Source organism: Burkholderia sp. MSMB0856 (genome assembly GCF_001524645.2).
GTDB lineage: Bacteria > Pseudomonadota > Gammaproteobacteria > Burkholderiales > Burkholderiaceae > Burkholderia > Burkholderia diffusa.
This window is the reverse complement of record NZ_CP013428.1, coordinates 1-113,100: the sequence shown is the minus strand read 5'-3', so window position 1 is coordinate 113,100 and position 113,100 is coordinate 1. Positions and strand designations below refer to the sequence as shown.

Here is a 113,100-nt window from a genome sequence, read left to right as displayed (position 1 = left end):
TGCGTCGTCAGGCCGCGCGCCCACAACGCGCCATTCACCGCTGGCCGCGCCAGGTTGTGACGGTCTGCCTCCTGAGCCTGCCCCTTGATCTCGCCTTTCAGAATATCGGGTTTCGTCATCGCACTGTCCTCGTGAGGGCCCGGCAACGGGCCAATTGAATAAAAGCGGCCGAATATGGAGCGCGCGCGCTCCGTGCACGATACCTCTAATCTCGAAATTAATCGCCTGTCAGGTGTATCAGGCGAGCGCATCGCAACATCGATGGAATAAATCAGCTCGTTCCGACGGGCGCCGAAGCCCTGATCCTCCCCGCCATTCCCGTCCGCGCACCCATTCATTATTCAAAGAAGCGTGACGCGCAGCGAAATCATTTCGCGGATATTCAGACCCACATTCGATTAAACACTCATCATTAAATCGAACTGTTTCGATCTCCGATTTTCTGGACAATTTCCATTCCCGGTCGAATATTTTTTTATTTATTTTTCGCCATGCTGGCCACGTCGCGTTTGAAACGGCAAACGTTTGCGCGACGCACAAAACGCCTTATCCACCGACCTTCAGGAGGCAAGCATGGCTGACTCTCAAACGTCCTCGAATCGCGCCGGCGAGTTTTCGATTCCGCCGAACACCGACTTCCGCGCGATTTTCTTCGCGAATGCCGCCGAGCAGCAGCACATCAAGCTGTTCATCGGCGACAGCAAGGAGCCCGCCGCCTATCACAAGCTGACCACGCGCGACGGCCCGCGCGAAGCCACGCTGAATTCCGGCAACGGCAAACTCCGCTTCGAAGTGACGGTGAACGGCAAGACATCGGCCACCGATGCCCGCCTCGCGCCGATCAACGGCAAGAAATCGGACGGCTCGCCGTTCACGGTCAACTTCGGAATCGTCGTGTCGGAAGACGGTCACGACAGCGACTACAACGACGGCATCGTCGTGCTGCAATGGCCGATCGGCTGATGGACGCACGCTGACGAAGATTCGCGGCGCGGCATGTCCCGCGCGCCGCGCCGCGCACGACACGGCGACATCCGCTCGCCGGCCGCATCACGCAAAGACAATCCATCAAGACGAGGACGACATGACCCAACCCTTTACCCACGACGACCTGTATGCGCTGCTGCAGCTCGCCGGCAACGACGCAACCGCCGTACAGGCGAACGGCGACCAGGCGGTGCTCGACCGGATGCGTCAGTTCATGACCGCGCAGCTCGTGGAAAAACTGCCGCAATACGACGTGTTCGTCGACATCGCGACCATCCCGTACAGCTTCGACGTCGGCAGCTGGCAGAACAAGGTGAAGGCCGATGCGGCGGGCCAGGTGATCGCGTGCACGGTGACGTGGGCCGGCGCGCCCGGTGTCCTGCCCGGCGCGGCGGCGAAGTTCGGCGTCGGCGCGGTGGTCAATTACTTCTCGAAGGCGACGCCGCAACCCGCGCAGCCGGAACCGACGACGGCCGGCGGCGGCGAGCGCGACGGCATCTTCAACCTGCCGCCGAACATCGCGTTCGGCGTGACGGCGCTGGTCAATTCGTCCGCACAGCAGACGATCGAAGTCTATGTCGACGACAACCCGAAACCGGCCGCGACGTTCCAGGGCGCCGGCACGCAGGACGCGAACCTGAACACGCAGATCGTGAACTCGGGCAAGGGGAAGGTGCGCGTGGTCGTGACGGCGAATGGCAAGCCGTCGAAGATCGGCTCGCGCCAGGTCGACATCTTCAAGAAGACCTACTTCGGGCTGGTCGGCTCGGAAGACGGCACGGACGGCGACTACAACGACGGCATCGCGATCCTGAACTGGCCGCTGGGCTAAGCAGCTCGATCCTGTCGACGTTCGCCACGCCGCCCGGCGTGGCGATCCGCATCGACGCCGCCCGCCGGCGCGGAGCGGCACGGCCGCATGCGCCGCGTGCGGCCGGCGTCGCGAACCGGGCGTCCGCGTGCGGCGAGCGGTCGAGGTCGCAGCACGGGCATCCGACGAGCCCGTTTCCGCGGAAAACCACACCGCCGCAACGCGCTGGCCGCGAAACCGGAATTCGCGTGCCGTCACCCATGCGTTCGCGCGAAAACCCGCATGGCGTGTACAGTCGAGGGCTGCCGACGCGCGAGCGCATGCCCGTCCGACATTGACGGTCGCCGGCATCCGTCGCGCGCCTTCCGCCCTCAACCCGGAATCCCGTCATGTTTCTCGATCATCTTCATCCGGAACGCTGGACGTTCCTGTGGAACGCGCTGTCCACACTCTCGCTCAGGCTCTGCGCCGCCCTCGCGCTGCTCGTCGCGGGCTGGTGGCTGTCGAAACGCATCGGCAACTGGCTGAACCGGCTGCTCGCGAAGAAGGAGCGCGTCGACGACACGCTACGGCCGATCCTCTGCGACGTCGCCGCGTGGGGTATCCGCATCGTCGCGATCGTCGGCGCGCTGTCGCAGCTCGGCATCGAAACCGCGAGCGTCGTCGCGGTGCTCGGCGCGGCCGGCCTCGCGATCGGGCTCGCGCTGCAGGGCACGATGCAGAACATCGCGGCCGGCATCATGCTGTTGCTGCTGCGGCCGTTCAAGGTGGGCGACTTCATCGACGGCGGCTCGAGCGTCGCGGGAACGGTGGACGAGGTCGGCCTCTTCATGACGCGGCTGACGAAGCCGGACGGCATCTGCGAATACGTGCCGAACAGCGCGCTGTGGGGCAGTGCGATCCGCAATTACACGCGCAATCCGACGCGCCGTCTCGATCTCGAAGTGGAAGTGTCCGTGCACGACGACATCGATCGTGCACTCGACGCACTGCGCGCGCTGGCGGAAGCCGATCCCGACGTCCTCCAGGATCCCGCGCCGGACGTGATGGTGATGCGTTTCGACGACAGCACGGCGATCGCGAACATGCGCGTGTGGACGCACACCGACAAGTTCTGGGCGATGCGCTGGCGCCTCGCGCGCCAGGTGCGCAAGACGCTTGCCGATGCGGACTGCGCGCTGCCGATCCGCACGCGCGAGCTGCACATCGTGCACGACGCCGAACAGCAGCGCCGGGCCGACCCCCGCCGCGTGCAGGCGTCGTGACGCGCATCGCGCCGCGCGACGTCAAGTTCTCGTCGCGCGTGCCGGTGCCGGATGCGTGATCGAATCGTTCAAGCGCCCGTCCCCGGGCATCCACTGTCGAACCTCATCCCATGGAGCGCTACCGTATGAAGCATTGCATTTCTTCCGCGTCGCTTGCCGCCATGATCGCCTGCGCGCTTGCATTGGGCGCGTGCGCGACTCAGCCGGCTTCCCCTCTCCCGCCCGATGTCGCCGGGCAGGACACGCAAACCGCCCAGGCCGCGCCGCCGATCGTCGGCGGCGATCGCGATGCGCATGGCTGCATCGGCTCGGCCGGCTACGCATGGTGCGAGCGCACGCAGCAATGCGAGCGTCCGTGGGAACTCGCGAAGGCGCAAGGCTTCGCGAATTCGGCGCAGGCGTACGAACAGTTTTGCCGGAGCGCTTCGTCGAAGTGATGCCGTGACCGGAACCGGATCGCGGTGCAACGCCGCGGTCCGGATGAAGTATCGATATCGCGCGCGTCGCGACCGTTCCGACCCCGCCGCTCTTCCCGTTCCGCGCACCGTCGCTCCGGAAACCCGGACACGCAAAAAACCCCACGAAAACAAGGATATTCCGCGCGTGCGACACGGCAATCGAGTTCGGTTATATTACGCGCCCCTTGCCATCCCGCCCCCGCGAAACGCATTGCGCGCGGCCTCTTTCGACGCGGCCTGAAGCGCCGTCCGGCGAGGCCTGCGGCACGGGCCCGCGCGCGCCCGGCACGACCGCGAAGCATGCGATTGCGTGACTTCATGAAGTCGATCCGAAGGTGTCCTTCGCAACGGCTTCGCGTGCGCAAATGCAACGGCGAACGCGGCCGGTCCGGAATTCCGGATTCGCGGTCCGGATCTCCGGATGCGCGGGCCGAACGCGAATCCGCATCGGCCGGGCGGCATGGCAAACCGATGCATCCAAGTTGAAAAAGGGATCTGCTGTGATCAAAACGTTACGGGTAATACTGTCGGCGCTCGCGCTGTGCGTCGCGTCGTCCGCGCATGCCGCCGATACGAAGAAGGTCGACGTCCTGCTGGTGGGCGGCGGCATCATGAGCTCGACGCTCGGCGTGTGGCTGCACGAGCTTCAGCCCGACTGGTCGATGACGATGGTCGAACGCCTCGACGGCGTCGCGCTGGAAAGCTCGAACGGCTGGAACAACGCGGGCACCGGCCACTCGGCGCTCGCGGAACTGAACTACACGCCGGAGAAGGCGGACGGCAGGATCGACATCTCGAAGGCAATCGAGATCAACGAGTCGTTCCAGATCTCGCGCCAGTTCTGGGCCTGGCAAGTCAGGCAGGGCGTGCTGAAGAATCCGCACTCGTTCATCAACTCGACGCCGCACATGAGCTTCGTGTGGGGCGACGACAACGTCCGCTTCCTGAAGAAGCGCTACGACGCGCTGCAGGCGAGCCCGCTGTTCCGCGGGATGCAGTATTCGGAAGACTACGACCAGATCAAGCAGTGGGTGCCGCTGATGATGGAAGGCCGCGACCGCAACCAGAAGGTCGCGGCGACGTGGACGCCGATCGGCACCGACGTGAACTTCGGCGAGATCACGCGCCAGTTCGTCGGCTACCTGAAGACGCAGCCGAACTTCACGCTGTCGCTGTCGAGCGAAGTGCGCGAGATCTCGCGCAACGCGGACGGCACGTGGCACGTGTCGTGGGTGAAGCTGCATTCGGATGAACCGCCGCAGGCCGTCGACGCGAAATTCGTGTTCATCGGCGCGGGCGGCGGTGCGCTGCACCTGCTGCAGGCGTCGGGCATCCCCGAGGCGAAGGATTACGGCGCGTTCCCGGTCGGCGGGTCGTTCCTCGTGACCGACAACCCCGAGGTCGTGAAGCGCCACCTCGCGAAGGCGTACGGCAAGGCGTCGGTCGGCTCGCCGCCGATGTCGGTGCCGCACCTCGACACGCGCATCATCGACGGCAAGAAGATCATCCTGTTCGGGCCGTTCGCGACGTTCTCGACCAAGTTCCTGAAGAACGGCTCGTACTTCGACCTCGCGAAGAGCACCAACCTGCACAACGTCGCGCCGATGATGCGCGTGGGCGTCGACGAATTCCCGCTCGTCCAGTACCTCGCCGGCCAGCTGATGCTGTCCGACGACGACCGCTTCAACGCGCTGAAGGAATATTTCCCGGACGCGAAGAAGGAAGACTGGCGCCTGTGGCAGGCCGGCCAGCGCGTGCAGATCATCAAGCGCGACCCGAAGAAGGGCGGCGTGCTGAAACTCGGCACCGAGATCGTCAGCTCGCAGGACGGCAGCATCGCGGGCCTGCTCGGCGCATCGCCGGGCGCGTCGACGGCCGCGCCGATCATGCTGAACCTGATGCAGAAGGTGTTCAAGGACAAGGTCGCGACGCCCGAATGGCAGCAGAAGCTCCGCCAGATCGTGCCGAGCTACGGTACGAAGCTGAACGACAGCCCGGCGAAGGTCGTCGAGGAATGGACCTACACGAGCAACGTGCTGCAGCTCTCGCCGCCGCCGAAGATCGACCTGACGGCGCCGTCGCAGGCGACGGGCACCGCCCCGGCGCGCCCCGCGAAGGCATCGGCCGACATGGCGCTGTAACGCGTCCGGCCCCGTTTCGCCGCGTACGGCCGCCCTTCGGGGCGGCCGTTTTTCATGGCGGATGCGGGCGGCACCGCTCGCATCCGTCGGCGGCGCCCTCACCGGCCGCGCATCGACGCTCGTCCGCTGCCGGTCCGCGCACCGTATCGCCCACTGCCGGCCCCCCGCATCCGCTAGAATTGCGGGCACGCGCGACGCCGTCGCCACCCGATCCACCATCCGCATCGACGCGGTCCACGCGACCGCCGGTGCGGCCCGCGCCCGAGCCGCGCGAGCGCCGCACGCCGTTGCCGCGCCCGCCGGGCGCGCCATCAACCGAATTCAGCTGGAGAAAGACCGTGTTTACCTGCCGAAACCAGAGCTGCGGCACGCAGTGGGAGACGTCCGACGTCGTCATCAAGGACGAAGGCCAGGGGCTGCTGTTCCGCTGCCCGCTGTGCGGCGCGCGCAACTATGTCGAACGCTTCGAGGACGAGGAAGGGAACGTCCTCTACGAACAGATGGAAGGCCGCCCTTACCTCGGAGACCTCTCCTGACATGACCCAATCGACCACCACGCCGTTCAGCGCACTGCCGCTGACGCCCGCCACGCTCGCGAACCTCACGCAGCTCGGCTATGTCGACATGACGCCGATCCAGGCCGCGAGCCTGCCGATCGCGCTGGCCGGCCAGGACCTGATCGCGCAGGCGAAGACGGGCAGCGGCAAGACCGCCGCGTTCTCGCTCGCGCTGCTGGCGCGCCTCGACGCGCGCCGCTTCGACGTGCAGGCAATGATCCTGTGCCCGACGCGCGAGCTCGCCGACCAGGTCGCGCAGGAAGTGCGCCGCCTCGCGCGCGCCGAGGAAAACGTGAAGGTGCTGACGCTGTGCGGCGGCACGCCGATGCGGCCGCAGGCGCAGAGCCTCGAGCACGGCGCGCATATCGTCGTGGGCACGCCGGGCCGCATCATGGATCACCTCGACCGCGGCAACCTGAAGCTCGATGCGCTGAACACGCTCGTGCTCGACGAAGCCGACCGGATGCTCGACATGGGCTTCTTCGACGACATCGCGAAGGTCGCGCGGATGTGCCCGACGTCGCGCCAGACGCTGCTGTTCTCGGCGACCTATCCGGACGGCATCGCGAAGCTGAGCCAGCAGTTCCTGCGCAATCCGAAGGAAGTGAAGCTCGAAGAGCGCCACGACGACAGCAAGATCCGCCAGCGCTTCTACGAAGTGACGGAAACCGAGCGGCTGCACGCGGTCGGCCAGTTGCTGAACCACTACCGGCCGGTGAGCACGATCGCGTTCTGCAACACCAAGCAGCAATGCCGCGACCTGCTCGACGTGCTGCACGCGCAGGGCTTCCACGCGCTCGCGCTGCACGGCGAGCTCGAACAGCGCGAACGCGACCAGGTGCTGATCCAGTTCGCGAACCGCAGTTGCTCGGTGCTGGTCGCGACCGACGTGGCCGCGCGCGGGCTCGACATCGCACAGCTGGAGGCGGTGATCAACGTCGACGTGACGCCCGACCCCGAAGTGCACGTGCACCGCATCGGCCGCACCGGCCGCGCGGACCAGGAAGGCTGGGCGCTGAGCCTCGCCAGCATGGACGAGATGGGCCGCGTCGGCGCGATCGAGCAGGCGCAGAAGCGCGACGTCGAATGGCATCCGCTCGCGGAACTGAAGCCGGCCGGTAACGACACGCTGCTGCCGCCGATGGAAACGCTGCAGATTCTCGGCGGCCGCAAGGACAAGATCCGCCCGGGCGACGTGCTCGGCGCGCTGACCGGCGACGCGGGGTTCGACGGCAAGCAGATCGGCAAGATCAACGTGACCGAGTTCTCGACCTATGTCGCGATCGAGCGCGGCGTCGCGCGCGACGCGCTGCGCAAGCTCAATACGGGGAAGATCAAGGGCAAGCGAGTCAAGGTCCGGTTGATGGACGAGGAATGACGCGGTGATGCCGGCGCGGGCCGCGACGCTTACGCGGCGCACCCGCCCAGCATCGCCAGATATTGCCGTACCGCTCCCCATTCCCCGCCGATCCGGCTCAGCGCGACGAGTTCGGAGCCCGGCACGTCGCCCGCGAGTTTCCGGTACACGATGTTCGGCGCCGCGATCCGGCTGAGCGGCGCCGGCACCAGCGCCACGCCGAGGCCGGCCCCCGTCAACGCCAGCACGGACAGCGTGCTGCTCACCTTGTGCGCGATGCGCGGCGCCCGGCCTAGCACCCGCCGCAGGATCGCCAGCTGCCCTTCGTCGTCGCCGTCGGCCGCATAGAAAATGAACGGCTCGTCCGCCAGCGCCGCGACGCTCACCGCGCGCCGCTTCGCGAGCGCATGCCGGTCGCTCATCATCACGTCCCACGCCCAGCTGCCGACCGTCCGCACGGCCAGTTTCGGGTCGAACGCCGCGCCGAAGGCCGGGCAATAGCCGATGTCGAGCCGGCCCGCCAGGATCGCCTCCTGCTGCGCGGCCGGCGCCATTTCGTGCAGGTCGAGCGTCACCTCCGGCCATGCCGCGTGAAACGCGATCAGATCGTCGGACAGCCGCCCCGTCGCGACCGCGTTGCCGACGAAGCCGATCCGCACCACGCCCGTCTCACCGCGTGCGGCACGCTGCACCACCGTCTTCGCGCGCTCGGCCTGCTCGAGCGTGTGCCGCGCTTCGGTGACGAGCAACCGGCCCGCGTCGGTCAGCAGCACCTTGCGGGTGGTGCGCTCGAACAGCGTGGCGCCCAGCTCCTCCTCGAGCGCGCGGATCTGCGCGCTCAACGCAGGCTGCACGATATGCAGCCGTTCCGCCGCCCGGCCGAAATGCCCTTCTTCGGCAACCGCGAGAAAGTAGCGCAAATGGCGAAGGTCCATGACGTCGATTGATCACTCGTAACGATTAATCTCGAAATTTAATCTATTGGAGTGAAAAATCAACCGCGTGCATCCTGATCGACATCCGCTGCGTCGCAGCGCACGTCCAGGGAGCCCGATCATGTCCGACCGCAACCGCATCGATGTTCACCAGCATGTCGTCCCGCCGTTCTGGGCCGACGCCCTGCCCGCCCACGGCGGCGACCCATCCGGTTGGGGCAGCCCCACCTGGAGCCCGGAAGCCGCGCTCGCGTTCATGGATTCGCTGGAGATCCGCACAGGCGTGCTATCGCTGACGGCGCCCGGCGTGCAGGGCTGGAACGGCCAGGCGAAACGCGACATGGCGCGTCAGGTCAACGAATACGTGGCCGGCCTCGTCGCGAAATGGCCGACCCGCTTCGGCAACTTCGCGACGCTGCCGCTGCCCGACGTCGACGGCGCGCTCGCCGAAATCGACCACGCATTCGACACGCTGAACGCCGACGGCGTCGTGCTGCTCAGCAACTACGGCGGCGTCTACCTCGGCGATGCGGCATTCGAAGCCGTCTGGGCCGCACTCGATCGCCGTCACGCGGTGGTGTTCATTCATCCGGCCAAGCCCGCGATCGACGTCCTGGCCGGCATGCCCGGCCCGCTGCTCGACTATCCGTTCGATACGACGCGCACCGCGCTGCAGCTCGTGCTCAACGGCGTGGTCGCGCGCTACCCGAACGTGCGCATCATCCTGTCGCACGCCGGCGGCTTCCTGCCGTACACGGCATACCGCTTTGCCGAACTCGCGCCGGGCGTGCGCGACGACGTGCCGGATCGCGACGGGCTGCTCGACCTGCTGCGCACCTTCTACTTCGACACCGCGCTGTCGTCGCCGTCCGCGCTGCCAAGCCTCATGGCGTTCGCGAGGCCCGCTCACATCCTCTACGGCAGCGATTTCCCGTATGCACCGGCCTCCGTCAGCATGTCGTTTGCGGTTGAGCAGGATGCCTACACCGCGCTCGACTCCGCCGGTCACGCATCGATCAACCACGACAACGGGCTTGCGCTGTTTTCGCGTGTCGAGCACATGCGGCGCCAACGATAGCCCTCCCGATGCGGGTTCGGCCTGGATCTTCACATCCTGGGACGCAAGCGGCGAAACCCTGGCACGCAAATATCGAGATTTTCATCAAAAGATCAGTCTGGTTCGCATGCGGCGAACCAGAGCGGCTTGACCAAATAATCAAATCGGGCTGAATTTCCGCCATTTCCGCATCGCAGCAAACATCACCTACGACGCTCCCTCCTGCTTCTCAAGCCACGAATATCGGGATTTTGCACTGCAAACATTCCGTCCGCTTCGTCATCCTGGCACTCCCCTTGCTCATTCATGCTCGCCGGCCCGTGCACAACGCCCGCTGAGCGCAAGCAACCGGCTCGAACGATCCCAACCAAGGAGACATGACATGGCGTTACTGGAACGATCGGCGTGGTATGACATCGCCCGCTCGACGAACTGGACTCCGAAATATGTTACGGAATCCGATCTTTTCCCCGATATCATGACTGGCGCGCAAGGCATTCCGATGGAGACATGGGAAAGCTACGACGAACCGTACAAGACGTCCTACTCCGAATACGTCCGCATTCAGCGAGAAAAGGATGCCGGCGCCTATTCCGTGAAGGCTGCGCTGGAGCGCAGCCGCATGTTCGAGGACGCCGACCCTGGCTGGCTTTCGATCCTGAAATCGCATTACGGCGCCATCGCACTCGGCGAATATGCCGCCATGAGCGGGGAAGCGCGCATGGCCCGGTTCGGCCGGGCGCCCGGCATGCGCAACATGGCGACGTTCGGCATGCTGGACGAAAACCGCCACGGGCAATTGCAGCTGTATTTTCCCCACGACTATTGCCACAAGGACCGTCAGTTCGACTGGGCTCACAAGGCATACCACACGAACGAGTGGGGCGCGATTGCCGCGCGCAGCACGTTCGACGACCTGTTCATGGCGCGCAGTGCGCTCGAAATCGCCGTGATGCTCACGTTCGCGTTCGAGACCGGCTTCACCAACATGCAGTTCCTCGGCCTTGCCGCGGACGCCGCCGAGGCCGGCGACTTCACTTTTGCGAGCCTCATCTCCAGCATCCAGACGGATGAATCGCGCCACGCGCAGATTGGCGGCCCCGCGCTGCAGATCCTGATCGCGAACGGTCGCAAGGAGGAGGCACAGAAGCTCGTCGATATTGCGATCGCCCGCGCGTGGCGCCTCTTCTGCCTGCTGACCGGAACGGCGATGGACTACGCGACACCGCTGCATCACCGCAAGCAATCGTTCAAGGAGTTCATGCGCGAATGGATCGTCGGCCAGTTCGAGCGCACGCTGATCGACCTCGGCCTCGACTTGCCGTGGTACTGGGACCAGATGATCAACGAGTTCGACTACCAGCACCACGCATACCAGATGGGAATCTGGTTCTGGCGGCCGACCGTCTGGTGGAACCCCGCCGCCGGCATGACGCCGGATTGCCGAGACTGGCTCGAGGACAAGTATCCCGGCTGGAACGACACATTCGGAAAGGCCTGGGACGTCATCATCGAGAACCTGATCGCGGGCAAGACGCATCTGACGGTACCGGAGACGTTGCCGATCGTCTGCAACATGAGCCAGTTGCCGATCTGCGCTATTCCCGGCAACGGCTGGAACGTGAAGGACTATCCGCTCGATTACCACGGTCGCACCTATCACTTCAATTCCGAGATCGACCGCTGGGTATTCCAGCAGGACCCGTCGCGCTATCGAGATCACCTGACGCTCGTCGACCGCTTCCTCGCCGGGCATATCCAGCCCCCCGATCTGATGGGTGCGCTCAAGTACATGAGCCTCGCCCCCGGCGAGAGCGGAGACGACGCCCATCAATACGCGTGGGTCGAGGCCTATCGCAATCGATGCAATCAACAGAAGGCTGCGTGAGACAGCCGACCAATGGAGGACGACATGGCACTTTTTCCCGTGATTTCCAATTTTCAGTACGACTTCGTGCTGCAACTCGTTGCGGTCGATACCGAAAACACCATGGACGAGGTCGCTGCCGCGGCGGCGCATCACTCGGTCGGCCGGCGCGTCGCGCCGCAGCCAGACAAGATCGTGAGGGTTCGGCGTCAGGGCAGCGACGCGTTCTTCCCGCGCGATACCCGGCTTTGCGAGACTGACATCAGGCCGATGGAATCGCTCGAGTTCATTTTCTGTGACGCGTGAGGCTGATATGACATTTCACAAAGCAGCCACGCTCGACGAGCTGTGGGAAGGCGACATGACCGAGGTCGAGATTGAAGGCCACGTGATCGTGCTGGTCCGCCCCGAAGGCGGCGAGCCCCGCGCCTTCCAGGGCATCTGCCCGCACCAGGACATTCCGCTCGCGGAAGGCAAGTTCGACGGCCGAGTCCTGATGTGCCGCGCACATCAATGGACCTTCGACGCGAACACGGGCAAGGGGATCAATCCCGGCGACTGCCGTCTCGCGGAATATGCCGTGAAACTCGACGGTGACGACATCCTCGTTGCCGTGGACGGCGTCGAGCCGCTCTTCGCCCATTCCTGATCCGACGTAGGAACACATCATGAGCCACGACAACACAGCGGACGCCTACCGCAACAACCGGGTCGGCCCCATCCTGCGCGCGAGCAGCATCACTGCCGGCGTCATCGAGGCCGCCCAGGAAGACAATCCGGACAAGGAGATTCGCATCGACGACAAGCTCGCCTACGTACGCATCGATACGGAAGGCGAATTGATCCTGCGCCGCGCGACGCTCGAGACGGCGCTCGGGCGGCCGTTCAAGATGTCGGAACTGGAAATCAACCTCAGTTCCTTCGCAGGCCGTATCGAGACGACGGACGATTACGTCCGCTTCTATTACGAAAAAACGCTCTGACAGGAGACCACCATGACGCAACCCGAAATCCTGAAGCCGCTCAAGACGTGGAGCCATCTGGCCGCACGGCGGCGCAAACCGAGCGAATACGAAATCGTCTCGACCAATCTGCATTACACGACCGACAACCCCGACGCGCCGTTCGAACTCGATCCCAACTTCGGGATGGCCCTATGGTTCAAGCGAAACCGCAACGCGTCGCCGCTGCGCCATGCCGACTGGAACGCATTCCGCGATCCCGACGAGTTGGTCTACCGCACCTACAACATGATGCAGGACGGCCAGGAGACATATGTCTTCGGTCTGCTCGACCAGTTTTCCTCGCGCGGTCACGACGCGATGCTCGAGCGCGACTGGGCGGAATACCTCGCACGCCTGTATACGCCGGCGCGCTACCTGTTCCACGCGCTGCAGATGGGCTCCGCCTATCTGACACAGCTCGCGCCCGCGTCGACGATCTCCAACTGCGCTGCCTATCAGACGGCAGACTCTCTTCGCTGGCTCACGCATACCGCGTATCGAACGAAGGAGCTGTCGCTGGCCTTCCCCGATCTCGGCTTCGCGAACGAGGAGCGCCGCATCTGGGAACAGGACCCCGCGTGGCAGGGCTGGCGGCGGCTCGTCGAGGAAGCGCTCGTCGCATGGGACTGGGCCGAAAGCTTCGTCGCGCTGAACCTGGTTGCACGGCCCGCCGTCGAAGAGACGGTGCTGCGCACGCTCGGCCAGACCGCCCGCCAGAACGGCGATACGCTGCTCGGCCTGTTGACCGATGCCCAACTGGCCGACGCGCAACGGCATCGCCGCTGGGCAGGCGAACTTGTGCGTATGGCGCTGGAACAGGACGGCAACCACGCTGTGCTCGCCGCGTGGGTCGACAAGTGGGCACCGCTCGCGGATGCCGCCATCGACGCTTATTGCAACTCGCTGCCCGACGCTCCGGATGCGGCAGCGCGTGCGCGCGCCGCAGTGAGCGAATTCCGACGCGGTATCGGCCTGTGACCGCTGGGTGAACCCGGGGCCGGCGCATGCCGGCCCCCGCAAGGCGAAACTTGAAGATGGAACATCAGATCACGATTGAAGGCGGCGCGACGTTCGCCGTCGACGCGTCGGAAGACGCGCTGCTGCGTGGCGCATTACGTGCCGGAGTGGGACTGCCGCACGAATGCAGCGTGGGCGGCTGTGGCGCCTGTCGCTTCGAGCTCGTGTCCGGCTCGATGGCGACGTTATGGCCGGACGCGCCGGGGCTCTCCGAGCGCGATCGAAAGCGCGGCAAACGGCTCGCGTGCCAGTCGCGCCCGACCGGCGACTGCACCATTCGCGTACGCTGCGACGACAGCTACCTGCCCGTCGTTGCCCCGTCGCGTCGAGAGGCGGAACTGGTCGCACGGCGCAGCGTGACGCCGGACATGAGCGAATTCACGTTTCGTACTCCGGCCGAGGCAACGTTCCGCGCCGGCCAGTATGCGCTGCTATATCCGCACTCGGCAAAAGGAGCGCGCGCCTACTCGATGTCGAATCTGCCGAACGGCGACGGATTGTGGCAGTTCGTCATCCGGCGCGTCCCCGGTGGTGCGGGCAGCAACGCTCTGTTCGACCGTATCGGCATCGGCGACCGGATTCTCATCGACGGGCCTTACGGCCATGCTTACCTGCGCGACGATGATGCGCGCGATATTGTCTGCATCGCGGGCGGCTCGGGCCTGGCACCGATGCTGTCGATTGCGCGCGGCGCACTGGCCCAGCCCGGAGCCGCGCACGTCCATTTCTTCTACGGTGCGCGCTCGCAGGCGGATCTCGGTGCCGCGGCGGAACTCGAAGCGCTTGCGCACGAACGGCTCTCGGTATCGATCGTGCTGTCCGCTGCGGACCCGTCGCAGCAATGGAACGGTGCGACGGGTTTCGTGCACGACGAGGCGGAGCGCGTGCTTGCCCAACCGCTCGACCAATACCGCTTCTACTTTGCGGGCCCCCCGCCCATGATCGAGGCCGTGCAGGACTTGCTGATGCTCCGCCACAAGGTCCCCTTCGCGCAGCTGCACTTCGATCGATTCGTCTGAGCCCCGGTGCGGCGGCCCGTTCAGACGGGTCGCGCGCATTCCTCTGCCGATTTCCCTCGCGTACTTTCACCAATCGCCATGACGACGGACGCACGCTAAGCTGAACCGGGCGAGTCGGTCGCAATGTCGCACTGACTCGGTCGCAATATTCGGTCGCGACGCGTGTCGCAAGCATGTTCCCTTGCGCCACATGCCTCGCCGGAGCGACGGAGAGTCGGCCAGATCGGCCGCGAACGAGGCAAGCATGTCAAGAAGCGAAATGCGCAACGGCAAACCGGAATCTTCGCCGGGGTCACGAATGGGGCAGCCCTCGCGCGAGGCCGGACATCCCGAAATTCGCGTTCCCGCCATCCACGACCTCGCGAAGCGTCTGAGGTTCGCACCGCAGCAAGGCAGGATCTGGCTCGACGACCAGCGCATGATGCTGATGCACATCAGCTCACTCGGCGCGCTGCGCCAGGAGCTCATCGAGAGTCTTGGCAAGGAAACCGCGCGCGGCCTCATTACTCGAATCGGCTATCAGGCCGGCACGCACGACGCGGCCATGGCGCGCAAGGTACGGGCCGGATTCAATACCTACGACGACTTTCTCGCCGGCCCGCAGCTCGTCTCGCTCGAAGGGATCGTCCACTGCGAACCGATTGCGCTCGACATCGATGTCGAGCGCGGCCACTATTTCGGCGACTTCTACCTGATCGATTCGTCGGAGGCGGAGGCGCACATCGCAAGTTACGGCATCGGCAACGATGCAGTCTGCTGGATGCTGATCGGCTACGCGTGCGGCTACACCAGCGCGTTCATGGGGAGGCCGATCCTCTGGCGGGAAATCGAATGCCGCGGGATGGGGCACGCAAAATGCCGGGTCGTCGGCAAGCCGGTCGAGGAATGGGACGATCCGCAGGACGATCTGCGCTTCCTGCAGATCGGCGATTTCGTCAAATGGTCGCTCGAACCGCAGACGATGCTGCCGGCAACTAGCCGGATTGCCGAGCGGATTGCGCGCGCCCCCGAGAACAGCTTCGGCGTCGTCGGCATCTCGGCAGGCTTCAACACCGTGTGCCATATGGTCAACAAAGTCGCCCCCACGGAAGCCACCGTGCTGTTTCTCGGCGAAAGCGGCGTCGGCAAGGAGGTGTTCGCGAACAATCTTCATCGGCTCAGCAAGCGGGCCGACAAGCCGTTCGTCGCCGTCAATTGCGCGTCGATTCCGGAGCACCTGATGGAGTCCGAGCTGTTCGGCGTCGAACGGGGCGGTTATACCGGCGCAACCTCGTCGCGGCCGGGCCGGTTCGAGCGAGCCGACGGCGGTACGCTCTTTCTCGATGAAGTCGGCACGCTCAGCTTCACCGCCCAGGGCAAGCTGTTGCGCGCGCTCCAGCAGGGCGAACTGGAGCGAGTCGGCGACACTCGCACGCGCAAGGTCGATGTGCGCGTCATCGCGGCGACGAACGTCAACCTGCGGGAAGCCGTCAAGGCGGGGCAATTCCGCGAGGATCTCTTTTTCCGCCTCAACGTATTTCCGATTCAGGTGCCGCCGTTACGCGAACGGCGCGACGACATTCCGCTGATGATGAACTGGTTCCTCCAGCGGCTTGCCAAGAAGCACGACAAGCGCATCACCGGCTTTCGCGAGCGCGCAGTCGACGCGATGTTCAATTACGACTGGCCTGGCAACGTGCGCGAACTCGAGAACATGATCGAGCGCGCGGTGATTCTTGCCGAAGACGGCGGTGCGCTCGATCTCTGTCATCTGTTCACGACCGGCGAGGAAATCGACGTGTCGTCGTTCATCCTGAAGCGCAGCGGCAACATCGCGCTGATGGACGAGCCGGTCGAGGCGGCCTCGGGCCCGGCCTCGCTCGGCTCCGGCGCCCGCCCCGGACTCGCCGAGACCGAGATAGCGATGCTGCGCGCGGCGATCGCGGAAGCCAACGGCAATCTCTCACTGGCGGCGCGCGTGCTCGGCATTACCCGGCCCACGCTTGCCTATCGGTTGCGCAAGTACGGCATCGATCTGGAATGACGCGACAGTCGGCCGACGAGGCGGCACCGATGCCGCCTCGCGCGGGATCCGGTCAGAAGCGCTTCTGATACCCGAGGACTGCGTTGATTTGCGAGTGCGTCGCGACGATCGGCACTGCCGTGTTCGGCTGGCTGCTGTTCGACAGTGTCTTTTTCAGGCCGACCGACAGCGCGAAATCGACAACGTCGTTCTTGTCGAACGCGTAGGACGCACCGGCGCTCAAATGCGTCGTCGGAATCCCCGGGACGACGGCCAGCAGCATGTCGTTCGGCACAGCCTCCTGCGCGTACTGAAAGCCCGCCCGGAACGTCAACTTCGTGTTGTAGCGATATTCCGCACCGACCGCGAACACATTGATGTCGTGATAGTTCTGCGGAATCGACAGGTTCAGGTTGGCGCCGGTTCCGGCCTGCGTGAAGCTCATGTTCAGGTTCTTCATGACGCTTGCCCAGAACACGTGCTGATAATCGGCCGACACCGACCACTGGTCATTGAAGCGGTGGCTGATGCCGACCGTCAACTGCGCGGGCATCTGGAAATCCTTCACGACGATGTTGCCGCTCAATGGAATGTTGCCCGCCACCGAACTAACGGCGGTCAGATTCGCGTGCCCGGCGTGCAGATCGCTCACGGCGGTCTTGAAGTTGTATGCCATGCCGATTCGCGTATCCGGTGTCAGCAGATACGTGAGGCCCAACTTGCCCCCGATGCCCCATCCGTCCGCTCCGCCGCCGACGATACCGCTGTGCGAAAAGCCGACGTAGCCGCCCGACAGGCCGGGTACGCTCAACAGCGTCGGCACCAGCGACCCGGAAACGCGGCGCTGCGCCGCCAGGGTGCCGATCTGCGACACATCGAGTAGCGAACCCAGGTTGAGCGAGGTCCACACGACATCCAGCGAAGCGCCTACGGTCAGCCTGTCGGTCACGTTGTATGCGGCGGAGAGCGGGACGCGCAGCACCAGCAGCCGCGAAAACTGATCCAGTCCGGTATCGATATTGTTGGTGGCCGTCCGGGACAGAAAACTGTTTCCGCCAAATTGCGTGCCGAGCCCGCCTTCGGCGAACGCGCCGATGCCGAACGCATAGTTCGCGCGTCGATAGACGACGGCCATCTGCGGCGCGAAATACGGCCCGTTGTTGTTGCCATGATTTCCCGACGTGGCGCTCTCGCCCGTCGACGCGTTTTTCACGTGGATGTCCGTCGTCACAACGTCGAGTCCGAGGTCCACATAGCGCCCCTCGGCCATCAGGCCGAGCGTGGCCGGGTTCAGCATCATCGCCGCTCCGCCCACGTCGTAGGCCACGCCGGTCCCGCCCATCGCGCGCGAGATCGGACCATAGCCTTCGAGATTGAACACGTCGGTCGCACTCGCATTCGCGCTCCAGGCCGCAGCGCATGCCACAACTATCAAACGAACATATTTGCCTTTCACGGACGTCTCCTTACCCATTCATCATTTAATGGTGCTAATTGTTATTGATCTGCAATTTACCGCTCGTATTTGCGCCGGCTTACGATTACCGGGATGTCACCGGCCTCCGTCCGGCAACTTGGCCATCAATGCATGCAAGCCGTCCCGCGACATGAATCTCGTCCAAGCTCTGCCGTGCGGCACCTCGCCGTCGGCGCAAGTCAACGAGTCCGGCTACTCATTGAAGTGCTCGATCACCAGCCGGTTGAAGCGTGCCGCATGCTCGATCTGCGTCCAGTGTCCGCAGCGCCCGAACACGTGCAGTTGCGCGTTCGGCAGCAGTTCCAGCAGCCTCATCGAACTGTCGAGCGGAATCACGCGATCCTCGCGGCCATGGACGATCAGCGTGTCGTGCGGCAGCGCGCGCAGTTTCGCCTCGTCGCTCGCGAGCGCATCGACCCAGCGCTGGCGCGGCGCCGGAAACATGTTCGCGAACGCCTCCTGGTAGTCGGGCCGCACGCTCGCGTCGTAGCGCAGCTTCGCGAGTTCGTCGTTCACCAGCGTGCGATCGAACGCGAAAATGTCCAGCAGGCCGCGCATGTTCGCGATCGACGGCGTATAGCCCCACACGGCATCGAGCCCGTCCGTCAGCGTGAAGCGCGTGCCCGCCGCGCCCATCAGCACGAGGCGTCCGACCCGGTCGGGCGCACGGATCGCCAGCGCAAGCGCGAGCGCGCCGCCGAACGAATTGCCGATCACGTGCGCGCGCTCGACGCCAAGCGCATCGAGCAGGCCGAGCGCGTGGTCGACCCAGTGATCCATCGAATACACGTAATCGCGCGGCCGCTCGGTTTCGCCGAATCCGGCCATGTCCGGCGCGATCACGCGAAACTGCTCGGCGAGCGCGGGCATCGTGAGCCGCCAGTTCGCGTAGGCCGTGACGCCCGGCCCCGAGCCGTGGATCAGCAGCACGGGCGGCCCGTCGCCGAGGTCGTGATAGTTGGTGTCAAGGCCGCTCGCGACGATCCGGCGGCCCAGTTCGGGATTGGTTGACATGACGCTCCTCCAGTCGATTTCGATGGTGCGCGGCGCGTCAGCGGCCGCGCTTTTTCGCGCTCTGCCCGCCGATCCCGAAGTGCGCCTTCGGCATCTCGGTGATGATCACGCGCACCGATTCGAGCGGTGCGTCCAGCGAGCGATGGATGGCTTCGGTGACTTCGGCGATCAGGCGTTCCTTCTTGTCGTCGTCGCGGCCTTCCAGGATGTACAGATGCGCTATCGGCACGATGGCCTCCCTTTGCGTTCGAAACGTTCAGATGAATCGCACGCCCACCGACCCGATGTCCTGCACGCGCAGCGTCACGTTGTCGCCGGCCGCGACGGCCACCGCCTCCGTGATGCCACCCGACAGGATCAGGCTGCCCGCCGGAATCGATTCGCCGCGCGCGCCGAGGTGGTTCGCGAGCATCGCGATCGCGGCCGCCGGGTGCCCGAGCACGGCCGCGCCGGCGCCGAACGCGACCGGCAAGCCGTTCTTCTCGAGCACGATGCCGAGCGTGCGCAGGTCGACGCCGTCCACGGCCAGCGGTCGGCCGCCCGCGACGAAGCGCGCGGCCGACGTGTTGTCGGCCACCACGCTTTTCAGGTCGAACTTGAAGTCGCGGTAGCGGCTGTCGATCACCTCGATCCCGGCGACGACGAAGTCCGTCGCGGCGAGCACCGCGCCGACATGGCAGCCCGGGCCCTTCAGCTCGGCCTTCGTCACGAATGCGATCTCGGGCTCCACCTTCGGATGAATCAGCGCGGACGTATCGCACTCGCCGCCGTCGGGCAGGTCGTAGACGTCGGTCAGGAATCCGAACACGGGCGTGTCCACGCCCATTTGCCGCATCTTCGCGTGCGACGTCAGGCCGGCCTTGTAGCCGACGATCCGCGCGCCGCGCGCAAGCTGCCGGTGGCGGATCGCATCCTGCACCGCGTAGGCGTCGTCCCAGTCCATCTCCGGATGACGGTCGGTGATCTTCGGCGTGTCTCGCGCCTCGCGCATGCAGTCGTCGAGATGCGCGGCCAGCGACTCGATCGTGTCGGTCGTCAGATTCATGCGGCCTCCCGCTTCGGTTGTGCCGCGCGCGCCTTCGCGAGCGTCAGCGCGGTGTCCTCGATCATGTCTTCCTGCCCGCCGACCATGCCGCGCCGGCCGAGCTCGACGAGGATGTCGCGCGCCGGAATCCCGTACTTCTCGCCCGCGCGCTTCGCGAACAGCAGGAACGAGCCGTACACGCCCGCATAGCCGAGCGTCAGCGCGTCGCGGTCGATGCGGATCGGGAAGTCCATCATCGGCACGACGAGATCCTCGGCGACGTCCTGGATCTTCCACACGTCGACGCCGGTCTCGATGCCCATCCGCTCGCAGACGGCGACGAACACTTCGAGCGGCGTGTTGCCCGCGCCAGCGCCGAGCCCGGCCGCCGCGCCGTCGATCCGGTTCGCTCCGGCCTCGATCGCGGCGATCGAGTTCGCGACGCCCATCGCGAGGTTATGGTGACCGTGGAAGCCCAGTTCCGTCTCGGGCTTCAGCGCGTCGCGCACCGCGGCGAGGCGAGCCTTCACGTCGTCGGGCAGCATGTAGCCGGCCGAGTCGGTGATGTAGACGCAGTTCGCGCCGTACGACTCCATCAGCTTCGCCTGCTTCACCAGCCCGTCGGGGCTGTTCATGTGGCTCATCATCAGGAAGCCGACGGTATCCATGTCGAGCTTGCGCGCCATCGCGATGTGCTGCTCGGACACGTCCGCCTCGGTGCAGTGCGTCGCGACGCGGATCGTATGCACGCCGAGCGCGTGCGCTTCCTTCAGGTGGTCGACGGTGCCGATGCCCGGCAGCAGCAGCGCCGACACCTTCGCGCGCTTCAGCAGCGGGATCACCGCGCCGAGGTATTCCGCGTCGGTATGCGCGGGAAAGCCGTAGTTGACCGACGAGCCGCCGAGGCCGTCGCCGTGCGTGACTTCGATCAGCGGCACGCCGGCCGCGTCGAGCCCGCTCGCGATCGAGCGCATCTGGTCGAGCGTCATCTGGTGACGCTTCGGGTGCATGCCGTCACGCAGCGTCATGTCGTGGACGGTGATTCGTTTGCCTTTGAGATTCATTTCCGTTCCTTGTCGTCCGGTCGTGGAAGTCGCGTTGGCGGGCGTCAGGCCGCCTCGGCGGCCGATGCCAGCGTGAGGCGCCCGGCCAGCAGTTCCTCGGCGAACATCTCGGCGGTGCGCGCGGCGGCGGCCGTCATGATGTCGAGGTTGCCCGCGTATTTCGGCAGGTAGTCGCCGAGGCCTTCGACCTCGAGATAGACCGACACGCGGTTGCCGTCGAACACCGGCCCGTTGACGAGCCGGTAGCCGGGCACGTAGCGCTGCACGTCGGCGATCATCGCGTGCACCGATTCGACGATGCGCGCTTCGTCGGGCGCGCTTTCCGTCAGGCAGTGCACGGTGTCGCGCATGATGAGCGGCGGGTCGGCCGGGTTGATCACGATGATCGCCTTGCCTTGTTTCGCGCCGCCGACCTGCGCGACGGCCGCGGCCGTCGTACGCGTGAACTCGTCGATGTTCTTGCGGGTGCCGGGGCCGACCGAACGCGACGATACGGTCGCGACGATCTCGCCGTACGCGACCGGCTGCACGCGGGAGATCGCGCGCACCATCGGAATCGTCGCCTGGCCGCCGCACGTGACCATGTTCACGTTCATCTCGCCGGAGCCGATGTGATCCTTCAGGTTGACGGGCGGCACGCAGTACGGGCCGATCGCGGCCGGCGTCAGGTCGATCATCAGCACGCCGAGCGCGTTCAGCTTGCGGCTGTTTTCCGCATGGACGTATGCGCTCGTCGCGTCGAACGCGATTTGCACGCCGTCCGCCCGCACATGCGGCAGCAGGCCGTCGACGCCGTCCGCGGTGGTCTTGAGGCCGAGTTCGCGCGCGCGCTTCAGGCCATCTGAATCGGGATCGATGCCGACCATCCACACGGGTTCGAGCACGGGGCTGCGCATCAGTTTGGCGAGCAGGTCGGTGCCGATGTTGCCGGGACCGATCAGTGCGCAACGGATCTTTCGGGTCATGGGAAATTCCTCGTTTGCGTGGAAAGGGGAACGGGCGGCGCTCACGCGAACCGCACCGAACACGCGCCGATCCCGCCGATCGACACGCGGAAGTTGTCGCCGCGCCCGACCGGCGCCATCGCGGCGAGCGCGCCGGACAGGATCACTTCGCCGGCCTTCAGCGGAATGCCGAGGCGACCGAGCGTGTTGGCGAGCCACGCGACCGCGTTCACCGGCGAGCCGAGCGCGGCCGCGCCGGCGCCGGTGCCGACCACGTCGCCGTTCTTCTCGAGCACCATTCCGCACGTCGACAGATCGACGCTGCGCGTGCTCACCGCCCGGTCGCCGAGCACGAACACGCCGCATGACGCGTTGTCGGCGACCGTGTCGCCGATGCGGATCTTCCAGTCGCGGATGCGCGAGTCGACGATCTCGAAGCACGGCATCACGCATTCGGTCGCGGCGAGCACCATCGCGTTCGTCACGCCCGGGCCGAGCAGGTCGCGCTTCAGCACGAATGCAATCTCGCCTTCGGCCTTCGGCTGGATCAGCGTGTCGAGCGCGATGCACTCGCCCTCGCCGACCACCATGCCCGACAGCAGGTAGCCGAAGTCGGGCTGGTAGACGCCGAGCATGTCCATCACCGCCTTCGACGTGACGCCGATCTTCTTGCCGACGACGGTCTCGCCGGCGTCCAGGCGGCGCTGCACGAAGCGCTGCTGGATCCGGTACGCGTCGTCGACCGACAGGTCCTCGTGCTGCGACGTCAGCGGCGCGATGGGCTCGCGCGACGTCATCGCGTCGTACAGCCGGTCGCCCAGCGTGGTAATCAACGTGGAGTCCATAAGAGTTTTCCGGTCATGAACGGTTGGGTCAGAGCTTGATGCAGACGTTGCGAAGCTCCGTGTAGAACTCGAGCGAATGCACGCCGCCTTCGCGGCCGATGCCCGATTGCTTCGCGCCGCCGAACGCCGTACGCAGGTCGCGCAGGAACCACGAATTGACCCACGCGATGCCGACGTCGATCGACGCCGCGACGCGGTGCGCGCGCGACAGGTTGGTCGTCCAGATCGCGGTCGACAGCCCGTACGCATTCGCATTCGCGCGGCCGATCACCTCGGCTTCGGAATCGAACGGCATCACCAGCGTGCACGGCCCGAAGATCTCTTCGCGCGCGATCGGCGAATCGTCGCCGAGGCCGGTCCAGATCGTCGGCTGCACCCACGCGCCGTCGCGCAGATCCTCCGGCATGTCGGGCACGCCGCCGCCCGTCACGACCGTCGCGCCGAGTTCGGCCGCCTTGCGGTAATACGACAGCACCTTGTCGCGATGCTCCTGGCTGATCAGCGGGCCGAGGCCGGTCGACTCTGCTTCCGGACGGCCGGGCCGCAGCCGTTCGGCACCGGCCTTCAGCGCGGCAACGAAACGCTCGAACAGCGGACGTTCGACATACACGCGCTCGGTGCCGAGGCAAACCTGCCCCGCGTTCGCGAAGCACGAGCGCAACGTGCCCTCGACGGCCGCGTCGAAATCGCAATCGGCGAACACGATCGCCGCGTTCTTGCCGCCCATTTCGAGGCTGACGGGCCGCGCACCGTCGGCCGCCGCCTTCATGATCGCCGCGCCGGTGCGCGTCTCGCCGGTGAACGTGATCGCGTTCACGCCCGGATGCGTCGTCAGGAATTCGCCGGCCGAACCCGGCCCGAAGCCATGCACGACGTTGTAGACGCCGCGCGGCACGCCCGCCGCGTTCATCACTTCGCCGAGCAGCGCGGCCGTCTGCGGCGTCTCCTCCGACGGCTTCACGACCACCGTGTTGCCGCAGGCGAGCGCGGGCCCGACCTTCCACGTCATCAGCAGCAGCGGCAGGTTCCACGGGCAGATCACGCCGACCACGCCGACCGGCCGGCGGATCGCGTAATTGAGCGCGCCCGCGCCGTCCGGCGTCGCCATCTCGAAGGTTTCGCCGGGCACGTTCTTCACCACGTCGGCGAACACCTTGAAGTTCGCGGCGCCGCGCGGGATGTCGATATGGCTGGCGAGGCTCACCGGCTTGCCGGTGTCGGCCACTTCCGCTTCGAGAAAATCGTCGAAGCGGTGCGTGATGCCGTCGGCCACCGCATACAGGAGTTCGACGCGCTGCGCGACCGTCAGCGCGCCCCACGGGCCGGCCAGCGCCGCGCGTGCGGCCTGTACCGCCGCGTCGACATCCGCGCGGCTCGCTTCGGCGACGCGCGCAATCACCGCGTTGTCGAGCGGCGAGCGCTTGTCGAACCAGCGTTCGCCCGCGCGATATTCGCCGTCGATGAAGTTGCGGACGAGCCGCGGGTCCGGCTGCCCGCCGGCGGGGCCGCGTGTCGCGGCGATGGGTTCGGTGTCGTACATGATGTGTGTGCCGATGATCGTGAATCCGTGGGTTCGTGGAGCGCGTTCGCGTGTGCCGAGCGTCATGGCCCGCCGAAGCCGGCCGCATCGAGCCCCGCGTACGCGCATTGCGCGTCCTGCGTCTCGCTGCCGCCCGATACGCCGATGCCGCCGATCAACGCGCCGTCATCGACGATCGGCAGCCCGCCGCCGAACGCGACGAAACGCGGCCGCAGCACGAGGCCCTGCCGCACCGCGTCCGAGTGCGACGCCAATGCGGCGTGCCACGCGCCGGTGGGCAGACCGAAGCTCGCGGCCGTGTACGCCTTGTCGATCGCGATGTCGATCGAATGCAGCGGTGCGCCGGGCATGCGCACGTATGCCGCGAGCAGCCCGGCTGCGTCGACGACCGCGACATTCACGCGCACGCCGAGCCGCTCGGCGGCCTCGGCCGTCGCCTGCGCCGCGCGCGCCGCGGCGGGCCAGTCGATCGTGCGCATGTCGACGCTCCGGTTCGTGTCGTTTCGATCCATGACGCTGGACTCCTTGCGGCTCAGGTGTAGACGGTCGTGAACGCTTCGTTCAGCTCGCCGGAGTGGAAGAAGATCCCGCGTCCGAGCTCCTCCTCGGTCCACGTCGTGACCGGGCGATCGGGTTGCGCGAGATAGCCGAGCCCCGCGAACGTCTCGTTGCGGTTGCCGCTCGGATCGAAGAAATAGATGGTGGTGCCGCGCGTGATGCCGTGCCGCGTCGGCGCGACGTCGATCTTCACCTTGTTCTTCGCCATCACGTCGGCCGACTTCAGCACGTCGGCCCAGTCGTCGAGGAAGAACGCGATGTGATGCAGGCCGTTGCTCGGGCCACCGACGAACGCGATGTCGTGCGGCGTCGTGCTGCGGAACATCCACGTCGCGGCCTGGATCGTGTTGCCGGGGCCGACCATCACCTGTTCCGCCAGATGGAAGTCGAGACACTCGGCCATGAAGCGCGTGTTCTCCTCGACACGGTTCACGCCGGCTTCCGGGTTCAGTTCGCACATCAGCAGGCAGTGGTCGAGCCAGTGCACGGCCGAGCCCGGAACGTCGTCGGGCCACGGATCGGGGTTCAGCGAGCCGACCGCGGTGCCCACCAGTTCCTTCTTCGCGAACAGCCGCAGTTCGTGCCCGCTCGGCAACAGGAACCGCAATTGACGGCCAACGGCCGGCAGCGCGCCTTCAGGCAGCATTTCGGTCGCGATCCCGTATGCCTCGATACGCTGCTGCAGCGCGTCCAGGTCGGCGTCGTGCTCGACCTTGTACGCGGCGTGCTTGAGCCCTGCCTGGTCGGACGGCGACAGGATCAGCGAATACTTGTCCCATTCGTCCCAGCATTTCAGATAGACGTTGCCCGCCGCGTCGCGCATCGTCTCCTGCATGCCGAGCACGCGCACGTAATGACGCAGCGCCGCTTCCATGTCCATCACCTTCAGACTGACATGACCAATACGCATCACACCCATGATGTGTCTCCTCCTGGTTTCCTGGTTACTTGTCGATCGTCGGCGCGCCGGCACCGGCCGCCCCGCAGAAGAACGGCTTTTTCAGCCGGCCGGCCACTTCGAGTTCGACGTCGCCGTCCGGCACCACACGGCACGCGAGCGCGTAGCCGTCGTTCTCTTCTTCCGCGCTGACGTGCGCGCGGCTGACCGGCCCGAGCTTGCGCACCGCGCCACGCAGCACGCGCACCTTGCACACGCCGCACCCGCCGTTCAGGCAGCCGACCGGAATGCCGCGCCGGCCGAGCTTCGCCATGCCGGCCAGCAACGACTCGCCGGACACGCACGCATAGCGCTCGTCGGTCTGCGCGATCCTGACCGTCCCGCATACGCGGCCCGCGTCCATGTCACACCCGCCGGAACAGCGGGCTGCGCGTCTGCTGCGCGTCGGCCGCCGAGATGAACTTCTCGTGGTAGATGTCGCGCTCGAACAGGCGGCCCTGCATCAGCGTCGTGATGCATGCGTCGATCATCGCGGGCGGCCCGCACAGGTACGCCTGATGCCCCGAGAAGTCGCCGTCGAAATGCGCCTTCGCGACGTCGTGCACGAACCCTTGCGCGACCTCGCCGCCCGCATCCGGCGCGCCTTCGGACAGCGCCGGCACGTATGTGAAGTTCGGATAACGTTCGGCCAGCGCGCGGAATTCGTCGTGGTAGTACAGCTCCTTCGCGTTGCGCTGGCCGTAGACCAGCGTGATCGGCGCGGTGACGCCGCCGGCGAGCAGGTCCGCGATCATCGAGCGCGGGCTCGACAGCCCCGACCCGCCGGCCATGAAGATCATCGGCCGCGCAGCCGAGCGGCGCACGAAGAAGCGGCCGTACGGGCCCGACAGGCGCACGCGGTCGCCCGTCGCCAGTTGCTCGTGCAGATAGCCGGTACCGAGCCCGCCCGGCACCTGCCGCACGTTCAGCTCGATCTCGCCGGTGGCCGCGACGTCGGCCGGCGCGTTCGCGATCGAGAACGCGCGACTCTGCCCGAGGCCGGGAATCTCCAACTGCACGTACTGGCCTGCCTGGAAGTGGATCGGCTGCGCCAGCTTCAGTCGGATCGACTTGATGGTCGGCGTGAGCTGCTCGATGCGCGTGACGTCGGCCGCGAAATCCTTGACCGGAATGATCTCCGCGTCCGGTTCCTCGTCGACGTCGGCCTCGATCACGGTGTCGGCCGTCAGCGTCGCGCAGCACGCGAGCGCCTTGCCTTCCTCGCGCTCGAAATCCATCAGCGCGAACGGGTTCGCATCGCCGAGATCGGCCTCGCCGTCGAGCACCGCGACCTTGCAGGTGCCGCACAGGCCGTGACAGCACGCATGCGGAATGTAGATGCCCTGGCGCAGCGCGGCATCGAGCATCGTCTGTCCTTCCTCGACCTCGATCGTGACGCCCAGCGGCTCGATGGTAAGTTGGTGGCTCATGATGGTTCGCTCGTCCGCATGACGGTCAGAAGCTCGCGCCGCCGAGGCCATCGAGGCCCGGCGTTCGGAAGCTGATCAAATCCTTGTGCCCGAGGCCGTTGTCGGCCAGGCTCTTCGCTGCGTCCGGCGTCCACGGCTCGCCGGAGCGAAACCACTCGACGCGGTCCCAGTCGATCTTCGCGAAGTCGGGGTGATAGCCGTAGACCGGCGGCAGCACCTTATCGGCAAGCGCGCCGAACGGCATGTCGGGCGGCAGCGGCAGGCAGAACGGCGCGGGAAACATCAGGTGGTCTTCCCAGCACACGTAAAGCAGCGGCGCCGGAAACTTCCCGACCGCATCCTTCACCGGGAAGTCGTAGGGTTTGAGCGCGATGACGGCCATGTTTGTCTCCTGTCGGCCCGCGTTCGCGCGGCAGCGCGCGCGGGCCTTCTTCAAGGTTGCTTGTCGGTTGCGGGTCAGTTGCTCGTTGCCTGGCCGCGCCAGGCCGCGAAGTTCTTCTGGTCTTCCGAGCCGTCGAAATCGAGGTTGTCGCGGCCCATCTGCACCTCGTAGTAGTCGAGCACCGCGGCGAGCGGATCGAAGCCTTCCGCGCTCGGATCCGCGTCGGGCGGGAAGCAGTTGCCCTGATAGATCTGGTGCACGGGCAGCCACGCCTGCACGTATTTCTGCGGCTCGTGGTCGAAGATTTCCTTGCAGTGATCGCTGCAGAAATGGAACTTGTTGCCGAGGTAGTTCGACTCGCGCGCGCCGATCTTCGTCGGGTTGCCGGGCTCGGTGAACAGCATCGGGATCTGGCAGGTCTGGCACAGCATCGGCAGCGTCTTCATGTAGAAGCGGTTGCCGGCCTTCGCCTGCTCGCCCCAGTAGTCGAAGCGCGGGCGGTAATAGCGGTCGAACGAGTCGGGATACTTCGCGGCGAGCCACGCCATCTCGTCTTCGGTCGGCACCCAGGTGTGGAACGCCGAGGCCGCGTTGAAGCCGTAGAACGTCGACCATGCCTGGTGGCTGATGTGGTCCTTGCCTTCGCATGCGTCCTGCCAGCCCTTCGGCTCGCGAATGCCGTAGCGCGCGAGATCCTTGAACAGCGCGCCGCCGTTCTGCTCCGCGTACATCTCCCACGATTCGCGCCAGCTCATCACGCGCTTCGGCTGCATGTAGTCCATCATCATCGCGACCAGCGTGAGCAGCCGGTAACCGCGCCAGAACCACTTGTCGATCCAGCGCTGCACGATCGGCACGTTGTCCGGGTCCTGCTCGAGCAGGAACTTGATGCACTCGATGCCGAGCGTCATGTGCCGCGATTCGTCCGACTGCGCGGAGAAGCCGAACGTGACCGTCGACATGTCGCCGTTGTACGCGGCGCCCGACATGAACGGCACGAACAGCAGGTTCGTCAGCACGTATTCGAACGAGAAGCTGACCGCCGTCAGGAACTCGAACGGCCCCGACGAATACGCGTCCTCGAAGAACGACTTCGGCACCGACAGGTACCAGACGCGGTCGAACCAGTGGTTCGAGTGATGGAAGCCGTTGAAGAACTTGTTGTACGTCGACATCGCATGCGTTTCGGTCTGGTAGTGCCGCAGCTCGTCGATCGACTGCATCTGGCACGCGATGCGCGCGCCCTCGCCGGTGAAGTGCCGGCCGACGTGCGCGAAACCGCGATGCGCGAGATATTCGAGCGGCGTCACGCCCTGGATGAACAGCTTCAGCGCATTGATGTAGCGCGCGTCGGTCACGCCGAGGAACGCATTGTTCTGCGTGAACGCGTCGATCACCGCGTACAGCTTCTTCTCCTTCTCGCCCTGGTATTTCCAGTACGCATCCATCGTCAGGCGGAACGGGTCGACCCACTTGTCCCAGTCGTGGATCTTGATGCCTTCGTAACGGTCGTACGGGAAGACCTTGTCCATCGGCTGGTAGGTCGTCTCCCAGCCGAGGCCGCGCGTCATTGCCGCGTAGCGGTCCTTCAGGCCGAGCTTTTTCTTGAGCGTTGGCGTGTCCATTCGTGTCTCCGGTGTTGTCGGTGCGTGTTGCGCGGCGTTCAGTGCGACCAGCTCAGCGTGAACTCGTCGTCGTCCTCGTCGATGTGGCCGGACAGCGTGATCAGGTTCACCTGCAGCTGCTGCAGGTCGAAGCGCGTGCCGGTCAGTTCCTCGATCGTTTCGCGGCGGATCGTCAGCCGGTCCGGCGCGTCGATCTTGACCATCCCGGGCGACTCGACCACCACCGCGCGCGGGTTGTCGGCGACGATCGCGTCGACAATTGGTCTGGATTCCTCATTGGCCTGAAAGGCGATGAATACATTCGACATGCTGGCTTTCCTTGGAATGTGAAGTGAATGCCCGTCGTCAGAGCGCGAGGCCGAGCTTTGCGACGCGTGCCTGAAACTGCTCGCGCACTTCGTCGAGCGCTGCCCGGCCGGCATCCTGCAGCGCGCGCGCCGCGACCGGCGCGAGCGCCGCGTAGGCTCGTGCAGACCAATCGCGGGTCCAGCGGGCGAGCAGCACGCGGTTGTCGTCGGATTCGGCGGCCATGGTCTTCACCACCGCGTCGATCCAGCGGCTCGATTCGGCGTGCCATTCCGGCATGAACGCGGTGAGCATCGCGACCGCCGAGCCGCCCGCGAGCGCGATCCGTTCGTCGACGAAGCGGTCATAGACGAGCGGATACAGCAGGCCGTCGAGCGCGAGGTTCTGCGCGACGAACAGCTCGACCGGATCGGCCACGACCAGCGTGTCCTCGACGTAGCGGCGCAGCGGCTGCCAGGCGGCGTCGTTCGTCCAGCTGGCCTTGGCTGCGTCAAGCACGTCGGGCTCGGCCATCGCGAGCGCGAGGCGCGTCAGGTACTGCGCGACGCCGAGGTTGTCCATCGCATGGAACATCGCGGGCGCGGTGAACGCGGTGCCGTAGCCCAGCGCGCAGATCTGCGCGTTGTTCATGTTCGCGCCCCACGCGGCATGGCGCAGCGGCACCAGCACGTCGAGCGCCTGCGCGGCCACGTCGTCGCGCATCAGGCCGATCATCCGGCGCGATTCGACGAACTCGAAGTTCGACTCCATCGCGTCCTGCTGGCGCGCGCGCGTCGTTGCCCACGACGCGTAGTAGAACTGGCGCGGATCCTTCAACGCATACCAGTTCGCCATCCTGATCGCCGAGCGCGACGGATCGAAGATCTCGTGGTCCGGATCCCAGGTCGGCCGGTAATGGAAGTTCGCCTGGGGCTGCGCGCCCATCATGCCTTCCTGGTAGCGCGTCGCCGTCTTGTCGCCGCCGATGTTCTGCGCGACATGCGCGAAGGTGTGCCGGAGCGGCTTGATGTCGACTGTCTTCAGCTCGATGGTCACTTCTTGCTCCTCAAGGTCATGGGTTCGCTTCGACGTCGAGCCGCGTAACCTGCTGTTCGCGGCAGAACGCGTCGAAGGCGGCAGGAGACAACGTCAGCTCGACGAACAGATCCGGCGCGCCGCCGAGCGAAAACTCGAATTCGACGAAGCCGCGCGTGTTCGTGCCGGTCACGCGCGCGCACTTGCGGCAAGGGTCGAGCGGGGAAAGATCGGTCGGGTGCTGATTCATGATCGGTGTCGCCTCCATGCCGGACTTCAATGCACCATCCGTGCCACGTCCTGGCAGGCGCCCAAAAAATCTCGATAATTCAGGGAAAGCCCTGACGCGAAGTTCAAATTCGCGATCCACAATGGCGGTTAACCAGAACGGAAATCGCTCGCCGGCGACCACGCCCGAAGCCATACACGGCGGCGTTTTTCATCATTTGAGCAACCCGGTCGAGCGCATTTGCCGAAATGATCAAATCGATTCGCCTGCCGCGGTGCCGCTGGCGAAAACCTTGAAAATCACGAGAAATCTCGACGGAGGAGACATGACGCGGCCCACCCTGCCCCCATTGCCGCCGGACACAGACCTGCGCAAGCTGATCCATTTTTCGGCGAGCGACGGTCGCATCTGGCTGGCCGGTCAGCGGATGGTGCTGCTGCATGCCGGCGCGCTGGCGACGCTGCGCCAGGAATTGATGGAAAGCGTCGGACCGGCACAGACGCGACGCTTCTTCACGCGGGTCGGATTCGCCGCCGGCGAACGCGACGCCGCGCTCGCCCGCGAGATCCGCAGCGGCGCGTCGCTGTTCGACATGTTCCATGTCGGCCCGCAACTGCACATGCTCGAAGGCGCGGTGCAGGTCACGCCGGTGCGGTTCGAGGCCGATCCCGCGACGGGCGCGTTCTATTGCGAGTACCGCTGGGAACATTCATGGGAAGCCGACGTGCACCGTCGCACGTTCGGGCCGCAGCCCGAGCCCGTCTGCTGGATGCTGATCGGCTATGCGACCGGCTACACCAGTGCGTTCATCGGCCGGACGATCCTGTTCAAGGAAACGACTTGCGTCGGCATGCACGACCCGCACTGCACGATCGTCGGCAAGCCGGCCGAGGAATGGCCCGACGCGGAGGAAATCTCGTCGTGGTTCAAGGCTGACTCGCTGATCAACACGATCCGCGACCTGCAGACCGAAGTCGAATCGCTGCGCCTCGAAATCACGCCCGACGACGGCCGGACCCGGCTCGTCGGACGCTCCGATGCGTTTCGCGCGGCCTATGCGCTGCTGGAGACGGCCGCGCCGACCAAGGTCGCCGTGCTGCTTACCGGCGAAACGGGCGTCGGCAAGGAGCGCTTCGCGCGCGCGCTGCACAGCCTCAGCCCGCGCGCGCAGAAGCCATTCGTCGCGATCAACTGCGCAGCCATTCCGCACGCGCTGATCGAGTCCGAACTGTTCGGTGCGGAGAAAGGCGCGTTCACGGGCTCGCAAGCCGCGCGCGCCGGCCGCTTCGAGCGCGCGGACGGCGGCACGCTGTTTCTCGACGAGATCGGCGAGCTGCCGCTCGACGTTCAGGCGAAGCTGCTGCGCGTGCTTCAGGAGGGCGAGGTCGAGCGGCTCGGCGCGACCGACGGCCGGAAGGTGGACGTCCGCGTCGTCGCGGCGACCAACCGCGATCTTGAGCAGGCCGTGCGCGACGGCACCTTTCGCGCCGATCTCTATTACCGGATCAACGTCTACCCGGTGCTGATTCCGCCGCTGCGCGACCGGCAGGACGACATCGCGCCGCTCGCCGACGCGATGCTCGAACGCTTCGCGGCCGTGCACGGCAAGCCGACGCCGACGCTGACCGATTACGCCTACGACACGCTGCGCAGCTACCGCTGGCCCGGCAACGTGCGCGAGCTCGAGAACCTGATCGAGCGCGCGGTGATCCTGTCGCGTCCGAACCGTCCGGTCGACGCGAAGGACCTGTTCCCCGGCGTCGGCGCGCCCGGCGGCGCAACGGTCGACCGGGCCGGGCAGATCCGGCCGGCGGCCGCCATGTCGATCGACTGCGGCTCCATCCTCGACCAGTTGCAGGGCGGCGGCGGGCTCGACGGCCTCGAACGCGCGCTGCTGCACGAGGCCGTCGATCGCGCGAACGGCAACCTGTCGGCCGCCGCGCGCCTGCTCGGCCTGACGCGCGCACAGCTCAGCTATCGGCTCAACCGCAAACAGGATCAGGAGAACGCGTGACATGAACACCATCCTGCCCGCCCATCCGTTCGACGACTCGTCGCCAGCGCTCGAGCCGGCCGCCGACGACGCCGCCGAGCCGCATGCCCGCACGCTCAGCGAGCATGCGTATCACCAGCTCCGGCAACACATCATCGAGGGACATTACCCGCCCGGCACGAAGCTGCGCGTCGAGCATCTGAAGGACGTGTACGGCGTCGGCGCGGGCACGCTGCGCGAGGCGCTCACGCGGCTCGTCAGCGATGCGCTGGTCGTCGCCGAAGGGCAGCGCGGGTTTCGCGTAACGCCGATGTCGGTCGACGATCTCGAAGCGATCACGCGGCTGCGCATTCATATCGAGGTCGATGCGCTGCGCGACTCCGTGCGGCGCGGCGACGACGCATGGGCGCAGCGCGTGCGGCAGAGTTTTGACATGCTGTCGGCGTGGGAGCAGCCGGTGTCCATCGAAAACCGCGCCGCATGGGAAGCGTGCAACCGTCGCTTTCATGAAGCGCTGATCTCGGCGGCCGCGACGCCCTGGACGTACCTGATCCTGCGCATGCTGTCGCAGCAAAGCGAACGCTATCGGCGCGTGTGCATCGGGCTCGGCGATTCGAAGCGCGACGTGCATGCGGAGCACACGTGCCTGTTCGAGGCCGCGATGCGACGCGCCGATGCGCGCGCCGCCCTCGCGCTCGAAGACCACATCGGCACGACGCTCGCCGTGGTACGCAACGCGCCGCCCGGCACCTTGCCGTTCTAGCCACCGCCGCGCGGACGACGCGCTCACGCCAGCTCGGGATACCCGTGCGCGGCCGCGTCCCGCGCGAGATCGGCAATCGTGTCGTATGCGCCCGGCGGCAGGCGCTCGAATCCCTTCAGGCGCAGCGCGGTTGCCCGATCCGCATCGACCGCGACCGCGTGATCGAGCGCATCCTGCAATCCCTCCACGAGGCTCCCGTTCAGCGCCTTCGATGCAATCAACGGCAAGCCCGGCGCCGACGCCGTCATGCCGACGATCCGGATGTCGTTCAACAACTCGGGCAGTGCGTCACGCACATACGCGAACGTCACACAGTCGATCGCCGCGCAATCGGCAGCGCCTGCCGCCAGCGCGCGCAGCACGTTCAGGTGCGAGCCGAACGACACGACCGAACCGAAGAAACGCCCGTCGTGCGCATGCGGCGCGACCGCGTGCCGGAACGCGTTCATCCCGCTGTGCGAATCCTCGCCGTTGAATGCGGCCCGTAATCCGCGACAGGCAGCCAGCGTCGTCGCGCCGCCCGCATGCACGCGCGCCGACGCCACCAGCACACTGCTGTAACGCGCGCCGTCGCAGCCGGGCGCATCGAATGCCGGTGTCGCGATCAGGTGCACGGCATCGCGCAATCCGAGCATCCGGTACGGATAACCGCATGTCTGCGACAACAGCAAGTCGCTGCGGTGCCACAGCGCGTGCAGATCCCCGAACGGTTCGTCGAGCAGCGCGACGCCGGCCCGCCCGCCGTGACGCGCGAACGCATCGAGTGCGTCACGCAGCAACGCGCGCCACAGTGCGGCGTGGCGCGGCGTCACGTTGTACATCGGCAGTCCGGCGATCCATGGGCTCATGTGCGCATTCTACGCACCGGCGGTGCGTTGGAGAAAGCCCGTTCGCTCGGGTTTCGCACAGGTCCGGCACGCGCCTGGGGCGGTCAATGCTTATCGGTCGCGCAGCGATAAGCAAATGCGAATTGCTTGGTTGGCCTGACTACGCGAGCCGGTTAGCGTTCCAGTGTCGCGACGCCGTCGCAAGCCGCTCGCTGTAGCGGTCGACTGCGAGTCGTGACGCAAGTCGGCCACCTGCATCGCGGCTCGCAACGGCGCGATCGTCCGCTACCCGTTACCCGTGCAGCCCCCGTATCACCCGCTACATCCCGCCCCAGCACCATGGCCGAATACTTCGACGTCGACCACGCGCGCGCGATCGCCGCACTCGACGCCCGCTTCACTGCCCGCACCGAGTGGCCGACGTGGCTGCTGGTCGTCGCGATCTACGGCGGCTGGCTCGCCGTGCTGCTGCTCGTACGTGCCGAGCGCCTGTCGCTCACGGCCGCGACGCCGCCGCTGATCCTGCTCGGCGCGTGGCACATGTCGCTGCAGCATGAGCTGCTGCACGGCCACCCGACGCGCTCCGCGTTCGTGAACCGGCTGCTCGGCTATCCGCCGTTGACGATCTGGTATCCGTACACGCTTTATCGCGACACGCACCTCGACCATCACCGCGACGAGGACCTGACCGTGCCGGGCGTCGACCCCGAAACGAACTACGTGTCGCGCGCGCAGTGGGCGCGGTTGCCGCGCTGGCGTCGCGCGCTGACCGTTGCGCGCACCACCTTCGTCGGACGTCTCGTGTTCGGGCCGCCGACGAGCGTCGCCGCGATGTTCGCCGACGCAATCACCGCGTTCCGGCGCGGCGACTTCCGCTATCTGCGGATGTGGGTGACGCACGCCGTCTGCGTGGGTGCGCTACTCGCATGGCTGCAGCGGGCGATCGGCGTGCCGTGGTGGTACTACCTGCTGGCCGTCACGTGGCCCGCGCTGTCGCTCGCGATGATCCGTTCGCTGTTCGAGCACCGCGCCGCGCGGCATCCGAAGGCGCGCATCGTCATCAACGAGGCGGGCTTCGCGATGCGGCTGCTGTACCTGAACAACAACTATCACCTCGTGCATCACGACCTGCCGAGGCTGCCGTGGTACGACCTGCCGCGCGCGTACCGGATGCGGCGCGATGCGTATCTGGAGAAATGCGGCGGCTTCGTGATCCGCGGCGGCTATCGCGAACTGCTGGCGCGCCACGCATGGACGCCGACCGACGGGCCCGTGCATCCGTTCGACCACGGCACGGCGTCGCTGTCGACGGGCAGCGGTGCGAAGGTCGCCGCGGTCGACGGGTATCTTCAGATCAGTACGTAACGCTTGAGCGGGTCGCGCTGCGCCGGGAAGGCGCCCGATGCGGCGACGGCCGCGCAAGGCCGCGCGGCTGCCGCGACGCGCATTGCTTACGAAAAGCCGACAACATCGATCCTCATCGGCAAATTGCCAATTTCGGCGGCAATGCCCAGAATGACGGATCGTCCGGGGCCTCCAACAATCATTCGCCCCGGCTCAGCCTCCCGGCCGCGCGCCGCACTCCCCTACGACGATGCAACCGAACACCTCGCCCGGCGCGATCCGCTCGATCGGCAACGACTGGTCCGTCTCCGCGGTCACCGCGGGCTTTCTCGCGGTGCTGATTTCCTATGCGGGCCCGCTCGCGATCTTCTTCCAGGCGTCGCAGGCCGCGCATGTATCCAATGAGATGGTGGCGTCGTGGGTCTGGGCGATCTCGATCGGCGCGGGCGTGTCGGGCCTCTTCGCGAGCTGGAAACTGAAGGTGCCGATCGTGACCGCATGGTCGGCGCCCGGCACCGCGCTGCTCGTCGGCCTCTTTCCGCAGCTGACGCTGAACCAGGCCGTCGGCGCGTACATCACGGCCGCGCTGATCATCTTCGTGATCGGAATCACCGGCTATTTCGACCGGCTCGTGCGCCACATTCCGCGCGGCATCGCGTGCGGGATGATGGCTGGCATCCTGCTGCCGTTCGGCATGCATGCGTTCTCCGCCGCGACCGCGCAGCCGGTGCTCGGGTTCGGGATGATCGCGGCGTACGTGATCTTCAAGCGCCTGCTGCCGCGCTACAGCATCGTGCTCGTGCTGCTGACGGGCGCCGCGCTCGCGACGCTGCTCGGGATGGCGCATCTCGGCAACGTGTCGCCGAGCATCGCGCGACCGATCTTCATCGCCCCCGAATGGACGCTCGGCACCACGCTCAGCCTCGCGCTGCCGCTCGTCGTCGTGAGTCTCACCGGCCAGTTCCTGCCCGGCATGACGATCCTGCGCGTCTCGGGCTATCACACGCCGGCGCGGCCGATCATCACCGCAACCAGCGTGATGTCGCTTGTTGTCGCGTGCTTTGGCGGGATCACGATCGTCGTCGCGGCGATCACCGCTGCGCTGTGCACCGGCAAGGATTCGCACGAGGATCCGGACCGGCGTTATATCGCGGGCATCGCGAACGGCGTGATCTACCTGATCGGCGGGCTCTTCGCGGGGACGATCGTCACGCTGTTCTTTGCACTGCCGAAGGCCTTCGTCGCGATTCTCGCCGGGCTCGCGCTGATCGGTGCGATCGGCGCGAACGTACACGGGATCTTCGAGGATGAGGATCATCGCGAAGCGTCGGTGATCACGTTCCTCGCGACTGCGTCGGGGATGACTTGGCTCGGGCTCGGGTCCGCGTTCTGGGGGATCGTGATCGGGTCGGTCGCGTATGCGGTGTTGAGCAGGGTGCGGCGGCAGGCGTGATGCGCGACACGCGTCGCAGCCGCTGTCATTGCGCGTGCTGCCGCACCAGTTGCGCGAACGCATCGGTCAGCGTCGTCTTCCCGTAAAACCGCTCCGACACACCGGCCTCGACGTCGATCTGCCCCGCGTTGTGCACGTCGTACAGATCGACGATCAGCTGCGCATGTCGCTCACTGAGGCCCGCGCGCAGCAGCGTCGCGGTCCATGCGTCGCGCGGCAGTTCGCGCGCGACGATCTCGCGGTCCGCGGCCGCGCCGAGCATCTCCGCGATGTCCCGCACGCTCACGCGCCGCGGGCCCTCGACGCTGACGATGCGCGGCCCGTTGCCGGTTTCTGCGACATCGAGCAGCAGCCGCGCCGCCGCGACGCCCACGTCGGGCGCCCACACCGTCGGAAACACCTTGTCGACCGGATGGTGAAAACTCGGCAGCACGCCGGTGCCGAGCGCAACCGGCAAGATGCGCGCCCAGTTCTGGAGATGCTCGGCCGAGCGCAACAGCGTCAGCCGGGTCTGGACCGTCTTCAACTTCTCTTCCAGCAGATGAAACAACCGCGTGATGCCCGTGTTGCCGTCAAGTTCCGCGCCATAGTCCGACAGCGCAAGCAGTGCCGGCGGCGGATTCGCGGCGAGTGCGCCGGTCACGACGTCGAGCGTGCGCGCCATCGTCGCCGCCGGATCGCCGTCGGCGACGGGCACCGGACACAGCATCTGCACGGCTTGCGCGCCGTCGATCGCCGTGGCGATCGCACCTGCATCCGTCAGGTCGGCGATCGCCACTTCGCAGCCGAGTTGCGCGAAACGTTCGCGATGGCGGGCGTCGCGCAGCACCGCGCGCACGGGATGGCCTGCGTGGCGCAGGGTCGTCACGGTCGACGAGCCGACGTTGCCTGATGCTCCGAAAATCACGAACACGATCCGCTCCTGGAGGATGAAGGTGCAGTGATTGTCGGCGTACGCGAACGGGAAGGCGCGCAGGTGCGGATGATGTGAACAGGAAAGGATGACCGGATGCGGGGCCGCGCTCGGATCGCACGGCCCACCGGTTCGTCAGCGGCTATCGATCCGACGCCGACGCATCGTCCTCGCCGTCATAAGCCAGCCGGAGCCCGCCCCGCGCGCCGGACCGCGCGACCTCCGTCGGCGTCGCGCCCAGCACGCGATTCATCCAGTTCGCCATATGGCTCTGATGTGCGAACCCGGCTTCGAGCGCGATCTGGCTGATGCTGAGCCGGCCTTCGAGCAGCAACGCCTTCGCACGCTCGACCCGGCGCCGCACCACGTACTGATGCACCGGCATCCCGAGCGTCTCGCGAAACAGCACCTTGAAATGCGGCACGCTGATCGACACGAGCGCCGCAAGCTCGGCCAATGTCATGCGGCGTTCGAGGTTGGCCTCGACATAGTCGATCACGCGCGCCGCCGCCTTCGGCGCGAGCGTCCGCCGGCGCTCGCGGAACACGGGCTGGCCATCGACCAGTCGCGCGACGAGCGCCGTGCACAGGCTCTCCGCATAGAGCGGGTCGGACGCGTCTTCCGCCTCGAGTTCGGCGGCCATCGCCCATGCGATGTGTTGCAGGCGCGGATCGCGCACCTGCAGCCGCCGGCGGATCTGCGCCTGCGACGGCTTCAGCTCGAGTTGCTCGAACGTGCGCCGCACGAACGTGTCGCTGAGCATGACGTGCAGGATCCGGCAGTCGGCGCTGTCCGTCCATTGGCCCGGCAGGCCGGCGGGAATCACGTCGATGTCGCCGTGCGCCTGGATGCGCGACACGCGCTGGCCGTCGCACACGCAATCCGCGCGCACGGGCGAGCCGATATGCACGCCGATGCGGTGATGATCGGCCGCCGGAATCCGGTACGTACCCGCGCGAATCTCCAGCAGCGACGCGCCGAAGCCGCGCCAGCCGAGCCCGCGGCTGGAGCGCAGGCTGACCGGCACGCCGTTGTCGGTCGGCGCGGCGAGAATCGGATCGCTCATGGTTCTTCTCCACCAGATCGTGGGTCGAACGCGCATTGTGACGCTTTTTCCGGCCGTTTGCCGGGCGCGCACCGCCATTCCCGCAACGAGCAGAAAAAGATCATCCGTTCCTGCTCCGCCGCATCCTTGCGTGCGCGCCGACGGGCGCCGCGGCGCTTACGATGGGCTTCATCCGACACCTACGGAGACCGTCATGCCCCATTCTTGCCCACTGCGCGCGGCGTTCATTCCCTCTTCGCCGTCCCGGACAGCCCGCCGTCCCGACGGCCCCGCTCCCCGCGACGACCGGATCGCCTTCGCCGCGCGATGCCTGCGCATGCTCGGCTGGTACCGCCTCGAACGGCTGCTCGCGTCGATTCCCGACAGCAACGACGACTTCGGGCTCGTTTGACCGAAGGCACGCACGGCTCGCACACGCCGCCCGCGTCCCGGCGTGCGCCTACTTGCGCCGCCGTTCGTGCGGCGCGACCGTCGCGCCGTCGATCACCGGCGCGCCCTGCTTGATCAGGAAGTCGCGAAACAGCCCCGTCACCTGCGAGATCCGCCGGTCGGCAAGCGTGACCACATACCATTCGCGCTCGATCGGGTTGCCCGGAAACGGCAGTTGCCCGAGCAACCCCGTGCGCAACTCGAGTGCACACGCGTGCAACGACAGGAACGCGACGCCGAGCCCCGCTTCGGCCATCTGCTTGATCGCTTCGTTGCTCGACAGTTCGGAGCCCACATGGAAGCGGTAGCCGGCCGTCTTGAACAGGCTCTCGACGGTCGAGCGCGTGCCCGCGCCGCGTTCGCGCACGAGCAGGTGCGCGGATTCGAGATCCTTCAGCGCGACGCGCTTGCGCTGCATCAGCGGATGGCCCGGCGCCGCGACGAACACCATCGGATGCTTCGCGAACTCGACCGCGTGCGTGCGCAGTTCCTTCGGTGCGCTGCCCATCACCGCGAGATCGATTTCATGCGTCGCGAGCATGCGGATGATGTCGTCGCGATTGCCGACCTTGAAATAGGTCTTCACGTGCGGTCGCGTCGCGGTGAATTTCACCAGCAGCGGCGGGATCAGGTATTCGGCCGTCGTGATCGCGCCGATCCGCAGCGTGCCGCCGAGGTCGCCCGTCAGCGCGGCCACTTCGTCGCCGGCCTCGCTCCATAAATGCAGGATCTCGCGCGCATAGCGCGCCACGATTTCACCAGCGGCGGTCAGCTGCACGCCGCGCCCCACCCGCTGCAGCAACGCGGCGCCCACCGCCTCCTCGAGCAGCCGAACCTGCAGCGACACGGCCGGCTGCGTCAGGTTCAGCTCCTCGGCCGCGCGAGACACGCTGCCGAGCCGCGCGATCATGTCCAGCGCCTTGAGCTGCCGGAACGTCGCGGTCTTTCCTATAAGTGAATACATATGAGTCGCTTATAAACATTAAATTGTTCGCGTAGGTTCAAAACTATATCGTCGGTTCTTGAGCAATGTCATCCGAATCGTCATCAGCGGGAGCCACAACATGGACCACATCACGCCTACCCTTGCAACGGATCGCGCACCGCGCGTGCCGCGCATCGTGATCGTCGGCGGCGGCGCCGGCGGCCTGCAGCTCGCCACGCGCCTCGGCGACACGGTCGGCCGCCGCGGGCAAGCCGACGTCGTGCTCGTCGACCGCTACCCGACGCACTTCTGGAAGCCGCTGCTGCACGAAGCCGCATCCGGCCATCGCGATCCGGCCTCGCACACGATCGAATACGCGGCGCAGGCGAAGCGCCACGGCTTCCGCTTCGTGCAGGGCGCGCTGCAGCAGGTCGACCGCGCGGCACGCACGGCGACGATCGCGCCGGTGCAGGACGCGGACGGCACGGAGATCCTGCCGCAACGCGAGCTCGGCTACGACGATCTGGTGCTGGCCGTCGGCAGCGTGACGAACTTCTTCAACGTGCCGGGCGCCGCGCGGCACGCGCTACCGCTCGAAAATCTCGACCAGGCCGAGGATTTCCGCCGCAAGTTCCTGGCCGCCTGCACGAAGGCGAACCACCGGGCCGAGCAGCAGCCGGCGCACCGCGCGGCACCGATCTGCATCAACGTGATCGGCGCGGGCGCGACGGGTGTCGAACTGGCCGCGGCGCTGCGCCATGCGATCCAGCAGCTGACGACGTATCGCTTCAAGGCGCTGGTGTCCGCGCGCGACGTGCATATCCGGCTGATCGAAGGCGGCCCGCGCATCCTGCCGGCGCTCGACGCAAGGCTGTCGGCCAGGATGCACGCGCAATTGCGCACGCTGAGCGTCGACGTGCTGACGGATACGCGTGTCGCGGAAGTCGGCGCGGACGCGGTCATGACCGCGACCGGCGAGCGGCTTGCGAGCGACATCACGATCTGGGCGGCCGGCGTCGCGGGCCCCGCGATCCTGCGGGAACTGGGCGACATCGCGCTCAACCGGTCGAACCAGGTGATCGTGACCGACACGCTGCAGACGCCCGACGATCCGCACGTGTATGCATTCGGCGACTGCGCTGCATGCCCGTCGGCCGATGCGAGCGGTTTCCTGCCGCCGCGCGCGCAGGTCGCGCACCAGCAGGCCGTGTATCTCGGCGATGCGCTCGCGCGGCGCCTCGCCGGCAAGCCGGTGTCGGGCTTCACGTTCCGCGATGCGGGCACCGTCGTGTCGCTCGGCCAAGCCGGCGCCGTGTATCAGGCCGACCTCGGCGTGCGTTCGCGCTCGCTGATCGTCGACGGGCTCGCCGCGATCGGGCTGTACAAGTTCCTGTACCGCAAGCATCTGTTCAGCGTGTACGGACTGAAGCGCGCACTGTTCCAATCGCTGAGCCACTGGCTGCAAAGCCGCAACCAGCCGTCGATCAAGCTGCACTGATCGCCGACCGCCACGCGGCATCGCAAGACGGCGTATCGGGCGCATCTCGCCCGATACGCCGTTTTTTCATCTGCACACATCGGGTGCATTCAATTCGTGCGCGCCTTTGGTGCATCAGATCGAAGCGCGTCGATACGATGCAGATCATCCGGAAAACACGGCCTCACATGCATCCCGCGCCAGCGTTGGCTCACCGCCCAATTCATTAGTCGAATCGTATGAGTCGGATATAAATATTAATTGGTCGCATATTCCGGATCGACGCTAAGGTGTGCGGCATTCCCGTCCGCGAACGGATCGTCACGTCTCAGGAGAGGAATCACCGTGGTCATCGAAGCCATCGTCACCCGTCTCGACGCCGCATTCGCGCAGATCGAAGCGACACCGGATTCGCACGAATCGCGCAACCAGCGCGATGCGATCATCCAGTGGCTCGACAGCGCGTCGGAGCAAGGATATCGACTCGGTCTCGTCACGACGCTGCCTGCCGCCCGGCTCAGCGACATGTTCGAAGGCCAGTTCGGCCGCGCGAACCTCGACCGCTTCTCGGTCGTCGTGACCGACGCTCATCAGAAGGACTCAGTAGCAAATCAGCATCCGTTCGACGTCGCGCTTCAGGCGCTGGGCGTGCCGCCCGAGCGCGCGGTGGCCGTCGCGAGCAGCGAACCGGAACGCCGCGAAGCCGAGACGTTCGGTCTGTCGCGTTGCGTGCGCATCACCGACACGATGCGCTCGATCGCATCGGCAGGCCTGCACTGACCTGAGCACCTGCATACGGGCATCGGAACGGCTCGCGGTTCATCGTGAAGATGCTGCACAACGCGCGCGAGTCGAATCTCCAGGCGGCGTGCGACGGCGCGACAATTGCCGCGCGAAGCCACGTCTACGATTGCAGGAAATTGAAGTGCTGCTACGGCTATCCGTGACGCGTCGTCAGTCCACCGGGTAATCGAGATCGTGCCAGCGCTTCGCCGATTTCCCGCCCGAGCCGAGATGACCGCCGGGGAAGCGCATCACCGCAATCGCGTGAAGCGCCTTCTCGTCGAGCGCGGCGTCGCCGCAACTGCGCCTGACCTTGAGATCGCGGACACGCCCGTGCTCGTCGAGCCAGACACGCACGATCACGCGCCTTCTCGACGTACCGTTCTGCACGCCGCGTGACAGCAGGCGGTCCATCAGCGACATGAGATTCTCCGTGAAGGTCGAATGCGTCGGTGATCGCGGCGTCAATGCTGGACGGCCGCGGTTTTGTGCGCCGTCCGCACGGCCTTCGGCTTCGTGACGACGGGCGCCTTCGGATCGATGCCGACCGCATGCTCGACCTTGCGGGTCTTCGCGGGCGCTGCGTGCGCCTTCGATACGGGTTTCGCGTCGGCGTGCACTGCGGCCGGCGCATTCGACCGCGAAGAACCGGTTTGCCGCCCCGGCTTCACGGCCGTCACACCGCTCGCCGCCACGGGCGAATGCTTGACCTGGTGCGCGTATTCCTTGACGTCGTGGTCGCTCATCCACGATTCCGTATAGGCCGCCGACGCGGGCTGCGACAGGTTGAGATACGCGACCGAGGCGACGAGAAAGGCACGAATTTGCGTGCGACGATTGAATGCGGTAATGACGAATGCTCCTTGCGAACTGGCTCGACGCCCGGTATCGGCGCCGTCGTGGCGGCACGATAAATGAGCGCATTCGGCATCGCAAGCGTCTGACGGGTGATCCAAACGATTCTTGACGTTTGAACGATCGATCCGGTGCGCGAGACCGCTCACGGAGCGCGTTCGACCGCGTCGGACATGCCGATGTCGTCGCGCCTGCGGGGCCTCGGCGGCTTGCCGAACTTGGGCCCGCCGGCGGTGTCGAACGTGCATCGCCGGAGAATCACATGAAACGCGCCGCTCCCTTCGCCATCCTGATCCTGCTTGCCGCCGTCGGCTTGCCGGCGGTCGCCGGCACCGCGGCGGACAATGCCGCCGCGCCGGTTGCGCAGCAAGCGAGAAACTGCGTGCCGTCCTCGACGTCCGCCGGCACCGCGCCCGGCTCCCGCGCGGCATCAAAAGCGCCGCCGATCCGCATCTGTGTCGGCGATTCCGATACGCAGCTGAACCTGCCGTGGTTCCTGACCGACGTCCTTACCGCCGTGGACACGCATCAATCGCCTCGCGACCTGCTCCACAAGATGCGCAACGACTTCTGAAGCACGGCCGCCGGAAATGACGCGCGGCGCAAATATTTCTCACCAAGCATCAATCTCGATATTTATCTACATTTTGGATAGCAATATTTCGTAATAAGGTGGGACACGCCTTATACTTGCCGCGCACCATCCTCGTGCCAAGAGACGGTGACTTCTGTCCCGGCTGCATACCGATGCGGCCGGGTTTTTTTTGGGCGTGCGATACCGATATACATGCGTTGTCGATGTATGTTACGAGAAAGCGCCTCGAATCCTGTGCCCGCCGCGCTGTCGCTTCGTGCGTTTCGCGAGCGTAGAATCGATTTGCGTCCCGATATGGGCGCGAGCCGCGGTGCCCCGGCCAGGCACGGCGAATGCCTCGCGCCAAGTCATCGACCGGTTCGACCTGCATTCACATGCGCACAACAACAAGTACGACCCGAGGACCCTCCGCGCTCGCACCGCGCCCGAAGCCCGCGTTCCAGCGCAGCGGCGCGTGGCCGCATGTCGTCTTCCCCGGCGCCCTGATCGCCTGCATTCTCGTGTTCATGCTGGCGATCGTCGTTGCAGGGCGCCTGGCGCGCGACTCGATTGCACGGCACGAACGCGACGTCGCGAACGACATCGTGATATCGGTCGACCGCATCCTCGACGGGATTCGCTCGCGGCACCCGAATGAGTTGAACGCGCTGGTCGGGCGGCCCTGCACGACGATCTTCAGGACGCTCGCCGAAGTGGGCACTCACCTGCGCTATCTTCGGGCCGTCGGGCTGGCGAACGGCGGTCGCGTCACGTGCTCGTCGGCGCTGGGCGAGATCGACGTCCCGCTCGACGCGTACATTCACGCGCCCGCGCCGGGGATGACGGCCATCACGCTGCTTCGGCAGACGCCGTTTCAGCAGCACGTTCCGGTGCTGGCGGCGTTTCGCGCGACCGCGCCCGACTCCGGCGTCCTTTATGTGGTCGAGGGCGACTATGTGGCGGACATGCTCGCGCACGGGACCCGCTTCGGGGCGGAAACGGCCACGCTGTCGATCGAGGGCGCGGGCAGCATCGATCAGCATGGCGCGTTCGTGCCGTCATTCGGCGCGGCGCCGGCCACAGGCAGCAAGATCGCGTCGAACGCGTGGCCGTTCACGGTCTCCGTCACCTCGGCGGAACCCTATGTTTCGCAGGTGCAGCGGCGCTACCGACTCATCTGCCTGACGATCGCGCTGCTGGTCAACGGCCTCGTCGCGGCCGCGTACTTGCTCGCAATAGCGCCGCGCCGGCTGTTGCTGAAGGCCGTTCGCAATGCGCTGAAGCGCAACGAATTTCATGTCGTCTACCAGCCGATCGTCGACGTCGAAACGCGCCGGACCGTCGGCGTCGAGGCGCTGCTGCGCTGGCACCATCCGAAATGGGGGGCCATCAGTCCGGCCGTGTTCGTGCCGCAGGTCGAGTCGAGTGCGGTCCTGCCGAAGGTGACCGAGTTCGTGCTTCGGACGGCCGTATCGGAACTGACCGCACTCGCGCCGTCGATGCCGCTGCGCATCGCGATCAACGTCGCGCCGAAGGATCTCGAACGCGCCCGCTTCGTGTCCGTCGTCGAAGACACGATCGGCCGGCTTCCACCAGGTTGCACGCTGGTGCTCGAAGTGACTGAGCGCATCCTGCTCGAGAAGAATCCGCGCACCACCGAGATGTTCGCCACGCTGCGCGCGAAAGGCGCGAAGTTCGCGATCGACGACTTCGGCACGCATCACAGCAACCTGGACATGCTGTCGCGCTTTCCGTTCGACTACGTGAAGATCGATCGACAGTTCATCTCGCAGCTCACGACGGGCAACGCGAAACTGATCGAAGGGATCGCGGCGGTCGCCCACCACTACGGCCTTAAGATCATTGCCGAGGGCGTTGAGACGGAAGAGCAGCATCGCGCGCTGCATGCGGTCGGGATTCAGTACGCGCAGGGTTATCTGTATCAGCGGCCACGGCGAGCGGAACACCTGAAGCGGAACTTCGCGCCGATGCCGGCTTGAATGCCGCAGTGGCGCGGAACGCTCGGCAGACGAATACGTGACGCAAACGCGTCGTCCGGTCTGCACGCGACGCTGGTGGCTGCACGCGGTCGATGCGCTGCGTGGCGGATCGCGCGGCGGCTTCCTGCCACCTGATGCCATTGACGCGCCCTTCGGCGGGAACCGCGCGAGAGGCGCTAAAATCCGCCGCCTGGGCATCCACGACGAGCAAGCGTTTTGACGGCGTTCGAGCAGGGTTTCATCCTCACCCGCCACTGGCGGGACACCGCATCCGGCATCGAGATCGAGTTCTGGCTGGCAACCGAACACGGTCCGCGCCGCGTGCGGCTGCGCCCGCAGGAAGCCGTCGCGTTCGTGCCGGCCGAGCAGCAGGCGCTCGCCGAACGCACGCTCACCGGCGAACGCGATGCCGAACTGCGCCCGCTCGCGCTGCGCGACTTCCGGCAGCGCGCGGTGGCCGGCCTCTACTGCCGTCGCTACCGCCACCTGTCCGGCCTCCAGAAACGCCTCGCCGCGGCCGGCGTCGATGTCTACGAAGCCGACGTGCAGCCGCCCGACCGCTACGCGATGGAGCGCTTCATCACCGCACCCGTGCTGTTTCGCGGCACGGCCGGCCGCGACGGCACGCTGACCGACGCCGAACTGAAACCCGCGACCGACTATCGGCCGGCACTGCGCTGCGTGTCGCTCGACATCGAGACGAGCATCCACGGCGAGTTGTATTCGATCGCGCTCGAAGGCTGCGGACAGCGACAGGTCTACATGCTCGGCCCGCCGAACGGCGACGCGCCGGCCATCGACTTCCGCCTCGACTACTGCGACAGCCGGGCCGAGATCCTCACACGCCTCAACGACTGGTTCGATGAACACGATCCCGATGCGGTGATCGGCTGGAACCTCGTGCAGTTCGACCTGCGCATCCTGCACGCGCACTCGGAGCAATACGGCGTGCCGCTGAAGCTCGGCCGCGGCGGCAGCGTGCTAGAGTGGCGCGCGCACGGCCAGCAGCCCGACCATTTCTTCGCGGGCGCGGCCGGCCGCCTGATCCTCGACGGCATCGACATGCTGAAATCGGCGACGTGGACGTTCCCGTCGTTCAGCCTCGAATACGTGTCGCAGTCGCTGCTCGGCGAAGGCAAGTCGATCGACAATCCGTACCAGCGGATGGACGAGATCCAGCGCCGCTTCGATCACGACAAGCCCGCGCTCGCGCGCTACAACCTAAAGGACTGCGAACTCGTCACGCGCATCTTCGACAAGGCCGACCTGCTGTCCTTCGCACTCGAACGTGCGACCGTCACGGGCCTCGCGGCCGACCGCACCGGCGGCTCGGTCGCCGCGTTCACGCACCTGTACCTGCCGCGCATGCACCGGCTCGGCTACGTCGCGCCGAACCTCGGCGACGTGACGGGCCAGAACAGCCCCGGCGGCTTCGTGATGGATTCTCGGCCCGGGCTGTACGACTCGGTGCTCGTATTCGATTACAAGAGCCTTTATCCGTCGATCATCCGCACGTTCCTGATCGACCCGGTCGGGTTGATCGAGGGGCTCGCGCATCCGGGCGACGACACGTCGGTGCCGGGCTTTCTCGGTGCGCGCTTCTCGCGCACCGCGCATTGCCTGCCCGACATCGTGCGGCGCGTGTCGGAGGGCCGCGACGAAGCGAAACGCCAGCGCAACGCGCCGCTGTCGCAGGCGCTGAAGATCATCATGAATTCGTTCTACGGCGTGCTCGGTTCGACCGGCTGCCGGTTCTTCGATCCGCGCCTCGCGTCGTCGATCACGATGCGCGGCCACGAGATCATGCATCGCACGCGCGAGCTGATCGAGGCGCAGGGCTACGAAGTCATCTACGGCGATACCGATTCGACCTTCGTCTGGCTCGGGCGCGAGCATGACGACGACGCGGCCGCCGCCAAGGGCCGCGCGCTCGTCGACCACGTGAACCGCTGGTGGCAGGCGCACCTGCGCGATCGCTTCGGGCTGGAAAGCGCGCTCGAACTGCAGTACGAGCGGCATTACCGGCGCTTCCTGATGCCGACCGTGCGCGGCGCGGAGGAAGGCAGCAAGAAGCGCTACGCGGGCCTCGCGCTCGCGGCGAATGGCGGCGAGGACCTCGTGTTCAAGGGGCTCGAAACGGTGCGCACCGACTGGACGCCGCTCGCGCAGGCATTCCAGCGGGAACTGTACCGGCGCGTGTTCAAGCGCGAGCCGTACCAGGATTTCATTCGCGACTACGTGCGCCGCACGCTGGCCGGCGAATACGACGCGCAACTCATCTACCGCAAGCGCGTGCGCCGGCCGTTGAGCGAATACCAGCGCAACGTGCCGCCGCACGTGCGCGCCGCGCGGATCGCCGACGAATTCAACCAGGCGCGCGGCCGGCCGCTGCAATACCAGCGCGGCGGCTGGATCAGCTACGTGATGACGACGGCCGGCCCGGAGCCGCTCGAAACGATGCGCTCGCCGATCGACTACGCGTTCTACGTGAGCCGTCAGTTGCAGCCGGTCGCCGATGCAATCCTGCCGTTCCTGCGCGACGATTTCGAACGCGTGATCTCGGGGCAGGGGCAGTTGTTCTGAGCTTGCCGCGCGGCGTGCACGGCTTCCCGAGCCGTCCGTCTCGCCGCCGGCCACGGAGATGCCGGCTAAAATACCGGCCTGCCGCGCCCCCTTGCCGCGGCCGGAGGAGATTCATCATGACCGCACGTCGCGGTGCCGCGGTCGCCATCGCGCCCGGTCACGAGACAGCCAGCCTGTCGAAAGCCCAGCAAACCTTCAATACGCTCGTCGAGCACATCGAAAAGCGGCGCGAGCGGCTCGGCGCGTGGGAAGCCGTGATGCCGGCGTTCCAGAAGAAGTTCGTCGACGGGCTGTTGCCGCTCGAACAGGAAGCGACGGCGCTGCGGATCAGGCTGATTCATCTGCTCGACGACACGCTCCTGCGAAAAGGCTTGAGCAAGGCCGAGCAGCGCATGCTGTCCGACCTGATCGCCGACATGGCGCGCGACCTGCTGAACGTCAGCGACGACGCGGCGTTGAAGGTCATTTTCAACCGGCACGCCGAATCGGCGCGCGTCGGCAACGTGGCGGCCGAGCCCGAGCCGACGGAACCGGAACGGGAGCCCCAACCGCAATCTCAGTCGCAACCGGCCGAGGATCTCGACTCACTGTCGCCCGACGAACTCGCCGAGCGGATGCAGGCCGAACTCGACGCACAGTTCGAACGCGACATGGCCGCTCACGCAGCCCGTGAGGCCCAGCGCGCAAAACGCAAGAAATCGCCGAAGCAGTCGGCCGCGCAGGCCAGGATCGAGGCCGAGCAGGCCGAATCGAGCAAATCGATCCGCGAGATCTATCGCAAGCTCGCGAGCGCGCTGCATCCCGACCGCGAAACCGATCCGCAGGAACAGCAACGCAAGACCGCGCTGATGCAGCGAGTCAACCGCGCTTACGAGAAGGGCAACCTGCTGCAACTACTGGAACTGCAGCTGGAAATCGAACAGATCGATCGGCGCTCGATCGACGGCCTCAGCGAAGCGCGGCTCACGCGCTACAACGGCATCCTCGAGGAACAACTGCGCGAACTCGATCAGGAGATCCAGCACGTCGAGAACGATTTCCGGCGGAGCTACGGCATCGCGTCGTCCACGAAGGTCGCGCCCGATACGGTCCTGCGCATGCTCGCGCGCGACATCGCCGGCATGCAGCGCAGCAATCAGGACCTGACCGTCGCGCTGCGCGAATTCGAGGATCCCGATCAGGTCAGGGCCTGGGTGAAGGACATGAAGCGCCGGCCCGCATCGTCGCGCTTCGACGACGATTCGTATTGAGCCGGCACGCGCGGGCGAACGCCGCGCCCTTCACTGCGGCTCGCCCATCCCGCCCATCAGCATCATCAACTGCTCACGCAGCCACTGACTGCCCTGATCCTGATCGGCGCTGCGATGCCAGTAGCAGAAGTATTCGAGCCCCGGCATCTCGAACGGCAGTTCGAGAATTCGCGCCGGGTAACGCTGCAGCAGCCTGAGCGGCGCCGTCAGCGCGAGATCGCCGCGCATCGCGATCAGCGGCGCGACCATGTAGTGCTGCACGCGCATCTGGATATTGCGGCGCAGCCCGAGGCGCGTCAGCTCAGCGTCGACGTGCCCGCTGCCCTTGCGGCGGCTCGACACGTGGATGTGCCCCATCGACAGGTAGTCGTCCATGGTCAGCGTGTCGCCCTTGAACGGATGATCGTCGCGGATCATGCACGCGTAGCGGTCGCGCACGAGCAGCGCCTGGTGCAGGTGCGGATCGCCGATCAGCGGCGCGTCGATCGCGATGTCGACGGAGCCGTTCGCGAGCGCGGTCGCGACTTCGCGGCGATCCATCGTGTAGCTGCGCACGTGCATGCCGGGCGCATGTGTCTGCAGCAGTTCACCGAGCGCGGGCAGCAGCAGCGCCTCGGTCAGGTCGCTCATGCTGAGCCGGAACACGCGCTCCGACGAAGCGGGATCGAACACGTCGCCTTCGTGCGCGCTCGAATCGAGCAGTTGCAGCGCCTCGCGCACGCGGCCGACGATGTTCTCGGCCATCGGCGTCGGCATCATCCCGGCCGGCGTGCTGACGAACAGCGGGTCGTTCAGCGTCTTGCGCAGCCGCGCCAGCGCGTTGCTGACGGCCGGCTGCGTGAGGTTCAGCACCTCGGCCGCGCGCGTCAGGTTGCGCTTGTTGTAAATCGCCTCGAATACGACGAACAGGTTCAGATCAATCTTCGAAAGGCGCATCGCCGGATCTCCTTGCCGGCATCTTAATACGGCGTGCGTCTCCCGCTCCGCCACGTCGCCTCCCCACGCGGCGCGCGGCTCAACCGCGCGGCGGCCGCGTCAGGTACGGCTCGGTCGAACCGCGCACGGCGTCCTTGATCTCCATGCGCGCGATCGCCTGCAGATGCACCTCGTCCGGGCCGTCCGCGAAGCGCAGCGCGCGGCCCCAGGTCCACAGGTCGGCCAGCGGCGTGTCGGGGCTCAGGCCCATCGCGCCGAACACCTGCATCGCGCGGTCGCACACGTCCGTGTAGACGGTCGGCACGAGCGCCTTGATCATCGAGATTTCCTTGCGCGCCGCCTTCGCGCCGACCTTGTCGATCATCCATGCGGCCTTCAGCACCAGCAGGCGCGCCTGGTCGATCTCGATGCGCGAGCGCGCGATCCATTCGCCGATCGTGCCGTGCCGGTTCAGCGGCTTGCCGAACGCCTCTCGCGACTGCGCGCGGTCGATCATCAGTTCCAGCGCGAGTTCGGCCGCGCCGATCGAACGCATGCAGTGGTGAATCCGGCCCGGCCCGAGGCGCGCCTGTGCGAGCGCGAAGCCGCTGCCTTCCTCGCCGAGCAGGTTGCGCGCCGGAACGCGCACGTTGTCGAACGTGATCTCGCAGTGCCCTTCCGGTGCGTAATGATTGACCACCGTGATGTTGCGCACGACCGTCACGCCCGGCGTGTCGCGCGGCACGAGGATCATGCTCTGTTGCCGGTGCGATTCCGCGTCGGGATCGGTCTTGCCCATCACGATGAAGATCCTGCAATTCGGATGCGCGGCGTTCGTGATGAACCACTTGCGGCCGTTGATCACGTATTCGTCGCCGACGCGCTCGATGCGCGTCGTGATGTTGGTCGCATCCGACGACGCAACGTCGGGCTCCGTCATCGCGAACGCCGAACGGATCTCGCCGCGCAAGAGCGGCAGCAGCCACTGTTCGCGCTGCTCAGGCGTCGCGAACATGTGCAGCAGTTCCATGTTGCCGGTGTCCGGCGCGTTGCAGTTAAATACCTCCGACGCCCAGCCCACGCGCCCCATGATCTCGGCGAGCGGCGCGTATTCGAGATTCGTCAGCCCGGTGCCCGGCTCGTCGTCCTTCAGGTGCGGCAGGAACAGATTCCACAGCCCTTCGGCCTTCGCGCGCTCCTTCAGCGCCTCCATGAACGACACGGGATACTGGCCCGCATGCACTTCCTCGTTCCACTGGCGGATGCGCGGCACGATGTGCGCGTCCATGAACGCACGCACGCGCTCGCGCAGTTCTTCCACTTTCGGGGTGTAGCCAAAGTCCATGATCGACTCCTCGAGATTTTCGTGTTCCGTTCGTTCGGTTCAGAAGGCCGACACACCGCCGTCGACGGCGACGGCCTGCCCGGTCAGATAGGTGTTTTCCTTCGCGCACAGCGTGAGCATCGTCGCGACGATTTCCTCGGGGCGGCCGAGCCGTTTCATCGGCGAGCCCTGCGCGAGAAAATCCTGGCGATCGCCGATGTCGCTGTCGGTGACCATCGGCGTCGTGCTGTAGAACGGGCACACCGCGTTCACGCGAATGCCGTGCCGCGCATATTCGAGCGCGGCCGTCTTCGTGAGCCCGACCACGGCGTGTTTCGACGCCGCGTACGCGGCCAGTTTCGGCGCGCCGCCGAGCCCGGCCATCGACGCGACGTTCAGGATCACGCCTTCGCGCTGCGCGAGCATCTGGCGAATCTGGTGCTTCATTCCGAAGAACACGCCCTTCGCGTTCACCGCGAAGCTCAGGTCGAGATCGGCTTCCTCGGTCTCGATCAGCGCCTTCAGCGGCGGGGCGATGCCCGCGTTGTTGATGCCGACGTCGAGCCGCCCGAAGCGCGCGACCGCCGCCTGCACCAGCGCCGCGACCTCCGCTTCGATGCGCACGTCGCAGCGCTGCGCGATCACGTCGGCGCCGGCCGCGCGCAGCGGCGCGGCCACGCGTTCGAGCGCGGCCTCGTTCAGATCGCCGAGCGAGAGCCGCGCGCCCATCGCGGCCAGCTCGCTCGCGAGCAGCGCGCCGAAGCCGCTCGCGGCGCCGGTGATCATCACGGCCTGCCCGGCGTAGCTGTCGAGTTTCATCGCGCGCTCAGATCGTCAGACCGCCGTCGACGACGATGCATTCGCCGTTCGTGTAGCTCGCCGCGTCCGACACGAGATACAGCACCGTGCCGGCCATCTCGCGCGGCTCCGCGTGGCGGCGCAGCGGAATCTTCGCCATCCAGGCTTCGTAGATGTCCTTGTCGGCGAACAGCGCGCCCGCGAACTTCGTCTTCGTGAGGCCCGGCAGCAGCGCGTTCACGCGGATGCCGAACGGCCCGCATTCCTTCGCGAACGCCTTCGTCATGTTGACGACCGCGGCCTTCGTGATCGAGTAGATGCCCTGACGGTCGCCCGGCTGCAGCGCGTTCACCGACGCGGTGTTGACGATCGCGCCGCCGCCTTGCGCCTTCATCATCTTGCCGGCCTCGACCGACATGAAGAAGTAGCCGCGGATGTTCACGTCGACGGTCTTGTCATACGCGGCGAGATCGGTATCGAGGATGTGCCCGAAATACGGATTCGCGGCCGCGTTGTTCACGAGGATGTCGAGCCGGCCGTGCTTGCCGCGGATCGTCTCGAAGGTCGCGGCGATGTCCTCCAGCCGCCCGACGTGGCACGCCAGCGCTTCGGCGCGGCCGCCCGCCGCGACGATTTCGTCCGCCACCGCCTGGCAGTCGTCGAGCTTGCGGCTCGACACGATCACGTGCGCGCCCTGCGCCGCGAGCAGCTTCGCGATTTCCTCGCCGATGCCGCGGCTCGCGCCCGTCACCAGCGCGATCTTGCCCGTCAGGTCGAACAGATTCGTTGCCATGTTGCTGTGCTCCTCCATTGATGTTTTTCGTGCCGCCGCGTGGCGATGCCAGCGATGTCAGCGATGCGCGCCGATCACGTCGACCGCCATTTCGGCCAGCCGGCCGGCCATCGCGCCCACGCGCAGCGCCTGCTCGCTCGACGCGTTGCCTTGCAACGCGCGCGCCTTCACGCCCTGCGCGATCGCCGCGAGCCGGAAGAAACTGAACGCGAGATAGAAATGCCAGTCGCGGATCGGCGCGATCCCGCGCAGTTCGCAGTAGCGCGCGACGATCGCCGCTTCGTCTGGAATGCCGAGTTCGGCACGATCCTGGCCGGCGAGCCCGCGCACCTGACCGCCCGACGGCAGGCGCAGGCACATGCAGAAATACGCGAGATCGGCGAGCGGGTTGCCGAGCGTCGACAGTTCCCAGTCGAGCACGGCCTGCACGCGATAGTCGTCGCGCGCGAACATCAGGTTGTCGATGCGGAAATCGCCGTGCACCAGCGCAGGTCGGCCGGTGTCCTCGGGGCAGGCCTTCGGCAACCAGTCGATCAGCGTCTCCATCGCGTCGAGGCGTTCCGTTTCCGCCGCGCGATACTGCTTCGTCCAGACGCCGATCTGGCGCTCGAAGTAGTTGCCGGGGCGGCCGTAGTCGGCGAGACCCACCGCGTCGACGTCCACGTCGTGCAGCGCGGCCATCGTGCGCAGCAGCGCGTCGTAGCAGATCGCGCGATCGGCCTTCGGCAACTCCGGCAGCGCCGGATCCCAGAAGATCCGGCCGTCCTCGAAGCTCATTACGTAGAAGAGGCTGCCGATCACGTCGCGGTCTTCGCAGAGGTGATACGGGTGTGCGACCGGCACCGCGGTGCCAGACAGCGCGCTCAACACACGGAATTCGCGATCGACCGCATGCGCGGATTTCAGCAGCTCGCCGGGCGGCTGACGGCGCAGCACGTAGCGGCCGCTCTTCGCGTGCAGCAGGAAGGTCGGGTTCGACTGGCCGCCGGCAAACTTCTCCATGTCGAGCGGGCCTTCGAAACCCGGCACGTGCGATTCCAGATAGCGCGTGAGGCGAGCTACGTCGAGGGGCTGGGAAGGGTTCGTCATCGTCGCGATCGTTCGTGGGGTCAGCCGTACGTTCGCCACGCATGTCGTTCGGAATCCTCGAGATGTGGAATGCCGTTGAACGACGCGAGGTGGAACGCCTCGGCGTTGAAGAAAAACTGCGAAAGACTGCTGTTGCGGATCTGCAGGTTCAGCGCGATCGCGCTCGACGCCGGTGCGGCGAGCACCTGCTGCACGGTCACCGCGATCGGGCCGCCGGAACTCACCGCGAGCACGCGCTGGCTGCCGCCCTGGCGGATCGCGGCGCGGGCGTCGGCGACGCGTTGCTGGAAATGCGCCCAGGTTTCGGGCGCGGTGTCGCCGAGCTTGTCGTCGGCCCACAGGTGCAACACCTGCCGCAGCGCGCGAAAGTATTCCTTCATCGAGCCGGCCGCGAGCCGCGCGATCTCCGGATAGTCGTTCGCCGCTGCCGCGAACAGCCCGTGGAAATCGTATTCGTTCAGGCCGGGATGGCGATCGACCTGCGCGCCTTCGCCGCCCATCCCGCGCAGGATCGCATCGACCGTCTGCGCATGCCGGTTCATCGTGCCGCAGATCACGCGGTCGAACGTCAGGCCCTGCCGCGCGAAATACTCGCCAAGCCAGACGCCCTGCTGGTCGCCGGCCGCGGACAGCCGGTCGTAATCGTCCGTGCCGAACGACGCCTGCCCGTGCCGCACCAGAAAAAGTTCAGCCATTGCATGCCCGCCTGAGGGGGAAACCGATGGATCAGCATAGCGACGGGGTTTGCATTTTTGAAATTTATTTTCTGAATCGGACGGTATTCACCGAATGAATTCACGGTATTCAAACGGTGCGCTGTCACCGGCTCGCGCCGATGACCGTGCCTGGCGGCACGGGAATTGCGCCCGCAGGCACCGTTATGTCGAACAAGTTCAGGAGGGGTGCGATGCTCGGTACAATCCTTATCATCGTTCTGATTCTGCTGTTGATCGGAGCATTTCCTGCATGGCCGCACAGTCGAAGCTGGGGTTACTGGCCATCGAGCTCCCTCGGGCTGATCGTCGTCATCGTCGTGATACTGGTGCTGCTGGGCCACATTTGAGTGTGATGGCGCATGCCGGTTGAACGGGCACGCGTCGTTCGATCGCGCTGCCGTGGCTTCTTTACAAAAGCCGGCGAGGAATGCCAACCGGGCATCGGCGGCTCCTCAACCGGCCGACATTCGACGGCGAAATCCTTCACCGCATGTTGCGCACGCAGCGGCCTGCGCGTTGTGCATGCGGCCGCCTCACGCCGCGCACCTGCGGCCCGCACCGCCATCGACCGACACATTTTGTGCATCGCACGACGGATCCTGAGCAAAAAGTATCGATCCGGCTTTTCTTTTGATGTGGTAAAAAAACGGGCCCTCCTGACTGGAGGGCCCGCTTCCACACCGAGAGAGCAGCAGAACGATCAGTCGTCGTCGCGGCTCGCCACCTTCTGCGTCACGCCCCTGAGCTTCGGATACGGCTGCGCGCCCATCATCCCTTTCCACAGCACGCGGTTGAACTGATCCGCCGGCACCTCGTCGGCATCGTCGAAGTCGAACTTCGCCGTGACCTTCGCCCAGTACGCCGCGTCATGCTTCGGCGTGACGTCCGGCCCCGCCGCGTATTGCAGCAAGTTCTCGCCCGCTCCTTCGGCCAGCCGCAACCCGGTGCCCTTCAACGCCGTCGACGCGACGGCCGTGTAAGTCCACGACGCGGGGCCGTGCACGTCGAACACGTCGGTCATCGGCCGCTGGTAGGCGGTGTTCAGGTTCATGTGCTGCGTGCCGAGCACGTCCTCGATGGTGCGCAGCGCATTGACCTGGCTGTAACGCGTCCGGATCACCGCACCCTGCTTCACGTACGGCCCGACGATGTACGCGGGCCCGCGATGCGAATCCACGTGGTCGGGGCCGTCCTGCACGTCGTCCTCGGTCACGACGATCAGCGTGTCGTTCGCATACGGACTCTTCGCGACGGCCTCGACCAGCCGGCCAACCGCCAGATCGTTGTCCGCCTGCTGCGTCTCCGGCGTGTTCACGCCGGCGAACGCCGTGCCGAACGCCCCCATGTGATCGTGCGACAGGCGCACCAGCGACAGCGTCGGCAGGTTGCCGCTCGCGACGTACTGGTCGAACTCGCGCTTCCACTCGTTGAGGCGCCATTGGTCCGGATACGTCTGGTCGAAACCGCGGAAGTACACGTCGGTCATCGACGCCAGCCGCGGGTCGAGCGCGGCGACCTGAACGACGCCGGCCGCGCGCGGATCGACGATCGGATTCGCCGCCGTGCCGATGCTGCCGATGTTGTTCACGAGGAAGCCGTAGTTGCGGACGGTGCCGCCGCCGGCGAGCACCGCGTCGAAGATGTAGCCGCGCTGGCGGCCGAACGGCGCATCGGACGACGCATGGTTGCCGGTGCCGGGCAGCAGGTTCGCCGCGCCGCCCGGCAGGCTGGCGGCCGCGTTGCTGTAGTTCGTGGTGCCGGCCGGCCCGGCCGCCGCATCGCGTTGCTGCACCGACTCCCAGTTGACCGGCACGTTGCGGTTCGTGCCCTCGCTCTCGTACGACAGGCCGCGATTGACCGCCGCGTAGTTGATCTGCTGGGTGATCGTCTCCGTGTTGGTGACGCGCCCCTGCAGCGCCCACGACCAGCCGTCCATGCTGCCGTCGCCCGGGTTCATGAAGTTGTCGAGCGTCACGAACTGGCTCGCCAGACGATGGAAGTTCGGCGTGATGTTGCGGCCGAACTGAGCCAGCTTCGGATCGCCGTTGGCGCCGTTGCCGATGTCGCCGAGCACCTGGTCGAACGTGCGGTTTTCCTTGACGACGTAGATCACGTGCTTGATGTGACGGCGCAGAAAGCCCATCACTTCGTTATCCCTGTCGTTGTCTTCCGGGCGATAGAAGTTGTTGCGCGCGGCCTGCTGCGTCAGCGTCGGCAGCTCGTTGGCGGCCGGCACCGGCGCGCTCACGAGCGACGCGCGCTCGAGCTGGAACTGGTATTCGTTCGATGCGCGCGACGCGGCGGTCTCCGCGGGGGTCGCGCCGAACAGGTGGCCGGGGTTCGGGCCGGTCGTGCTCTTGCCGTTCACCACGTACATCCACGTGCCGTCGGCGCTGAACGTCACGTCGTGCGGCTCGAACGCGGTCGGAATCAGGCCGGTGACACGATACGCGCGCTCGCCGACGAGCGGGATGACGGCGATTTCGTTCGCGCCGGCGTTGGTCGCATAAAGCGTGCGGCCATCGCGCGACAGCGTGACCGCATACGTCGCCGCGCCCGTATGCGCCTGGCCATGCGCGAGCACGCCCGCCGGCGCGCGCGCGTCGATCCGGGTCACGATCGCGTTGGCGTTCGTGTCGATCACCGCGACCTGGTCGGCATTGTCCTGCGCGACGAACAGCCGCGATTGCGACGCGTCGAGCGTCATGCCGAGCGCGTTGCCGTCCAGCTTGATGCGCTTGACCAGCCGGCCGCGAGACGGCGACGACACGTCGATCGCGACGATCTCGCGATCGCGATCCGACGAGACGTACGCGATGCCGTTGCCCTTCATCACGACCGCGAACGGGAACGTGCCGCCGGCGTCGCCGCTGCGACCTTCGTTGCCGGAGAAGAACGGACGCAGGTCGTGCTCGTAACGCACGTTGTTGGTCGCGGTATCGATCACGCTGATCGAATCGTTGTAGTTGTTCGCGACGACGAGCGTCTTGCCGTCGGCCGACAGCGCGAGCCCGGCCGCGTTCGGCTGCACGCGAATGCCGACGCCCTTGCCCGCATGGCCGAGCGCGATCGTCGTCGACAGCGCCCACGCGCCGCCCTGCTGCGCATAGACGTAGACCGCATCGTCGCTGCCGCCGGTCGCATAGAGCTTGCTGCCGTCATGCGAAAACGCCAGGCCGACGAACGCATTGGTCTGCTGAAGCACCTGCCTGAGCACCGGGCGCGTCTTGTTCGCGCCCGAGACGTCGTACAGGAAGATGAATTGCGTCGAGGCCGCGGTGTCGACCGAACCGTCCGGTTTGTACAGCGAGTTCTGGCCGGCGGTGATGATCGCCAGCGTCTTGCCGTCCGGGCTCAATTGCGAGCGCACGGCTTCCCCCGCGACGAAATGCGGATAGGCCGGCAACCCCGGATTCAGGAATTGCTGAACCGCGCCGCGCACGGCGAGCGGCGTGACGAACTGACCGCTCGGCACGCGGGTGGCGTCGGCGGCGTTGAAACCTTCCGAGTGCGCGTGCGACGCAAGCAGCACGGCCGACATGACGGCTCCGAGTCGGAGCGCGCGCTTGACCTGGCTATTTCTCATAGGAATCCTCTATACCTGTGGGGGGGCGATTACCGTCTGACGTGTCCGGCATGATCCTGGCCTCGTCTGCCCGTGCCGCGCGGTGGCGAGGGCCTGTGCCAATCGATCGAGTGCGTTGCGTCGGCGATCGCCGACGTGCCGGCATTACATCGCCGCCCAATGTCAAGCGGATGACCGGCTCCGTTGCGGGCCGGCTTATTACACATGGTTACAGCGAAGGCGTTTCGATGACAGCCATCGCGGTGTCATCGTCACGTTCGATGCGTCGCCGTCACGGCGTCCACCGATAGACGGTGATGCTGTTTCCCTTCACGTTGTTCTTCGTCACCACGTATTCGCCGTTCGAGCGGCGGTACGCGCGCACGCTGTACATGGCGTCGATCGCGCTGCTGGTATCCACGGTCGCGGGGCTCGCGTTGACGAGCGTCGTGTCGAGATTGCCGGTGTCGAGGTTGAACGCGTCGATGTTCGGCCACAGCGGCCCGCTGCTGCTGAACCAGTAGCCGACGAACAGGTGGTTGCCGGCCGCGTCGATCGACTTCGCGCCGCTGTGCGGCAGCGTGATCACCGGATTCGGCTTCGTCGTGTTGCCGGCGCTCCAGCCGTGATACACCTCGATGCGCGTGCCGATCGACGTCCAGTCGGTACTGCCGACCACACCCTGCGCGAGCACCATCGTGTCGCTGTCGGCGAGATAGACGATGCGTGTCAGCGGCTGGATGCTGGCCGGCACCGGCGTCGGCACGCCCGGCCCCCACGAAGGCTTGCCGCTCGCATCGAAACCGGTCAGCGGATAGTGATAAATGGCGCCGGTCTTGTCGAGGCCGGCCCAGACGCCGCCCTTGCTGTCGAGGCTGAAACCGGCCGACACGCGCCGGGTCGTGTTGAACGCGGGCCCGGGGATCGCCCCGTCGGGAATCGCGACATAGCCATTGGCCGCGTTGAAGTGGAAGAAGTAGTAAACCGGCGGATTCTGCCCGGCCGCGACGAGTATCCGGTTCGCGCCGACCGACGTCAGCAGCCCGAAGTGCTCGTCGCGCTGCGTGTCGCTCATGTTGATGCGCGGGTCCGACGGATACGCGAACGGATCGACGGTGTTCGCGACGAAGGTGCCGCCCGCGGTGCCGCCGTAGACGTGCGTGCCGCTGTAGAACAGCGCGCCGTCGGTGACCGGATCCGGTGCGGCGATGCCTTCGAAGTTGAGCGACTGCAGCGTCCACCGCAGGCTGCCGGCGCTGCTGTACGCGTGAATGTCGGTCGCGCCGTTGCGTCCGAGGTCCCAGCTGCCGCCCCACGGGTTGTTGAGCACGTAGAGGTTGCCGGCCGTGTCCTTGCCGATGCCGGCGATGCGGGTGAAGCGCTTCGCGCCGACCTGGCCCTTGATGCCCGTGGTCGTGTCGAGATAGCCGCCGGGCACGCCGAACGTGCCGGCCAGCGCGGGCCGGCCCGAGACGGCATAGCGCTTGATGTTCATGTCGGGGCCTTCGTCGCCGACCATCAGTTGCCCCGCCGCCGCATCGAAATAGAGCGCCGATGGCTGCGACCCGGCGGCCAGCCGGATCGTGTTCAGCGGCGCGCCGGCCGGACTGAATTCGACGATCGAACCCGCGTTCTTCTGCGCGACCCAGATATTCCCCGCACCGTCGACCGCGAGCGCGCCGGGTGCCGACACGCCGATGTCGCGCTGCCACACGCCGTCGGTCGTGAATACGCGCACGCGATTGCCGTAGAAATCGCTCGCATAGAGCAGCGAGCCGGCCGTGGCGAGCCCGGTGACGACGTCGATACGCGGCTGGTTGGTCGCTGCGGTGACCTGAATCAGCTTGTCGCGGAACCGCGTGGCGCGGTTGTAGCGCCCGACCGCGCCGCTGCCGTATCCGTTGCCGGGCTGCAGCGCGACGAACAGCGACGTCGCATTGCCCGTGATCGCACTGCCCTGGAATTCCGAGTGCGAGCCGATCGAGCCGGCGCTCTTGCCGTTCTGGTAGATCGCGACGCCGCCCTCGTCCTCGTCCCACATCGACGCCGTGTAGATCACGCCTTCGGGCGCGACCCACATCGAGCGTGCGACGTTGCCGACGTGCGCGGCGAGCGTGCCATAGGTATTCGCGATCCAGTCGGTGGTATTCGCCGCGTTTCCGGCCGGCGCGATCGCGGCGATCGCGGCCGCGAGCAGCACGGCCTGAATCGGTTTTCTGGCAACCATGGCTGATGCTCTCCTGAATGGTGGAGTCATTCACATGAGGGGCAGCCGGATGGTTTTAAAATCGGCAATGCGTAAATACTTCCGCTAAATCACCCGGTGCAGTCGGTATTACATCGCGCGTGCATTCGATAATCGGCAACGCCGAGAATAGCGTCATATAAATCGAAAAAAATTGCGGGCTGCTCGCGCAGGCGGGGCGCGCGACTGCGCGAGAGTGAACGATCACTTGCGCGTTTGCGCGTGCTATCGGGGCTGTGCAGCTTTCGATGGCGGGAATATCGCCGCGGTGTTGAATGCGGCGAATCGGAAATGGCGGAAGGTTTTTCGGCGAATCGGGAAAATCGCCGGATGCGGGTAAAGACGAGTAAAGGAATGACCGCTGGCGGTTATCGCGCCGGCCCGAATCCTTGTGGAATCCGGGCCGGCGCATTTCATTTACAGCAGGGAAATCACGCGGACTACGCCGTCTCCCGAACCTTCACCTGCTTGATCTCGCCGCCGCCGTCCGAATCCGCGTCGTCGCGCGATTCGCCGAGCTGGCCCTCCCACTTCGCGACCACCGCCGCCGCGATCGAATTGCCGACGGCGTTGGTGGCCGAGCGGCCCATGTCGAGGAACATGTCGACGCCCATGATCAGCAGCAGTCCGGCTTCCGGCAGATGGAACTGGTTGAGCGTCGCCGCGATCACGACGAGCGACGCGCGCGGCACGCCCGCCATCCCCTTCGACGTCACCATCAACATCAGCAGCATCGTGATCTGCGTGGCGAGCGGCAGGTCGATCCCGTACACCTGCGAGATGAACAGCACCGCGAACGTGCAGTACATCATCGAGCCGTCGAGGTTGAACGAGTATCCGATCGGCAGCACGAAGCTCGAAATCTTGCGATTCACGCCGAACCGGTCGAGCGCGTCGAGCAGCTTCGGATACGCGGCTTCGGAACTCGCCGTCGCGAACGACAGCAGGAACGGCTCGCGAATCAGGCGGATCAGCGTGAACGCGCGCTTGCCGAGGAACGCCACGCCGGCGAGCGTCAGCACGCCCCACAGCAGCGCGAGCGCCAGGTAGAAGCTCGCCATGAACTTCGCGAACGTGAGCAGGATGCCGAGCCCTTCCGTCGTGATTGTCGACGCCAGCGCGGCAAACACGGCGACCGGCGCGAACCACATCACCGCGCCCGTCACCTTCAGCATGACCTGCGCGAGATCGTCGATCACGCCGGTCAGGCGCTTGCCGGCGTCGCCGAGCGCGGACAGCGCGGTGCCGAAGAAGATCGAGAAGACGACAATCTGCAGGATCTCGTTGTTCGCCATCGCCTCGGCGATCGATTTCGGCACCAGATGGACGATGAAGTCCTTCAGCGTGAATGCGCCCGTCTTCAGGTTCAGCGCCGCGTCGGCGGCAGGCAACGGCAGGCTCAGATGGCTGCCCGGCTTCAGGATCGTCGCGGTCACGAGGCCGAGCAGCAGCGACGTGAACGACGCGATGATGAACCAGCCGAACGCCTTCACGCCCACGCGGCCGACCGAGCCGCTGTCGCCCATCTGCGCGATGCCGACCGTCAGCGTCGCGAACACCAGCGGCGCGATGATCATCTTGATCAGCCGCAGGAACACGTCAGACAGCAGCGACACGTAGCCGGCGACTTCCTTGGCCATTTTCGGGTCGGGAAACGCGCTATGACAGGCGTAGCCCACGGCAATGCCAAGCACCATCGCGATGACGATGTACTTGGTGATGTTGTGCTTCTTCTTCATTAGCAATCCAAATTACAGAACTTGTGTTTCCAACGGCAGGGAGATCGCCGGCATCGAAATGAGAGCGGTGGTCCGCGCGCGCGGCGCGCCGCTTCGAGTGCCGGTGCCCGTCCGTGGGCATGGCCACGGCGAACAGGGGGGCATTCTATCGCAAACGCCGGACAATCTTTCAAATCTGAAAGCAGCGGGCGATGCGCGGCGCGGGAAAGGAGGCGAGGCGGGCCTTCGCCGGCCGGCGCCGGGGACGGGCGGACCGCGGTGGCGGGTGCGTTCTTCGGGCATCGTCGTGCCCGGTCGTCAGCTCGGCCTTGCGCCGAACGTCGGCAGACCCGGCCGGCGCCGCGTCACGCGTGCGAGGCGCCGGGTCGCGGCATGAACCGGCACAGGCACAGCGGCACGACGACCAGCGCCGCGCCCGCGAGAAACGTGGTCGACGCGCCGAAATGCGTCCACAGCGCGCCGGCGATGGTGCTCGCGTGCAGCATGCAGATGCCGCTCACCAGGTTGAATACGCCAAACGCGGTGCCGCGCAGCGTGGCCGGCGAGGTTTCCGACACCATCGCGGCGAGGATGCCCTGCGTGAAGCCCATGTGCAGCCCCCACACGGCCACGCCGGCGAACATCGAGAGCGTCGACGTGCCGATGCCGAGCAGCAGGTCGGCCACGATCAGCAATACCATGCCGGCCGCAAGCAGCACGCGGCGATCGAGCCGGTCCGACACGATGCCGGCCGGCCAGGCCGACAGCGAATAGGTCACGCTCATCGCGACCATCACGGCCGGAATCCACGCCGCGTCGAGCCCCGTCTGCTGCGCACGCAGCACCAGGAACGCCTCGCTGAAGCGCGCGAGCGTAAACGTCGCGCCGGCCGCGACGACGAACCAGTAGCTGCGTGGAAACTCGCGCAGGGCGTTCCAGCGCAGCGGCGAGCGAAAGCGCCGGTCCGGTTTCGACTGCTCGGGCTCCCGCACGCCGAAGACGATCAATGCGATCGCGACGAAGGCCGGCACCACGGCAAACCACAGCACGGTCCGGATGCGGTCGCCGAACCACAGCATCAGCACGATCGCGAGCATCGGCCCGAAAATCGCGCCCACGGTATCCATCGACTGACGCAGGCCGAAGCACGCGCCGCGGATTTCGGGCGGCGCGATGTCGGCCACCAGCGCGTCGCGCGGCGCGCCGCGAATCCCCTTGCCGACGCGGTCGAGCAGGCGAGCCGCCACGACGACCGCCGGCGTGGACGCCAGCGGAAACAACGGCTTGGTCAGCGCCGCGAGCCCGTAACCGACCAGCAGCAGCCCCTTGCGGCGCCCGAGCCAGTCGCTGATCGCACCGGAGAACACCTTGACGATCATCGCCGTCGCTTCGGCCGCCCCTTCGAGGACGCCGAGCGCGGCGACGCTCATGCCCATCGTCGACACCAGGTAGATCGGCAACAACGCATGGATCAGCTCGGACGACAGGTCCATGAAGAGGCTCACGAGACCCAGGGCCCACACGGTCCGTGGAATCGCAGGTCTGCGGGCAGTCGGTGACGGAGCGCTCATGGTGTCGTGATCAGTCGGTCGTTTCCCGCGTCAGTTTCGCATGCCGCCGCGCGCGGTCGTTCACGATTTGATGACGCCGGTGATCCGTCATCTTCTTCCAGCCGCGCGCTTCATCGCGCGTTCGCAGGCATGCCACGCAATAGCCGGTGCGGCCGTCGAACGAACACACGTCCACACAAGGGGACTTGACCGCCATGCTTATCGTCCTCGCGTCGCCGGAACGACTTCGACGGTGACGTGCGACAGGTCCCTGAATCGCTGCAGCACGCCGTGATAGAAGCGCGCATCCCGCTCCGGATCCGTCGTCGTCACCGACACCACCGCGCTCATGTGCCCCGGCCCGAGCCGCCACACATGCAGGTCGCCGACGCGGTCGCCGGCGCCTTCGATCGCGCCGCGCACCTTGTCCGCCAGACGGCGATCCGAACTCATGTCGAGCAGGATGCCGCCCGTGTCGCGCATCAGGCCGTACGACCAGTTCGCGATCACCAGCGCGCCGATGATGCCGGCCAGCGGATCCATCCACACCCAGCCGAACGCACGCGCGAGCAGCAGCCCGCCGATCGTCAGCACGGAAACCGCGGCATCGGCGATCACGTGGATGTAGGCGGAGCGGATGTTGTGATCGCGCGCCGCCGCCGCGGACGCGCCATGATCGTGCTCCTCGAACGCCAGTTCGTGTTCGCGGCCGTTCAAGCGCACGATCGCCTTGAATTCATGCGGTTCGGGAATGGCTTCGGTCGACTCCAGATACCCATCGCGGCTTTGCATCGCGAACACCTGACGCGTGCCGTCCGGGCGGATCGTCGTCACCGACACGGCGCCCGCATCGACGAGCGTCGTCTCGTGCGTCGCAGGCGCGACGCGGAAAACCGGCGGGACGCCCGCCTCGAACACCGACACGACGAATGCGCCCTGCTGGTCGAAGATCCGGTGCGCTTCCTCTTCGTGGTCGTCGTGATCGCCATGGTCGTGCCCGTGGTGATGACCGTGGCCATGACCGTGGCTGTGGCCATGATGATCGCCGCTCAGCAGCCAGACGCTCGCGATGTTGACGAACAAGCCGGCTACCGCGATCGGAATCGCCTCGCCGAAATGGATCGGGACCGGGGCGAGCAGACGCGCGACCGCTTCGTACCCGATCAGCAGCGCGATCATCGCGAGCACGATCGCGCTCGTGAAACCCGCGAGGTCGCCGAGCTTGCCCGTGCCGAACACGAAGCGCGGATCGTTCGCGTGCTTGCGCGCATAGGTATAGGCGAACGCGGCGATCAGCATCGCGCCCGCGTGCGTCGACATGTGCAGGCCGTCCGCGATCAGCGCCAGCGAGCCGAAAAGCGACCCGCCGACGATCTCGGCCACCATCATCGCCGCGCACAGCGCGATGACCGTCCAGGTCCTGCGTTCGTTCTGCTCGTGGGCCGCGCCGAGAAAAATGTGGTCGTGCCCTGCGCCGAAGGCGTCATCGCTGAAATTGCTCATTCCGCCTCCGTTTACTTGAAGTAGCTGTGTACGACTTCGATCAGTTGCTCGGTCGCGCTGCCTTCGTCGTCGTGCCCCTCAGCGTCGACCAGATGGCTGCGGATGTGATCCTCGAGCACGACCGCGAGCAGGCCGTTCATCGCGCCGCGGCCGCTCGTGATGAGGCGGAGGATTTCGTTGCAACCGCGCTCGTCCTCCAGCGCGCGTTCGATCGCTTCGACCTGTCCCTTGATGCGGCGGACCCGGTTCAGCAGCTTCTGCTTGTCCTTGATGGTGTGGCTCATGGTAGTCCCTTCATATAGCGGGGGGGACTATATCTCAAATTGCCTTTCCATATAGGGGGGAGGGGTATAGATCCGGCTAACGCAAGACCGGGGGCGGCATCATATGACGATCGCGCGAAGTATTTTTGTAGTAATCGCAACTTTCATGTAGATTTATCTACATGAACACAATCACTACCTGGTCGCTCCTCGTTCTTACCCTTCCGACTGAAAACGCGACGGCCCGCATGCGGTTCTGGCGCGCGCTGAAGGCAAAGGGCTGTGCGGTATTGCGCGACGGCATCTACCTGCTGCCGTACACCGAAGAACATGAGGGCACGCTGCGCGACCTCGCGGGGTCGATTGCCGAAAGTGGCGGCACGGCTCACCTGTTACGCGCGCCGAGCCTGGACGCGCAACAGGAACTGGAATTCCGCGCACTCTTCGATCGCGGAGAGGATGACGCCGCCTTTATCCAGGCCCTTGCGGACGCCCGCAAGACCCTCGCAGGCCAGTCGGCCACGGAATTGACACGTTTGCTGCGGCGCATGCGCAAGGATTTCGACGCCATCCGCGCGATCGACTATTTCCCGGGCGACTCGGCCACCCGCGCCGAAGTCGCGCTGCAGGATTTCGCCGCACTGGTCGACACCGTGCTGTCGCCGGGTGAACCGCACGCCGCGGATCGCGCGATCCGCCCGCTGGCGATCGACGAATATCAGGGCCGCACCTGGGCGACGCGGCAGCGGATGTGGGTCGATCGCGTCGCCAGCGCGTGGCTGATCCGCCGCTTCATCGACTCACGCGCCCGCTTCATCTGGCTCGCATCGCCGGTGGATTGTCCGGCTGACGCGCTGGGCTTCGATTTCGACGGTGCGACGTTCACGCATGTCGGCGAGCGCGTGACGTTCGAGGTGCTGCTGGCCAGTTTCGGCCTCGACAAAAATCCTGCGCTCGCGCGGCTCGCCGAGATTGTGCATGCACTCGACGTGGGTGGCCCCGCGGCGCCCGAGGCGATCGGCTTCGAGGCCGTGATGGCCGGCACGCGCCAGCGCACGGAGAACGACGATCAATTGCTCGAGCAGATGAGCGCCGTGCTCGACGCCCTGCACGCGCATTTCTCGTCGAGCGGAAAGAACGAAACCGGAGCCAGGTCATGACCACTGCCATCGCCACGACCGAACCGACCTACTCGCTCGGCGAGCTGGTCGCCTACATGTTGCGTCTCGGCACGTTCGGCTTCGGCGGGCCGGTCGCGCTTGCGGGCTACATGCGTCGCGACCTGGTCGAGCGCCGCGGCTGGATCACGGAGGCCGACTACAAGGAAGGGCTCACGCTGGCCCAGCTCGCACCGGGGCCGATGGCGGCCCAGCTCGCGATTTATCTCGGCTTCGTTCACTACCGCATTCTCGGTGCGACACTCGTCGGCTTCGCATTCGTGCTGCCGTCGTTTCTGATGGTGCTCGCACTCGGGTTCGCGTACGCGCATTTCGGCGGGCTGTCCTGGATGCAGGCCGTCTTCTACGGCGTCGGCGCCGCGGTGGTCGGCATCATCGCGATGAGCGCCTACAAGCTCACGACGAAAACCGTTGGCCACGACAAGCTGCTCTGGGCAATCTTCGTGGCGCTCGCCGCCGTGACCTTCATCACCGAATCGGAAATCGCGTGGCTGTTCCTCGTCGCGGGCCTGGTCGGCTGGCTGTGGCGCGCCCCGCCCAAGTGGCTGCACCGGGGCGGACTGAATGCGGTTGCCGCGGCCAACCTGCCGGCCGCCAGCGGAATACTGAGCGGCATCGATCTGCCGCAGCTCGTTCAGATCGGCGCGTTCTTCACGAAGGCAGGCGCGTTCGTGTTCGGCTCCGGGCTTGCGATCGTGCCGTTCCTCTACGGCGGCGTCGTCACCGAACATCACTGGCTCAACGACAAGCAGTTCGTCGATGCGGTCGCGGTCGCGATGATCACGCCCGGTCCCGTCGTGATCACCGTCGGCTTCATCGGGTATCTCGTGGCGGGCTTGCCCGGCGCATGCGTCGCGGCGCTCGGCACGTTCCTGCCCTGCTATCTGTTCACCGTCATTCCCGCGCCGTACGTGAAGAAGTACGGGCACCGCCCGGACGTCAAGGCGTTCGTGGACGGAATCACCGCCGCGGCCGTCGGGGCGATCACGGGCTCCGTCCTCGTCATCGCGAAACGCTCGATCGTCGACCTGCCGACCGCACTGCTCGCCGTCGGTACCGTGCTGCTGCTGTGGCGTTTCAAGAAGTTGCAGGAGCCGGTCATCGTCACGGCTGCCGCGCTCATCGGGCTGGTGGCCTACCCACTGCTCCATCATTGAGCCTCACTGCGGGGAGGTGGCCATGGCTGATTGCGCGATTCATCGACGATGCGCTTTACGCGTGGTGCCGGCGTGATGCCCCTGCCGGACAGCCGACGCGCTTCGACGCTCGCCAGCCGAATACTGCCGGCGGGCGTGGACGAGGCCGCATGGCTCATCCTCGCGAGCCGCGGCTTGCGCGGTTTCTGCGATGGATTCATTGCCGTGCTGCTGCCCGCGTATCTGCTGTCGCTCGGGCTTTCGCAACTGGATGTCGGCCTGATCGGCACCACGACGTTGGCGGGTTCCGCAATCGCGACGATCGCGGTCGGCATGCTCGCGAGCCGCTTCACGCAACGGCGCATGCTGACGCTCGCGGCGGTGCTGATGGCAGCGACGGGAATCGGCTTCGCGAGCTTCTCCGCATTGTGGCCGCTGTTCGTCGTCGCCTTCGCCGGCACGCTCAATCCGAGCTCCGGCGACGTCAGCCTGTTTCTGCCGCTCGAACAGTCGCGTCTGGCGCAAGCAGCCGACGGCGACGCGCGCACGGCGTTGTTTGCCCGATACAGCCTCGTCGGGGCCGTTTCGGCGGCGGTCGGATCCCTTGCGGCCGGCCTGCCGATCTTCGTTGCATCACATACCGGAATCACCACGCTGAGCGCGATGCGCGGCATGTTTCTGGTCTATGCAGCGACGGGCATCGTCGTCTGCATGCTGTATCGGCGACTGCCGCGCCCGGAGACGCACGCCGCAACGCACGCGCCGCCGCCGCTCGGCCCGTCGCGCCCGATCGTCATCCGGCTGGCGATGCTGTTCAGCGTCGACGCGTTCGCGGGCGGTCTCGTCGTCAACTCGCTGTTGTCGCTGTGGCTGATGCAGCGCTTCGGCCTCTCGATCGCCGCCGCCGGCCGGTTCTTCTTCTGGGCGGGCCTGCTTTCGGCCGGCTCGCAACTCGCGGCCGCGCCGCTGGCGCGCAGGATCGGCCTGCTGAACACGATGGTGTTCACGCATATCCCGTCGAGCGTCTGCCTGATCGGCGCCGCTCTCGCGCCAACGTTGCCGCTGACGTTGACGCTGCTGCTGATGCGCAGCGCGCTTTCGCAAATGGATGTGCCGACACGAACCGCCTACGTGATGGCGGTCGTCACGCCGGCGGAGCGACCGGCAGCGGCCAGCTTTACATCCGTCCCGCGCAGCCTCGCGGCCGCGCTCGCGCCGACATTGGCCGGCGGCCTGTTCGGTCTCGGCTGGCTCGGTGCGCCGTTGCTCGCATGCGGTGTGCTGAAGATCGCGTACGACCTCACGCTGCTCGCAGCTTTTCGGCACGTCGAACCAAACGACGAGCGGCCGCGGTAAGTGGCGACCATGGTGGAACGACAAACGAGCGGGGAACCATGCAAAGCGACGACGACGCATCGCAAATGCGGCGGCGGCCGTCGCGGGAGGAAATCATGAAGCACGCCGGACACTGGCGCTCCAGCCTGCCCCTGCTCGTCGCGCTGTGCGGCGGGTTCGGCGCGTCGGGCCCGTCGATTCACCAGGCTTTCGCCGCGGGCGACGATACGTCGATCGGCGCCCTGCCGCTGAAGCACGTCGCGGACATTCCGTTGCCGGGCAGACCGACCCGGCTCGACTACGCAAGTCTGGACTCACCCCGCAACCGGCTCATGATCGCGCACCTCGGCGACGACGAAGTGATTGCTTTCGATACGCGTGCATCACGCGTGATTGCACGGATCATGGCGGTATCGTCGGTACATGGCGTGCTTGCCGTGCCGGAGCTGTCGCGCATCTACGCATCCGCGACCGGGTCGGACGAAATCGTCGCGATCGACGTCGCGACGCTGAAAATCGTCGCGCGCATGCCGGGCGGGCATTATCCCGACGGGATGGCCTATGCCGCCGACGCGCACAAGCTGTACGTATCCGACGAATACGGAAAAACGGAAACGGTCATCGACGTCCGGAGCAACCGGCGCGTCGCGACGATTCCGCTCGACGGCGAGGCCGGCAACACGCAGTACGATCCGGTCTCCCGACACATCTTCGTGAACGTCCAGACGCGTCGTCAGCTCGTCGAAATCGATCCGGCGACGGACCGTATTGTCGACCGTCTCGACTTGCCGGGTGCGAAAGGCAATCACGGTTTGCTGATCGAGCCGCGCAGTCGGCTCGCCTTCATCGCGTGCGAGGACAATGACACGCTTCTCGTCTTCGATATGCGCGCGCGGCATGTGGTTCGAGCGTTCGATATCGGTGGCGGGCCGGACGTGCTGGCATTCGATTCCACGTCGGACGTGCTCTATGTCGCGGGTGAAGCCGGCGTCGTTTCGATGTTCGGCGTCAGAGGCTCGGATGTCGTCAAACTCGGCGAAGGCCGGCTCGGGCCGAACGCACACGTCGTCGCTGTCGATCCGGCCACGCATCGCTCGTACTTTCCGCTAAAGGACGTCGGCGGCCGGCCGGTGCTGCGTGTGATGGAGGCAGGGCGTGTAGCCAACCCATGATCGACCTGTCAGCTGGTGGCCCGGCCGTCGAGCGTCGACGCCAACCGATTCGCACCACCAGCAACCCGAGCACGATCCGGCGATTCCGCTCTAGTCCGCCCCTCCCCCTCCCCGTACCGGCATCCATCCATCAAACTGTACCGGTACTGTACAGAAAACCGTCGCTACACTGGCTCCATCCCAGTCCCGAACACGAATGGAGAATCCGCGATGGACTTCCTCACCGTCAGCGCATTGCCCGCCGGCATGCTGTTCGCGCTCGTCACGTCGATCACACCCGGCCCGAACAACACGATGCTGCTCGCCTCCGGCGTCAATTTCGGTTTCCGTCGCACGATGCCGCACCTGTTCGGCATCAGCATCGGCGTCGCGATCCTGATGCTGTGCGTCGGCTTCGGTCTCGGCGAGGCGTTCCGACGCGTGCCGGTCCTGTATACCGTCCTAGAGATCGCGAGCGTCGCGTACCTGCTGTACCTCGCATGGCGCATCGGCACATCGGGCGAAGTGAAGGCGCAGGGCGCCAAGCCGCGGCCGATGACGTTCCTCGAAGCCGCCGCGTTCCAGTGGGTCAATCCGAAGGCATGGATGATGGTGCTGACCGCCGCGACGACGATCCGCCTGTCCGCCGACTACGGGATGAACGCCGCGTGGATGGCCGTCGTGTTCATCCTGATCGGCTTTCCGTGCATCAGCCTGTGGGCCGCGTTCGGCCAGGGCCTGCGCCGCTTCCTGTCGAACCGCCGCGCGCTGCGCATCTTCAACGTGACGATGGCCGTGCTGCTGATCCTGTCGCTGTATCCGCTCGTCGCGCATCTGCTCCCGCAGTAAGCGCTCACAAGCGCCCCGTTGAGCTTCACGCCATGCAGGCGTACCCTTTTGGTAAGGGCGCGTGCAGCCGCTTCGCCGGCTGCACCGCTGCTCTGCATGGAGATTGCCGATGAAGCCAATGCTGAAAGCCGGCGAGCACATCGAGGGCATGCACTGGATCGCCGAGTACCACCCGCTCACGCACGAGATCCGGGTGCTGCGCGAAAACATCGAAGTGGGCACGTACTGCGCGCCGCCCACGCTGTTCGGCGACGAGGAAGAGATGGGCGCCGCGAACCATGCCGATCATCGCAGCCAGGAGGCCGCGCTGCGTGCGTATCTGCGCAACTTCGTCAAGGAACACGACGCGGAAGAGTAGCGGCGCGACGGCCGTAAAGTCGACGGGCCGCCAAAGCGGCCCGGTCCATCGTTGCGTGTCGGCCGGCTCACGACCTATCGCAACAAGCGAAAGGCCGGCGCATCGCCCCGGCCCCGATCCCGCTCAATGCCCGAGCGACTCGATCTTGCCGCCCGGCTGCGCGACGCCGTGCGGCCGCGCCCTCTGCTTGATCAGCAACGCAAGGCACGCAAGCAGGCCCGCGACCGCGATCGTCGCGAACACGCCCGCGAACGAGAAGTGCCGGCGCGTCAGTTCGGCAACGAGGAACGACCCGGCGATCCCGCCGAAGCGGCCGACACCGAGCATCCACGCCACGCCCGTGCCGCGCCCTTCGGTCGGATAGAACGCGGCGGCAAGCGCCGGCATCGACGATTGCGCGGTGTTCATCAGCACGCCGGCGATGAACACGACCAGCACGAGCAGCCCGACGTTCCCGGCCGCCTGCCCGATCGCATACACGCTGATCGCGGTCAGCGCGTAGCACACGGCGATCACGCGATTCGCGTTGAAGCGGTCCATCAACACGCCGCACAGCACCGCGCCGACGCCGCCGAGCGGGAACAGCGCGGAAATCAGCGTTGCGCTCTTCGGCGTGAGGCCGGCATCCTTCAGCAGGATCGGCATCCAGTTGATCGACGCGTAGAAGATCACGAGGCCCATGAAGTACGCGAGCCACAGCATCACCGAGCCGACGACGTACGAGCGCGACAGCACGACGCCGATCCCCTTGCTGCCCGTCTGCGGCGCGGATTCGGTCATCGCGAACGAGCCGGCGTTCAGCGCGTCGCGCGAGATCCGCGAAAGCGTCGCGCGGATCCGGTCGATGCTCTGGCCTTGCGCAACCATGAAACGCACCGATTCGGGCATCTTCAGCAGCAACAGCACGCCGAGCAGCAGCGGCGTCACGCCGCCGAGCATCAGCACGCTGCGCCAGCCGAAATGCGGGATCATCCACGCGGCGAGAAAGCCGCCGAACGCGGCGCCCAGCGGGAAGCCGCAGAACATCAGGTTGATCACGGTCGCGCGGCGCTTGTCCGGGCAGAACTCGCCCATCATCGTGACCGCGTTCGGCATCGCGGCACCGAGGCCGACGCCGGTGACGAAGCGCAGCACCGTCAGGTGCCCGATGGTCGTCGAGAATGCGGACGCGAAACACGCGGCGCCGAACAGGAACACCGAGCCGAGCAGCAGCGAACGGCGCCCGAGGCGATCGGACAGCGGGCCCGACACGAGCGCACCGCATGCAAGGCCGAACAGCGCGGCGCTCAGCACGGGTGCGAGATCGGGTTTGGTGAGGTTCCATTCGCCGAGCAGCGACGGCGCGATGAAGCCGATCGCGGCCGTATCGAAGCCGTCGAGCAGCACGATCACGAAACACATCAGGAATACGAGCCATTGAAAGCCGCCGAACGGCTGCTCGTTGATGAAGGTCTGGACATCGACCACGGGTGCGCGATTCATCGCGAGTCTCCTATGTAAACAACGCGGCCTGATGGCCGCGTCTTTCCTTGTTTGCGCGCCGATTCGCCGCCGGCGCGTCATGCGTCGTCGACACCTGCCGGCAGCGGCAGGCGTCGCGATCGGGTCACGTCCGGCGCGAGCCGGCCGTGTTATTCAGCCGCATCCTGTTCCTTGAAGATCTTGTCCGCGAGATGGAACGCGGAATTCGCGGCCGGCACGCCGCAGTAGATCGCGGTCTGCAGCAGCACTTCCTTGATCTCGTCGCGCGTCACGCCGTTGTTGCGCGCGGCGCGCAGATGCAGCGCGAGTTCCTCGCCGCGGTTCAGCGCGACCATCATCGCGATGGTCAGCAGGCTGCGCGTATGGCGCGGCAGCCCGTCGCGCGTCCAGATCTCGCCCCACGCATAGCGCGTGATCAGGTTCTGGAATTCGTCGGTCACTTCGGTGCGGTTCTGGATCGAGCGGTCGACGTGCGCGTCGCCGAGCACCGCGCGCCGCACCTTCATCCCCGCTTCGTAACGTTGCTGGTCGTCCATCGTCGGTGCCTCACGCGGTCAGGAAGTCGAGCAGCGCGCGGTTGAAGCCGTCGGTGCACTCGATGTTCGAAATATGCGCGGCGTCGAATTCGACGTGACGCGCGCCGGGAATCGCGGCGGCCAGCGCACGACCCTGGTCGGGCGGCGTCGACATGTCCTTCGCGCCGGTCACGACGAGCACCGGCAGCGCGATGCCCTTCACTTCCTCGCGCAGGTCGGCCGCGTTCAGCGCGTCGCAGTTCGCCGCGTAACCGTCCTTGTCGGTATGCACGAACGTGTCGCGGATCGCGTCGAACAGGCGCGGCTCGCGATCGACGAACGCGTCGGTGAACCAGCGCGGCAGCACGGCGTCGGCCAGTGCGGCCATCCCTTCCGCACGTGCCTTTTGCGCGCGCGGCGCCCACACTTCGGGCGAGCCGATCTTCGCGGCGGTGTTCGACAGCACAGCGCGCACGATGCGCGACGGGAAGCGCGCGGCGAGCGCCGCGCCGGTCAGGCCACCCATCGAAATTCCGCAGAAGCACGCGCGATCGATGCCGACGTGGTCGAGCAGGCCGATCACGTCGCCCGCGAGCTGGTCGATCGTGTACGAGCCGGCCGGTGCTTCGGAATGGCCGTGGCCGCGCGTGTCGTAGCGCAGGATGTTGAAATGCTGCGTGAGAGGGCGAATCTGCGGTGCCCACATCTGCAGGTCGGCGCCGAGCGAGTTCGAGAAGACGAGCCACGGCGCGTCGCCGCGCGCGGCACGGTCAATCCGGTAATGCAGTTTCACGCCGTTGACAGTGGCGAAAGGCATCAGTGTTCTCCTGGTTGTGTCGTGCCCGCGTGCAGCGCGAGCACGGCGTCGACGTAGGCCTGCGCCTCGCCGACATAATGTGCGGGATCGAGCAGCCGCGCGAGCGCGTCGCGCGACAAATGGGCGGATACGGTCGGATCGGCGGCGAGCACGTCGAACAGCGTCGCGCCGGTGCGCACGGCTTCCTTCGACGCATGCTCGACGACATGATGCGCATCGAGCCGGCCGATCCGGTCGCCGAGCGCGAGCATCACGGCTTCGCCGAGGATCAGCCCGTGCGTCAGGTCGAGGTTCGCGGCGAGGCGTTCGGTGTTCACGTCGAGGCCCGCGACGATCTGCGCGATCTGCGCGAGCGCGCCGCCGGTCAGGCGCGCGAGGTCGGGCAGCGCATCCCATTCGGCCTGCCAGCCGCCGAGCGCGCGCTCGTGCTCCTGGACCATCCCGGCAAACACGGTCGCGACGAGGTTCGGCGCGCGCACCGCGGCGGTCAGCACGGCCGCGCAGCCGACGGGGTTGCGCTTGTGCGGCATCGTCGACGAGCCGCCCTTGCCGGCAGCCGCCGGTTCGCCGAGCTCGCCGACTTCGGTCTGCATCTGCAGCGACACGTCGCGCGCGATCTTGCCGAGGGTGCCGGTCAGCATCCCGAAGCACGACGCGGCTTCCGCGATGCGGTCGCGCTGCGTATGCCACGGCACGGCCGGCAGCGCGAGCTTCAGGTCGGCCGCGAGCGCGGCGCTCACCCCGGCCGCATGCTCGCGCAGGCTCGCCAGCGTGCCGGCGGCGCCGCCGAACTGCAGCACCAGCGCGCGCGCGCGCAATTCGGCGAAGCGCGCGCGATGGCGCAGCAGCGCGTCGAGCCATTGCGCGAATTTCAGGCCGAGCGTGATCGGCAGCGCCTGCTGCAGCCACGTGCGACCGATCATCGGCGTCGCGCGATGCGTGCGCGCGAGCGTCGCGAGCGACGCGCACGCTTCGTCGAGCAGCGGCTCGAGCACGTCGAGCGTGTCGCGCAGTTGCAGCACGGTCGCGGTATCGATGATGTCCTGGCTCGTCGCGCCCCAGTGCACGAACTTCGCAGCCTCGGGGTCGTCGGCCTTGACTTGGGCGGTGAGCTGCTTGACGAGCGGAATCGCGAGATTGCCGCCGAGCGCCGCGCCGTGCGCGAGCGCGTCGGCGTCGAGCCGGCCGGCGTCGCACGCGCGTTCGATCGGCGCGACCGCGGCGGCGGGAATCACCTGCCGCGCGGCGAGCGCACGTGCGAGCGCGGCCTCGACGTCGAGCATCCGCTGGATCGTCGCGCGCGGCGACCAGATCCGGTTGAGCGGCTCGGTGCCGCAAATGAGGGAGGTCAGGCGGGCGCTGTCTTCGAGCATGGCATCAGATTGGGGAAACGGCGTGCGCCTATTGTCTACCCAAGCGTGCCGGCGTGCGCGCGATCGCGCGCGCCGGCACGCTTGCCGTTCAGGCCGCGGCCTTGCGCGTCGCGTCGATCAGCGGCACGCCGGTCAGCTTCTGCAGTTCGTCGAACGACAGGTCGGTGAAGATCTCGCTCACCGCGAGGCCGTCCGCCGTCACGTCGAGCACGGCGAGATCGGTATAGATACGGCTCACGCACTGCACGCCGGTGACCGGATACGAGCACTGCGCGACGATCTTGCTTTCGCCCTGCTTCGTCAGGTGTTCCATCATCACGAACACCTGCTTCGCGCCGATCGCGAGGTCCATCGCGCCGCCGACGGCCGGAATCGCGTCGGGCGCGCCCGTATGCCAGTTCGCGAGGTCGCCGTTCGCCGACACCTGGAACGCGCCGAGCACGCAGTAGTCGAGGTGGCCGCCGCGCATCATCGCGAACGAATCCGAGTGGTGGAAATACGCGCCGCCGGTGAGCAGCGTCACGTGCTGCTTGCCGGCGTTGATCAGCTCGTCGTCTTCCTCGCCGGGCGCCGGCGCCGGGCCCATGCCGAGCAGGCCGTTCTCGCTGTGCAGGAAGATTTCCTTGCTCGGGTCGAGGTGGTTTGCCACCAGCGTCGGCACGCCGATGCCGAGGTTCACGTACGCGCCTTCGGGGATGTCCTGGGCGACGCGCTTGGCCATTTCATCGCGGGTCAGTCGTTTCATGTCGGGTCTCCTCTGCTGTCAGGCGGCTTGGGATGCACGTTCGGCGGCAAGCTCGGCCGCATGCGCGGCCTGCGGCACTTCGACGACGCGCTGCACGAAAATGCCCGGCGTCACGATGTGTTCCGGATTCAACCCGCCGAGCGGCACGACTTCCGACACCTGCACGATCGCGACCTTCGCGGCGCTGGCCATGATCGGCCCGAAGTTGCGCGCGGTCTTGCGATACACGAGGTTGCCCCAGCGATCGCCCTTGTATGCCTTCACCAACGCGAAATCGGCGTGGATCGGCGTCTCGAACATATACGACTTGCCGTCGATCACGCGCGTTTCCTTGCCTTCGGCCAGCTTCGTGCCGAAGCCCGTCGGCGTGAAGAAGCCGCCGATGCCGGCGCCCGCCGCGCGGATCCGCTCCGCCAGGTTGCCCTGCGGCACGAGCTCCAGCTCGATCTCGCCCGCGCGGTACAGCGCGTCGAACACCTGCGAGTCGCTCTGGCGCGGGAACGAGCAGATGATCTTGCGCACCCGCTTCGCCTTGAGCAGCGCCGCGAGGCCGGTCTCGCCGTTGCCCGCGTTGTTGTTGACGATCGTCAGGCCGCGCGCGCCCTGCTCGATCAGCGCGTCGATCAGCTCGGACGGCATGCCCGCCGTGCCGAAGCCGCCGATCATGATGGTCGCGCCGTCGTGAACGTCCGCGACCGCCGATTGAAGCGATTCGAAAATCTTGTTGACCATGTCTCTTCCTGATACGAACCCGCGGCACGATGCGCGGCCTGTCGAGGGGGCACGCGCGTGTCGCGTGCCGCGTCGAAGGCCGTCGTCGACCTTCGGCATTTGTTCGCTATTCGAACCTAGATTCGATTAGCGAACGATGCGCCGATCATAGAGTCGTGCACAGCGCGTTGTCAAGGCGGGATCCCTCGGGGGGTGTCTGGTCGTCGAACGGCAGGCCGACGTAGTTTTCGGCGAGCGACTGCGCGGCGGCCCGCGAGCGCGTCACGTACTTCAGCTCGGCAAACTTCAGGCGATTGACGAACGGCGAGTCCTCCGGCGACGAGTGCAGCATGTTCGTCATGAAGTACGAGAAATGCTCCGCGCGCCACACGCGTTCGAGACAGGTCGCCGAATAGCGCTCGAGCGGCGTCGCGTCGCCGTTGCGGTAGCGCGCGCCGAGCGCGCGGGACAGCGCGCGGACGTCGGCCACCGCGAGGTTCATCCCCTTCGCGCCGGTCGGCGGCACGATGTGCGCGGCGTCGCCCGCAAGGAACAGGCGGCCGTGCTGCATCGTCTCCGACACGAAGCTGCGCATCGGCGTCACGCTCTTCTGCGTGATCCGGCCCTCGGTCGGCGTCCAGCCAGTGTCGTTCGAGAAGCGCGTGTGCAGTTCGTCCCAGATCCGCGCGTCGGACCATTCGGCGAGGTCTTCGTCGGGCTTGCACTGCAGGTAGAGGCGCGTGACCGTCGGCGAGCGCATCGAGAACAGTGCGAAGCCGTTGTCGTGATGCGCGTAGACGAGCTCGTCGAGCGACGGCGCCGCGTCGGCGAGGATGCCGAGCCATGCGAACGGGTAGACGCGCTCGAACGTGTTCAGCCGTTCGGCGGGAATGGTTTGCCGCGCGATGCCGTGGAAGCCGTCGCAGCCGGCGATGTAGTCGCAGTCGATGCGGTCCGCGCGGCCGTCCGCGTGCTTGAGCGTGACGAACGGTTGCTCGCTTTCGATATCGTGCAGCGCGACATCGCTGACTTCGAAGTGCATCTGGTGCCCATGCGCGTCGCCGGCCGCGATCAGGTCGCGCACGACTTCGTGCTGGCTATAAACGGTGATCGCGCGCCCGCTGGTGAGCGCGCTCAGGTCGATGCGATGGCGCTGGCCGGAGAACAGCAGCTCGATGCCGTGATGTTCGAGCCCTTCGCGGCGCATCCGCTCGCCGAGGCCGGCTTCGTTCAGCGTGTCGACGGTGCCCTGCTCCAGCACGCCGGCGCGGATGCGGTTCTCGCAATATTCGCGCGAGCGCGCTTCGACGAGGATGGAATCGACGCCTTGCAGGCGCAGCAGATGGGAAAGCAAAAGGCCGGACGGACCGGCGCCGATGATGGCGACCTGGGTACGCATTGTTCGTCTCCTGAACATTGGTTCGAATAATGGAACCCATTTGAGCGCTTTCCCGACTATGCGGCAACGCGATTTTGAAGATAAGTTGTATACGTTTCCCAGATACCGGCCTCACGATGGATACGCTCGATCTGAACCTGATTCCCTACCTCGTCGCGCTCGACGACACGCGCAACGTCAGCCGCGCCGGCGACCTGCTCGGCGTCAGCCAGCCGCGCGTGAGCACCGCGCTCGGCCGCCTGCGCGAGTATTTCGGCGACCCGTTGTTCGTGCGCACGTCGCGCGGAATGGAGCCGACGCCACGCGCGCTCGCGCTGCTGCCGGCCGCGCGCGATGCGCTCGCGCAGATCGAGCGCGGCCTCGTCGCGCCGCACGACTTCGATCCGGCGGCGAGCACGCATACGTTCTCGATCGCGCTGTCGGACGTCGGCGAGATCGTGTTCCTGCCGAAGCTGCTGCAGGCATTCGCGACGCGCGCGCCGCACGCGAACCTGCGCTCGGTCTCGCTCGGGCACGACGAAGTCGGCCGCGGCCTCGAAGCCGGCTCGATCGATCTCGCGGTCGGCTATTTCCCCGATCTCGACGGCAACAACTTCTTCCAGCAGCGTCTGTTCACGCACCGGTTCGTCTGCCTGATGCGGCGCGGCCATCCGCTCGAACAGGCGCGCCCGTTCACGGCCGAGCAGTTCCTCGCGTGCGGGCATGCGGTGGTGCGCGCCGAGGGGCGCAGCCAGGAGGTGCTCGAGAAATACCTCGCGAAGCAGCGCATGCACCGCCGTGCGGTGCTCGAGACGCCGCACTTCATGAGCCTGCCGTTCATCCTGAGTCGCACCGACCTGATCGCGACGGTGCCGCATGCGATCGGCTACGCATATGCGGCCGAGCATGCGTTCATCGTGCCGGTCGAGCCGCCGCTGCCGCTGCCGCGCTTCGACCTGAAGCAGCACTGGCATCGCAAGTTCCACAACGATCCGCGCACCGCGTGGCTGCGCGGCGTCGTCGCGTCGCTGTTCAACGACGAGCAGGACGAATGGCCGAAGTGACGCGGGGGTGTGCGGCAGGCCGCACGCACGACCCGCGAAAGCATGAAACAATGCCCGGATATCCGCGCCGCCGCAGGCGGCCGCATTCGATGGAGCGACTAGATGGGTAAAAAATCCGCGCGGCCCGAGCCGGCCGCATCCCGGCCGAGCCGGGAAGAAGCCGAGGATGCCGTTCGCGTGCTGCTGCGCTGGGCCGGCGACGATCCCGCCCGCGAAGGCCTGCTCGACACGCCGGCACGCGTCGTGCGCGCCTATGAAGAGTTCTTCGCCGGCTACGCGCTGGAACCGCGCGACATCCTCGCGCGCACGTTCAGCGAAGTCGACGGCTACGACGAAATGATCGTGCTGAAGGACATCCGCTTCGAGAGCTACTGCGAGCACCACATGGTGCCGATCATCGGCCGCGCGCACGTCGCGTATCTGCCGAACCATCGCGTCGTCGGCATCTCGAAGCTCGCGCGCCTCGTCGACGCGTTCGCGAAGCGCCTGCAGATCCAGGAAAAGATGACCGTGCAGATCGCCGACACGCTGTTCGACGTGCTGCAGCCGAAGGGCGTCGGCGTCATCCTCGAAGCCGCGCATCAGTGCATCTCGACGCGCGGCGTGCACAAGCCGGGCGTCGAGATGGTCACGTCGCGCATGCTCGGTACGTTCCGCACCGATCCGTCGACGCGGCGCGAATTCCTGTCGATCGTCGCGAATCCTTCTTCAGTCAACCTGACGAATACGTAATGCAGTCCACGAAGCAAGCGGCAAACGCGCCGGTCGTGCTCGTGACCGGCGCCGCGCGCCGGGCCGGGCGCGCGTTCGCCGAGTATTTCGCCGCGCACGGTTATCGCACCGCGGTCCATTACGACCGCTCGGCCGATGCCGCTCAGGCGGCGGCCCGCGCGATCGCCGAACGCGGGCACGATTCGGTCGCGCTGCAGGCCGACCTGTCGGATGCCGGGCAGATCACCACGCTGATCGACCAGGTGTATGCGCGCTTCGGCCGCCTCGACGTGCTGGTCAACAACGCGTCGGTGTTCTGGCAGGACCATTTCCCGAGCTTCGACCTCGCGGCGTTCGACCAGGCATGGGCCGTCAACTGCCGCGCGCCGATCCTGCTCACGCGCGCATTCTACGAACGGGCCCGCGCGGCCGGCACGCAGGGCGTCGTCGTCAACGTGGTCGACCAGAAGATCAAGGAAAACTTCCACCGCGACCATTTCAGCTACACGGTCGCGAAGGCCGCGCTCGGCAACCTCACGCAGATGCTCGCACTGTCGTCGTCGCCGGTGCTGCGCGTGAACGCGGTGTTCCCCGGGCTGATGCTGCCGAGCGACGACCAGACGCAGGCCGACTTCGAACACGCGAGCCGCGCATCGACGCCGCTCGCGCGCATCGCCGGCCCCGACGACGTCGCGGGCGCGATCCTGCTGCTGACGGGCAGTGCATACAACGGCGTGGATTTCGTCGTCGATGCGGGGCAGAACCTGATCCGCGTCGACCAGGACGTGCTGTACAAGCATCGCTCGCCGGCCGGCAAGCACTGACGAACGGCCTGGTCGACGGCAGCCGCGTGCGCCCTTCGCACACCGGCGTGCATGCATCGGCACTCGCCTTCGTCTACGCTGCGCGAACGACCGTTACGCCGTTCGCGCGCCGCGTTACGGCTTCTCGGCGCTGCCGCCTTCGCGGACCTTACCCTGCGCGACGCTCGTGCCGGGCGGCACGCTGTGCGTGAGCCACACGTTGCCGCCGATCACCGAACCGCGCCCGATCGTCACGCGGCCGAGAATCGTCGCGCCCGCGTAGATCACCACGTCGTCCTCGACGATCGGATGTCGCGCATTGCCCTTCACCAGCGCGCCGTCGCCATCGGCCGGGAAGCTCTTCGCGCCGAGCGTGACGGCCTGGTACACGCGCACGCGCTCACCGATGATCGCGGTTTCGCCGATCACGACGCCGGTGCCGTGGTCGATGAAGAAGCTCGGGCCGATCTGCGCGCCCGGGTGAATGTCGATGCCGGTGGCCGAGTGCGCGATTTCATTGATGAAACGCGCGAGCAGCGGCACACCGAGTTGGTGCAGCGCATGCGCGAGCCGGTGGTGCATCATCGCGAGCACGCCGGGGTAGCACAGCAGGATCTCGGTGATGTGCTGCGCGGCCGGATCGCCCGCGTAGGCAGCCTGGATGTCGCTGACCAGCAGCGCGCGTACCGCCGGCAACTGCCGGCCGAACTCGCGCGCGATCTCGAACGCGCGTTCGTCGAGTTCGGCGAACGGCGTGTCCGCATGCTCGGGCAGGAACGGCAGCGCGCGGCGGATCTGTTCGGACAGGATCCGCAGCGTGCTTTCGAGCGTGTGGCCGACGTAGTAGTCGACGCTTTCGTCGGTCAGATCCGGCGCGCCATAGTGCGTCGGAAACATCGACGCGCGCAGGCCGGTGACGATCTTGCAGATCGCGTCGCGCGACGGCAGCTCGCGGATGCCGCGCGGATGTCGCGTGCGATGAAGTTCCTCGCGCGATTCGCGCAAGCCGGCAACGATTTCTTCGAGGCCCCACTGACGGGCGGGTGATGTCGACATATGCCAATGCAGGCGGCCGCGCTCGATCGCACGGCCGCTAATAAAGTGACGGGTTCCAGAAGATTACCGCGTTTTCGTCCGGCAGCGGCACGCCGGGGGATCGGCCGGACGGCCGATGCCGCCGTCGCGCGACGGCGTCAGATCGTAATACTGCTCGCGTCGATCCAGCGCACGGCCCAGTCGCGCGCGTGCGCGATCGCGTCGCCTTCGTCGTTGAACTGGAGCTCGGTCGGAAAAAAACGGTTCGCGACGAGTTCCCCGTCGCTCGATCGGGAGATCACGACGTAGGGTTTGAACGAGCCGTCGCTGGCGCGCGCGGGCGCGCAATTCAACAGATAACCGCGGTGCGTGAAGGCAGTAGTCGCTTGCATGAATCCGCCACCTCTAGTCCCTTGATTTGTTGTTCACTACCCGTCTTAAGGGTGCTGCGGCGCCCCGGTGCGGGCAGAGGCGGCGAGACCGCATCCCCTGTCGCCGCTTCGCAGGAAATGAATCATACTCTGTAGAAAACGGGTCTTCTAGCTGAAATAAATCATGACAAATCAGCGCGCGCGGCACGACCGCGGCGATCGTCCGCGCGCCGTTTTCCCGTCTTGCCCGGAACGGGATTTGCTTCGATCCGGAGCGCTTCGCCGCCAGGAGAGCCGTGATGGAAACGACAGCTCCAGCCCGCGCCGCGCGTCCGCGCAGCATCGAACTCGACAACGACGACACGCACGACAGCACCATCGACACCGACGGCAAGAATCGCGAGGCCGCGCGTCTCGCGAGCGGCCGCGCCTTCTCGCCCGACCAGATCACGCACAGCAACGCGTCGCTCGTCAACGCGATGCCCGAGGCCGGCGACGGCTTCGCCGGCTTCGACAGCCGGCCGGGCGGCAATCATCCGGCGTTCGCGCTGCGTGCCGGCTACATGGTGATCGAGAAGGGGTTCGACGCGCCGTCGCACGCGGACGACGCGCTGTACGGGCCGGTTCACCGGATGTACGGCAGCGCTTACTGGCCCGGCCATGGACGCCGGCCGGAACGGGTGATCGAAATCACCCCGGTGCCGCGGTGACGCGCGCGGCGTTTGAATCGATCGTTCGATTGGCGGATCGATGCGCGGCCGATGACCGATGGCGGCGGAGCGACGTGCGCGTTCGCGCGCCGTCCTCCGAATCGGCGCTGGAATCGATATCGGCGCCGGGTTCGGGTTCGACACGCGGGTTTCGCGACGTCGATGCATCGGCGTTGATCGAAGTCACGTCGTCGCGATACGGATGATATTCAATGCACACTCGCGGCGACCGGCACGTCGCTGCAAAGTCCCTGCCGTTGGTTTACGCTGCCTCGCAGCGACGCACGGCCTGCTCGGCCGTTCGGCCGACTTTCGTTCAACCCGCCACTTGGAGACACCATGTACAAGCGCATTCTGGTTGCCATCGACGGCAGCGACACGGCCCGCCACGCGTTCGATGCCGCCCTCGCGCTCGCGAAGGAGCACGGCGCCGAACTGCAACCGTTCTACGTCGTCGAAAACGCCGCGATCTACTACAACGCGCCGGGCTACGATCCGTCCGTCCTGCGCGACCAGCTCATCGCGCAAGGCAATGCGCTCGCGGCGGAGTTCAAGAAGCTGATGCAGGCAGCCGGCGTGAAGGGCGAAACGGTGACGAGCGAGGCGTCGTCGCTCAACGACGTGTCGACGCTGATCCTCGACGGTGCGAAAGCGTTCGGCGCCGACCTCCTCGTGCTCGGCACGCACGGCCGCCGCGGGTTCCGTCGCCTCGTGCTCGGCAGCATCGCCGAACAGTGCGTGCGGCATGCGACGCTGCCCGTGCTGCTGATCCCGGCCGCCGCGCATACGGACGATCAGGAAGGCTGAGCGGCGTCGGCATCGGCATCGGCATGCGTGCATGCCGATGCCGACGCCCGCGACATGTGCGCGCGGTCGCGACGTTTTGTCACCCGACAGCGGCAACTTGCGGTGGGACAATGATTCGGTCGATTCAATGCCGGAGTAAACGATCATGTTGACGCCCGTCGCCACACGTCCCGCCGCCTCGTCCCATGCAGGCAACTGGGCTCCCCGCCAGGCACCGCACTGCTCGTCGTGCGCAATGCGGCACCTGTGCATGCCGCAGGGCCTCGCACCCGAAGCGCTCAGCCGCCTCGAATCAGTCATCTGCGCGGCGCGCCCGGTCAAGCGCGGCGAAGCGCTGTTCCGCGAAGGCGACACCTTCGACAACCTGTACGCCGTGCGCTCGGGTTCGCTGAAAACCGTCGCCACGCGCCACGACGGACGCGAGCAGGTCACCGGCTTGCACCTCGCGGGCGAAGCGCTCGGCCTCGACGGCATCTGCGACGACACGCACCCGCGCACCGCGGTTGCGCTGGAAGACAGCTCGGTCTGCGTGATTCCGTACAGCGCGCTCAAGTCGCTGTGCTCGGAAGCCGGCACGATGCAGCTGCGCATGCACAAGCTGATGAGCGAGCAGATCGTGCGCGAAACGTCGCAAACCATGCTGCTCGGCTCGTTGAACGCCGAAGAGCGCGTCGCCGCGTTCCTGCTCGACGTGTCGTCGCGTTACCTGAAGCGCGGCTACTCGCCGTCGGAATTCAACCTGCGGATGACACGCGAAGACATCGGCAGCTACCTCGGCATGACGCTCGAAACGGTCAGCCGCACGCTGTCGAAGTTCCAGAAGCGCGGCCTGATCGAAATGCACGGCCGCCTCGTACAGATCGTCGACTTCGACGGCCTGCACCACGTCTGACCCCGCGCGGCGCGTATCCTGCGCGCCGCCGCCGTCCATCCCTCCGGCCCCAATCAGTCGAGAAACAGAGCGGCGCGCGCTTTCAGCGCCGCGCTGAAATCGTCGAGCCAGCCGATCGACAAACGCCAGCTCTGCCAGTAGAGGTCGATATCGACCGTCCGCCCGCGCGACATGTCGACCAGTTCGCCCGCCGCCAGCTGGCGATCGACCATCCGGTCCGGGCACATCCCCCATCCCAGCCCCGTTTCGCATGCACGCAGGTAGCCCGCGACGTGCGGGATCCAGTGTTGCGGCGGATCGAGATCCGCGCGCGTCACGCGCCGGATGAAGCGCGCCTGCAAACCGTCCTTCGGATTGAACATCACGCACGGCGCACGACGTAGCGCATCGCGCGTGATGCCCGCGCCGAAATAGCGGTCGTAAAACGCCGGCGAACACACCGCGCGATAGCGGATGCGCCCCAGCCGCGTCGAACGGCATCCCTGGATCGGCTCGGCCTGCGCGGTCACCGCGCCCTGCACGCTGCCGTCGCGAATGCGCGCGGCCGTGTAGTCCTGGTCGTCGATCACGAGGTCGAGCAGGGTCTCGCGCTCGGTGCAGAACGGCCCGACCGCATCGATGAACCAGGTCGCGACGCTGTCGTCGTTGACGGCCACGCGCAACATCGGCCATGCGCTTGCGATCTGGCCGGGCAATGCCGGCATCCGGCCACCCAGTTCGGCCTCGAGCAACTGCACGCGCTCCGTATGCCGGCACAGCAACGCGCCGGACGTCGTCGCGACGCACGGCTGCCCGCGCTTGACGAGCACGCTGCCGACGCGCTCCTCCAACAGTTTCACGCGCTGCGATACCGCCGATGGCGTGACGTTCAGCTCCCTGGCCGCCCGTTCGAACGAGCCATGCCGGATCACCGCCGCGAGAGCGTCGAGCAATGCGTAGTCGAGCATTAGATTTCCTTAATCGGCATTAGGTGAATTAGCTTCTCTTATGTTTCGGCTGACCGCAGACTAGCGCCAACCGATTCACCCGTCTACTGCTCGACCTCTTCCCATCATGAACTGGATCGCTTTTTCCCACGGCGCCGCCCTGTGCGGGTCGCTCATCGTCACCATCGGTGCGCAGAACGCGTTCGTGCTCCGGCAAGGCATCATGCGCTCGCATGTCGGCAAGATCGTGCTGCTGTGCGCGCTGTCCGACATGATCCTGATCGGCGCGGGCGTCGGCGGCGCATCGGTCCTCGTCGAACGCTATCCGACCTTCGTCCACGTCGTGCTGTACGTCGGCCTCGCATATCTCGCGTGGTTCGGTATCAGCGCGCTGCGTCGCGCGTTCAAGCCCGGACACGAAACGCTCGACGTGCGCGGCGATGCCGTCGCGCCGCCGCCGCAGAGCGCGGTCGCGATCGTGCTGATGACGCTCGCATTCACGTGGCTCAACCCGCACGTGTATCTCGATACGTTCCTGCTGATCGGCACGGCCGGCGCGCGCGAGCCGGAAGGCTCGCGGCTTGCGTTCGCGATCGGCGCGATGGCGGTCAGCGTCGTGTGGTTCCTCGGGCTCGGATACGGCGCGCGGCTGCTTGCACCGTGGTTCCGCAAGGCCGTCGCGTGGCGCGTGCTGGATGCCGCGATCGGCAGCATGGTGCTGTTTCTGGCGGCCGTGCAGTTGCGGTAACGGATTGGGGCGCCGATCGATCGCGGGCGGCAACTTCGCCGCCCGTTTTTCGTTCCGCTCCGTCGAAGTGGTGCGATACGCCGGATCTCCGCCTGTCTCTCCCCGGACGCCTCAAGATTCAGTTCCGGATCGAACGCCGCCGCGCGGATCATCCATCTGCCGGACGGACCATCCGCCGTCCGCTGCACGATTCCGCTCGATCAGCGAGAATGTTCCGGTGTCCGCGACAACGGCTAAAGCGCTTCGCCCGTTCGCCTTCCCGTCGCATTCATCCCGGCCAATCCCGTCGTCTCATCCCGTCACCCCTCAGATTCCGGAGAGCAACATGGCACTACGCACCCTCGGCACGTCGGACATCCAGGTTTCCCCGCTCGCCTTCGGCGGCAACGTCTTCGGCTGGACCGTCGACGAGAACGCATCGTTCGAGTTGCTCGACGCGCTCGCTGACAGCGGCATCAACTTCATCGACACGGCCGACGTCTATTCGGCCTGGGCGCCCGGCAACAGCGGCGGCGAATCGGAAACGATCATCGGCAAGTGGCTCAAGCGTTCCGGCAAGCGCGATCAGGTCGTGATCGCGACCAAGGTCGGCCTGCTCGCGGCGCGCGCCGGCCTGACGAAGGACAACATCCTGAAGGCCGCCGACGATTCGCTGCGCCGCCTGCAGACCGACTACATCGACCTGTATTTCTCGCACCGCGATCTCGCCGACACGGCACCGCTCGAAGAAACGCTCTCCGCTTACCAGAAGCTGATCGACGCGGGCAAGGTGCGCATCATCGGCGCGTCGAACTACAGCGGCGCACGCCTGCGCGAAGCCGCCGACGTCAGCAAGCGCAACGGCCTGCCCGCGTATCAGGTGATCCAGCCGGAATACAACCTGATCGACCGCGCCGAGTACGAGCGCGATCTCGAGCCGGTCGTGCGCGACCTGAAACTGGGCGTCGTCAACTACTACGCGCTCGCGAGCGGCTTCCTGTCGGGCAAGTACCGCAGCGAAGCCGACCTGAAGAAAAGCGTGCGCGGCGATCGCGTCGCCCGTTATCTCGATGCGCGCGGCCTGCGCATTCTCGCGGCGCTCGACGACGTGTCGGCGAAGCACGGCACACAACCAGCCGCGATCGCGCTCGCATGGCAGATCGCGCGGCCGACGATCACCGCACCGATCGCGAGTGCGACGTCGCTCGGGCAGCTCGCATTGCTCGGAGAAGCGATCCGAGTGCGGCTCGACGAGGAAGACATTCGCAAGATCGACGCAGCGAGCGCGGTCTGAAGACCACTTGATGCGCCGGGCGATGCGCGGGCAGCTTATCTATCACGCGTGCTCGACGCAAATTGGAGCATAGCGCTCTGTACTGCCAACTGTTTTGTCGAAATCGCAGATCCGGCACAATTTCGCGAGCGTGTGCCGGCGGCCCTCTACGCCGACATGTCCTCATGGATCGATCGTGCACTCCAGGATTTCGGTCCGGTCCTGACCGCGCAAGCGCCGCGTTTCTTCGAGTGCACGAGTGGCAGCAGCGAGCAGCAGAAGCTCATTCCCTACACGCGGGCCTTTCTCGAAGAATTGCAGTTCGCACTGATCGTCTGGCTCTCCGATCTGCATCGCGCCGTGCCCGGCGTCGCGGCCGGGCGTGCGCCATGACGTGTTGATCCGGTTCGTCAAAAATCCCAGCTGAACGTCTGCGGATGCGCCTGCCGCGACGCGGCGTCCGGCGGTGTCAGCATGACGATCGTGGCATGCAGCGGATCCCGTATGTCGATCAGTGCGCTCGTCTTCCCGTCGCCATAACCCATCATCAGCGCCAGCGCGGTCTGGACCCGGATCGAGCTTTGAGGCTGGCCCGTGACGGCGTCCACGGTCACCGCAAAGTCACGATGGAGTCGCGATATCGCGATGGCCCGCTCGGCGTGGTCGGCAACGTATTGAAGTGCCCTCGCTGCGAAAGGGCAGATTGCCGTGTATCCGGTCGCGGCTGGTGGAAGGACTGAATACCGCAAAAAACCCCACCTTTCCTGCAAACCTACAGATCTGCCCTCACTTCATCCGCCCCCTTATTTGCTGCTTGACGCTATATCTTTCGATATATATCTTTAGATATGTTTTACGACATACAGGACACAATCATGCGACACAACCCCTCCCGCGGCCATGCCCGATGCGACGGTCATGGTGCGCATGCCGGCCCTGGCTGGTACGCCAGCATCTGGCAAGCAATCGGCCGGCATCGGCGCGGCCACGATCCATTCGGCGGCGGCCCGTTCGGTGGCCGTGGCGGACGCGGCGGCTTTGGCGATTTCGGTGACGACGGCATGCCGCGCGGCCGCCAGTTCAGCTCCGACGATCTCCAGTTGCTGCTGCTCGCGCTGGTCGCCGAGCAACCTAGCCACGGTTACGAACTGATCAAGGCACTCGACACGCGCTCGAACGGTTTCTATAGCCCGAGCCCCGGCATGGTGTATCCGGCGCTCACGTATCTCGAGGAAGTCGGCTTCGTCGCCTCGCAGGCGGAAGGCAACCGCAAGCGCTATGCGCTGACCGACGACGGCCGCGCGCATCTCGATGCGCAGCGCGAACGCGTCGACACCTTGTTCGCACGCCTCACGCACCTCGCGCGCAAGATGGAATTCATGCGCCGCGCGTTCGCCGGCGAATCGACAGGCGGCGAAGCGCAGGACGAAGCGCAGCCCGGCTGGCTGCCCGAGTTCGTCGAGGCCCGCCTCGCGTTGAAGCGGGCGCTGCTCCACAAGAGCGCCGCCGACGCCGACGAACAGCGGCGCATCGCCGCGATCATGCGCCGCGCGACGGCCGAAATCGAAGGCGGCACCGGCGCGTGATCCGCGCCGCCCGTCAAAACCCAAGGAGAACGGATTGATGCAGAACCCATCCGAACGCGCCGTCACCCGCGTGCGCCATACCCTCAAGTTCCGCCTGCTGCAGGTCGTGCGCGTGCACGCGGTGACGCCGCACCTGCTGCGCATCACCCTCGGCGGCCCCGACCTCGCGGATTTCGAATCGTCGTCGTTCGACGATCACGTAAAGGTATTTTTCCCGCCGCCCGGCGCCGACCGCCCCGCCATGCCAACGCTCGGCGCGAACGGCCCCGAGTTTCCCGAAGGCCAACCGAAGCCGGTCGCGCGCGATTTCACGCCGCGCCGCTTCGACCGCGCCGCGTGCGAACTCGATCTGGAATTCGTGTTGAACCATCCGGGCCCCGCATCGCAATGGGCGGCGCAGGCACGCGTCGGCCAGTGGCTCGGCATCGGCGGTCCGCGCGGTTCGTTCGTGGTCCCGATCGATTTCGACTGGCATCTGCTGATCGGCGACGATACGGCGCTGCCCGCGGTCGCGCGGCGTCTCGAGCAATTGCCGGCCGGTGCGCGCGCGGCGGTCGTGCTGGAAGTCGCGGATCGCACCGCGCAAATCGCGTTCGATACGCGCGCCGACGTGCATGAAATCTGGCGCTTTCGCGCCGAAGCCGACGCGGCGGACGGCGACGTGCTGCTGAATGCGGTGCGCGAACTGCCGCTGCCGTCCTCGGGCGACGGTTACGTGTGGGCGGCAGGCGAAGCGCAGTCGATGCGCGCGGTGCGGCAGCACCTGACCGGCGAGCGCGGCGTCGACAAGTCGCGCATCCGCGCGGCGGCATACTGGAAGCGCGGCGCGGCGGCCGTGCACGAAACGCTGGAAGACTGACGCGAACGGGTGCCCGCGCAGCAGCGGGCTTGGCATCGGCGGGGTGACTGGTATATATCTATGTCTGCGACGCCGCTGTCGGGCGACAGCCGCCGCAGCCCGCCCAGGAGCGCCCGGTCATGACAAAAGAAAGCCACGCTTCGCCTTTCCTTCGCAACCTGAAGATCGCCGGCTATTGCGGCCTCGCGGCCGTCGTGCTCGCGCTGTTCGTTGCGATGTGCGCGATCCTGAAGGAAAGCGCACTCGAACGTGACGCCGCACAGCACCCGGGCGAGACGCCCGAACTGCACGAAGCGGGCGGCGGCCCGTCCGCTTCGGCTGAAGCGGCCAAGACGCCCGGTTGACGGCGTCCGGCCCCTGGTTCTCCCGCTCAGGGCGCGCGCTCGCGCCCCATCATCACCGCGTGCACGACGTCGCCGATCCGTTCGAGCAGCTCGACGACGCGTTGTCCGTACAGATGCGCGGCCAGCGCGCCGGCCGTGCCGACCAGCACGCCACCGGCCATGTCGAACGGCCAGTGCACGCCCGCATACACACGCCCCCATGCAATCACGACGGCCATCGCGGCCATCACGAACCCGGTCAGCCGCGTGCTGCCGGCGAGCATCATGCCGACCGCGAGACTCCACGCGAACGTCATGTGATCGCTCGGAAACGAGCTGTCCGGCGCATGCGGAATCAGTTGCGTGCCGACGCCTGCCATGAACGGCCGCGGCGAAAACCAGAAATGCCCGATCACCTGCGCGAGCGCCAGCGCCACGCACGTGCCGACGCCGGCTTCGATCGCCTGGCGGCGCGTCGGGCGCTCGCCGAAGATCCAGGTCAGCAGGAGCATCGCGGGCAGCGCATAGACGAGCCAGTCGGCGGCGAAGATCGCGACGCGAGCAGCACCGGGGTGCGGCACGGCGCCGGCATTGACGGCGGAAAACAGGGTGAGATTGAGGTTCTGCATGAATGCGGTTGCGTGGGGGCGTAACGATTGGACCGGGCGTGCCGGTCGGTTGGAACGATGCTAGTGCTCACTCGCTTAAGCAATGCTTAATGCGTCGGACGGCCCGGGGACAAGAACCGGGCGCGTGCGTCGCGCGCGAACGCACTTAGAGCCTGCACTGCAACACAAGTTCACGCAATTGTCACATTCCCGCGCGACCGTCTCCTGCAAAAGCTCACCAACCATCCCGTAAAGGCTCACCTTTTTCACATCGTGGCGTCATCGACGCCTGAGAATATCGGACCGCCCCCTGCGCTCCATGCCGTTCGCACCGTTCGCCTCAATATTTGCGTTGCAAATAATTCGAAATCGGCAACAATTAATTCCAGATGCGGCATCGCACAACGGCAACGCACAGGCATAGGATTACGGGCTTACGAGCACTCATCCACGAAGCGATCAACAACAAGGAGTCCGCATGAAACCCAGCGATGTCCGATCGAAAGCGTTTGCGATGCCGTTGACCAGCCCCGCCTTTCCGATGGGCCCGTACCGTTTCGTCGATCGTGAGTTTCTGATCATCACGTATCGCACCGATCCGGACCGTCTGCGTGAAATCGTGCCCGAGCCGCTGCAGGTCACCGAGCCGCTCGTCCATTACGAATTCATTCGCATGGCCGATTCGACCGGCTTCGGCGACTACACGGAAAGCGGCCAGGTGATCCCCGTCGAGTACAACGGACAGGCCGGCGGCTATACGCTCGCGATGTATCTCGACGATCACCCGCCGATCGCCGGCGGCCGCGAGCTGTGGGGTTTCCCGAAGAAGCTTGCATCGCCCACGCTGCACGTGAACACCGATCACATCCTGGGCACGCTCGACTACGGCAAGGTGCGCGTCGCGACCGGCACGATGGGCTACAAGCACAAGGAACTCGACATCGACGAGCAGACGAAGCGCCTCGCCGGCCCGAACTTCCTCCTCAAGATCATCCCGCACGTCGACGGCACCGCACGCGTATGCGAACTGGTGCGCTACTACATGCAGGACATCAAGATGAAGGGCGCGTGGACGGGCCCGGCCTCGCTCGAACTGGCACCGCACGCACTTGCGCCGGTGGCCGACCTGCCGGTGCTCGAGATCGTCGAAGCGCGCCACCTCGTTGCGGATTTGACACTCGGCCTCGGCGAAGTCGTCTACGATTACCTGGCTCAGTAACACGTCCGCAGTCCTTTCTCCCTGTCAAACCTTTCACCACGGGAAATTCGAAATGAGCAACCTGAATGGCAAGACCGCAGTCGTCACGGGCGCCGCAAGCGGCATCGGCAAGGAAATCGCACTGGAGCTGGCCAAGGCGGGCGCCGCGGTCGCGATCGCCGACCTGAACCAGGACGGCGCAAACGCGGTTGCCGACGAGATCAACAAGGCAGGCGGCAAGGCGATCGGCGTCGCGATGGACGTGACCAGCGAGGAAGCGGTCAACAGCGGCATCGACAAGGTGGCGGAAACGTTCGGCTCGGTCGACATCCTCGTATCGAACGCGGGCATCCAGATCGTCAACCCGATCGAGAACTACTCGTTCGCCGACTGGAAGAAGATGCAGGCGATCCACGTCGACGGCGCGTTCCTGACGACCAAGGCCGCGCTCAAGCACATGTACAAGGACGATCGCGGCGGCGTCGTGATCTACATGGGTTCGGTGCACTCGCACGAGGCGTCGCCGCTGAAATCGGCGTACGTGACGGCCAAGCACGGGCTGCTGGGCTTGGCACGTGTGCTGGCGAAGGAAGGCGCGAAGCACAACGTGCGCTCGCACGTCGTGTGTCCGGGCTTCGTGCGCACGCCGCTGGTCGACAAGCAGATTCCGGAGCAGGCGAAGGAACTGGGGATCAGCGAAGAGGAAGTGGTGAAGAAGGTGATGCTCGGCAACACGGTCGACGGCGTGTTCACGACGGTGCAGGACGTCGCGCAGACGGTGCTGTTCCTGTCGGCGTTCCCGAGCGCCGCGCTCACGGGCCAGTCGTTCATCGTCAGCCACGGCTGGTTCATGCAGTAACGTCCTCGCCTCCCTGACGGGAGGCGATTCCCGCATCACGTCCATTCTCACGACTCACGATGGCGTACCGTCGAGCGACGGCACGCCATCCGTCTCCGCCGTCCACGGCGGGATTTCTCGGAGCAACTGATGAAACCGCACGCGCGTACAGAAAAGCAGGCCGTCGATGCGGCGGACCTGCATCACGAAGCCGGCGCGCCGGCCGCTGCGCGGTCGCTGCCATACGAAACGATCGCGCTCGTCCTGCAGGGCGGCGGCGCGCTCGGCGCGTATCAGGCCGGCGTGTTCGAGGGCCTGCACGAAGCGGGCATTCCGCTCGACTGGATCGCCGGCATCTCGATCGGTGCGCTCAACACCGCGCTGATCGCCGGCAATGCGCCCGAACATCGCGTCGAGCGGCTGCGCGAATTCTGGGAAACGATCTGCCAGCCGGCGTTCTTTCCCGCGATTCCGGCCGCGTTCGAGTTCGCGCTGTTCAACAGCATCGACCAGATCCGCACGTTCTTCACCGCGTCGCAGGCCGCGAGCGCGATGATGCAGGGCCAGCAGGGCTTCTTCGTGCCGCGCTTCCCGCCGCCGCTGCCGGGCGTGTCCGATCATCCGGAAAAGATCAGCTGGTACGACACGTCGCAGCTGCGCGCGACGCTGCTCAAGCTGTGCGATTTCGACCGGATCAACTCGGGCGAGACGCGCGTGTCAGTCGGCGCGGTCAACGTCGGCACCGGCAACTTCGTGTACTTCGACAACTCGCGCATCCGCCTCGCGCCCGAGCACTTCATGGCGTCCGGCGCGCTGCCGCCCGCGTTCCCGCCGGTCGAGATCGACGGCGAGTATTACTGGGACGGCGGCGTCGTGTCGAATACGCCGCTGATGGAAGTGCTGCGCGCGCGTCCGCGGCGCGACACGCTCGCGTTCCAGGTCGACCTGTGGAGCGCACGCGGGCCGCTGCCGCGCACGATGGCCGACGTCGCGGAACGTACGAAGGACGTGCAGTATTCGAGCCGCACGCGTTTCGTCACCGACACGCTGCAGCGCGAACAGCGCTACCGCAACGTGCTGCGCCACGTGCTCGAGCAGGTGCCGGAAGAGCAGCGCAAGAACGACCCGTGGTGCGTCGAGGCTGAAGCGATGTCGAGCGGGAAGAAGTACAACATCCAGCACCTGATCTATCAGCAGAAGGCGTACGAGCACCACTACAAGGACTATCAGTTCGGTCTGTCGACGATGCGCGACCACTGGAGCGCGGGGCTCGACGACATCCGCAAGACGCTCGCGGTCAAGGACGGCCTCGCGCTGCCCACCAACGACGCGGGCTTCGTCACGCACGACATTCACCGCCGCCGGTAATGCCGCGTGCGACGGACCGGCGCGCTGCCTGCGCCGGTCCGTCCTCCTTTCCGATTCGACATGCCGATTTTCATTGCGCTGTTCGCGCTCATCGCCCTGGGATGGGGCGCGGTTCACCTGTTTCACGTCATCGCCGCGCAGTTCGGCCAGCCGGTCGCGATCGCGGCCGCCATGCTCGCCGCCGCGATCCTGATCGCGCTGGTCGCGTGGTGGATCAAACGCCGTCGTGACATTGCACCGAACACGAAGGAACAAGGCTGGACCCATATCGTGCATCGCGCGTGGGGCGAGGTGCGTGTGTCCGCGACGCAGGGGTTGCTGTGGCTGTCGCATGACGGTGCGGACGGCCGCTATACGTTGTCGCAGCTCGACGGCTGCGAAGCCGCGCCGATCGACGGCCGCTGGCATCTGGTCGTGCGTGTGCGCGACGCGGTACGCGGCGAATGGAAGCTGCCGATGATGGACAAGCGCGATGCGCAGCGCTGGGCGCGCGTGCTGATGCTCGCGCGGGACAACCGGCTGTGACGTGTCACGGCCACGTGCCGACGCCTGACGCCCGACGAACCGGAATGCCGCTGGCCGCTTTCTAGCGCGCGCCGAGCGCCCATAACGCGTCGAGCACGTGCTGGGTCGACCGCTCGACCGGGCCGGCCCGATGGGCGATGCCCAGTTCGCGCCACAACGCCGGACGCAGCGGCCGCATGACGATGCGTGCGTCCGGCAACGGGGCGCCCGCCTCGTGCGGCAGCAGCGTCGCGCCGTAGCCGGCGGCGACCAGACTCTTGATCGCATCGTTGTAGTTGAGTTCGATGCGCGGCTCGGGGCGGTGGCCACCGAGCGCGAACCATTCCGTCGTGAGCCGCGACAGGCGGGTGGTCATATCGTTGAGAATCAGCGGGCGCGCGGCCAGATAGGCCGGCGTCACACGCGCCGGCAGCCGCCAGTCCGCGGGCAAAAAGGCGAGCACCGGATCGCGCCGCCACGCGCGGATCGACAGCCCCGCGACCGCCGGCTGCGGCAGCGCCACCAGACCGACGTCGAGCGTGCCCTGCGCGATGCGCGCCAGTGTGTCGTGCGACGTGAGTACCGCGATCTGGACATCGATGTCCGGATGCCGCTCGCGCAGCCGGGCCACCGCCTGCGGCAACAGATGAGCGATCGCGCCGGTCGATGCGCCGAGACGCACCCGCCCGGTCAGCCCCTGCACTTGTCGCTCCACGTCGTCGAGGGTCGACTCGACCTCGGCCAGCAGACGGCGCGCCCGCTCCACCAGCACGGCACCGATGGTCGACGGCTGCACGTTGCCGCGCGTGCGCGACAGCAACGGCGCACCGATGCGGCTTTCGAGTTCGGCAACATGAAGGCTGACCGTCGGCGGCGCGAGATGAAGCAGTTGCGCGGCGGCCACGAAGGATCCCTGGTCGGCGATCGCGACCAGCGTACGCAGTCGATCCAGACTGATCTCGCGCATTTCCACCTCTCGTTCAGGAAATCTGAATCTCGCAATCAGGAAATTCAACTTTTCCTATTCTAGGCGTTCGATGGACGATATGGCTTTCCCGACGTCCGAAGCGAGGAACGCGACCATCATGAGCCTCTCCACTGTCTACATCGACGGCGACCAAGGTACGACCGGACTGCAGATCCACGAGCGCCTGCGGGATCGCACCGACCTGCGGCTCGTCACGCTGCCGGATGCCGAGCGCAAGGACCCCGCACGGCGCGCCGAGGCGATCAATGCCTCCGACATCGCGATTCTGTGCCTGCCGGACGCCGCCGCGCGCGAAGCGGTCGGCTTCATCCGGAATCCGGCGGTACGCGTGATCGACGCGAGCTCGGCCCATCGCACCGATCCGGAATGGGTCTACGGTTTTCCCGAGATGATCGACGGACATGCGCAGACGATCGCGCACGCGCGGCGCGTCACCAATCCGGGCTGCTATCCGACGGGCGCGATCGGCCTGCTCGGGCCGCTGCAACGAGCCGGCCTGCTTCCGCGCGACTATCCGGTGAGCATCCATGCCGTGTCCGGTTACTCGGGCGGCGGCCGGGCCGCCGTCGACGAATTCGAATCGAACGGTGCCGCGCGCACGAAACCGCTGCAGATCTACGGCCTCGCGCTCGCGCACAAGCACGTGCCCGAAATCCAGCTGCACGCCGGGCTCGCGCATCGTCCGCTGTTCGTGCCGGCTTACGGCGCCTATCGGCAAGGCATCGTGCTGACCGTGCCGATCGAGCTGCGCCTGCTCCCGGCTGGCGTGACCGGTGAGTCGCTGCATGCGTGTCTCGCGCACCATTACGCCGGCGCGCGCCACGTCGAGGTCACTCCGCTCGCGGATACGCGCACGATCGCGCATCTCGATCCGCAAGCGTTGAACGGTACGAACGACCTGCGGCTCGGCGTGTTCGTGAATGCCGAGCACGGTCAGGTGCTGCTGTCCGCCGTGTTCGACAATCTCGGCAAAGGGGCATCCGGCGCGGCCGTGCAGAATCTCGACCTGATGCTCGGTGCGGCGAGCGCGGCGAGCACACCGAAGGCGGCGTAAATCACGGGCGGGCGTCATCATTGGCAGGTCCGGCGCATCGCGGCCGCCGGTGTGCGCGGCACGCTACCGGATCGCGACGCGATTGCGAGCCAACGACGGGCGTCCGCCAACGCTTTCACATGCCCCCGTAAAAGCTCACCTTTGGCCGATTTCAGGCCGCATCGTCACCCGCTGCAGCGTTCAACCCGACAAGCGCCTCCGCGAGAAAATCGACGCATACGCGCACTTTCGCCGAAGCCGCGACGCGTTCCGGATACACCGCCCAGATGTTCGCCGGCTGGATTACGTCCGGCAGCACGCGACGAAGTGCGCCGCGTTCGATCAGCGGCCCCGCTTCCCAGATCGAGCGCAGCACGATCCCGCGCCCGGCCAGCGCCCATTGCACGGCCACCTCGCCGTAGTTCGTCGACAGCGCGCCGCCGACCTTCACCGTTGCCGTTTCGCCGCGCAGGTTCAGCCGCCAGACGCCGAACGGATGGTCGCGCTCCTTGATCGCGAGGCAGTCGTGCGATGCGAGATCCGCGAGCGTGCGCGGCGTGCCGCGCCTTGCAAGATAGTCCGGCGACGCGCACAGCACGCGATAGTTTGCGGCAAGGCGGCGCGCGATCAGGTGATCGGCGATCTCGTCGCCGATGCGCACGTCGAGGTCGTAGCCTTCGCCCGCGACGTCGACGAGCCGGTCGAACAGATCGAGCCGCACGTTCAGCTGCGGATAGCGCGCGGAGAAGTCGAGCAACGCCGGCGCGACGACATGACGGCCGAAACCGAAGCTGCTCGAGATGCGCAGCGTGCCGCGCGGCACCGTGCGCGTGGTCGACACGTCCTCGACGAGATGATCGACGTCGTCGAGAATCTTCTCGGCACGCGCGAACACGCGTTCGCCGGCCTCCGTGACCGTCACGCGGCGCGTCGACCGATGCAGCAGCCGCGTGCCGAGCTGCGCCTCGAGCAGCGCGATGCGCTTGCTCACATAGGCGGGCGAGACCGCGAGCTGCTCGGCCGCCGCACTGAAGCTCGTCAGGCGGACGACCAGGCTGAAGACGCGCAGGTCGTCGAGATTCGGCGATTTATTCACGATTCGTGGAAAGTCGATTAACCTTTCGCACGATTTTAATCTGAATGGAAATAAATAAAATGGCGTCGTGTTCCGCTGCGCACGCTGCCGGCGGCCCGACCAGCCAAGGAGGCTTGCATGAGCGACAAGACGTACAAGATTGCCGTCATCCCCGGTGACGGCATCGGCCGTGAAGTGATGCCCGAAGGCCTGCGCGCGCTCGACGCCGTGACGGCTCGCTTCGGCATCCGTTTCCAGTTCGAGCAGATCGACTGGGCGAGCTGCGACTACTACGCGCAGCACGGCAAGATGATGCCGGACGACTGGAAGGCCCGGCTGTCGGGCACGGACGCGATCCTGTTCGGCGCAGTCGGCTGGCCCGCGACGGTGCCCGATCACATTTCGCTGTGGGGTTCGCTGCTGAAATTCCGCCGCGAATTCGACCAGTACATCAACCTGCGGCCCGCGCGCCTGTTCGACGGCGTGCCGTCGCCGCTCGCCGGCCGCAAAGCGGGCGACATCGACTTCATGATCGTGCGCGAGAACACCGAAGGCGAATATTCGTCGGTCGGCGGCACGATGTTCGAAGGCACCGACCGCGAAGTAGTGATGCAGCAGTCGATCTTCACGCGTCACGGCACGGAGCGCGTGCTGAAGTTCGCATTCGAGCTCGCGCAACGCCGCGCGAAGCGCCTGACCGTCGCGACGAAGAGCAACGGCATCGCGATCAGCATGCCGTGGTGGGACGCGCGCGCGGCCGAGATGGGCGAACGCTATCCCGAGATCGCCGTCGACAAGCAGCACATCGACATCCTGTGCGCGCGCTTCGTGCTGCAGCCCGACCGCTTCGACGTCGTCGTCGCGTCGAACCTGTTCGGCGACATCCTTTCCGACCTCGGGCCGGCCTGCACGGGCACGATCGGCATCGCGCCGTCGGCGAACCTGAACCCGGACCGCACGTTTCCATCGCTGTTCGAACCGGTGCACGGCTCCGCACCGGACATCGCGGGCCAGTACATCGCGAATCCGATCGCGATGATCTGGTCGGCAGCGATGATGCTCGACTTCCTCGGCAACGGCGCGAGTCGCGAACGCGAGGCGCACGATGCGATCGTCGCGGCGATCGAGGACGTGCTGCGCACCGGGCCGCGCACGCGCGATCTCGGCGGCCAGGCGGGGACGCAGGAAGTGGGAGAGGCGATCGCGGTGCGGATCGCCGGCTGACGGAACGATCCGAAGGCGCGCGGCTCGGAAGGGTTCGATCGATGTCGTGCTCAATGGTGAGCAGCACGACTGACTGCCGCGCACCTTCGTCGATTCCGACGCGCGCGCCTGGAGGCGTGCGTGTCGATGTCGAACGGTGAGCAACGCGATTCGGCGGCACGCACGGTTACGTGTCGATTCATCGCGGTGGCCAGCGTCACGTCGATGCCGAGCGGTGAGTTGCATCGCGCATCGATATACACCGATTGAAACTTGAAACTCACCGCCATGCATGTATGCAGCAAGTGCGACGCCGATGTCGCATGCTGCGCTTCGATCAGTGCAACCGCATCGTTTCCTGCGAAGATCGATCGGTGAGATGCAGAGCGTGAAAAATCACACCGTCCCGCACGAAATTCCTCCACTCCCGAAAACGCTCACCTCAACCTGCGGCTCCCGTATTCCCTCACCGTTTCGCACAGGCGTCGCGCTCGATGCATGAACGAGCGCGTTCGCGCGACGCTATCGTGATGCGTCACAGCCCGAGATCGGACAGGCCGGGATGATCGTCCGGACGGCGACCGAGCGGCCAGTGGTACAGGCGATCCGCTTCGCGAATCGGCAGGTCGTTGATGCTCGCGTGGCGATGCGCCATCAAGCCGTTTTCGTCGAACTCCCAGTTTTCGTTCCCGTATGAGCGGAACCAGTTACCGGCGTCGTCATGCCATTCGTACGCGAATCGCACCGCGATGCGATTGCCGCCGAACGCCCACAGCTCCTTGATCAGCCGGTAGTCGAGCTCGCGCGTCCATTTCCGCTGCAGCAGTCCGACGATCTCGTCGCGGCCCGTCACGAACTCCGCGCGATTGCGCCACCGGCTCTGCGGCGTGTAGGCAAGCGAGACGCGCTGCGGGTCGCGCGTGTTCCACGCATCCTCCGCGGCACGCACTTTCTGGCGCGCCGTATCGAGCGTGAAGGGCGGAACGGGCGGACGAACTTCCGGAGAAGCGGACATGGGATGCTCCTGTTCAAGGTTGGGGCTGCGCATGAACGCAGCCGGTTGGGACGCGTTACTTCGACGCTCGAGACACCGTATCGAGCAAGAGTTCGGCGGTTGCGCGCGCATCGCGCGCCGCGGTCGCATCGCCGCTGACGAGCGCGACGCCGATCGCGCCGTCGATCAACACCAGCCATTGGCGCGCGAGGCGGGCCAGGCCGCGGCGCTCGATGCCGGCGTCGTCGGCATACGCGTCGAGCCGCTCGCGCACGAACGCAAGCAAGCGCGCCTTGTGCATACGCGCGACGACGCGTACCGGATCGCCGGTGTCGGCAATCTCGCCGGACGCGTTCAGGAACGCGCAGCCGTGAAAATCGGGTTGCGAGAACCAGTCGCGCAGCACGTCGAACATGCCGAGCAAGTGCGCACGCGGCGACTTGCCGCGCGCCAGCGTGGCGTCGACGAACCAGTGCATCCAGCGCTCGTCGCGGCGCTCGAGCGCGGCGACAACCAGCGCCTCCTTCGACTCGAAATGCGAATAAAAGCTCTTTCGCGCGGCACCGGATCGCTTCACGATCGCATCGACGCCCGTGGCGTGGATGCCGCCCGAGTAGATCAGCGCTTCGGCCGCATCGAGCAGCCGATCGCGAACGGCCGGTTCGCCGGAGAAGTCATCGTGTGTGTTCATGGGTTTACGGTAGAACGATCGTTCTCCATCGTCAACTGCCACGTGAAAAGGCCCTGTCGTCGGAAGGGCCGAGCGCCGCCTGGTTTCGATGGCGGGGAGCGCATTGCAGGCGGCGTTTACGACATTTTTTCTTGAAGCTGACGCAGGGTGCTCACTACACTTCGGTCAACCTGTCTGGCCGAAAGGACATCATGCAGCGACCGGAATCCGCACGCTCCGAGCGTGCCTATGCGGCTTATGCGAAGCGGCTCGATGGCCGTGTCGTCGTACGGCGTTTCGATCCGCGCAGCGATTCGTACGAGTCTTTGACCGCGTTGCTGCATCGCGCGTACGCGCCTCTCGGCGCCGCGGGCTTCAACTGTCCGGGTGTCGACCAGCCGGCGTCGGCGACGCGCGAACGCATGCTCACCGGCGAGTGTTTCGTCGCGCTCGGGAACGCGCATCTGGTCGCGACGATCACGATGCAGCCGCACGATCCCGATTCGCGGTGCGATCCGTACCGCAGCCGACGCGTCGCGACGCTCGGCCAGCTGGCCGTCGATCCGGTCTGGCAGGATCGCGGCATCGGCCGTGCGCTGCTCGCGTTCGCGCAACGGCGAGCGGCCGCGCGTGGCGCGACGCACCTCGCGCTCGATGCGCCGCATGCGGCTATCCGACTCGTCGACTTCTATCGACGCGAAGGATTTCAGTTGATCGACGTGATGCGGTTTGCAGGGCACAGCTACGACAGCGCGATCCTGTGCAAGGCCGTTGGCTCGTTCGACGGGCGGATCCCTGCATCCGACATGACGTCGATCCACGTCGCGCGGCGCGCCGGAGCGGCGTCATGAAACACGAAGCCGACGACGACCGTGCACGGCTCGCACTGACGCATGCCCGCACGCGGGCAGCGCTGCGCATGCGCGGGCTGGTGAAGCTGACTGTCATCACGATCGCGGTCACGCAAATTCTGACGTTCGTGTTCGACGCCCTGCTCGCCGCAGTCGGCTACGCGCCGGAAGCCGCGACGTTGCTGCTGTTCCGTTTCGTCACGTGCGCGCTCGTCAGCTTCTGGCTTCAGGCGGACGCATCCCGCGCGTATCGGCATGCGGCGCAGCACGGGTTCGTGACGGTGTCCGGTGCGCACGGCGAACTGATCGAGATTGCACCGCAATGCCCGAAACGCTGGCTCGTCGTGTTGAGTCTGCAACTCGAACCGCGATGGTTGAACGGTGAGCGGATCAAATAGCGGGCAGCGCACCGATCGATGCAGCCGGGCATGCTGACAGGTGAGTTCGCATGTGGTTGATCGGCTCACGCATCGAGGCGGTACCGTGACGGCGTTGCCTGGTGACGTGCTGCGCGGAAGCACGGCAAGACCGTGGCAAGAAGCGGTCGATACGACAGAGGCTCGCTATTGAGGCGCGGCAAACGAAATGGAAGGGCAGGAAGAAAGACACGCGCCGAACGACGCGATGACGCGGACGGGAGAGCGACGCTGACAGGTGAGGTGCACGCGCGATTGCATGTCACCGATGCGGGCTTGCTGCGGAATCGAAGCGCGATCGCGCTCATATCGCCAACTAGAAACGACGTGCAGCCCATTGACTTACTTGCCTGCGCGCCTCGAGAAAGCACGATCGAGCCGCCATTCGGCACGCAAACACAGCTCCCGAATAATCTCACCTCACGCGTTCGTCGAAGCCGCCCTGCCTCGACAAACGCTCATGCCGACACGAACGGGGCAGTCGGCAAACGCGCCGAGCCGCCCCGCCGGCACTCAGACCGTCCAGTCGAGGATCACCTTGCCGCTTTCACCGGACAGCATCGCGGCGAAGCCTTGTTCGTAATCGTCGGCCGCAAAACGATGCGTGATGATCGGCGACAGATCGAGGCCGCTTTGCAACATCGCGACCATCTTGTACCAGGTCTCGAACATCTCGCGCCCGTAGATGCCCTTGATCTCGAGCCCCTTGAAGATCACCTGGTTCCAGTCGATCGCCGTCTGCGCGGGCGGAATGCCGAGCAGCGCGACCTTGCCGCCGTGATTCATCGCCTCGAGCATGCTGGTGAACGCGCTTGGCACACCCGACATCTCGAGGCCGACATCGAAGCCTTCCGTCATGTGCAGGTCGGCCATCACGTCGCGCAGCGACTCGCGTGCGACGTTGACCGCGCGCGTCGCACCCATCTTGCGCGCGAGCTCGAGCCGGTAGTCGTTGATATCGGTGATCACGACGTTGCGCGCGCCGACGTGCTTCGCGATCGCGACGGCCATGATGCCGATCGGGCCCGCGCCCGTGATCAGCACGTCCTCGCCGACGAGATTGAACGACAGCGCCGTGTGCGTCGCGTTGCCGAACGGATCGAAGATCGATGCGAGATCGTCTGAAATCTCGGGCGGAATCTTGAACGCATTGAACGCGGGAATCGCCAGATACTCGGCGAACGCGCCCTCGCGATTCACGCCGACACCGACGGTGTTGCGGCACAGATGCCGGCGGCCGGCACGACAGTTGCGACAGAAGCCGCACGTGATGTGGCCTTCGCCGGACACGCGGTCGCCGATCGCGAAGCCGCGCACTTCCTGCCCCATCTCGACGATCTCGCCAACGTATTCGTGGCCGACGTGCATCGGTACGGGAATCGTCTTCTGCGCCCAGTCGTCCCACTTCCAGATATGGATGTCGGTGCCGCAGATCGCCGTGCGGCGAATCTTGATCAGCACGTCGTTGTGTCCGACTTCGGGGCGCTTCACGCGCGTGAGCGTGAGACCCGGGCCGCGCTCGAGCTTTGCCAGTGCTTTCATGGTCGCGCCTCCGTCAGACGATGCCGAGCGACTTGCCGACGCGCACGAACGCGGCGACCGTCTGATCGATCTGTTCAGGCGTATGCGCGGCGCTCATCTGCGTGCGGATGCGTGCGCGACCGCGCGGCACGACCGGGAACGAGAAGCCGATCACGTAGACGCCTTCTTCGAGCAACTTGTCGGCCATGTTGGTCGCGAGCTGCGCGTCGCCGAGCATCACCGGGATGATCGGATGCGCACCCGGCACGAGCGTGAAACCCGCGGCGGTCATCTGTTCGCGGAAACGCGCGCCATTCTCGCGCACGCGTGCGCGCAGCTTCGCCCCTTCGTCGCTGCCGAGCAGTTCCAGCACCTTCAGCGACGCCGCGGCAATGCTCGGCGTCAGCGTGTTCGAGAACAGATACGGGCGCGAACGCTGGCGCAGCAATTCGACGACCTCGCGGCGAGCCGCGACATAGCCGCCCGATGCACCGCCCAGCGCCTTGCCGAGCGTGCCGGTGATGATGTCGACGCGACCGTCGACGCCGCAGTGCTCGGGCGTGCCGCGGCCATGCGCGCCGATGAAGCCGACCGCGTGCGAATCGTCGACCATCACGAGCGCGCCGTAACGATCGGCGAGGTCACAGATGCCTTTCAGATCGGCGATGATGCCGTCCATCGAGAACACGCCGTCGGTCGCGATCAGCTTGTGGCGCGCGCCTGCTGCGTCGGCTTCCTTCAGTTTCGCCTCGAGATCGGACAGGTCGTTGTTCTTGTAGCGGAAACGCTTCGCCTTGCAGAGGCGGATGCCGTCGATGATGCTCGCGTGGTTCAGCTCGTCGCTGATCACCGCGTCGTTCTCGTCGAGCAGCGTCTCGAACAGGCCCCCGTTCGCATCGAAACAGCTCGAATAGAGGATGCTGTCTTCCGTGCCGAGAAACGACGCCAGCGCGCTTTCGAGCTGCTTGTGCACGGTTTGCGTGCCGCAGATGAAGCGCACCGACGCCATGCCGAAGCCATCCTGGTCGAGACCGGCCTGCGCTGCGGCGATCAGGCGCGGATCGTTCGCCAGACCGAGATAGTTGTTCGCGCAGAAATTCAGCACGCCGGCACCGCTGGCGAGCCGCACGGCCGCCGCTTGGGGACTCGCGATCTCGCGCTCGGTCTTGTAAAAACCATCCGCGCGGATCTGGTCGAGCGTCCCGCGCACCTGGGCGAGAAAGGCATCACGCATCGCAAAGCTCCTGACATGGGTTCGCAATCCGCCGCGCGCCGCTCGTGGCGGCAGCGCAACGGCCTGCTACTGTTATAGTCGGTCGTTCGGTTGACCGCATTTATCCAATATTCCGAACTAAAATTCGAAATACCGAACAACTCTAAGCGAACGGAAACCAAATGGCAAGTTCCTCCGCGTCGCGGCGCACGCGTGCCGGCGCCGCACCGCAGCCGCCGGGCGTGACGCCGCCGCGCGTCGGCGAGCAAATCCAGCGCCTGCGCAACGAACGCAAGCTGACCCTCGACGACCTGTCGCGCGCAGCCGGCGTATCGAAGTCGATGCTCTCCGAGATCGAGCGTGACAAAGCCAATCCGACGATCGCGGTCGCATGGCGGCTCACGAATGCGCTCGGCATCACGCTCGACGAGCTGTTCTCGCAGCCGAAAGCGCCGGAGACGATCCGCGTGGACGGCCCGCACGACATCCCGACGCTCGCCGGCCACGACGGCCGCTATCAATTGCGCGTATGGGGCCCGATCGACCTGGCCGGCAAGTTCGAGTGGTATGAGCTGACGCTGCCGGGCGGCGGCGCGCTCGTGTCGAACGCGCACGAACCCGGCACGCGCGAGCACCTCACCGTGCTGCAGGGCGCGATGGAAATCGAAGCCGCGGCGGCAAGCCGGCGCCTGAAAGCGGGCGACACCGCGCGCTACCCGGCCGACACACCTCACGCGATCCGCAACCCCGGCAAGGCCGAAGCGCGCGCACTACTGATCGTGATTCATCGCTGACGAAGCGGATAGCTGGCCGAAAGGCCAGTTGCGGAAAATACTGTATGTTTGTACAGTATACGGACATTCCGCCATGCATTGGCCGGGCTGGCGCACCGAGGCGCCCGCTCCGGTCGACAGGAGCCTGCGATGACAGAAGAACAAGATTTGGCCGCGCTCAGCTTCAAAGCTGCCGCGCATGACCTCGAGTTGATTGTGCGTCATATAGCCGGGCGCTACATCCATCAGCGCGTCCCGCTGTCGTGGCGTCTGCTGCACGCCATCGAAGCCGAGGCGCTCGCCGATCTCGGCTTTGCCAGCCGGCACGAAGCCGGCATGCGCCAGTTGTTCGAACGGCCGTCGGACATGACCTTTCCCGAAACGGATGATCCGATCGACTTCGGACGATCGAATGCACTACCCGCTGTCTTCTCGTTCGCGGTCCTCGCGTATGAAGCCGCAGCCAGATCGCAGGAAGCGGCACCCCGCGAGCGTATTCATCGCTCGTCCAAGGCGTGGGGCGACTGACGCCCGGCCCCGGCCGTTCGACACGGCGGCCGGCTCCCGCATCCTGCTGCCCGCGACGTTGCGGATAGGGCTACCATATACGCAACTAACGGAATAAACGACATGTCCCTTCCCACATCCTCCGACACGCCCGCACGCCCGGAAGAAAAGGATCTGTTCGACCGCGGTGCATCCGACTGGATCATCTCGCCCGAAGCTGCGTTCGATGCATGGCTTGCCATGCAGGACTACCGCCGTTCGTCGGCCGACGTCTACCGCGCACAATGGGGCGCTTTTCTCGCATGGCTACGTGCACATCAAAAAAACCTGGCCACGGTCGATACCGCAACGATCGCGAATTTCGTCAGCGAGCTTCCCATCCGGAAAACTCAGCGAATGCGCTATTTGAGGCTGATCGAACGCGTGCTCGACCACATCCGGCGCACCGAGCTCGCGTCCACCAACCCGGCCCGCTTCATTGCTCAGGATGGCGAAGCGAACTGGCGCCAGGCACGCGACAACGAGCCGACCGGTTTCCTGACACCGGCCGAACGCGCGAAGTTGCTGGCCTACCTGTTTTCGCCGATTGGTGTATCCGGCTCCGCATACTGGAAGGAGCGGCGCGACCGCGCACTCGTCGCCGCATTTCTCGGGGCCGGCGTGAAAACCGGCGAAGCACGCGTGCTCACGATTAGTTGCATCAATACGAGCGGAACGTCGCTGCAGATCCCGTCGACGGATCCCGATTTCGCGCGCGAAACCCATCTGGCCTCGTTCGCGATCGCGTTGCTCGAAGCATGGCTCGTGGAGCGCAAACGCCAGGAGATTCCGGGGGAGCTCGTGTTTCCGGCATCGCACGCCGGGCGGCCGATGCACAAGGCAACGATGCTGCGCGCGATCGATGCGATCATCGAATCTGCGGGGCTCACGTCGTCACGCACCGCACGCGCGAGCCCGCAAACGCTGCGCAACACTTACGCAGCGGAACTGTTCGAACATGACGTGCCGCCCGAGCGGGTCGGCAAATGGCTCGGCTTCATGCGGCCGATTTCGTCGAACCGTCTTCACCGCGCATGGAAAAACTGGCGCGATGATCTCGCGAATGGTGACGCGTCCGAGCAAGACGAAAGGCTCTGATGCCGAGCCGGCTGCTCACGCGACATGACTCGTGAGCAGCCTTGTGCGGCGTAGCCTCACCGTTTCACAGCTCCCGGAAAACCTCACCTCACGCCTCCCGAATCGCCTCACCTGTGCGATCCCTGTGCCGGGCGTCACGTCAGTCGCGCGCAAAGCGTGCGATCGCTTCGAATCGGGAAGGCCAGGGTCCCGACGCATGTTCGCACTCGGGGCACGACACTTCGAATCCGTCATCGCCATGCGACAACTCCGGTTCCCCGTCGCAATGCGGGCACTGGGTCGGCACCGGAATTTCGTGGTCCAGTGACGTGCCGATTGCGGAAAACGCGTCCGCATCGAGCTGACCTGCATCGGCCAGGCGCCGAATCAGTGCGGAAATCTCCGGATTCATCCCGCGGCTCGCGCGCAGCGTATTCGCGTCGCGTGTCGCGCGGTCCAGTTCGTCGCTCTGGGTGCGCAACTGTTCCTCGAGCCGGTCTGCGCGGGCCTTGGCCGAACTCAGTTGCTGAAGAAAATCGAATTCCTTGCGCTGCACGTCACGCAGACCGCTCTGGTAGGTCGACGCCATGCTGCGCAGTGAGTCCAGCTCGACCAGCATCGGTTTGACACGGCGCTCGGCTTCGGCCACCGCATCCTTGATCTGCTGCGCGTAGTGTTCGGTGCGCTGCTGCAATTCGGCTTGCAGCGTGTCGATGCGGTCGCGTAGCGTCGCATTCTGCGTCTGCTCGGTGTTGACGCGGCCGGCCATGACGGCCAGTTCCTTTTCAAGTCGAGCGACTGTGGTGAGCAGTGTCGCCTCGTTTGCCGAACCGTGCGTCGACTGCGAAGCCAGCTGCACCTCGAGTTCGGTCACACGCGCCTGCAGCTGCTCGTTGCGGGTTTCACTGCGCGTCAATGCGCCCTCGAGGGTTTCCTGGCGAACCGTGGCATCGCGCAGCCGTTGTTCCGCATCGGTCAGGCCGGCGCGAACCTGTTCGCGATCGACATCGAGGCTTTCCTTGGCCGCTTTCAAGGCCTCTTCATATAGCGCGCCGAGCAACGCGCCTGCCTTTTCCTCGACCGCTTTCGGGATCGCCGCACCGTCGAGCCGGATTTTCGATGCAGAACGGATTCGTTCCCAGAAATGATCGATGTCCTTTGGAATGTCGCTGGCGCTGCCGGTCTGGGTCAGGTCGCGAACGTTGGCGGCCGACGGTCGGATACCGAGATCGAAGAACAACCGCTTGCACGCATGCAGCGACAACTCCTGGCGGCGCGCGCCGCTCGCGCGAAGCGATTCCAGTTCTTCTCGGATGACTTCACGCATTTCATCCAGCGTCATGGGAGGACTCACAGGTATTGATATGTTGCGATCATAACGAAATACGTATTTTTTGATACTTGTTTTCGCGGAGTGTCGTGAATTTACGTCGCTGTGCACGGAAATCAGGGCTGTGGGCAAATCCGGACGAGCCAGCTCTTCGATTCCGTGAAACAAAGCGAAGAAAACAAGGCAAGTCCTTGTCCCGAAAGCATTTTTGAGTAGGCCCCCAAAAAGCGCATTTGTTTCACATGACCGGCGTCATCGCAGCCGATCGGTGTTCAGGCGTTGGGTCTCTGTGGAAAACTCGACGACCGATGTCTTGAGAGTATTAGAAGTAAACACCCTTGAACCCTTAGTTAAAAACGTTAACGCCACGGCACAGCCTTATGTAGCAAGGCTTTCCGGCCGACAAGGTGAAGTTTTACGGGAACCAAGGTGATCTTCTGCGGGAGCTGAAGTGATGGGGTTCGGGGATCTGCGTGAGCCGATGCAGGAAAGGTCGTGAGCGGATTCGGGATCACAGTGAAACATGAGATTCCCCCAAAGGTGAGGTTTTTCGGGGCCGCACAGCCACAGAACCCATGCTGTGCCTACGCGCACAGTTTTCTGCCTGTGCAGACACAGGTGAGACCTTGCGGGACCTTCTTCGCGCCCCTATTCTGCCCATCTTTTGGGCAGTTTTCGGGAAAGGTGAGGTTTCACGGGACTCCACAGGGATTTGCTGTGAGGATTTCCGGGAAACGACCGTCATTTTGCACAGCAAAAGTGCCCTGTGAAGCCAATGAGGCCCGAAAGGTGAGGCTTTTCGGGAGCAAAATCCGGGTTTTCCTGCACGGATCCCGATAAGGTGAGCTTTTTCGGGGCATCGATCACAGGCTGTCGGGCGCCTCACAGGTGAGGCTTTTCAGGAGCGCCATTTGCTCGAAAATTGGCCAAAGGTGAGGATTTCCGGGATCCGGGGTGCAGCGAATTCGCTGAAAAGCCCACCGGGACTGGTGGAAATCTGATTTTCGCTGTGCCACTTTTTGGCACAGGTGAGATTTTTCAGGACGTGGCACACAGCTACCGCATCCGCCCGAACGCCGTAAAGGTGAGGCTTTTCGGGGGACGATCGCCGGACACAGCGGAACGCTTGGCGCGCATAAGTATCGGATGTCATTGACATTTTTGATACCGTGGCGGTTACGGTGAGATTTTTCGGGAGCAGCTTCCGCGTTCGTTGGAACGTCGTTTTTATCATTAAGGTGAGGTTTTTCGGGAGCCTTGGACTGCTGATCCCGCGTGGGTCGGGGATTCGTCGATATCGTGGTCACAGAATTTCGAGCCGATAAGGTGAGAATTTTCGGGACCGAACGGATTCTGTGTGCTGTACAATGCGCGCCCGGGCCAGTGAAACGGTTTCGATCGACGTTGCGGAGACGCTTTTCGGTGCCGGTTTCCGGATGCGGGACGCGGTCGCGATTGCCCCATCAGCCGCGCCTGTACATGCATACAGGGCGTTGCGAGCTTGTCTGCTCGATGCCGAGACGGCCAGTGGCGGCGCTGTGACGAGGACCCGGAAGCGCAGTCGTAAAATTACGACAAATCGAAAGGTGAGCCGATACGGGAGCAAATTTCGCACGTATCGAGCACAGGCAAAAATCTGTGAATCCGCGCATCCCGCGACACGCCTGGACGAGTCCGAAACGCTTTAAATCCGGACCGGTGAGGGTTTTCGGGAGAGGGTTGGGGTGAGTGCCGTTTTGCGCGCGCACTTCACCGGCTATGGTGAGCATGTCGTTCTGGACGCACATCACCACAGGCGCTATCCTTCCGTGAAACTTCTCCTCCGACCAGACGCATGGCCACGAAGCGCGCCAAGAAAACCGATGTGGATGTGGTGAGTGCCAGTTCAGCCGAATTGCGTAAGGCCGTCGAGGCGATCGCAATTCAGCCGAAGAGCGGCAAGATCACGCTCCTGACCCGCAAGCTGTTCAACGTCCTGCTCGCCGTCGCGCAGCAGGCCGACGACTCGGGCGATACCTATCGCGCGCTGCTGTCGGACATCGTCGCCAACTCCGCCTTCGATTCGAACGACACCGCTCTGGTGAAGGAACACCTGCGCCGTATGGTGTCGGTCCAGGTCGAATGGAGCACGGGGACGTCGAGCCAGAAGCCAGGCCGCAAGTGGGGGATCTCGACGCTGATCGCCGATGCCGAAATTCTTGAGGATCCGGCCACCCGCCGCGTGTGGGTCGAATTTTCATTTGCACCGAAGATCAAGAAGAAGCTGCTCGACCCGGTCCAGTACGCGCGTCTGAGCCTGCAGTTCCAGAGCCAGCTGCGTAGCAGCGCTGGTCTTGCGCTCTACGAAATCTGCGTGCGCTACCTGACGAACCCGAGCCACCTGACGATGCGCGAGCCGTGGGAATGGTGGCGGCCGATCCTGTCGGGCACGCCCGATACGGAAGCCGGCGACGAGGCGAAGCGCGAGTACAAGTACTTCAAGCGGGACTACCTGCGTCCGGCGATCGCCGAGGTCAACGCGGTCACCAACATCTTCGTCGAGCTGATCGAGCATCGTGAAGGGCGGCGGGTCGCGGAGATCCAGTTCCGCGTGACCGAGCGCAAGCAGCCGATGCTCGCGCTCGACGAGCATCCGAACGTGTTCGACAGCACGCTGGTCGACAGGATGGTGAAGCTCGGGATTCCGCTCAAGGAAGCGCAGACGCTCTACGCGGACAGCGAAGAAAACCGGATTCGCGCCGCGCTGCAGATGACCGAGCAGCGGATGCGCAGCACGACGCTGCCGCCGGTGCGCAGTGCGCCCGCGTTGTTCAAGGACGCGCTGAAGAAGGGTTATGCGCCGCCGGTCGAGTCCGTCGACGCGCTGCCTTCCGGCACGCCTGCCGCGAAGGCCGTCTCGGCGCAGCCGGACGATCTGAAGGCGCGTCTGTTGAGCGAATTCGCGGCGTTCCGCCGCAAGGAAGCGAAGGTGCTGTACGAGGAGCAGGGCGACGCGGAGCGCGAAGTGGCGCGTGAGTCGTTCGAGTCGGAGGTGTTGCCGACGATGGGCTCGCACCTGCGCGACGACTGGCGCAAGCGCGGTCTCGAATCGAAGCTGGCCGAGACGGCCTTTTTCGACTGGCTCGCCCAGAAGACCTGGGGCGAGCCGACCGACGGCGACCTGCTGTCGTTCACCCTGAATCAATCTCGGGCCGCCTGA

Annotated in this window: 113 protein-coding genes and 1 pseudogene (1 of these 114 only partly in view); 57 read left to right on the top strand and 57 right to left on the bottom strand. The window is 66.0% G+C overall.

The window, feature by feature from the left end; genetic code table 11:
* On the bottom strand, positions 1-119 hold the 5' portion of the coding sequence (locus WS87_RS18095) for a hypothetical protein (protein WP_059818377.1). The gene continues 286 nt to the left of window position 1, outside the view; the window shows 119 of its 405 coding nt (coding positions 1-119); it begins with the start codon at positions 117-119; its stop codon lies off the left edge, out of view.
* 454 nt (positions 120-573) lie between these two features.
* Between WS87_RS18095 and WS87_RS18090 the strand changes: the two genes are divergently transcribed.
* The 7 genes from WS87_RS18090 (at position 574) to dbpA (ending at position 7,597) form a co-directional block, all read left to right on the top strand.
* The gene (locus WS87_RS18090) at positions 574-963 is read left to right on the top strand and encodes a fucose-binding lectin II (protein WP_057926312.1); all 390 of its coding nucleotides are present in this window, start codon (positions 574-576) and stop codon (positions 961-963) included.
* 121 nt (positions 964-1,084) lie between these two features.
* On the top strand, positions 1,085-1,819 hold the full coding sequence (locus WS87_RS18085; RefSeq protein WP_059533653.1) for a fucose-binding lectin II: 735 nt from the start codon (positions 1,085-1,087) through the stop codon (positions 1,817-1,819).
* A gap of 368 nt (positions 1,820-2,187) precedes the next feature.
* Positions 2,188-3,063 (top strand): mechanosensitive ion channel family protein, encoded by an 876-nt coding sequence (locus tag WS87_RS18080; RefSeq protein WP_059818376.1) that lies wholly within the window; start codon positions 2,188-2,190, stop codon positions 3,061-3,063.
* 125 nt (positions 3,064-3,188) lie between these two features.
* Positions 3,189-3,500: a hypothetical protein gene (locus WS87_RS18075; protein WP_059818389.1), complete on the top strand. Its 312-nt coding sequence runs from the start codon at positions 3,189-3,191 to the stop codon at positions 3,498-3,500.
* A 521-nt stretch (positions 3,501-4,021) separates the two neighbouring features.
* Positions 4,022-5,662, top strand: a complete 1,641-nt coding sequence (gene mqo, locus WS87_RS18070; RefSeq protein WP_059818375.1) for a malate dehydrogenase (quinone) — start codon at positions 4,022-4,024, stop codon at positions 5,660-5,662.
* 338 nt (positions 5,663-6,000) lie between these two features.
* The gene (locus tag WS87_RS18065) at positions 6,001-6,198 is read left to right on the top strand and encodes a hypothetical protein (RefSeq protein ID WP_059818388.1); all 198 of its coding nucleotides are present in this window, start codon (positions 6,001-6,003) and stop codon (positions 6,196-6,198) included.
* A 1-nt stretch (position 6,199) separates the two neighbouring features.
* On the top strand, positions 6,200-7,597 hold the full coding sequence (gene dbpA / locus WS87_RS18060; RefSeq protein WP_059818374.1) for an ATP-dependent RNA helicase DbpA: 1,398 nt from the start codon (positions 6,200-6,202) through the stop codon (positions 7,595-7,597).
* Positions 7,598-7,626: 29 nt separating this feature from the next.
* On the opposite strand, the gene WS87_RS18055 is transcribed toward dbpA, so the two are convergent.
* Complete coding sequence (locus WS87_RS18055) at positions 7,627-8,511, bottom strand: LysR substrate-binding domain-containing protein (RefSeq protein ID WP_059818373.1); 885 nt, start codon at positions 8,509-8,511, stop codon at positions 7,627-7,629.
* Positions 8,512-8,632: 121 nt separating this feature from the next.
* On the opposite strand from WS87_RS18055, the gene hndA reads away from it, so the two are divergent.
* The 8 genes from hndA (at position 8,633) to WS87_RS18015 (ending at position 16,498) form a co-directional block, all read left to right on the top strand.
* Positions 8,633-9,589: a 2-hydroxy-1-naphthoic acid nonoxidative decarboxylase gene (gene hndA, locus WS87_RS18050; RefSeq protein ID WP_059818372.1), complete on the top strand. Its 957-nt coding sequence runs from the start codon at positions 8,633-8,635 to the stop codon at positions 9,587-9,589.
* Between the two features lie 361 nt (positions 9,590-9,950).
* The gene (locus WS87_RS18045; protein ID WP_059818371.1) at positions 9,951-11,456 is read left to right on the top strand and encodes a toluene monooxygenase; all 1,506 of its coding nucleotides are present in this window, start codon (positions 9,951-9,953) and stop codon (positions 11,454-11,456) included.
* Between the two features lie 24 nt (positions 11,457-11,480).
* Positions 11,481-11,741, top strand: a complete 261-nt coding sequence (locus WS87_RS18040; RefSeq protein WP_059818387.1) for a toluene-4-monooxygenase system B family protein — start codon at positions 11,481-11,483, stop codon at positions 11,739-11,741.
* 7 nt (positions 11,742-11,748) lie between these two features.
* A complete protein-coding gene (locus WS87_RS18035; protein ID WP_059536194.1) occupies positions 11,749-12,084 on the top strand; it encodes a Rieske 2Fe-2S domain-containing protein in 336 nt (111 codons plus the stop codon).
* 19 nt (positions 12,085-12,103) lie between these two features.
* Positions 12,104-12,418 (top strand): MmoB/DmpM family protein, encoded by a 315-nt coding sequence (locus tag WS87_RS18030; protein ID WP_059536197.1) that lies wholly within the window; start codon positions 12,104-12,106, stop codon positions 12,416-12,418.
* A gap of 12 nt (positions 12,419-12,430) precedes the next feature.
* The gene (locus tag WS87_RS18025) at positions 12,431-13,417 is read left to right on the top strand and encodes an aromatic/alkene monooxygenase hydroxylase subunit beta (protein WP_059818370.1); all 987 of its coding nucleotides are present in this window, start codon (positions 12,431-12,433) and stop codon (positions 13,415-13,417) included.
* A 56-nt stretch (positions 13,418-13,473) separates the two neighbouring features.
* A complete protein-coding gene (locus WS87_RS18020) occupies positions 13,474-14,475 on the top strand; it encodes a 2Fe-2S iron-sulfur cluster-binding protein (RefSeq protein WP_059818369.1) in 1,002 nt (333 codons plus the stop codon).
* Positions 14,476-14,773: 298 nt separating this feature from the next.
* Entirely contained in the window at positions 14,774-16,498 is a 1,725-nt protein-coding gene (locus WS87_RS18015) for a sigma-54-dependent Fis family transcriptional regulator (RefSeq protein ID WP_059818368.1), read from the top strand.
* Between the two features lie 52 nt (positions 16,499-16,550).
* Here WS87_RS18015 and WS87_RS18010 read toward each other — a convergent pair whose 3' ends face one another.
* The 17 genes from WS87_RS18010 to WS87_RS34265 form a co-directional block, all read right to left on the bottom strand.
* Entirely contained in the window at positions 16,551-17,951 is a 1,401-nt protein-coding gene (locus WS87_RS18010; RefSeq protein WP_107938174.1) for an OmpP1/FadL family transporter, read from the bottom strand.
* Positions 17,952-18,146: 195 nt separating this feature from the next.
* On the bottom strand, positions 18,147-18,968 hold the full coding sequence (locus tag WS87_RS18005; protein ID WP_059818367.1) for an alpha/beta fold hydrolase: 822 nt from the start codon (positions 18,966-18,968) through the stop codon (positions 18,147-18,149).
* Between the two features lie 37 nt (positions 18,969-19,005).
* The gene (locus WS87_RS18000) at positions 19,006-19,200 is read right to left on the bottom strand and encodes a 2-hydroxymuconate tautomerase (RefSeq protein WP_257130074.1); all 195 of its coding nucleotides are present in this window, start codon (positions 19,198-19,200) and stop codon (positions 19,006-19,008) included.
* 24 nt (positions 19,201-19,224) lie between these two features.
* The gene (dmpH, locus tag WS87_RS17995) at positions 19,225-20,013 is read right to left on the bottom strand and encodes a 2-oxo-3-hexenedioate decarboxylase (RefSeq protein WP_059818366.1); all 789 of its coding nucleotides are present in this window, start codon (positions 20,011-20,013) and stop codon (positions 19,225-19,227) included.
* Positions 20,010-21,056, bottom strand: coding sequence for a 4-hydroxy-2-oxovalerate aldolase (gene dmpG / locus WS87_RS17990; protein ID WP_059818365.1), 1,047 nt, complete (start codon positions 21,054-21,056; stop codon positions 20,010-20,012). Before dmpG ends, dmpH begins: the two co-directional genes overlap by 4 nt.
* A gap of 44 nt (positions 21,057-21,100) precedes the next feature.
* Positions 21,101-22,021 carry an acetaldehyde dehydrogenase (acetylating) gene (locus WS87_RS17985; RefSeq protein WP_059818364.1) on the bottom strand — a complete coding sequence of 307 codons (921 nt, stop codon included), beginning with the start codon at positions 22,019-22,021 and terminating at the stop codon, positions 21,101-21,103.
* A gap of 41 nt (positions 22,022-22,062) precedes the next feature.
* Positions 22,063-22,845: a 2-oxopent-4-enoate hydratase gene (dmpE, locus tag WS87_RS17980; RefSeq protein WP_059818363.1), complete on the bottom strand. Its 783-nt coding sequence runs from the start codon at positions 22,843-22,845 to the stop codon at positions 22,063-22,065.
* Positions 22,846-22,873: 28 nt separating this feature from the next.
* On the bottom strand, positions 22,874-24,385 hold the full coding sequence (locus WS87_RS17975; RefSeq protein WP_059818362.1) for a 2-hydroxymuconic semialdehyde dehydrogenase: 1,512 nt from the start codon (positions 24,383-24,385) through the stop codon (positions 22,874-22,876).
* 62 nt (positions 24,386-24,447) lie between these two features.
* Positions 24,448-24,897 (bottom strand): GlcG/HbpS family heme-binding protein, encoded by a 450-nt coding sequence (locus WS87_RS17970; protein ID WP_059818361.1) that lies wholly within the window; start codon positions 24,895-24,897, stop codon positions 24,448-24,450.
* 20 nt (positions 24,898-24,917) lie between these two features.
* Positions 24,918-25,862, bottom strand: a complete 945-nt coding sequence (locus tag WS87_RS17965) for a catechol 2,3-dioxygenase (RefSeq protein WP_059818360.1) — start codon at positions 25,860-25,862, stop codon at positions 24,918-24,920.
* Between the two features lie 25 nt (positions 25,863-25,887).
* Positions 25,888-26,244: a 2Fe-2S iron-sulfur cluster-binding protein gene (locus WS87_RS17960; protein ID WP_059692558.1), complete on the bottom strand. Its 357-nt coding sequence runs from the start codon at positions 26,242-26,244 to the stop codon at positions 25,888-25,890.
* A 1-nt stretch (position 26,245) separates the two neighbouring features.
* A complete protein-coding gene (locus tag WS87_RS17955; protein WP_059818359.1) occupies positions 26,246-27,310 on the bottom strand; it encodes an NADH:ubiquinone reductase (Na(+)-transporting) subunit F in 1,065 nt (354 codons plus the stop codon).
* Positions 27,311-27,335: 25 nt separating this feature from the next.
* Positions 27,336-27,692 (bottom strand): phenol hydroxylase subunit P4, encoded by a 357-nt coding sequence (locus WS87_RS17950; protein ID WP_059818385.1) that lies wholly within the window; start codon positions 27,690-27,692, stop codon positions 27,336-27,338.
* Positions 27,693-27,766: 74 nt separating this feature from the next.
* The gene (locus tag WS87_RS17945; RefSeq protein WP_059818358.1) at positions 27,767-29,317 is read right to left on the bottom strand and encodes an aromatic/alkene/methane monooxygenase hydroxylase/oxygenase subunit alpha; all 1,551 of its coding nucleotides are present in this window, start codon (positions 29,315-29,317) and stop codon (positions 27,767-27,769) included.
* Between the two features lie 38 nt (positions 29,318-29,355).
* Positions 29,356-29,625 carry an MmoB/DmpM family protein gene (locus tag WS87_RS17940; RefSeq protein ID WP_059818357.1) on the bottom strand — a complete coding sequence of 90 codons (270 nt, stop codon included), beginning with the start codon at positions 29,623-29,625 and terminating at the stop codon, positions 29,356-29,358.
* Between the two features lie 37 nt (positions 29,626-29,662).
* The gene (locus tag WS87_RS17935) at positions 29,663-30,658 is read right to left on the bottom strand and encodes a phenol hydroxylase (protein ID WP_059818356.1); all 996 of its coding nucleotides are present in this window, start codon (positions 30,656-30,658) and stop codon (positions 29,663-29,665) included.
* Positions 30,659-30,674: 16 nt separating this feature from the next.
* The gene (locus WS87_RS34265) at positions 30,675-31,061 is read right to left on the bottom strand and encodes a phenol hydroxylase subunit (RefSeq protein ID WP_236873249.1); all 387 of its coding nucleotides are present in this window, start codon (positions 31,059-31,061) and stop codon (positions 30,675-30,677) included.
* Between the two features lie 130 nt (positions 31,062-31,191).
* On the opposite strand from WS87_RS34265, the gene WS87_RS17925 reads away from it, so the two are divergent.
* The gene (locus WS87_RS17925) at positions 31,192-32,880 is read left to right on the top strand and encodes a sigma-54-dependent Fis family transcriptional regulator (RefSeq protein WP_059818354.1); all 1,689 of its coding nucleotides are present in this window, start codon (positions 31,192-31,194) and stop codon (positions 32,878-32,880) included.
* 1 nt (position 32,881) lies between these two features.
* Positions 32,882-33,622 carry a GntR family transcriptional regulator gene (locus WS87_RS17920; RefSeq protein WP_059818353.1) on the top strand — a complete coding sequence of 247 codons (741 nt, stop codon included), beginning with the start codon at positions 32,882-32,884 and terminating at the stop codon, positions 33,620-33,622.
* Positions 33,623-33,645: 23 nt separating this feature from the next.
* Here the strand turns inward: WS87_RS17920 and WS87_RS17915 are convergent, their stop codons facing one another.
* Positions 33,646-34,470, bottom strand: coding sequence for a phosphate/phosphite/phosphonate ABC transporter substrate-binding protein (locus tag WS87_RS17915; RefSeq protein ID WP_059818352.1), 825 nt, complete (start codon positions 34,468-34,470; stop codon positions 33,646-33,648).
* Between the two features lie 318 nt (positions 34,471-34,788).
* Between WS87_RS17915 and WS87_RS17910 the strand changes: the two genes are divergently transcribed.
* Both WS87_RS17910 and WS87_RS17905 read left to right on the top strand, forming a co-directional pair.
* The gene (locus WS87_RS17910) at positions 34,789-35,814 is read left to right on the top strand and encodes a fatty acid desaturase (protein ID WP_059818351.1); all 1,026 of its coding nucleotides are present in this window, start codon (positions 34,789-34,791) and stop codon (positions 35,812-35,814) included.
* A gap of 229 nt (positions 35,815-36,043) precedes the next feature.
* Entirely contained in the window at positions 36,044-37,246 is a 1,203-nt protein-coding gene (locus WS87_RS17905) for a benzoate/H(+) symporter BenE family transporter (RefSeq protein ID WP_059818350.1), read from the top strand.
* Positions 37,247-37,271: 25 nt separating this feature from the next.
* Here WS87_RS17905 and WS87_RS17900 read toward each other — a convergent pair whose 3' ends face one another.
* Together WS87_RS17900 and WS87_RS17895 are read right to left on the bottom strand one after the other, a co-directional pair.
* Entirely contained in the window at positions 37,272-38,159 is an 888-nt protein-coding gene (locus WS87_RS17900) for an NmrA family NAD(P)-binding protein (protein WP_059818349.1), read from the bottom strand.
* A gap of 142 nt (positions 38,160-38,301) precedes the next feature.
* Positions 38,302-39,225 carry an AraC family transcriptional regulator gene (locus WS87_RS17895; RefSeq protein ID WP_059698739.1) on the bottom strand — a complete coding sequence of 308 codons (924 nt, stop codon included), beginning with the start codon at positions 39,223-39,225 and terminating at the stop codon, positions 38,302-38,304.
* 193 nt (positions 39,226-39,418) lie between these two features.
* Here WS87_RS17895 and WS87_RS17890 point away from each other — a divergent pair, with 193 nt between their 5' ends.
* A complete protein-coding gene (locus tag WS87_RS17890; protein WP_059818348.1) occupies positions 39,419-39,616 on the top strand; it encodes a hypothetical protein in 198 nt (65 codons plus the stop codon).
* Between the two features lie 48 nt (positions 39,617-39,664).
* Here WS87_RS17890 and WS87_RS17885 read toward each other — a convergent pair whose 3' ends face one another.
* Positions 39,665-40,618 (bottom strand): LysR family transcriptional regulator, encoded by a 954-nt coding sequence (locus WS87_RS17885; RefSeq protein WP_059533632.1) that lies wholly within the window; start codon positions 40,616-40,618, stop codon positions 39,665-39,667.
* A gap of 100 nt (positions 40,619-40,718) precedes the next feature.
* Here WS87_RS17885 and WS87_RS17880 point away from each other — a divergent pair, with 100 nt between their 5' ends.
* Both WS87_RS17880 and WS87_RS17875 read left to right on the top strand, forming a co-directional pair.
* Positions 40,719-42,077 carry an NAD(P)/FAD-dependent oxidoreductase gene (locus WS87_RS17880; RefSeq protein WP_059818347.1) on the top strand — a complete coding sequence of 453 codons (1,359 nt, stop codon included), beginning with the start codon at positions 40,719-40,721 and terminating at the stop codon, positions 42,075-42,077.
* A gap of 324 nt (positions 42,078-42,401) precedes the next feature.
* On the top strand, positions 42,402-42,836 hold the full coding sequence (locus WS87_RS17875) for a phosphatase (RefSeq protein WP_059533628.1): 435 nt from the start codon (positions 42,402-42,404) through the stop codon (positions 42,834-42,836).
* A gap of 174 nt (positions 42,837-43,010) precedes the next feature.
* Here WS87_RS17875 and WS87_RS17870 read toward each other — a convergent pair whose 3' ends face one another.
* A complete protein-coding gene (locus WS87_RS17870; protein ID WP_059447486.1) occupies positions 43,011-43,262 on the bottom strand; it encodes an energy transducer TonB family protein in 252 nt (83 codons plus the stop codon).
* A gap of 41 nt (positions 43,263-43,303) precedes the next feature.
* Positions 43,304-43,585, bottom strand: a complete 282-nt coding sequence (locus tag WS87_RS17865; protein WP_059818346.1) for a hypothetical protein — start codon at positions 43,583-43,585, stop codon at positions 43,304-43,306.
* Between the two features lie 371 nt (positions 43,586-43,956).
* On the opposite strand from WS87_RS17865, the gene WS87_RS17860 reads away from it, so the two are divergent.
* The 4 genes from WS87_RS17860 to WS87_RS17845 all read left to right on the top strand — a co-directional run bounded on the left by WS87_RS17860 (position 43,957) and on the right by WS87_RS17845 (position 50,101).
* Positions 43,957-44,268, top strand: a complete 312-nt coding sequence (locus tag WS87_RS17860) for a hypothetical protein (protein ID WP_059818345.1) — start codon at positions 43,957-43,959, stop codon at positions 44,266-44,268.
* A gap of 353 nt (positions 44,269-44,621) precedes the next feature.
* Positions 44,622-46,268, top strand: coding sequence for an EAL domain-containing protein (locus tag WS87_RS17855; protein WP_059818344.1), 1,647 nt, complete (start codon positions 44,622-44,624; stop codon positions 46,266-46,268).
* A gap of 216 nt (positions 46,269-46,484) precedes the next feature.
* Entirely contained in the window at positions 46,485-48,851 is a 2,367-nt protein-coding gene (locus WS87_RS17850) for a DNA polymerase II (RefSeq protein ID WP_059818343.1), read from the top strand.
* Between the two features lie 116 nt (positions 48,852-48,967).
* The gene (locus WS87_RS17845; RefSeq protein ID WP_059818342.1) at positions 48,968-50,101 is read left to right on the top strand and encodes a J domain-containing protein; all 1,134 of its coding nucleotides are present in this window, start codon (positions 48,968-48,970) and stop codon (positions 50,099-50,101) included.
* A 30-nt stretch (positions 50,102-50,131) separates the two neighbouring features.
* Here the strand turns inward: WS87_RS17845 and WS87_RS17840 are convergent, their stop codons facing one another.
* The 6 genes from WS87_RS17840 to WS87_RS17815 all read right to left on the bottom strand — a co-directional run bounded on the left by WS87_RS17840 (position 50,132) and on the right by WS87_RS17815 (position 55,715).
* Complete coding sequence (locus tag WS87_RS17840) at positions 50,132-51,037, bottom strand: LysR family transcriptional regulator (protein ID WP_059818341.1); 906 nt, start codon at positions 51,035-51,037, stop codon at positions 50,132-50,134.
* A gap of 79 nt (positions 51,038-51,116) precedes the next feature.
* Entirely contained in the window at positions 51,117-52,361 is a 1,245-nt protein-coding gene (locus tag WS87_RS17835; protein WP_059818340.1) for an acyl-CoA dehydrogenase family protein, read from the bottom strand.
* Positions 52,362-52,400: 39 nt separating this feature from the next.
* A complete protein-coding gene (locus WS87_RS17830; RefSeq protein ID WP_059818339.1) occupies positions 52,401-53,159 on the bottom strand; it encodes an SDR family NAD(P)-dependent oxidoreductase in 759 nt (252 codons plus the stop codon).
* Between the two features lie 7 nt (positions 53,160-53,166).
* A complete protein-coding gene (locus WS87_RS17825; RefSeq protein ID WP_059818384.1) occupies positions 53,167-53,931 on the bottom strand; it encodes an SDR family oxidoreductase in 765 nt (254 codons plus the stop codon).
* Between the two features lie 57 nt (positions 53,932-53,988).
* Positions 53,989-55,020, bottom strand: a complete 1,032-nt coding sequence (locus tag WS87_RS17820) for a phosphotransferase (protein WP_059818383.1) — start codon at positions 55,018-55,020, stop codon at positions 53,989-53,991.
* A 20-nt stretch (positions 55,021-55,040) separates the two neighbouring features.
* On the bottom strand, positions 55,041-55,715 hold the full coding sequence (locus WS87_RS17815; protein WP_059533609.1) for a histidine phosphatase family protein: 675 nt from the start codon (positions 55,713-55,715) through the stop codon (positions 55,041-55,043).
* Between the two features lie 212 nt (positions 55,716-55,927).
* Between WS87_RS17815 and WS87_RS17810 the strand changes: the two genes are divergently transcribed.
* Positions 55,928-56,083 carry a DUF3309 family protein gene (locus WS87_RS17810; RefSeq protein ID WP_082721856.1) on the top strand — a complete coding sequence of 52 codons (156 nt, stop codon included), beginning with the start codon at positions 55,928-55,930 and terminating at the stop codon, positions 56,081-56,083.
* 353 nt (positions 56,084-56,436) lie between these two features.
* Here the strand turns inward: WS87_RS17810 and WS87_RS17805 are convergent, their stop codons facing one another.
* From WS87_RS17805 to WS87_RS17775, 7 genes are all read right to left on the bottom strand, one after another.
* Positions 56,437-59,322, bottom strand: coding sequence for a bifunctional YncE family protein/alkaline phosphatase family protein (locus WS87_RS17805; RefSeq protein WP_059818337.1), 2,886 nt, complete (start codon positions 59,320-59,322; stop codon positions 56,437-56,439).
* 271 nt (positions 59,323-59,593) lie between these two features.
* Positions 59,594-61,528: a hypothetical protein gene (locus WS87_RS17800; protein ID WP_059818336.1), complete on the bottom strand. Its 1,935-nt coding sequence runs from the start codon at positions 61,526-61,528 to the stop codon at positions 59,594-59,596.
* A 458-nt stretch (positions 61,529-61,986) separates the two neighbouring features.
* Positions 61,987-63,285 (bottom strand): dicarboxylate/amino acid:cation symporter, encoded by a 1,299-nt coding sequence (locus tag WS87_RS17795; protein ID WP_059533601.1) that lies wholly within the window; start codon positions 63,283-63,285, stop codon positions 61,987-61,989.
* Positions 63,286-63,629: 344 nt separating this feature from the next.
* A complete protein-coding gene (locus tag WS87_RS17790) occupies positions 63,630-64,835 on the bottom strand; it encodes an MFS transporter (RefSeq protein WP_059818335.1) in 1,206 nt (401 codons plus the stop codon).
* A gap of 10 nt (positions 64,836-64,845) precedes the next feature.
* On the bottom strand, positions 64,846-65,031 hold the full coding sequence (locus WS87_RS17785; RefSeq protein WP_059508013.1) for a DUF1289 domain-containing protein: 186 nt from the start codon (positions 65,029-65,031) through the stop codon (positions 64,846-64,848).
* A gap of 2 nt (positions 65,032-65,033) precedes the next feature.
* Positions 65,034-66,317: a CDF family Co(II)/Ni(II) efflux transporter DmeF gene (dmeF, locus tag WS87_RS17780; protein WP_059818334.1), complete on the bottom strand. Its 1,284-nt coding sequence runs from the start codon at positions 66,315-66,317 to the stop codon at positions 65,034-65,036.
* A gap of 11 nt (positions 66,318-66,328) precedes the next feature.
* Positions 66,329-66,601 carry a metal/formaldehyde-sensitive transcriptional repressor gene (locus WS87_RS17775; protein ID WP_059447469.1) on the bottom strand — a complete coding sequence of 91 codons (273 nt, stop codon included), beginning with the start codon at positions 66,599-66,601 and terminating at the stop codon, positions 66,329-66,331.
* 161 nt (positions 66,602-66,762) lie between these two features.
* On the opposite strand from WS87_RS17775, the gene WS87_RS17770 reads away from it, so the two are divergent.
* From WS87_RS17770 to WS87_RS17745, 6 genes are all read left to right on the top strand, one after another.
* A complete protein-coding gene (locus tag WS87_RS17770) occupies positions 66,763-67,740 on the top strand; it encodes a chromate resistance protein ChrB domain-containing protein (RefSeq protein ID WP_059818333.1) in 978 nt (325 codons plus the stop codon).
* Complete coding sequence (locus WS87_RS17765) at positions 67,737-68,915, top strand: chromate transporter (protein WP_059818332.1); 1,179 nt, start codon at positions 67,737-67,739, stop codon at positions 68,913-68,915. Before WS87_RS17770 ends, WS87_RS17765 begins: the two co-directional genes overlap by 4 nt.
* A 174-nt stretch (positions 68,916-69,089) precedes the next feature.
* A complete protein-coding gene (locus tag WS87_RS17760; protein WP_236873270.1) occupies positions 69,090-70,250 on the top strand; it encodes an MFS transporter in 1,161 nt (386 codons plus the stop codon).
* Positions 70,251-70,345: 95 nt separating this feature from the next.
* Entirely contained in the window at positions 70,346-71,401 is a 1,056-nt protein-coding gene (locus tag WS87_RS17755; RefSeq protein ID WP_059818381.1) for a YncE family protein, read from the top strand.
* Between the two features lie 210 nt (positions 71,402-71,611).
* Positions 71,612-72,229, top strand: a complete 618-nt coding sequence (locus WS87_RS17750) for a LysE family translocator (protein ID WP_059698690.1) — start codon at positions 71,612-71,614, stop codon at positions 72,227-72,229.
* A gap of 109 nt (positions 72,230-72,338) precedes the next feature.
* Positions 72,339-72,587 carry a hypothetical protein gene (locus WS87_RS17745; RefSeq protein ID WP_059818331.1) on the top strand — a complete coding sequence of 83 codons (249 nt, stop codon included), beginning with the start codon at positions 72,339-72,341 and terminating at the stop codon, positions 72,585-72,587.
* A gap of 123 nt (positions 72,588-72,710) precedes the next feature.
* Here WS87_RS17745 and WS87_RS17740 read toward each other — a convergent pair whose 3' ends face one another.
* The 7 genes from WS87_RS17740 to pobA form a co-directional block, all read right to left on the bottom strand.
* On the bottom strand, positions 72,711-74,069 hold the full coding sequence (locus WS87_RS17740) for an MFS transporter (protein ID WP_059692653.1): 1,359 nt from the start codon (positions 74,067-74,069) through the stop codon (positions 72,711-72,713).
* 149 nt (positions 74,070-74,218) lie between these two features.
* The gene (pcaC, locus tag WS87_RS17735) at positions 74,219-74,605 is read right to left on the bottom strand and encodes a 4-carboxymuconolactone decarboxylase (RefSeq protein ID WP_059692656.1); all 387 of its coding nucleotides are present in this window, start codon (positions 74,603-74,605) and stop codon (positions 74,219-74,221) included.
* Between the two features lie 10 nt (positions 74,606-74,615).
* Positions 74,616-75,401 (bottom strand): 3-oxoadipate enol-lactonase, encoded by a 786-nt coding sequence (pcaD, locus tag WS87_RS17730; RefSeq protein ID WP_059818330.1) that lies wholly within the window; start codon positions 75,399-75,401, stop codon positions 74,616-74,618.
* Positions 75,401-76,774: a 3-carboxy-cis,cis-muconate cycloisomerase gene (locus WS87_RS17725; protein WP_059818329.1), complete on the bottom strand. Its 1,374-nt coding sequence runs from the start codon at positions 76,772-76,774 to the stop codon at positions 75,401-75,403. The genes pcaD and WS87_RS17725 overlap by 1 nt, the downstream gene beginning before the upstream one ends.
* An 88-nt stretch (positions 76,775-76,862) precedes the next feature.
* Positions 76,863-77,519, bottom strand: coding sequence for a CoA transferase subunit B (locus WS87_RS17720; protein ID WP_012365076.1), 657 nt, complete (start codon positions 77,517-77,519; stop codon positions 76,863-76,865).
* Between the two features lie 18 nt (positions 77,520-77,537).
* The gene (locus WS87_RS17715) at positions 77,538-78,251 is read right to left on the bottom strand and encodes a 3-oxoacid CoA-transferase subunit A (protein WP_059818328.1); all 714 of its coding nucleotides are present in this window, start codon (positions 78,249-78,251) and stop codon (positions 77,538-77,540) included.
* Between the two features lie 145 nt (positions 78,252-78,396).
* Positions 78,397-79,629 carry a 4-hydroxybenzoate 3-monooxygenase gene (gene pobA, locus WS87_RS17710; protein ID WP_059818327.1) on the bottom strand — a complete coding sequence of 411 codons (1,233 nt, stop codon included), beginning with the start codon at positions 79,627-79,629 and terminating at the stop codon, positions 78,397-78,399.
* A gap of 116 nt (positions 79,630-79,745) precedes the next feature.
* Here pobA and WS87_RS17705 point away from each other — a divergent pair, with 116 nt between their 5' ends.
* The 3 genes from WS87_RS17705 to WS87_RS17695 all read left to right on the top strand — a co-directional run bounded on the left by WS87_RS17705 (position 79,746) and on the right by WS87_RS17695 (position 82,207).
* Positions 79,746-80,672 (top strand): LysR family transcriptional regulator, encoded by a 927-nt coding sequence (locus WS87_RS17705; RefSeq protein WP_059692669.1) that lies wholly within the window; start codon positions 79,746-79,748, stop codon positions 80,670-80,672.
* A 102-nt stretch (positions 80,673-80,774) separates the two neighbouring features.
* Entirely contained in the window at positions 80,775-81,404 is a 630-nt protein-coding gene (folE, locus tag WS87_RS17700) for a GTP cyclohydrolase I FolE (protein WP_059698678.1), read from the top strand.
* Complete coding sequence (locus tag WS87_RS17695) at positions 81,404-82,207, top strand: SDR family oxidoreductase (protein WP_059818325.1); 804 nt, start codon at positions 81,404-81,406, stop codon at positions 82,205-82,207. The genes folE and WS87_RS17695 overlap by 1 nt, the downstream gene beginning before the upstream one ends.
* 114 nt (positions 82,208-82,321) lie before the next feature.
* On the opposite strand, the gene epsC is transcribed toward WS87_RS17695, so the two are convergent.
* Both epsC and WS87_RS17680 read right to left on the bottom strand, forming a co-directional pair.
* Positions 82,322-83,242 (bottom strand): serine O-acetyltransferase EpsC, encoded by a 921-nt coding sequence (epsC, locus tag WS87_RS17685; RefSeq protein ID WP_059533573.1) that lies wholly within the window; start codon positions 83,240-83,242, stop codon positions 82,322-82,324.
* Between the two features lie 137 nt (positions 83,243-83,379).
* Entirely contained in the window at positions 83,380-83,613 is a 234-nt protein-coding gene (locus WS87_RS17680; RefSeq protein ID WP_011659947.1) for a hypothetical protein, read from the bottom strand.
* Between the two features lie 278 nt (positions 83,614-83,891).
* Here WS87_RS17680 and WS87_RS17675 point away from each other — a divergent pair, with 278 nt between their 5' ends.
* The 3 genes from WS87_RS17675 (at position 83,892) to fnr (ending at position 86,001) form a co-directional block, all read left to right on the top strand.
* On the top strand, positions 83,892-84,302 hold the full coding sequence (locus WS87_RS17675; RefSeq protein ID WP_059818323.1) for a DUF3005 domain-containing protein: 411 nt from the start codon (positions 83,892-83,894) through the stop codon (positions 84,300-84,302).
* 339 nt (positions 84,303-84,641) lie between these two features.
* Positions 84,642-85,109, top strand: coding sequence for a universal stress protein (locus tag WS87_RS17665; RefSeq protein ID WP_059818320.1), 468 nt, complete (start codon positions 84,642-84,644; stop codon positions 85,107-85,109).
* Positions 85,110-85,254: 145 nt separating this feature from the next.
* Positions 85,255-86,001, top strand: coding sequence for a fumarate/nitrate reduction transcriptional regulator Fnr (gene fnr / locus WS87_RS17660; protein ID WP_059447453.1), 747 nt, complete (start codon positions 85,255-85,257; stop codon positions 85,999-86,001).
* Positions 86,002-86,054: 53 nt separating this feature from the next.
* On the opposite strand, the gene WS87_RS17655 is transcribed toward fnr, so the two are convergent.
* Positions 86,055-86,948, bottom strand: a complete 894-nt coding sequence (locus WS87_RS17655) for a LysR family transcriptional regulator ArgP (protein ID WP_059598694.1) — start codon at positions 86,946-86,948, stop codon at positions 86,055-86,057.
* 106 nt (positions 86,949-87,054) lie between these two features.
* Here WS87_RS17655 and WS87_RS17650 point away from each other — a divergent pair, with 106 nt between their 5' ends.
* The 3 genes and pseudogenes from WS87_RS17650 to WS87_RS17640 form a co-directional block, all read left to right on the top strand.
* On the top strand, positions 87,055-87,675 hold the full coding sequence (locus WS87_RS17650; RefSeq protein ID WP_059818318.1) for a LysE/ArgO family amino acid transporter: 621 nt from the start codon (positions 87,055-87,057) through the stop codon (positions 87,673-87,675).
* Positions 87,676-88,000: 325 nt separating this feature from the next.
* Positions 88,001-88,948 carry an aldo/keto reductase gene (locus tag WS87_RS17645; RefSeq protein ID WP_059818317.1) on the top strand — a complete coding sequence of 316 codons (948 nt, stop codon included), beginning with the start codon at positions 88,001-88,003 and terminating at the stop codon, positions 88,946-88,948.
* 30 nt (positions 88,949-88,978) lie between these two features.
* Positions 88,979-89,320, top strand: a pseudogene (locus tag WS87_RS17640) (GH3 family domain-containing protein); the annotation flags it as partial.
* A gap of 17 nt (positions 89,321-89,337) precedes the next feature.
* Here the strand turns inward: WS87_RS17640 and WS87_RS17635 are convergent.
* Entirely contained in the window at positions 89,338-89,541 is a 204-nt protein-coding gene (locus WS87_RS17635; protein WP_059818313.1) for a DUF2875 family protein, read from the bottom strand.
* A gap of 261 nt (positions 89,542-89,802) precedes the next feature.
* Here WS87_RS17635 and WS87_RS17630 point away from each other — a divergent pair, with 261 nt between their 5' ends.
* From WS87_RS17630 to WS87_RS17620, 3 genes are all read left to right on the top strand, one after another.
* Complete coding sequence (locus WS87_RS17630; protein WP_059818380.1) at positions 89,803-90,513, top strand: PadR family transcriptional regulator; 711 nt, start codon at positions 89,803-89,805, stop codon at positions 90,511-90,513.
* Positions 90,514-90,550: 37 nt separating this feature from the next.
* Complete coding sequence (locus WS87_RS17625; protein ID WP_059818311.1) at positions 90,551-91,372, top strand: siderophore-interacting protein; 822 nt, start codon at positions 90,551-90,553, stop codon at positions 91,370-91,372.
* Positions 91,373-91,491: 119 nt separating this feature from the next.
* The gene (locus WS87_RS17620) at positions 91,492-91,716 is read left to right on the top strand and encodes a hypothetical protein (RefSeq protein WP_059533537.1); all 225 of its coding nucleotides are present in this window, start codon (positions 91,492-91,494) and stop codon (positions 91,714-91,716) included.
* A gap of 26 nt (positions 91,717-91,742) precedes the next feature.
* On the opposite strand, the gene WS87_RS17615 is transcribed toward WS87_RS17620, so the two are convergent.
* Positions 91,743-92,324, bottom strand: coding sequence for an undecaprenyl-diphosphatase (locus tag WS87_RS17615; RefSeq protein WP_059818309.1), 582 nt, complete (start codon positions 92,322-92,324; stop codon positions 91,743-91,745).
* A 457-nt stretch (positions 92,325-92,781) separates the two neighbouring features.
* On the opposite strand from WS87_RS17615, the gene WS87_RS17605 reads away from it, so the two are divergent.
* The 4 genes from WS87_RS17605 (at position 92,782) to WS87_RS17590 (ending at position 96,232) form a co-directional block, all read left to right on the top strand.
* The gene (locus WS87_RS17605; protein WP_006485181.1) at positions 92,782-93,522 is read left to right on the top strand and encodes an acetoacetate decarboxylase; all 741 of its coding nucleotides are present in this window, start codon (positions 92,782-92,784) and stop codon (positions 93,520-93,522) included.
* A 52-nt stretch (positions 93,523-93,574) separates the two neighbouring features.
* A complete protein-coding gene (locus tag WS87_RS17600; protein ID WP_107938172.1) occupies positions 93,575-94,360 on the top strand; it encodes a 3-hydroxybutyrate dehydrogenase in 786 nt (261 codons plus the stop codon).
* Between the two features lie 129 nt (positions 94,361-94,489).
* Positions 94,490-95,707 (top strand): patatin-like phospholipase family protein, encoded by a 1,218-nt coding sequence (locus tag WS87_RS17595; protein WP_059818525.1) that lies wholly within the window; start codon positions 94,490-94,492, stop codon positions 95,705-95,707.
* Between the two features lie 60 nt (positions 95,708-95,767).
* Positions 95,768-96,232 (top strand): hypothetical protein, encoded by a 465-nt coding sequence (locus WS87_RS17590; RefSeq protein ID WP_059818524.1) that lies wholly within the window; start codon positions 95,768-95,770, stop codon positions 96,230-96,232.
* Between the two features lie 61 nt (positions 96,233-96,293).
* Here the strand turns inward: WS87_RS17590 and WS87_RS17585 are convergent, their stop codons facing one another.
* Entirely contained in the window at positions 96,294-97,178 is an 885-nt protein-coding gene (locus WS87_RS17585) for a LysR family transcriptional regulator (RefSeq protein ID WP_059818523.1), read from the bottom strand.
* Between the two features lie 118 nt (positions 97,179-97,296).
* Between WS87_RS17585 and argC the strand changes: the two genes are divergently transcribed.
* Positions 97,297-98,253 (top strand): N-acetyl-gamma-glutamyl-phosphate reductase, encoded by a 957-nt coding sequence (gene argC / locus WS87_RS17580; protein ID WP_059818528.1) that lies wholly within the window; start codon positions 97,297-97,299, stop codon positions 98,251-98,253.
* 151 nt (positions 98,254-98,404) lie between these two features.
* Here the strand turns inward: argC and WS87_RS17575 are convergent, their stop codons facing one another.
* Positions 98,405-99,328 (bottom strand): LysR substrate-binding domain-containing protein, encoded by a 924-nt coding sequence (locus WS87_RS17575; protein WP_059818522.1) that lies wholly within the window; start codon positions 99,326-99,328, stop codon positions 98,405-98,407.
* Positions 99,329-99,445: 117 nt separating this feature from the next.
* Between WS87_RS17575 and WS87_RS17570 the strand changes: the two genes are divergently transcribed.
* Positions 99,446-100,531, top strand: a complete 1,086-nt coding sequence (locus WS87_RS17570; RefSeq protein ID WP_059818521.1) for a tartrate dehydrogenase — start codon at positions 99,446-99,448, stop codon at positions 100,529-100,531.
* Positions 100,532-101,045: 514 nt separating this feature from the next.
* On the opposite strand, the gene WS87_RS17565 is transcribed toward WS87_RS17570, so the two are convergent.
* Both WS87_RS17565 and WS87_RS17560 read right to left on the bottom strand, forming a co-directional pair.
* Complete coding sequence (locus WS87_RS17565; RefSeq protein ID WP_012365039.1) at positions 101,046-101,525, bottom strand: nuclear transport factor 2 family protein; 480 nt, start codon at positions 101,523-101,525, stop codon at positions 101,046-101,048.
* A gap of 55 nt (positions 101,526-101,580) precedes the next feature.
* The gene (locus WS87_RS17560; RefSeq protein ID WP_059818520.1) at positions 101,581-102,195 is read right to left on the bottom strand and encodes a TetR/AcrR family transcriptional regulator; all 615 of its coding nucleotides are present in this window, start codon (positions 102,193-102,195) and stop codon (positions 101,581-101,583) included.
* Positions 102,196-102,386: 191 nt separating this feature from the next.
* Between WS87_RS17560 and WS87_RS17555 the strand changes: the two genes are divergently transcribed.
* Together WS87_RS17555 and WS87_RS17550 are read left to right on the top strand one after the other, a co-directional pair.
* Positions 102,387-103,025: a GNAT family N-acetyltransferase gene (locus WS87_RS17555; protein ID WP_059698211.1), complete on the top strand. Its 639-nt coding sequence runs from the start codon at positions 102,387-102,389 to the stop codon at positions 103,023-103,025.
* Positions 103,022-103,423: a hypothetical protein gene (locus WS87_RS17550; RefSeq protein ID WP_059818519.1), complete on the top strand. Its 402-nt coding sequence runs from the start codon at positions 103,022-103,024 to the stop codon at positions 103,421-103,423. Before WS87_RS17555 ends, WS87_RS17550 begins: the two co-directional genes overlap by 4 nt.
* Before the next feature lie 531 nt (positions 103,424-103,954).
* Here WS87_RS17550 and tdh read toward each other — a convergent pair.
* Together tdh and WS87_RS17540 are read right to left on the bottom strand one after the other, a co-directional pair.
* Positions 103,955-104,983, bottom strand: coding sequence for an L-threonine 3-dehydrogenase (gene tdh, locus WS87_RS17545; RefSeq protein ID WP_059529060.1), 1,029 nt, complete (start codon positions 104,981-104,983; stop codon positions 103,955-103,957).
* Between the two features lie 13 nt (positions 104,984-104,996).
* Positions 104,997-106,196 (bottom strand): glycine C-acetyltransferase, encoded by a 1,200-nt coding sequence (locus WS87_RS17540; protein WP_059529057.1) that lies wholly within the window; start codon positions 106,194-106,196, stop codon positions 104,997-104,999.
* A 161-nt stretch (positions 106,197-106,357) separates the two neighbouring features.
* Here WS87_RS17540 and WS87_RS17535 point away from each other — a divergent pair, with 161 nt between their 5' ends.
* The 3 genes from WS87_RS17535 to WS87_RS17525 all read left to right on the top strand — a co-directional run bounded on the left by WS87_RS17535 (position 106,358) and on the right by WS87_RS17525 (position 108,592).
* Complete coding sequence (locus WS87_RS17535) at positions 106,358-106,969, top strand: helix-turn-helix domain-containing protein (RefSeq protein WP_059529054.1); 612 nt, start codon at positions 106,358-106,360, stop codon at positions 106,967-106,969.
* A gap of 129 nt (positions 106,970-107,098) precedes the next feature.
* Positions 107,099-107,476: a DUF2471 family protein gene (locus WS87_RS17530; RefSeq protein ID WP_059818518.1), complete on the top strand. Its 378-nt coding sequence runs from the start codon at positions 107,099-107,101 to the stop codon at positions 107,474-107,476.
* A gap of 102 nt (positions 107,477-107,578) precedes the next feature.
* Positions 107,579-108,592: a tyrosine-type recombinase/integrase gene (locus tag WS87_RS17525; protein ID WP_059818517.1), complete on the top strand. Its 1,014-nt coding sequence runs from the start codon at positions 107,579-107,581 to the stop codon at positions 108,590-108,592.
* 139 nt (positions 108,593-108,731) lie between these two features.
* Here WS87_RS17525 and WS87_RS17520 read toward each other — a convergent pair whose 3' ends face one another.
* A complete protein-coding gene (locus tag WS87_RS17520) occupies positions 108,732-109,913 on the bottom strand; it encodes a DNA-binding protein (RefSeq protein ID WP_059818516.1) in 1,182 nt (393 codons plus the stop codon).
* Positions 109,914-111,735: 1,822 nt separating this feature from the next.
* Here WS87_RS17520 and WS87_RS17515 point away from each other — a divergent pair.
* Positions 111,736-113,100 carry a replication initiation protein gene (locus WS87_RS17515; protein WP_059818515.1) on the top strand — a complete coding sequence of 455 codons (1,365 nt, stop codon included), beginning with the start codon at positions 111,736-111,738 and terminating at the stop codon, positions 113,098-113,100.

Coding starts and splice junctions, on each gene's coding strand:
- WS87_RS18090 (WP_057926312.1), top strand. CDS start 574: ATGGCTGACTCTCAAACGTCCTCGAATCGCGCCGGCGAGTTTTCGATT.
- WS87_RS18085 (WP_059533653.1), top strand. CDS start 1,085: ATGACCCAACCCTTTACCCACGACGACCTGTATGCGCTGCTGCAGCTC.
- WS87_RS18080 (WP_059818376.1), top strand. CDS start 2,188: ATGTTTCTCGATCATCTTCATCCGGAACGCTGGACGTTCCTGTGGAAC.
- WS87_RS18075 (WP_059818389.1), top strand. CDS start 3,189: ATGAAGCATTGCATTTCTTCCGCGTCGCTTGCCGCCATGATCGCCTGC.
- dbpA (WP_059818374.1), top strand. CDS start 6,200: ATGACCCAATCGACCACCACGCCGTTCAGCGCACTGCCGCTGACGCCC.
- WS87_RS18055 (WP_059818373.1), bottom strand. CDS start 8,511: ATGGACCTTCGCCATTTGCGCTACTTTCTCGCGGTTGCCGAAGAAGGG.
- hndA (WP_059818372.1), top strand. CDS start 8,633: ATGTCCGACCGCAACCGCATCGATGTTCACCAGCATGTCGTCCCGCCG.
- WS87_RS18045 (WP_059818371.1), top strand. CDS start 9,951: ATGGCGTTACTGGAACGATCGGCGTGGTATGACATCGCCCGCTCGACG.
- WS87_RS18040 (WP_059818387.1), top strand. CDS start 11,481: ATGGCACTTTTTCCCGTGATTTCCAATTTTCAGTACGACTTCGTGCTG.
- WS87_RS18035 (WP_059536194.1), top strand. CDS start 11,749: ATGACATTTCACAAAGCAGCCACGCTCGACGAGCTGTGGGAAGGCGAC.
- WS87_RS18030 (WP_059536197.1), top strand. CDS start 12,104: ATGAGCCACGACAACACAGCGGACGCCTACCGCAACAACCGGGTCGGC.
- WS87_RS18025 (WP_059818370.1), top strand. CDS start 12,431: ATGACGCAACCCGAAATCCTGAAGCCGCTCAAGACGTGGAGCCATCTG.
- WS87_RS18020 (WP_059818369.1), top strand. CDS start 13,474: ATGGAACATCAGATCACGATTGAAGGCGGCGCGACGTTCGCCGTCGAC.
- WS87_RS18015 (WP_059818368.1), top strand. CDS start 14,774: ATGGGGCAGCCCTCGCGCGAGGCCGGACATCCCGAAATTCGCGTTCCC.
- WS87_RS18010 (WP_107938174.1), bottom strand. CDS start 17,951: ATGGGTAAGGAGACGTCCGTGAAAGGCAAATATGTTCGTTTGATAGTT.
- WS87_RS18005 (WP_059818367.1), bottom strand. CDS start 18,968: ATGTCAACCAATCCCGAACTGGGCCGCCGGATCGTCGCGAGCGGCCTT.
- dmpH (WP_059818366.1), bottom strand. CDS start 20,013: ATGAATCTGACGACCGACACGATCGAGTCGCTGGCCGCGCATCTCGAC.
- dmpG (WP_059818365.1), bottom strand. CDS start 21,056: ATGAATCTCAAAGGCAAACGAATCACCGTCCACGACATGACGCTGCGT.
- WS87_RS17985 (WP_059818364.1), bottom strand. CDS start 22,021: ATGACCCGAAAGATCCGTTGCGCACTGATCGGTCCCGGCAACATCGGC.
- dmpE (WP_059818363.1), bottom strand. CDS start 22,845: ATGGACTCCACGTTGATTACCACGCTGGGCGACCGGCTGTACGACGCG.
- WS87_RS17975 (WP_059818362.1), bottom strand. CDS start 24,385: ATGTACGACACCGAACCCATCGCCGCGACACGCGGCCCCGCCGGCGGG.
- WS87_RS17970 (WP_059818361.1), bottom strand. CDS start 24,897: ATGGATCGAAACGACACGAACCGGAGCGTCGACATGCGCACGATCGAC.
- WS87_RS17965 (WP_059818360.1), bottom strand. CDS start 25,862: ATGGGTGTGATGCGTATTGGTCATGTCAGTCTGAAGGTGATGGACATG.
- WS87_RS17960 (WP_059692558.1), bottom strand. CDS start 26,244: ATGGACGCGGGCCGCGTATGCGGGACGGTCAGGATCGCGCAGACCGAC.
- WS87_RS17955 (WP_059818359.1), bottom strand. CDS start 27,310: ATGAGCCACCAACTTACCATCGAGCCGCTGGGCGTCACGATCGAGGTC.
- WS87_RS17950 (WP_059818385.1), bottom strand. CDS start 27,692: ATGGCCGTCATCGCGCTCAAACCCTACGACTTCCCGGTGAAGGATGCG.
- WS87_RS17945 (WP_059818358.1), bottom strand. CDS start 29,317: ATGGACACGCCAACGCTCAAGAAAAAGCTCGGCCTGAAGGACCGCTAC.
- WS87_RS17940 (WP_059818357.1), bottom strand. CDS start 29,625: ATGTCGAATGTATTCATCGCCTTTCAGGCCAATGAGGAATCCAGACCA.
- WS87_RS34265 (WP_236873249.1), bottom strand. CDS start 31,061: ATGGCTTCGGGCGTGGTCGCCGGCGAGCGATTTCCGTTCTGGTTAACC.
- WS87_RS17925 (WP_059818354.1), top strand. CDS start 31,192: ATGACGCGGCCCACCCTGCCCCCATTGCCGCCGGACACAGACCTGCGC.
- WS87_RS17920 (WP_059818353.1), top strand. CDS start 32,882: ATGAACACCATCCTGCCCGCCCATCCGTTCGACGACTCGTCGCCAGCG.
- WS87_RS17915 (WP_059818352.1), bottom strand. CDS start 34,470: ATGAGCCCATGGATCGCCGGACTGCCGATGTACAACGTGACGCCGCGC.
- WS87_RS17910 (WP_059818351.1), top strand. CDS start 34,789: ATGGCCGAATACTTCGACGTCGACCACGCGCGCGCGATCGCCGCACTC.
- WS87_RS17905 (WP_059818350.1), top strand. CDS start 36,044: ATGCAACCGAACACCTCGCCCGGCGCGATCCGCTCGATCGGCAACGAC.
- WS87_RS17895 (WP_059698739.1), bottom strand. CDS start 39,225: ATGAGCGATCCGATTCTCGCCGCGCCGACCGACAACGGCGTGCCGGTC.
- WS87_RS17890 (WP_059818348.1), top strand. CDS start 39,419: ATGCCCCATTCTTGCCCACTGCGCGCGGCGTTCATTCCCTCTTCGCCG.
- WS87_RS17885 (WP_059533632.1), bottom strand. CDS start 40,618: ATGTATTCACTTATAGGAAAGACCGCGACGTTCCGGCAGCTCAAGGCG.
- WS87_RS17880 (WP_059818347.1), top strand. CDS start 40,719: ATGGACCACATCACGCCTACCCTTGCAACGGATCGCGCACCGCGCGTG.
- WS87_RS17870 (WP_059447486.1), bottom strand. CDS start 43,262: ATGTCGCTGATGGACCGCCTGCTGTCACGCGGCGTGCAGAACGGTACG.
- WS87_RS17865 (WP_059818346.1), bottom strand. CDS start 43,585: ATGAGCGACCACGACGTCAAGGAATACGCGCACCAGGTCAAGCATTCG.
- WS87_RS17860 (WP_059818345.1), top strand. CDS start 43,957: ATGAAACGCGCCGCTCCCTTCGCCATCCTGATCCTGCTTGCCGCCGTC.
- WS87_RS17855 (WP_059818344.1), top strand. CDS start 44,622: ATGCCTCGCGCCAAGTCATCGACCGGTTCGACCTGCATTCACATGCGC.
- WS87_RS17845 (WP_059818342.1), top strand. CDS start 48,968: ATGACCGCACGTCGCGGTGCCGCGGTCGCCATCGCGCCCGGTCACGAG.
- WS87_RS17840 (WP_059818341.1), bottom strand. CDS start 51,037: ATGCGCCTTTCGAAGATTGATCTGAACCTGTTCGTCGTATTCGAGGCG.
- WS87_RS17835 (WP_059818340.1), bottom strand. CDS start 52,361: ATGGACTTTGGCTACACCCCGAAAGTGGAAGAACTGCGCGAGCGCGTG.
- WS87_RS17830 (WP_059818339.1), bottom strand. CDS start 53,159: ATGAAACTCGACAGCTACGCCGGGCAGGCCGTGATGATCACCGGCGCC.
- WS87_RS17825 (WP_059818384.1), bottom strand. CDS start 53,931: ATGGCAACGAATCTGTTCGACCTGACGGGCAAGATCGCGCTGGTGACG.
- WS87_RS17820 (WP_059818383.1), bottom strand. CDS start 55,020: ATGACGAACCCTTCCCAGCCCCTCGACGTAGCTCGCCTCACGCGCTAT.
- WS87_RS17815 (WP_059533609.1), bottom strand. CDS start 55,715: ATGGCTGAACTTTTTCTGGTGCGGCACGGGCAGGCGTCGTTCGGCACG.
- WS87_RS17810 (WP_082721856.1), top strand. CDS start 55,928: ATGCTCGGTACAATCCTTATCATCGTTCTGATTCTGCTGTTGATCGGA.
- WS87_RS17805 (WP_059818337.1), bottom strand. CDS start 59,322: ATGAGAAATAGCCAGGTCAAGCGCGCGCTCCGACTCGGAGCCGTCATG.
- WS87_RS17800 (WP_059818336.1), bottom strand. CDS start 61,528: ATGGTTGCCAGAAAACCGATTCAGGCCGTGCTGCTCGCGGCCGCGATC.
- WS87_RS17795 (WP_059533601.1), bottom strand. CDS start 63,285: ATGAAGAAGAAGCACAACATCACCAAGTACATCGTCATCGCGATGGTG.
- WS87_RS17790 (WP_059818335.1), bottom strand. CDS start 64,835: ATGAGCGCTCCGTCACCGACTGCCCGCAGACCTGCGATTCCACGGACC.
- WS87_RS17785 (WP_059508013.1), bottom strand. CDS start 65,031: ATGGCGGTCAAGTCCCCTTGTGTGGACGTGTGTTCGTTCGACGGCCGC.
- dmeF (WP_059818334.1), bottom strand. CDS start 66,317: ATGAGCAATTTCAGCGATGACGCCTTCGGCGCAGGGCACGACCACATT.
- WS87_RS17775 (WP_059447469.1), bottom strand. CDS start 66,601: ATGAGCCACACCATCAAGGACAAGCAGAAGCTGCTGAACCGGGTCCGC.
- WS87_RS17770 (WP_059818333.1), top strand. CDS start 66,763: ATGAACACAATCACTACCTGGTCGCTCCTCGTTCTTACCCTTCCGACT.
- WS87_RS17765 (WP_059818332.1), top strand. CDS start 67,737: ATGACCACTGCCATCGCCACGACCGAACCGACCTACTCGCTCGGCGAG.
- WS87_RS17755 (WP_059818381.1), top strand. CDS start 70,346: ATGAAGCACGCCGGACACTGGCGCTCCAGCCTGCCCCTGCTCGTCGCG.
- WS87_RS17750 (WP_059698690.1), top strand. CDS start 71,612: ATGGACTTCCTCACCGTCAGCGCATTGCCCGCCGGCATGCTGTTCGCG.
- WS87_RS17745 (WP_059818331.1), top strand. CDS start 72,339: ATGAAGCCAATGCTGAAAGCCGGCGAGCACATCGAGGGCATGCACTGG.
- WS87_RS17740 (WP_059692653.1), bottom strand. CDS start 74,069: ATGAATCGCGCACCCGTGGTCGATGTCCAGACCTTCATCAACGAGCAG.
- pcaC (WP_059692656.1), bottom strand. CDS start 74,605: ATGGACGACCAGCAACGTTACGAAGCGGGGATGAAGGTGCGGCGCGCG.
- pcaD (WP_059818330.1), bottom strand. CDS start 75,401: ATGCCTTTCGCCACTGTCAACGGCGTGAAACTGCATTACCGGATTGAC.
- WS87_RS17725 (WP_059818329.1), bottom strand. CDS start 76,774: ATGCTCGAAGACAGCGCCCGCCTGACCTCCCTCATTTGCGGCACCGAG.
- WS87_RS17720 (WP_012365076.1), bottom strand. CDS start 77,519: ATGAAACGACTGACCCGCGATGAAATGGCCAAGCGCGTCGCCCAGGAC.
- WS87_RS17715 (WP_059818328.1), bottom strand. CDS start 78,251: ATGGTCAACAAGATTTTCGAATCGCTTCAATCGGCGGTCGCGGACGTT.
- pobA (WP_059818327.1), bottom strand. CDS start 79,629: ATGCGTACCCAGGTCGCCATCATCGGCGCCGGTCCGTCCGGCCTTTTG.
- WS87_RS17705 (WP_059692669.1), top strand. CDS start 79,746: ATGGATACGCTCGATCTGAACCTGATTCCCTACCTCGTCGCGCTCGAC.
- folE (WP_059698678.1), top strand. CDS start 80,775: ATGGGTAAAAAATCCGCGCGGCCCGAGCCGGCCGCATCCCGGCCGAGC.
- WS87_RS17695 (WP_059818325.1), top strand. CDS start 81,404: ATGCAGTCCACGAAGCAAGCGGCAAACGCGCCGGTCGTGCTCGTGACC.
- epsC (WP_059533573.1), bottom strand. CDS start 83,242: ATGTCGACATCACCCGCCCGTCAGTGGGGCCTCGAAGAAATCGTTGCC.
- WS87_RS17680 (WP_011659947.1), bottom strand. CDS start 83,613: ATGCAAGCGACTACTGCCTTCACGCACCGCGGTTATCTGTTGAATTGC.
- WS87_RS17675 (WP_059818323.1), top strand. CDS start 83,892: ATGGAAACGACAGCTCCAGCCCGCGCCGCGCGTCCGCGCAGCATCGAA.
- WS87_RS17665 (WP_059818320.1), top strand. CDS start 84,642: ATGTACAAGCGCATTCTGGTTGCCATCGACGGCAGCGACACGGCCCGC.
- fnr (WP_059447453.1), top strand. CDS start 85,255: ATGTTGACGCCCGTCGCCACACGTCCCGCCGCCTCGTCCCATGCAGGC.
- WS87_RS17655 (WP_059598694.1), bottom strand. CDS start 86,948: ATGCTCGACTACGCATTGCTCGACGCTCTCGCGGCGGTGATCCGGCAT.
- WS87_RS17650 (WP_059818318.1), top strand. CDS start 87,055: ATGAACTGGATCGCTTTTTCCCACGGCGCCGCCCTGTGCGGGTCGCTC.
- WS87_RS17645 (WP_059818317.1), top strand. CDS start 88,001: ATGGCACTACGCACCCTCGGCACGTCGGACATCCAGGTTTCCCCGCTC.
- WS87_RS17630 (WP_059818380.1), top strand. CDS start 89,803: ATGCGACACAACCCCTCCCGCGGCCATGCCCGATGCGACGGTCATGGT.
- WS87_RS17625 (WP_059818311.1), top strand. CDS start 90,551: ATGCAGAACCCATCCGAACGCGCCGTCACCCGCGTGCGCCATACCCTC.
- WS87_RS17620 (WP_059533537.1), top strand. CDS start 91,492: ATGACAAAAGAAAGCCACGCTTCGCCTTTCCTTCGCAACCTGAAGATC.
- WS87_RS17615 (WP_059818309.1), bottom strand. CDS start 92,324: ATGCAGAACCTCAATCTCACCCTGTTTTCCGCCGTCAATGCCGGCGCC.
- WS87_RS17605 (WP_006485181.1), top strand. CDS start 92,782: ATGAAACCCAGCGATGTCCGATCGAAAGCGTTTGCGATGCCGTTGACC.
- WS87_RS17600 (WP_107938172.1), top strand. CDS start 93,575: ATGAGCAACCTGAATGGCAAGACCGCAGTCGTCACGGGCGCCGCAAGC.
- WS87_RS17595 (WP_059818525.1), top strand. CDS start 94,490: ATGAAACCGCACGCGCGTACAGAAAAGCAGGCCGTCGATGCGGCGGAC.
- WS87_RS17590 (WP_059818524.1), top strand. CDS start 95,768: ATGCCGATTTTCATTGCGCTGTTCGCGCTCATCGCCCTGGGATGGGGC.
- WS87_RS17585 (WP_059818523.1), bottom strand. CDS start 97,178: ATGCGCGAGATCAGTCTGGATCGACTGCGTACGCTGGTCGCGATCGCC.
- argC (WP_059818528.1), top strand. CDS start 97,297: ATGAGCCTCTCCACTGTCTACATCGACGGCGACCAAGGTACGACCGGA.
- WS87_RS17570 (WP_059818521.1), top strand. CDS start 99,446: ATGAGCGACAAGACGTACAAGATTGCCGTCATCCCCGGTGACGGCATC.
- WS87_RS17565 (WP_012365039.1), bottom strand. CDS start 101,525: ATGTCCGCTTCTCCGGAAGTTCGTCCGCCCGTTCCGCCCTTCACGCTC.
- WS87_RS17560 (WP_059818520.1), bottom strand. CDS start 102,195: ATGAACACACACGATGACTTCTCCGGCGAACCGGCCGTTCGCGATCGG.
- WS87_RS17555 (WP_059698211.1), top strand. CDS start 102,387: ATGCAGCGACCGGAATCCGCACGCTCCGAGCGTGCCTATGCGGCTTAT.
- WS87_RS17550 (WP_059818519.1), top strand. CDS start 103,022: ATGAAACACGAAGCCGACGACGACCGTGCACGGCTCGCACTGACGCAT.
- tdh (WP_059529060.1), bottom strand. CDS start 104,983: ATGAAAGCACTGGCAAAGCTCGAGCGCGGCCCGGGTCTCACGCTCACG.
- WS87_RS17540 (WP_059529057.1), bottom strand. CDS start 106,196: ATGCGTGATGCCTTTCTCGCCCAGGTGCGCGGGACGCTCGACCAGATC.
- WS87_RS17535 (WP_059529054.1), top strand. CDS start 106,358: ATGGCAAGTTCCTCCGCGTCGCGGCGCACGCGTGCCGGCGCCGCACCG.
- WS87_RS17530 (WP_059818518.1), top strand. CDS start 107,099: ATGACAGAAGAACAAGATTTGGCCGCGCTCAGCTTCAAAGCTGCCGCG.
- WS87_RS17525 (WP_059818517.1), top strand. CDS start 107,579: ATGTCCCTTCCCACATCCTCCGACACGCCCGCACGCCCGGAAGAAAAG.
- WS87_RS17520 (WP_059818516.1), bottom strand. CDS start 109,913: ATGACGCTGGATGAAATGCGTGAAGTCATCCGAGAAGAACTGGAATCG.
- WS87_RS17515 (WP_059818515.1), top strand. CDS start 111,736: ATGGCCACGAAGCGCGCCAAGAAAACCGATGTGGATGTGGTGAGTGCC.